General features: G+C 39.2%; 125 protein-coding genes (2 of these 125 running past the window's edge). 72 read left to right on the top strand and 53 right to left on the bottom strand.

All coding sequences use genetic code 11. The annotated features are described in order from the left end of the window. Positions 1–553, bottom strand: partial view of a glutathione transferase gene (gene yfcF, locus RMB03_RS18020; RefSeq protein ID WP_311077142.1) — the 5' portion only. 74 nt of this gene lie to the left of the window's left edge; the window shows 553 of its 627 coding nt (coding positions 1–553); it begins with the start codon at positions 551–553; its stop codon lies off the left edge, out of view. Between the two features lie 118 nt (positions 554–671). Further along, entirely contained in the window at positions 672–1,577 is a 906-nt protein-coding gene (locus RMB03_RS18015; RefSeq protein WP_311077141.1) for a LysR substrate-binding domain-containing protein, read from the bottom strand. A gap of 110 nt (positions 1,578–1,687) precedes the next feature. Here RMB03_RS18015 and RMB03_RS18010 point away from each other — a divergent pair, with 110 nt between their 5' ends. Then, positions 1,688–2,119: a CidA/LrgA family protein gene (locus RMB03_RS18010; RefSeq protein WP_311077140.1), complete on the top strand. Its 432-nt coding sequence runs from the start codon at positions 1,688–1,690 to the stop codon at positions 2,117–2,119. 11 nt (positions 2,120–2,130) lie between these two features. Next, positions 2,131–2,820, top strand: a complete 690-nt coding sequence (locus RMB03_RS18005) for an LrgB family protein (protein WP_130172798.1) — start codon at positions 2,131–2,133, stop codon at positions 2,818–2,820. Positions 2,821–2,827: 7 nt separating this feature from the next. On the opposite strand, the gene RMB03_RS18000 is transcribed toward RMB03_RS18005, so the two are convergent. Next, positions 2,828–4,321 carry a PLP-dependent aminotransferase family protein gene (locus RMB03_RS18000; RefSeq protein WP_311077139.1) on the bottom strand — a complete coding sequence of 498 codons (1,494 nt, stop codon included), beginning with the start codon at positions 4,319–4,321 and terminating at the stop codon, positions 2,828–2,830. A 115-nt stretch (positions 4,322–4,436) separates the two neighbouring features. Here RMB03_RS18000 and RMB03_RS17995 point away from each other — a divergent pair, with 115 nt between their 5' ends. The 13 genes from RMB03_RS17995 (at position 4,437) to madM (ending at position 14,971) form a co-directional block, all read left to right on the top strand. Next, the gene (locus RMB03_RS17995; RefSeq protein WP_311077138.1) at positions 4,437–5,072 is read left to right on the top strand and encodes an FMN-binding negative transcriptional regulator; all 636 of its coding nucleotides are present in this window, start codon (positions 4,437–4,439) and stop codon (positions 5,070–5,072) included. Between the two features lie 42 nt (positions 5,073–5,114). Further along, positions 5,115–5,714 carry a GNAT family protein gene (locus tag RMB03_RS17990; protein ID WP_311077137.1) on the top strand — a complete coding sequence of 200 codons (600 nt, stop codon included), beginning with the start codon at positions 5,115–5,117 and terminating at the stop codon, positions 5,712–5,714. A gap of 142 nt (positions 5,715–5,856) precedes the next feature. Beyond that, a complete protein-coding gene (locus tag RMB03_RS17985) occupies positions 5,857–6,672 on the top strand; it encodes an AraC family transcriptional regulator (RefSeq protein WP_311077136.1) in 816 nt (271 codons plus the stop codon). An 80-nt stretch (positions 6,673–6,752) separates the two neighbouring features. Beyond that, entirely contained in the window at positions 6,753–7,373 is a 621-nt protein-coding gene (locus tag RMB03_RS17980; RefSeq protein WP_311077135.1) for a LysE family translocator, read from the top strand. Positions 7,374–7,665: 292 nt separating this feature from the next. Beyond that, positions 7,666–9,345, top strand: coding sequence for a malonate decarboxylase subunit alpha (gene mdcA / locus RMB03_RS17970; protein WP_311077134.1), 1,680 nt, complete (start codon positions 7,666–7,668; stop codon positions 9,343–9,345). Continuing rightward, positions 9,345–10,229 (top strand): triphosphoribosyl-dephospho-CoA synthase, encoded by an 885-nt coding sequence (locus RMB03_RS17965; RefSeq protein ID WP_311077133.1) that lies wholly within the window; start codon positions 9,345–9,347, stop codon positions 10,227–10,229. The genes mdcA and RMB03_RS17965 overlap by 1 nt, the downstream gene beginning before the upstream one ends. A gap of 2 nt (positions 10,230–10,231) precedes the next feature. Continuing rightward, positions 10,232–10,531, top strand: coding sequence for a malonate decarboxylase subunit delta (locus RMB03_RS17960; protein ID WP_311077132.1), 300 nt, complete (start codon positions 10,232–10,234; stop codon positions 10,529–10,531). Beyond that, positions 10,524–11,375 carry a biotin-independent malonate decarboxylase subunit beta gene (locus tag RMB03_RS17955; RefSeq protein WP_311077131.1) on the top strand — a complete coding sequence of 284 codons (852 nt, stop codon included), beginning with the start codon at positions 10,524–10,526 and terminating at the stop codon, positions 11,373–11,375. The genes RMB03_RS17960 and RMB03_RS17955 overlap by 8 nt, the downstream gene beginning before the upstream one ends. Continuing rightward, positions 11,372–12,199: a biotin-independent malonate decarboxylase subunit gamma gene (gene mdcE / locus RMB03_RS17950; RefSeq protein ID WP_311077130.1), complete on the top strand. Its 828-nt coding sequence runs from the start codon at positions 11,372–11,374 to the stop codon at positions 12,197–12,199. Before RMB03_RS17955 ends, mdcE begins: the two co-directional genes overlap by 4 nt. Continuing rightward, on the top strand, positions 12,190–12,798 hold the full coding sequence (locus RMB03_RS17945; RefSeq protein WP_311077129.1) for a malonate decarboxylase holo-ACP synthase: 609 nt from the start codon (positions 12,190–12,192) through the stop codon (positions 12,796–12,798). Before mdcE ends, RMB03_RS17945 begins: the two co-directional genes overlap by 10 nt. A gap of 12 nt (positions 12,799–12,810) precedes the next feature. Continuing rightward, complete coding sequence (gene mdcH / locus RMB03_RS17940) at positions 12,811–13,749, top strand: malonate decarboxylase subunit epsilon (protein ID WP_311077128.1); 939 nt, start codon at positions 12,811–12,813, stop codon at positions 13,747–13,749. 48 nt (positions 13,750–13,797) lie between these two features. Beyond that, a complete protein-coding gene (gene madL, locus RMB03_RS17935) occupies positions 13,798–14,214 on the top strand; it encodes a malonate transporter subunit MadL (protein WP_311077127.1) in 417 nt (138 codons plus the stop codon). Further along, positions 14,207–14,971 (top strand): malonate transporter subunit MadM, encoded by a 765-nt coding sequence (gene madM, locus RMB03_RS17930; protein ID WP_281832357.1) that lies wholly within the window; start codon positions 14,207–14,209, stop codon positions 14,969–14,971. The genes madL and madM overlap by 8 nt, the downstream gene beginning before the upstream one ends. A gap of 58 nt (positions 14,972–15,029) precedes the next feature. On the opposite strand, the gene RMB03_RS17925 is transcribed toward madM, so the two are convergent. The 5 genes from RMB03_RS17925 to RMB03_RS17905 all read right to left on the bottom strand — a co-directional run bounded on the left by RMB03_RS17925 (position 15,030) and on the right by RMB03_RS17905 (position 20,161). Next, a complete protein-coding gene (locus tag RMB03_RS17925) occupies positions 15,030–15,947 on the bottom strand; it encodes a LysR family transcriptional regulator (RefSeq protein WP_003651250.1) in 918 nt (305 codons plus the stop codon). 101 nt (positions 15,948–16,048) lie between these two features. Then, positions 16,049–17,467, bottom strand: a complete 1,419-nt coding sequence (locus RMB03_RS17920) for a PLP-dependent aminotransferase family protein (protein WP_311077126.1) — start codon at positions 17,465–17,467, stop codon at positions 16,049–16,051. A 98-nt stretch (positions 17,468–17,565) separates the two neighbouring features. Then, positions 17,566–17,700 (bottom strand): hypothetical protein, encoded by a 135-nt coding sequence (locus RMB03_RS17915; RefSeq protein ID WP_003651253.1) that lies wholly within the window; start codon positions 17,698–17,700, stop codon positions 17,566–17,568. A gap of 15 nt (positions 17,701–17,715) precedes the next feature. Continuing rightward, positions 17,716–18,723, bottom strand: coding sequence for a cytochrome d ubiquinol oxidase subunit II (cydB, locus tag RMB03_RS17910; RefSeq protein WP_311077125.1), 1,008 nt, complete (start codon positions 18,721–18,723; stop codon positions 17,716–17,718). Beyond that, on the bottom strand, positions 18,716–20,161 hold the full coding sequence (locus tag RMB03_RS17905) for a cytochrome ubiquinol oxidase subunit I (protein WP_311077124.1): 1,446 nt from the start codon (positions 20,159–20,161) through the stop codon (positions 18,716–18,718). The genes cydB and RMB03_RS17905 overlap by 8 nt, the downstream gene beginning before the upstream one ends. A 654-nt stretch (positions 20,162–20,815) precedes the next feature. Between RMB03_RS17905 and RMB03_RS17900 the strand changes: the two genes are divergently transcribed. From RMB03_RS17900 to RMB03_RS17885, 4 genes are all read left to right on the top strand, one after another. Continuing rightward, positions 20,816–21,634, top strand: a complete 819-nt coding sequence (locus tag RMB03_RS17900) for a hypothetical protein (RefSeq protein ID WP_311077123.1) — start codon at positions 20,816–20,818, stop codon at positions 21,632–21,634. 117 nt (positions 21,635–21,751) lie between these two features. Continuing rightward, positions 21,752–23,047: an acyl-CoA dehydrogenase family protein gene (locus tag RMB03_RS17895; protein WP_311077122.1), complete on the top strand. Its 1,296-nt coding sequence runs from the start codon at positions 21,752–21,754 to the stop codon at positions 23,045–23,047. Between the two features lie 192 nt (positions 23,048–23,239). Then, positions 23,240–24,631: an LLM class flavin-dependent oxidoreductase gene (locus tag RMB03_RS17890; RefSeq protein WP_311077121.1), complete on the top strand. Its 1,392-nt coding sequence runs from the start codon at positions 23,240–23,242 to the stop codon at positions 24,629–24,631. A 192-nt stretch (positions 24,632–24,823) separates the two neighbouring features. Then, a complete protein-coding gene (locus tag RMB03_RS17885) occupies positions 24,824–26,290 on the top strand; it encodes an MFS transporter (RefSeq protein ID WP_311077120.1) in 1,467 nt (488 codons plus the stop codon). 61 nt (positions 26,291–26,351) lie between these two features. On the opposite strand, the gene RMB03_RS17880 is transcribed toward RMB03_RS17885, so the two are convergent. Continuing rightward, on the bottom strand, positions 26,352–27,536 hold the full coding sequence (locus tag RMB03_RS17880) for a hypothetical protein (protein ID WP_311077119.1): 1,185 nt from the start codon (positions 27,534–27,536) through the stop codon (positions 26,352–26,354). A 441-nt stretch (positions 27,537–27,977) separates the two neighbouring features. Between RMB03_RS17880 and tauA the strand changes: the two genes are divergently transcribed. The 4 genes from tauA to tauD are packed head-to-tail and all read left to right on the top strand — an operon-like array spanning position 27,978 to position 31,578. Next, entirely contained in the window at positions 27,978–29,018 is a 1,041-nt protein-coding gene (gene tauA, locus RMB03_RS17875) for a taurine ABC transporter substrate-binding protein (RefSeq protein WP_311077118.1), read from the top strand. 9 nt (positions 29,019–29,027) lie between these two features. Next, entirely contained in the window at positions 29,028–29,822 is a 795-nt protein-coding gene (locus RMB03_RS17870) for an ATP-binding cassette domain-containing protein (protein ID WP_311077117.1), read from the top strand. Then, positions 29,819–30,688, top strand: a complete 870-nt coding sequence (tauC, locus tag RMB03_RS17865; protein WP_311077116.1) for a taurine ABC transporter permease TauC — start codon at positions 29,819–29,821, stop codon at positions 30,686–30,688. Before RMB03_RS17870 ends, tauC begins: the two co-directional genes overlap by 4 nt. Before the next feature lie 8 nt (positions 30,689–30,696). Beyond that, positions 30,697–31,578, top strand: a complete 882-nt coding sequence (gene tauD / locus RMB03_RS17860; RefSeq protein WP_311077115.1) for a taurine dioxygenase — start codon at positions 30,697–30,699, stop codon at positions 31,576–31,578. Between the two features lie 70 nt (positions 31,579–31,648). Here tauD and RMB03_RS17855 read toward each other — a convergent pair whose 3' ends face one another. Together RMB03_RS17855 and RMB03_RS17850 are read right to left on the bottom strand one after the other, a co-directional pair. Further along, the gene (locus RMB03_RS17855) at positions 31,649–32,383 is read right to left on the bottom strand and encodes an aspartate/glutamate racemase family protein (protein WP_311077114.1); all 735 of its coding nucleotides are present in this window, start codon (positions 32,381–32,383) and stop codon (positions 31,649–31,651) included. Positions 32,384–32,388: 5 nt separating this feature from the next. After that, positions 32,389–33,849, bottom strand: coding sequence for an NCS1 family nucleobase:cation symporter-1 (locus tag RMB03_RS17850; protein ID WP_311077113.1), 1,461 nt, complete (start codon positions 33,847–33,849; stop codon positions 32,389–32,391). Positions 33,850–34,247: 398 nt separating this feature from the next. Here RMB03_RS17850 and RMB03_RS17845 point away from each other — a divergent pair, with 398 nt between their 5' ends. Then, positions 34,248–34,997 (top strand): GntR family transcriptional regulator, encoded by a 750-nt coding sequence (locus tag RMB03_RS17845; protein ID WP_311077112.1) that lies wholly within the window; start codon positions 34,248–34,250, stop codon positions 34,995–34,997. A gap of 39 nt (positions 34,998–35,036) precedes the next feature. Here the strand turns inward: RMB03_RS17845 and RMB03_RS17840 are convergent, their stop codons facing one another. Further along, the gene (locus tag RMB03_RS17840) at positions 35,037–35,927 is read right to left on the bottom strand and encodes a LysR family transcriptional regulator (RefSeq protein ID WP_003651276.1); all 891 of its coding nucleotides are present in this window, start codon (positions 35,925–35,927) and stop codon (positions 35,037–35,039) included. Positions 35,928–36,124: 197 nt separating this feature from the next. On the opposite strand from RMB03_RS17840, the gene RMB03_RS17835 reads away from it, so the two are divergent. From RMB03_RS17835 to RMB03_RS17825, 3 genes are all read left to right on the top strand, one after another. Next, positions 36,125–36,811 carry a hydrolase gene (locus RMB03_RS17835; RefSeq protein WP_311077111.1) on the top strand — a complete coding sequence of 229 codons (687 nt, stop codon included), beginning with the start codon at positions 36,125–36,127 and terminating at the stop codon, positions 36,809–36,811. 109 nt (positions 36,812–36,920) lie between these two features. After that, positions 36,921–38,795 (top strand): amidohydrolase, encoded by a 1,875-nt coding sequence (locus tag RMB03_RS17830; protein ID WP_311077110.1) that lies wholly within the window; start codon positions 36,921–36,923, stop codon positions 38,793–38,795. A gap of 57 nt (positions 38,796–38,852) precedes the next feature. Continuing rightward, a complete protein-coding gene (locus RMB03_RS17825; RefSeq protein ID WP_000784879.1) occupies positions 38,853–39,014 on the top strand; it encodes a DUF1427 family protein in 162 nt (53 codons plus the stop codon). A 70-nt stretch (positions 39,015–39,084) separates the two neighbouring features. Here the strand turns inward: RMB03_RS17825 and arsC are convergent, their stop codons facing one another. After that, entirely contained in the window at positions 39,085–39,513 is a 429-nt protein-coding gene (gene arsC / locus RMB03_RS17820) for an arsenate reductase (glutaredoxin) (RefSeq protein ID WP_311077109.1), read from the bottom strand. A gap of 84 nt (positions 39,514–39,597) precedes the next feature. Here arsC and RMB03_RS17815 point away from each other — a divergent pair, with 84 nt between their 5' ends. From RMB03_RS17815 to arsH, 4 genes are read left to right on the top strand one after another with little or no spacing between them, the layout of a single operon-like run. Continuing rightward, on the top strand, positions 39,598–39,927 hold the full coding sequence (locus RMB03_RS17815) for a metalloregulator ArsR/SmtB family transcription factor (protein ID WP_311077108.1): 330 nt from the start codon (positions 39,598–39,600) through the stop codon (positions 39,925–39,927). A gap of 4 nt (positions 39,928–39,931) precedes the next feature. Further along, a complete protein-coding gene (locus tag RMB03_RS17810) occupies positions 39,932–40,405 on the top strand; it encodes an arsenate reductase ArsC (RefSeq protein WP_003651285.1) in 474 nt (157 codons plus the stop codon). Between the two features lie 10 nt (positions 40,406–40,415). After that, positions 40,416–41,462: an ACR3 family arsenite efflux transporter gene (gene arsB / locus RMB03_RS17805; RefSeq protein ID WP_270902311.1), complete on the top strand. Its 1,047-nt coding sequence runs from the start codon at positions 40,416–40,418 to the stop codon at positions 41,460–41,462. Then, on the top strand, positions 41,449–42,162 hold the full coding sequence (gene arsH, locus RMB03_RS17800) for an arsenical resistance protein ArsH (RefSeq protein WP_005041299.1): 714 nt from the start codon (positions 41,449–41,451) through the stop codon (positions 42,160–42,162). The genes arsB and arsH overlap by 14 nt, the downstream gene beginning before the upstream one ends. 63 nt (positions 42,163–42,225) lie before the next feature. On the opposite strand, the gene RMB03_RS17795 is transcribed toward arsH, so the two are convergent. Further along, the gene (locus RMB03_RS17795) at positions 42,226–43,125 is read right to left on the bottom strand and encodes a LysR family transcriptional regulator (RefSeq protein ID WP_080026825.1); all 900 of its coding nucleotides are present in this window, start codon (positions 43,123–43,125) and stop codon (positions 42,226–42,228) included. A gap of 101 nt (positions 43,126–43,226) precedes the next feature. Between RMB03_RS17795 and RMB03_RS17790 the strand changes: the two genes are divergently transcribed. The 3 genes from RMB03_RS17790 (at position 43,227) to ahpF (ending at position 46,053) form a co-directional block, all read left to right on the top strand. Continuing rightward, a complete protein-coding gene (locus tag RMB03_RS17790; RefSeq protein ID WP_311077107.1) occupies positions 43,227–43,787 on the top strand; it encodes a chromate transporter in 561 nt (186 codons plus the stop codon). Continuing rightward, positions 43,787–44,308, top strand: a complete 522-nt coding sequence (locus RMB03_RS17785; RefSeq protein ID WP_003651290.1) for a chromate transporter — start codon at positions 43,787–43,789, stop codon at positions 44,306–44,308. The genes RMB03_RS17790 and RMB03_RS17785 overlap by 1 nt, the downstream gene beginning before the upstream one ends. A 179-nt stretch (positions 44,309–44,487) precedes the next feature. Further along, complete coding sequence (gene ahpF, locus RMB03_RS17780) at positions 44,488–46,053, top strand: alkyl hydroperoxide reductase subunit F (RefSeq protein WP_311077106.1); 1,566 nt, start codon at positions 44,488–44,490, stop codon at positions 46,051–46,053. Between the two features lie 54 nt (positions 46,054–46,107). Here ahpF and RMB03_RS17775 read toward each other — a convergent pair whose 3' ends face one another. From RMB03_RS17775 to RMB03_RS17740, 8 genes are all read right to left on the bottom strand, one after another. Continuing rightward, positions 46,108–48,111: an alpha/beta fold hydrolase gene (locus RMB03_RS17775; protein ID WP_311077105.1), complete on the bottom strand. Its 2,004-nt coding sequence runs from the start codon at positions 48,109–48,111 to the stop codon at positions 46,108–46,110. A 115-nt stretch (positions 48,112–48,226) separates the two neighbouring features. Further along, positions 48,227–49,168 carry an ABUW_2363 family tetratricopeptide repeat lipoprotein gene (locus tag RMB03_RS17770; protein ID WP_005041285.1) on the bottom strand — a complete coding sequence of 314 codons (942 nt, stop codon included), beginning with the start codon at positions 49,166–49,168 and terminating at the stop codon, positions 48,227–48,229. Between the two features lie 105 nt (positions 49,169–49,273). Then, positions 49,274–50,089, bottom strand: coding sequence for a serine O-acetyltransferase (cysE, locus tag RMB03_RS17765; protein WP_017390494.1), 816 nt, complete (start codon positions 50,087–50,089; stop codon positions 49,274–49,276). Then, positions 50,082–50,921 carry an RNA methyltransferase gene (locus RMB03_RS17760; protein ID WP_231763576.1) on the bottom strand — a complete coding sequence of 280 codons (840 nt, stop codon included), beginning with the start codon at positions 50,919–50,921 and terminating at the stop codon, positions 50,082–50,084. Before RMB03_RS17760 ends, cysE begins: the two co-directional genes overlap by 8 nt. Positions 50,922–50,935: 14 nt before the next feature. Further along, entirely contained in the window at positions 50,936–54,499 is a 3,564-nt protein-coding gene (dnaE, locus tag RMB03_RS17755) for a DNA polymerase III subunit alpha (RefSeq protein ID WP_005041278.1), read from the bottom strand. Positions 54,500–54,698: 199 nt separating this feature from the next. Then, entirely contained in the window at positions 54,699–55,766 is a 1,068-nt protein-coding gene (locus tag RMB03_RS17750; protein ID WP_311077103.1) for a type II asparaginase, read from the bottom strand. 688 nt (positions 55,767–56,454) lie between these two features. Beyond that, complete coding sequence (locus RMB03_RS17745; protein ID WP_311077102.1) at positions 56,455–57,762, bottom strand: dicarboxylate/amino acid:cation symporter; 1,308 nt, start codon at positions 57,760–57,762, stop codon at positions 56,455–56,457. Between the two features lie 475 nt (positions 57,763–58,237). After that, positions 58,238–59,668: a pyridoxal phosphate-dependent aminotransferase gene (locus RMB03_RS17740; RefSeq protein ID WP_017390498.1), complete on the bottom strand. Its 1,431-nt coding sequence runs from the start codon at positions 59,666–59,668 to the stop codon at positions 58,238–58,240. Positions 59,669–59,907: 239 nt separating this feature from the next. On the opposite strand from RMB03_RS17740, the gene msrB reads away from it, so the two are divergent. The 4 genes from msrB (at position 59,908) to RMB03_RS17720 (ending at position 62,351) form a co-directional block, all read left to right on the top strand. Next, the gene (msrB, locus tag RMB03_RS17735; protein WP_005041267.1) at positions 59,908–60,327 is read left to right on the top strand and encodes a peptide-methionine (R)-S-oxide reductase MsrB; all 420 of its coding nucleotides are present in this window, start codon (positions 59,908–59,910) and stop codon (positions 60,325–60,327) included. Continuing rightward, positions 60,324–60,809: a glutathione peroxidase gene (locus RMB03_RS17730; RefSeq protein ID WP_003651303.1), complete on the top strand. Its 486-nt coding sequence runs from the start codon at positions 60,324–60,326 to the stop codon at positions 60,807–60,809. The genes msrB and RMB03_RS17730 overlap by 4 nt, the downstream gene beginning before the upstream one ends. Further along, on the top strand, positions 60,809–61,654 hold the full coding sequence (locus RMB03_RS17725) for an AraC family transcriptional regulator (RefSeq protein WP_311077100.1): 846 nt from the start codon (positions 60,809–60,811) through the stop codon (positions 61,652–61,654). Before RMB03_RS17730 ends, RMB03_RS17725 begins: the two co-directional genes overlap by 1 nt. A 64-nt stretch (positions 61,655–61,718) precedes the next feature. Then, complete coding sequence (locus RMB03_RS17720) at positions 61,719–62,351, top strand: LysE family translocator (protein WP_311077099.1); 633 nt, start codon at positions 61,719–61,721, stop codon at positions 62,349–62,351. A gap of 50 nt (positions 62,352–62,401) precedes the next feature. On the opposite strand, the gene dapC is transcribed toward RMB03_RS17720, so the two are convergent. The 6 genes from dapC to RMB03_RS17690 all read right to left on the bottom strand — a co-directional run bounded on the left by dapC (position 62,402) and on the right by RMB03_RS17690 (position 69,196). Next, positions 62,402–63,571: a succinyldiaminopimelate transaminase gene (dapC, locus tag RMB03_RS17715; protein ID WP_311077171.1), complete on the bottom strand. Its 1,170-nt coding sequence runs from the start codon at positions 63,569–63,571 to the stop codon at positions 62,402–62,404. Between the two features lie 25 nt (positions 63,572–63,596). Continuing rightward, positions 63,597–66,260 carry a [protein-PII] uridylyltransferase gene (gene glnD / locus RMB03_RS17710; RefSeq protein ID WP_003651309.1) on the bottom strand — a complete coding sequence of 888 codons (2,664 nt, stop codon included), beginning with the start codon at positions 66,258–66,260 and terminating at the stop codon, positions 63,597–63,599. Between the two features lie 27 nt (positions 66,261–66,287). Beyond that, a complete protein-coding gene (gene purT / locus RMB03_RS17705) occupies positions 66,288–67,505 on the bottom strand; it encodes a formate-dependent phosphoribosylglycinamide formyltransferase (RefSeq protein WP_080632523.1) in 1,218 nt (405 codons plus the stop codon). A 103-nt stretch (positions 67,506–67,608) separates the two neighbouring features. Continuing rightward, a complete protein-coding gene (locus RMB03_RS17700; RefSeq protein WP_056479469.1) occupies positions 67,609–67,998 on the bottom strand; it encodes a tautomerase family protein in 390 nt (129 codons plus the stop codon). A gap of 132 nt (positions 67,999–68,130) precedes the next feature. Further along, positions 68,131–68,472 carry an L-valine transporter subunit YgaH gene (gene ygaH / locus RMB03_RS17695; protein ID WP_003651314.1) on the bottom strand — a complete coding sequence of 114 codons (342 nt, stop codon included), beginning with the start codon at positions 68,470–68,472 and terminating at the stop codon, positions 68,131–68,133. Between the two features lies 1 nt (position 68,473). Further along, positions 68,474–69,196 (bottom strand): AzlC family ABC transporter permease, encoded by a 723-nt coding sequence (locus RMB03_RS17690; protein WP_311077170.1) that lies wholly within the window; start codon positions 69,194–69,196, stop codon positions 68,474–68,476. Positions 69,197–69,317: 121 nt separating this feature from the next. On the opposite strand from RMB03_RS17690, the gene RMB03_RS17685 reads away from it, so the two are divergent. Then, a complete protein-coding gene (locus RMB03_RS17685) occupies positions 69,318–69,788 on the top strand; it encodes a hypothetical protein (protein ID WP_311077098.1) in 471 nt (156 codons plus the stop codon). Positions 69,789–69,860: 72 nt separating this feature from the next. On the opposite strand, the gene RMB03_RS17680 is transcribed toward RMB03_RS17685, so the two are convergent. Both RMB03_RS17680 and RMB03_RS17675 read right to left on the bottom strand, forming a co-directional pair. Next, positions 69,861–70,196: a hypothetical protein gene (locus RMB03_RS17680; RefSeq protein WP_311077097.1), complete on the bottom strand. Its 336-nt coding sequence runs from the start codon at positions 70,194–70,196 to the stop codon at positions 69,861–69,863. Between the two features lie 171 nt (positions 70,197–70,367). After that, positions 70,368–71,072 carry a Crp/Fnr family transcriptional regulator gene (locus RMB03_RS17675; RefSeq protein WP_311077096.1) on the bottom strand — a complete coding sequence of 235 codons (705 nt, stop codon included), beginning with the start codon at positions 71,070–71,072 and terminating at the stop codon, positions 70,368–70,370. 96 nt (positions 71,073–71,168) lie between these two features. Between RMB03_RS17675 and RMB03_RS17670 the strand changes: the two genes are divergently transcribed. Then, positions 71,169–71,696: an Mpo1-like protein gene (locus RMB03_RS17670; protein WP_311077095.1), complete on the top strand. Its 528-nt coding sequence runs from the start codon at positions 71,169–71,171 to the stop codon at positions 71,694–71,696. A 47-nt stretch (positions 71,697–71,743) separates the two neighbouring features. On the opposite strand, the gene ychF is transcribed toward RMB03_RS17670, so the two are convergent. The 8 genes from ychF to RMB03_RS17630 form a co-directional block, all read right to left on the bottom strand. Then, complete coding sequence (gene ychF, locus RMB03_RS17665) at positions 71,744–72,835, bottom strand: redox-regulated ATPase YchF (protein WP_017390507.1); 1,092 nt, start codon at positions 72,833–72,835, stop codon at positions 71,744–71,746. Between the two features lie 93 nt (positions 72,836–72,928). After that, on the bottom strand, positions 72,929–73,588 hold the full coding sequence (locus tag RMB03_RS17660) for a methionine ABC transporter permease (RefSeq protein ID WP_080026837.1): 660 nt from the start codon (positions 73,586–73,588) through the stop codon (positions 72,929–72,931). Then, a complete protein-coding gene (locus RMB03_RS17655; protein ID WP_311077094.1) occupies positions 73,569–74,645 on the bottom strand; it encodes an ATP-binding cassette domain-containing protein in 1,077 nt (358 codons plus the stop codon). The genes RMB03_RS17660 and RMB03_RS17655 overlap by 20 nt, the downstream gene beginning before the upstream one ends. A 5-nt stretch (positions 74,646–74,650) precedes the next feature. Beyond that, positions 74,651–75,484, bottom strand: a complete 834-nt coding sequence (locus RMB03_RS17650; RefSeq protein WP_311077093.1) for a MetQ/NlpA family ABC transporter substrate-binding protein — start codon at positions 75,482–75,484, stop codon at positions 74,651–74,653. A 13-nt stretch (positions 75,485–75,497) separates the two neighbouring features. Further along, positions 75,498–76,328 carry a MetQ/NlpA family ABC transporter substrate-binding protein gene (locus RMB03_RS17645; RefSeq protein WP_005041242.1) on the bottom strand — a complete coding sequence of 277 codons (831 nt, stop codon included), beginning with the start codon at positions 76,326–76,328 and terminating at the stop codon, positions 75,498–75,500. A 14-nt stretch (positions 76,329–76,342) separates the two neighbouring features. After that, the gene (locus tag RMB03_RS17640; protein ID WP_205469398.1) at positions 76,343–77,755 is read right to left on the bottom strand and encodes an LLM class flavin-dependent oxidoreductase; all 1,413 of its coding nucleotides are present in this window, start codon (positions 77,753–77,755) and stop codon (positions 76,343–76,345) included. Further along, on the bottom strand, positions 77,755–78,978 hold the full coding sequence (locus tag RMB03_RS17635) for an SfnB family sulfur acquisition oxidoreductase (protein WP_311077092.1): 1,224 nt from the start codon (positions 78,976–78,978) through the stop codon (positions 77,755–77,757). Before RMB03_RS17635 ends, RMB03_RS17640 begins: the two co-directional genes overlap by 1 nt. 12 nt (positions 78,979–78,990) lie before the next feature. Continuing rightward, entirely contained in the window at positions 78,991–80,226 is a 1,236-nt protein-coding gene (locus RMB03_RS17630) for an SfnB family sulfur acquisition oxidoreductase (RefSeq protein WP_311077091.1), read from the bottom strand. A gap of 344 nt (positions 80,227–80,570) precedes the next feature. Here RMB03_RS17630 and RMB03_RS17625 point away from each other — a divergent pair, with 344 nt between their 5' ends. The 5 genes from RMB03_RS17625 (at position 80,571) to RMB03_RS17605 (ending at position 85,139) form a co-directional block, all read left to right on the top strand. Beyond that, positions 80,571–81,335, top strand: coding sequence for a glutathione S-transferase family protein (locus RMB03_RS17625; RefSeq protein ID WP_005041237.1), 765 nt, complete (start codon positions 80,571–80,573; stop codon positions 81,333–81,335). Between the two features lie 537 nt (positions 81,336–81,872). Next, on the top strand, positions 81,873–82,766 hold the full coding sequence (locus tag RMB03_RS17620; RefSeq protein ID WP_005041235.1) for an amino acid ABC transporter substrate-binding protein: 894 nt from the start codon (positions 81,873–81,875) through the stop codon (positions 82,764–82,766). 93 nt (positions 82,767–82,859) lie between these two features. Then, positions 82,860–83,702, top strand: a complete 843-nt coding sequence (locus tag RMB03_RS17615; protein WP_004642555.1) for an amino acid ABC transporter permease — start codon at positions 82,860–82,862, stop codon at positions 83,700–83,702. A gap of 2 nt (positions 83,703–83,704) precedes the next feature. Further along, positions 83,705–84,382 carry an amino acid ABC transporter permease gene (locus RMB03_RS17610; RefSeq protein WP_080026845.1) on the top strand — a complete coding sequence of 226 codons (678 nt, stop codon included), beginning with the start codon at positions 83,705–83,707 and terminating at the stop codon, positions 84,380–84,382. Positions 84,383–84,395: 13 nt separating this feature from the next. Continuing rightward, positions 84,396–85,139 carry an amino acid ABC transporter ATP-binding protein gene (locus tag RMB03_RS17605; protein WP_003651348.1) on the top strand — a complete coding sequence of 248 codons (744 nt, stop codon included), beginning with the start codon at positions 84,396–84,398 and terminating at the stop codon, positions 85,137–85,139. 55 nt (positions 85,140–85,194) lie between these two features. Here the strand turns inward: RMB03_RS17605 and RMB03_RS17600 are convergent, their stop codons facing one another. Further along, positions 85,195–86,508: a DcaP family trimeric outer membrane transporter gene (locus RMB03_RS17600; RefSeq protein ID WP_311077090.1), complete on the bottom strand. Its 1,314-nt coding sequence runs from the start codon at positions 86,506–86,508 to the stop codon at positions 85,195–85,197. Between the two features lie 345 nt (positions 86,509–86,853). On the opposite strand from RMB03_RS17600, the gene RMB03_RS17595 reads away from it, so the two are divergent. After that, complete coding sequence (locus RMB03_RS17595; RefSeq protein WP_004642558.1) at positions 86,854–87,324, top strand: Lrp/AsnC family transcriptional regulator; 471 nt, start codon at positions 86,854–86,856, stop codon at positions 87,322–87,324. Positions 87,325–87,367: 43 nt separating this feature from the next. Here the strand turns inward: RMB03_RS17595 and RMB03_RS17590 are convergent, their stop codons facing one another. The 3 genes from RMB03_RS17590 to RMB03_RS17580 all read right to left on the bottom strand — a co-directional run bounded on the left by RMB03_RS17590 (position 87,368) and on the right by RMB03_RS17580 (position 89,583). Next, on the bottom strand, positions 87,368–88,117 hold the full coding sequence (locus tag RMB03_RS17590; protein WP_045432830.1) for a YebC/PmpR family DNA-binding transcriptional regulator: 750 nt from the start codon (positions 88,115–88,117) through the stop codon (positions 87,368–87,370). A 160-nt stretch (positions 88,118–88,277) separates the two neighbouring features. After that, a complete protein-coding gene (locus RMB03_RS17585; RefSeq protein ID WP_005041223.1) occupies positions 88,278–88,823 on the bottom strand; it encodes a 1-acyl-sn-glycerol-3-phosphate acyltransferase in 546 nt (181 codons plus the stop codon). Positions 88,824–89,010: 187 nt separating this feature from the next. Continuing rightward, positions 89,011–89,583, bottom strand: coding sequence for a TetR/AcrR family transcriptional regulator (locus tag RMB03_RS17580; protein ID WP_056479505.1), 573 nt, complete (start codon positions 89,581–89,583; stop codon positions 89,011–89,013). 280 nt (positions 89,584–89,863) lie between these two features. Between RMB03_RS17580 and RMB03_RS17575 the strand changes: the two genes are divergently transcribed. Next, positions 89,864–90,727: an iron-containing redox enzyme family protein gene (locus RMB03_RS17575; protein WP_311077089.1), complete on the top strand. Its 864-nt coding sequence runs from the start codon at positions 89,864–89,866 to the stop codon at positions 90,725–90,727. 394 nt (positions 90,728–91,121) lie between these two features. Further along, positions 91,122–92,402 carry an integrase family protein gene (locus RMB03_RS17570; RefSeq protein ID WP_311077088.1) on the top strand — a complete coding sequence of 427 codons (1,281 nt, stop codon included), beginning with the start codon at positions 91,122–91,124 and terminating at the stop codon, positions 92,400–92,402. Here RMB03_RS17570 and RMB03_RS17565 read toward each other — a convergent pair. From RMB03_RS17565 to RMB03_RS17540, 6 genes are all read right to left on the bottom strand, one after another. Then, entirely contained in the window at positions 92,399–92,617 is a 219-nt protein-coding gene (locus RMB03_RS17565; RefSeq protein WP_311077087.1) for a hypothetical protein, read from the bottom strand. The two genes, RMB03_RS17570 and RMB03_RS17565, sit on opposite strands and share 4 nt — an antisense overlap. A gap of 75 nt (positions 92,618–92,692) precedes the next feature. Next, positions 92,693–93,232 (bottom strand): hypothetical protein, encoded by a 540-nt coding sequence (locus tag RMB03_RS17560; RefSeq protein WP_311077086.1) that lies wholly within the window; start codon positions 93,230–93,232, stop codon positions 92,693–92,695. 142 nt (positions 93,233–93,374) lie between these two features. After that, on the bottom strand, positions 93,375–94,838 hold the full coding sequence (locus tag RMB03_RS17555) for a hypothetical protein (protein WP_311077085.1): 1,464 nt from the start codon (positions 94,836–94,838) through the stop codon (positions 93,375–93,377). Positions 94,839–94,857: 19 nt separating this feature from the next. After that, positions 94,858–95,556 carry an ERF family protein gene (locus tag RMB03_RS17550; protein WP_311077084.1) on the bottom strand — a complete coding sequence of 233 codons (699 nt, stop codon included), beginning with the start codon at positions 95,554–95,556 and terminating at the stop codon, positions 94,858–94,860. Positions 95,557–95,568: 12 nt separating this feature from the next. Further along, entirely contained in the window at positions 95,569–95,934 is a 366-nt protein-coding gene (locus tag RMB03_RS17545) for a hypothetical protein (protein ID WP_311077083.1), read from the bottom strand. Further along, a complete protein-coding gene (locus tag RMB03_RS17540; protein WP_311077082.1) occupies positions 95,891–96,376 on the bottom strand; it encodes a hypothetical protein in 486 nt (161 codons plus the stop codon). Before RMB03_RS17540 ends, RMB03_RS17545 begins: the two co-directional genes overlap by 44 nt. A 212-nt stretch (positions 96,377–96,588) precedes the next feature. Here RMB03_RS17540 and RMB03_RS17535 point away from each other — a divergent pair, with 212 nt between their 5' ends. Next, on the top strand, positions 96,589–96,789 hold the full coding sequence (locus RMB03_RS17535) for a hypothetical protein (RefSeq protein WP_311077081.1): 201 nt from the start codon (positions 96,589–96,591) through the stop codon (positions 96,787–96,789). On the opposite strand, the gene RMB03_RS17530 is transcribed toward RMB03_RS17535, so the two are convergent. The 4 genes from RMB03_RS17530 to RMB03_RS17515 are packed head-to-tail and all read right to left on the bottom strand — an operon-like array spanning position 96,786 to position 98,647. Further along, a complete protein-coding gene (locus RMB03_RS17530; RefSeq protein WP_311077080.1) occupies positions 96,786–97,298 on the bottom strand; it encodes a hypothetical protein in 513 nt (170 codons plus the stop codon). The two genes, RMB03_RS17535 and RMB03_RS17530, sit on opposite strands and share 4 nt — an antisense overlap. 47 nt (positions 97,299–97,345) lie before the next feature. Beyond that, a complete protein-coding gene (locus tag RMB03_RS17525) occupies positions 97,346–97,639 on the bottom strand; it encodes a hypothetical protein (RefSeq protein ID WP_311077079.1) in 294 nt (97 codons plus the stop codon). Between the two features lie 6 nt (positions 97,640–97,645). Continuing rightward, positions 97,646–97,852: a hypothetical protein gene (locus tag RMB03_RS17520; protein WP_311077078.1), complete on the bottom strand. Its 207-nt coding sequence runs from the start codon at positions 97,850–97,852 to the stop codon at positions 97,646–97,648. Positions 97,853–97,882: 30 nt separating this feature from the next. Continuing rightward, on the bottom strand, positions 97,883–98,647 hold the full coding sequence (locus RMB03_RS17515; RefSeq protein WP_311077077.1) for a helix-turn-helix domain-containing protein: 765 nt from the start codon (positions 98,645–98,647) through the stop codon (positions 97,883–97,885). Positions 98,648–98,747: 100 nt separating this feature from the next. Between RMB03_RS17515 and RMB03_RS17510 the strand changes: the two genes are divergently transcribed. The 9 genes from RMB03_RS17510 (at position 98,748) to RMB03_RS17470 (ending at position 103,182) form a co-directional block, all read left to right on the top strand. Next, entirely contained in the window at positions 98,748–98,930 is a 183-nt protein-coding gene (locus RMB03_RS17510; protein ID WP_311077076.1) for a Cro/CI family transcriptional regulator, read from the top strand. Positions 98,931–98,940: 10 nt separating this feature from the next. Beyond that, complete coding sequence (locus RMB03_RS17505; protein WP_311077075.1) at positions 98,941–99,204, top strand: hypothetical protein; 264 nt, start codon at positions 98,941–98,943, stop codon at positions 99,202–99,204. Positions 99,205–99,372: 168 nt separating this feature from the next. Next, entirely contained in the window at positions 99,373–99,687 is a 315-nt protein-coding gene (locus RMB03_RS17500; protein ID WP_311077074.1) for a hypothetical protein, read from the top strand. A gap of 1 nt (position 99,688) precedes the next feature. Continuing rightward, positions 99,689–99,982 carry a hypothetical protein gene (locus tag RMB03_RS17495; RefSeq protein WP_311077073.1) on the top strand — a complete coding sequence of 98 codons (294 nt, stop codon included), beginning with the start codon at positions 99,689–99,691 and terminating at the stop codon, positions 99,980–99,982. A gap of 42 nt (positions 99,983–100,024) precedes the next feature. Continuing rightward, entirely contained in the window at positions 100,025–101,137 is a 1,113-nt protein-coding gene (locus RMB03_RS17490; RefSeq protein ID WP_311077072.1) for a hypothetical protein, read from the top strand. Continuing rightward, entirely contained in the window at positions 101,130–101,330 is a 201-nt protein-coding gene (locus RMB03_RS17485; protein WP_311077071.1) for a hypothetical protein, read from the top strand. Before RMB03_RS17490 ends, RMB03_RS17485 begins: the two co-directional genes overlap by 8 nt. Beyond that, positions 101,327–101,722 (top strand): DUF559 domain-containing protein, encoded by a 396-nt coding sequence (locus RMB03_RS17480; RefSeq protein ID WP_311077070.1) that lies wholly within the window; start codon positions 101,327–101,329, stop codon positions 101,720–101,722. The genes RMB03_RS17485 and RMB03_RS17480 overlap by 4 nt, the downstream gene beginning before the upstream one ends. A 2-nt stretch (positions 101,723–101,724) precedes the next feature. Then, positions 101,725–102,204, top strand: coding sequence for a hypothetical protein (locus RMB03_RS17475; protein ID WP_311077069.1), 480 nt, complete (start codon positions 101,725–101,727; stop codon positions 102,202–102,204). Positions 102,205–102,954: 750 nt separating this feature from the next. Next, entirely contained in the window at positions 102,955–103,182 is a 228-nt protein-coding gene (locus tag RMB03_RS17470) for a hypothetical protein (RefSeq protein WP_311077068.1), read from the top strand. Here the strand turns inward: RMB03_RS17470 and RMB03_RS17465 are convergent. Then, positions 103,166–103,372, bottom strand: a complete 207-nt coding sequence (locus RMB03_RS17465; protein WP_311077067.1) for a hypothetical protein — start codon at positions 103,370–103,372, stop codon at positions 103,166–103,168. The two genes, RMB03_RS17470 and RMB03_RS17465, sit on opposite strands and share 17 nt — an antisense overlap. A 90-nt stretch (positions 103,373–103,462) precedes the next feature. On the opposite strand from RMB03_RS17465, the gene RMB03_RS17460 reads away from it, so the two are divergent. The 14 genes from RMB03_RS17460 to RMB03_RS17395 all read left to right on the top strand — a co-directional run. Then, a complete protein-coding gene (locus RMB03_RS17460) occupies positions 103,463–104,107 on the top strand; it encodes a putative metallopeptidase (RefSeq protein WP_311077066.1) in 645 nt (214 codons plus the stop codon). A 46-nt stretch (positions 104,108–104,153) separates the two neighbouring features. Then, positions 104,154–104,618, top strand: coding sequence for a DUF2280 domain-containing protein (locus RMB03_RS17455; RefSeq protein ID WP_311077065.1), 465 nt, complete (start codon positions 104,154–104,156; stop codon positions 104,616–104,618). After that, positions 104,587–105,870, top strand: coding sequence for a phage terminase large subunit (locus RMB03_RS17450; protein ID WP_311077064.1), 1,284 nt, complete (start codon positions 104,587–104,589; stop codon positions 105,868–105,870). The genes RMB03_RS17455 and RMB03_RS17450 overlap by 32 nt, the downstream gene beginning before the upstream one ends. After that, a complete protein-coding gene (locus RMB03_RS17445) occupies positions 105,863–107,386 on the top strand; it encodes a DUF1073 domain-containing protein (protein WP_311077063.1) in 1,524 nt (507 codons plus the stop codon). The genes RMB03_RS17450 and RMB03_RS17445 overlap by 8 nt, the downstream gene beginning before the upstream one ends. Next, positions 107,349–108,158 carry a phage minor head protein gene (locus tag RMB03_RS17440; protein ID WP_311077062.1) on the top strand — a complete coding sequence of 270 codons (810 nt, stop codon included), beginning with the start codon at positions 107,349–107,351 and terminating at the stop codon, positions 108,156–108,158. The genes RMB03_RS17445 and RMB03_RS17440 overlap by 38 nt, the downstream gene beginning before the upstream one ends. Then, the gene (locus tag RMB03_RS17435) at positions 108,148–109,332 is read left to right on the top strand and encodes a DUF2213 domain-containing protein (protein WP_311077061.1); all 1,185 of its coding nucleotides are present in this window, start codon (positions 108,148–108,150) and stop codon (positions 109,330–109,332) included. Before RMB03_RS17440 ends, RMB03_RS17435 begins: the two co-directional genes overlap by 11 nt. Positions 109,333–109,348: 16 nt before the next feature. Continuing rightward, positions 109,349–109,822, top strand: a complete 474-nt coding sequence (locus RMB03_RS17430) for a hypothetical protein (protein WP_311077060.1) — start codon at positions 109,349–109,351, stop codon at positions 109,820–109,822. A gap of 139 nt (positions 109,823–109,961) precedes the next feature. Further along, the gene (locus RMB03_RS17425; RefSeq protein WP_311077059.1) at positions 109,962–110,846 is read left to right on the top strand and encodes a major capsid family protein; all 885 of its coding nucleotides are present in this window, start codon (positions 109,962–109,964) and stop codon (positions 110,844–110,846) included. 64 nt (positions 110,847–110,910) lie between these two features. After that, positions 110,911–111,309, top strand: a complete 399-nt coding sequence (locus RMB03_RS17420; protein WP_311077058.1) for a hypothetical protein — start codon at positions 110,911–110,913, stop codon at positions 111,307–111,309. A gap of 12 nt (positions 111,310–111,321) precedes the next feature. Further along, a complete protein-coding gene (locus tag RMB03_RS17415; protein WP_311077057.1) occupies positions 111,322–111,729 on the top strand; it encodes a DUF4054 domain-containing protein in 408 nt (135 codons plus the stop codon). Next, entirely contained in the window at positions 111,726–112,283 is a 558-nt protein-coding gene (locus RMB03_RS17410; RefSeq protein ID WP_311077056.1) for a hypothetical protein, read from the top strand. Before RMB03_RS17415 ends, RMB03_RS17410 begins: the two co-directional genes overlap by 4 nt. After that, positions 112,280–112,657: a hypothetical protein gene (locus RMB03_RS17405; protein WP_311077055.1), complete on the top strand. Its 378-nt coding sequence runs from the start codon at positions 112,280–112,282 to the stop codon at positions 112,655–112,657. Before RMB03_RS17410 ends, RMB03_RS17405 begins: the two co-directional genes overlap by 4 nt. Continuing rightward, entirely contained in the window at positions 112,645–113,130 is a 486-nt protein-coding gene (locus RMB03_RS17400) for an LIC_12616 family protein (RefSeq protein ID WP_311077054.1), read from the top strand. Before RMB03_RS17405 ends, RMB03_RS17400 begins: the two co-directional genes overlap by 13 nt. Before the next feature lies 1 nt (position 113,131). Beyond that, positions 113,132–113,294 carry the 5' end (the start) of a DUF3383 domain-containing protein gene (locus RMB03_RS17395; RefSeq protein WP_311077053.1) on the top strand. 1,307 nt of this gene lie beyond the right edge of the window, so the window shows 163 of its 1,470 coding nt (coding positions 1–163); its start codon is at positions 113,132–113,134; its stop codon lies beyond the right edge, outside the window.

Raw genomic sequence — 113,294 nt, 5'->3', positions numbered from 1 at the left:
GCTCTGGTACAGCATCACCATTTTGGATGAGACGTTGTAACATCAGTGCGAGTTCAGCATCCACAATGCTCCATGAACCAAAAAGAAATTTGGCATCGGACGCAAGAAGTTTTTCTGCAACAAAGAAAAGTTTCTCGGCTGCTTTTAGACTTTCTTCTGAAAGTGGAGTGGAGTTGGGTTGAATAAAAATGACATCAGTTGGACGTTCAGTTCTTAAAGCCACCAAGTCTGATCTGAGCCATGCTTGTAGTTGTCTTGCTCTTGCCCGAGCCTGAATATCTGTTGGATAAATTGGTGTGTTTGGATAGAGCTCTTCTAGATATTCCAAAATGGCAGAAGATTCTGATAAGGCAAAATCATTGTGTTCAAGTACAGGAACTTTTGCTGTTAATGACTTTTCGAGATAAGATTTTTCAAACTGGCCTTGTTGTGCCAGATTAATCGTATCTATTTCAAATGGAATTTCTTTTTCATGTAGCCCGACAAAAACTGTAAAAGCGTAAGGGCTTAAAAATTGTGAATCTGTGTACAGTTTAAAATGTTCATTATTCATTGTTATTGTCCATGTCATAAAACGGATGGCATCTAGTCTAAGTGAGCTGTTCCAAGATTGGGTAGCTTTTTTGTGGAAAAGCTTTATCGATTTCTGAATTAAGCAATTTCATTGTTCATTAGGGTTTAATGTGCTGAAAATGCTGACGAACAATGCTCAGCCACGCTTGTACCGCTGGTGAGACAGGAACATTCTTTTTCCAAGCCATGACTAAGTGCCATTGAATATTTGGTTTTTCAAGCGGTACTGCTGCAAATAAAGTAGGGTCCAGCATGTCGGTATAATATTGTGGCAGCAGAGCAATTCCCATACGTTGTAAAACCATATCTGCCAAGAGGTGCCATTGACTGGTACGACAAGCGATAGAGGGATAAAACCCACGTTGTTTACAGGCATCGAGAATAATACTATTTAAAGAGAAGTTTTCTGGAAACATTAAAAATGACTGATGTTGTAGCTCTTCTAGATTTATTTTTTTGCGTGTTGCCCAAGTCGCATCGCGACGTAAAAGAACCATTAAAGGGTAATTGCATAATTCAATGCTATTAAAAATTTGTTCATCAAAGGGCTGTAATAAAACGCCAACGTCTAGTTCGTTGTTGAGCAATGCTTGTTCAATGCCGCGTGAGCCCACTTCCATAAAAGCCAATTCAATATCTGGCCACTGTTGGTGATAATCAAACAGGGCAGTCGTTAGGAGCTGTGAACCTAAAGGTGGTACCCCAAGTTTTAAAGTACCTGTTTTTAATTGTTGATAGTTTTCAATTTCAAGAAAGATGTTTTGTTCTGCCTGAAGAAGTTCAATCGCATGTTGATAAATACGCTCTCCAATTTCCGTTAACTCGATTTGTCTTTTTCGACCGTGATCGGGTTTAACCAAAAGCTGTACCTGAAGCTGCTCTTCAAGTTGTTGTAATATTTTACTAATAGTGGGTTGAGTCAGATACAACTCTTCAGCAGTATGGGTAAAACTTTTAGTTTTTACCAAGGTAACGAAACACTGTAATGATTTTAAAGAGAGCATAACGAAGAGTATATTATTCCATTTTGGAATAATATTAACATGAATAATTCATATTTAGCGGTTTTAATCAAGATAGCATAATGGTGTAGTTAACCATTTAATTTCGTAAAATGAGTACTGAATCTGCTTCTGGAACACCCTCACGACCTTCACTTTTATCTTTAGTTAAACAAATTCTAATTTTGGCTGGATTTTGGTGGGTGGGATATCTTTTACATCAAAAACTTGGCGTACCTGTTTCGGCAGGCATTTTAGGTATGTTTTTATTGCTTTTATGCCTGTTCTTTAAAATTATCAAAATGGATCAGGTAGCAATGGGGGCAACCGTTGTTTTAGGTGAGCTATTACTGTTTTTTGTGCCTGTGGTGGTTGCCGTAGTTCAGTATAAAACCTTGTTCATGACTGAAGGTTGGCAAATTGTCTTGAGCATTGCAGTTGGGACTATTTCAGTCATGCTAAGTACGTGTTTGACCATTCATTATTACAATCGTTTGAAGGCTTATTTACAGGCTCGAAAACGTCTTCAACATAGGCATATCTAAGAGAAAATGACATGAATATTTGGTCAATTCTTTGCCTCATCTGGACTTTGGTAGCTTATGTCGTGGCAAAGAAAATCTATCAAAAGCATCCAAAACTTTGGTTGTCACCCGCGATTAGTGTGCCTGTACTCACCATCATTTTGATGACGATTTTTGGCATTTCATATCAAACTTATTCAGAAGATACGCAGTGGATTGTTAATTTATTAGGTCCAGCTACGGTCGCGTTTGCTGTACCGATTTATCGTTATCGGGAAACAATCCGTAAAAACTTAGGTGTTTTATCTATCGCGATTATTGTGGGTATGAGTGTGGGCGTGATGTCTGCCTATGAAATGGCACAGTGGTTCCATTTTAGTCCCGAAGTCACCAATAGTTTGATGGCACGTTCGATTTCAACACCATTTGCCATGATTTTAGCTGAAGATATTCACGGCTCAGCGGCTTTGGTTTCACTATTTACCGTTATTACCGGTTTGGTCGGTATGATTTGTGGCGATGCAATTTTAGCGATTACTAAAATCCGTTCCAATGTGGCAAATGGAGCCGCCTTTGGGAACGCAGCCCACGGTTTTGGTACAGTCCGAGCTCAGCAGCGCAATAGTGAAGAGGGCGTAATTGCAAGTTTAACTATGGTCATTGCAGGTATTTTAATGGTGCTGATTGGCCCGTTTGCTATTCATCTATGGTTGCTGTTGTAGATTTTGTCTAAGTAGGCTTGTCATGTTGTTGAATGATTTTTGATATTTTTTTTATGGCTTGTCTCATCAGTTCGGGTTCAAAGTCACCCAAGCCAACAATTAAACCTGAACGTTGCTGTTCTTTTGAAAATGTCGGTGAAATTGCCTTAATCGCAATGCCTGCATTGACTGCCGTGCTTGCAACTTCAACGTCATTAATGTGTTGAGCAAGCCATAACACCATATGCATGCCTTGATCGCCCGGTTGTAACCAAGCCAGCTCTTGAGGTATGTATTTTTCAATTAAACCAATAATGTGCTCTCGAACTTCTGAGTAAACATTCCGAATACGTCGAATATGCCGCTCCAAATAGCCTTCTTGAATAAAAGCAGCCAAAACATGTTGGTCGGCTGTAGGTGGGTGTCTATCAATTAACACCCTGAGTCCACAAAAAGGTGCCACCAGTTCCTTAGGTAACACTGCATAGCCAAGTCTAAGAGATGGAAATAGAACCTTGCTAAACGTTCCGAGATAAATCACCTGATCGGGTGCCATGCCTTGTAAAGATGGAAAGGGCTGACCGTTATAGCGGAGTTCACTGTCATAGTCATCTTCAATGATCCATGCATTTTGCTGCTTGGCCCAAGCCAATAATGCAGTACGTCTTGCCAAGCTCATAGGCATGCCAAGTGGATATTGATGAGAAGGGGTTACAAAAGCTGCACGGGCATTTGGAGACAGTTTAATTCCAGCTTCAACCTGAATACCTTCTTCATCAACTGGAACACGCACCATACCAATGCTTTGTACGGTATGCTCAAAAATAGCTGTGGTCCCACGATAAGCTGGATCTTCAATCCAGACCTCATCTTTGGCTTCAAATAAGATCTGGCTGCAAATATAAAGCGCTTGTTGAATGCCGGGCGTAATCACGATTTGTTCAGGCTCACAGTGTACAGAGCGTGAACGACGCACGTAGTCTGCAATAGCAATTCTTAGTGATAATACACCTTGAGGCTCGCCATATCCCGAAGGTGCACCTGCGCCTCGCGATCTAAATTTATTGCCAAACTTACGCCAAATATCACTGGGTTGAGTGCGGCCAACCGGTACAGATACAGCAAATGGAACATGGGGAAGTGGTTTAAATTCCTTGAGCACTTGGGCATAAGAAAGTGCAGATTTGGTCAAAGGTATTGAGTTTGGTTTAATCGATTCTTTTTTTAAATGTTGCTGCGCAGGTGTTTTAACCAAAGCATGAGATACATAAGTTCCAGTTCTTGCTTGAGAATCAAAAACACCTTCGGCTAAAAGCTGATCATAAGCTTCAATAATGGTTCCGCGAGCCACATCAAGGGTTTGAGCCAGTTCTCGGGAAGATGGCAAAGGGTCTCCCGGCTGCAAATCACCACTTTGCACAGCTTCGCGTAAGGCTTGGGTCAATTGAGCACTAATCTTTCCTTGGCTTTTATCAATCTTTGCAATAGACGGAAGTTCAACAACTTTTGCCATTCTTGCCATAATTCTGGTCTACTTAAAAAAATACAAAGTGGTTCTTTTTAATAAACCACATAAACCAGAAAATTTACAACACAAAATATAAATAACCCTGATATTTACAACGAGGTTCTTAGCCATGTATATCCCTGATGATTTTGCAGAAAACCGTTTGGATGTATTACATTCTCTTATTTTGGAGCATCCGTTTGGTGTGCTTTTTACTCATGGGAGCAATGGTTTAGATGCAAATCATCTTCCGTTTGAATTACAGACAAATGAAGGGAACTTAGGGGTGTTGCATGCGCATGTGTCTAGAATTAATCCTGTCTGGCAGGACGTTAAAAATGGAGATGAAGTACTCGTCGTGTTTCAGGCGGGTGATGCTTATATTTCCCCAAACTGGTATCCATCCAAACATGAACAGCACAAACAAGTGCCAACATGGAACTATAGAGTTGTACATGCTTACGGTAAAGTGACGATTCGAGATGATGAGCGTTATGTTCGAGGTGTTGTGGCTCGTTTAACCCGTACACATGAAGCATCTCAACCTGAACCATGGAAAATGTCTGATGCACCAAAAGACTATCTAGAACCCATGCTAAAAGCTATTGTCGGTATAGAAATTGAAATTACCAAGCTTCAAGGAAAATCAAAACTTGGGCAAAACAAAGATCGTCGAGATATTTTAGGTGCGGCGGATGGTTTATCGAAATCTGGTCATAAAACTATAGCGGATGCTATGTACAGTGTGGCTGAGTTAAACAAATAGTTTTGAAAATATAAAATTTTAGTATTGATTGAGGAGAAAAACATGTCTTGGACTACACCTGTTGAGTTGGTAGGCGAACACGTTATTTTAAAGCCGCTAGATCTAACTCAAGCTGAATCTCTAGCAGAAGCAGTTTGCGATGGTGAGCTCTACAATCTTTGGTATACCCGTGTTCCAAGACCTGAACAGATGACTGCTGAAATTGAAAGACGTCTTGGTTTGCAACAATCTGGAAGCATGTTGCCATTTTATATTGAAGACCGAAAAACAGGGCAAGCGGTGGGTATGACGACCTTAATGCATATTGAAGCAGCTCATCGCCGTGCAGAGATTGGTTCGACTTGGTATCGTAAATCTGCGCAGCGCACGCCTGTGAACACTGAGTGTAAAAAACTATTGTTGGCTCATGCATTTGAGTCTTTAGACTGCATTGCGATTGAGTTACGAACATCTTCTTTAAATGTGCAAAGCCAAGCCGCAATTGTACGTTTAGGTGCAAAGCTCGATGGCGTGCTCAGAAGCCATCAAATTGTCAAAGATGATATTTTACGGGACACTCATGTTTATAGCATTTTAAAACATGAATGGCCTGCGGTTCGTCAAAACTTGGAATGGTTACTATGTAAGCCAAGAGTAAAATGATTTAACAATTCATTTCTTCTAAAAGTATCCTCTCTAGCTGAGAGAGGATTGCTGAATGATATGAATTATGCAAAATTAATGCTTTGATCACAATTTCTACGGCTCTTGAAAAAGCATTAGAATAAATAACTATTATTACAGGATGAGTCCATTGTCTAGACCAGTCCATCAGGTTGATCCACTGTGTTCTCGAATGGTTGGAACGGAGGCTCTATCATTATTGACCGAGCATAGTTTTCCACGTCACTCACATGATCATCTCGGTATTGGAATCATTACCAGCGGTGCACAACGTTCATGGAGTTTAGTTGGTCATGTTGAGGCAGGACCGGGTGATGTCATTATTGTAAACCCTAGTGAAATTCATGATGGTATACCGCTTGATGGTCCTCGTGCATGGCAAATGGTTTATATTCAGCCAGAAATATTAAAACAAGAATTGGCTGCTGAAGGGCGTAGTGCCGATGCCGTATTGCAGCCTTTGGTACGTGATAGGCTTTTAGGTCAGTGCTTATTGCGATTATTTAATGAAATGTCATTGCCCGTTGCTGAAAATACAGCATTGGAGGAAATGTTTTTATTTAGCTTGATGCATGTAAGTCGTTATCACATGTTATCTGAACGCTATCAACACGCCCGTTGTTATTCTGCTCAACGTGCCAAGGAATATCTTGATGATATGTCGGAGCACGCGGTTACACTCGGTGAGTTGGCTAGTTTATGTGATCTGAGCCGTTTTCAATTATTGCGGAGCTTTTCTCGTGAGATCGGTATTACGCCACATGCCTATTTACTACAACGACGAGTATGCCATGCACGCCGTTATCTGTTAGAGGGAAATACTCTAATTGAAGCAGCCTTACGAGCAGGTTTTGCTGATCAAAGCCATATGACAAGAGCGTTTGTTCGCCAGTTAGGCATTACTCCGAGTCGTTATCAAAAAGCTATTTTATCTTAGAAAAACTTCTACAATTTTGTTCAAGACTACTATTTTGTATCTCTGTAATACTCAGCCAAAATCCATGTTTGGAGTGGCTTATGCAGATCAGTATCGAATTTTTAGTTACATCACTTATTGTGGTTATCTCGCCGGGTTCAGGCGCAATTTATACCATTGCCACAGGTTTAACCCGAGGGGGAAAAGCCAGTCTGTTTGCGGCGGTGGGTTGTACTCTTGGTATTATTCCACACATGGTGCTGGCGATTGCCGGTCTTGCTTTAGTGTTTATCACTAGTCCCTATCTATTTACTATTTTAAAATTTCTAGGAGTTTCCTATTTATTGTATATGGCTTGGTCATCACTTAAGGAGAAGGGAACATTTCATTTTGAACAAGAAAATAAAGAACATTCAGCCTTCGAAATTATAAGTTATGCTGTATTTATAAATTTATTTAACCCCAAATTACCATTGTTTTTCTTGGCCTTTTTACCCCAGTTTGTTAGAACTGATACGACAACACCTACATGGGATATGTTGCTATTGGGTGCAATCTTTATGCTCATTACGCTAGTGGTTTTTATGTTTTATGGCACTTTTGCGGCAATGATGCGTCAACATGTAGTAGGCAAACCTGTTGTATTAAAGTGGTTTAGGCGCAGTTTTGCTTTAGGTTTTATTGGATTGGGTATGAAATTATTATTTAGTTCTAAATCGTGAATGAAAAGGTAAGGTTCTAAGGGCAGTTAATTTCAAATTCTCAAAGATGATATTTTGTGGGCCACTTAAACACGAGTGGCCTGCGGTTCGTCAAAACTTGCACTGGTTGTTAAGCAAACCGCGTTAGAAATAAGTCGTAGGTTAAAAGTCCTAAAACTCTTTCATCAATAGCTATTCTTTATTTCAACCATTAACTTCAGGTTAATAACTACCGATGTAGGTTGATTGATCAAAATTCCATAAAGCGCTTTTATAGATTCAGAACAAAACTGCGATCTATATAGGTAAGCACATGGAAGGATCAGTTCAGAATAAAGAACGGTTATGGACAAAGCGGCGTCATGCTAAACAGCTAAAACTGGAGATGGCAAACCAATATACCGATGGTGTGGTCATTCCAACTCAAGACATTATTAAAGTCTTAGAAACGCTGATTACACCGGGTGACAGAGTCGTACTCGAAGGGAATAACCAAAAGCAAGCAGATTTCTTATCTCGATCTTTGGCACAAACCAATCCAGATGTTTTGCATGATTTACATATGATCATGCCAAGCGTTGGACGCTCAGAACATCTTGATCTATTTGAAAAAGGTATTGCACGTAAACTCGATTTCTCTTTTGCTGGCCCTCAAAGTTTGCGTATTAGCCAGTTAATTGAAGATGGATTATTAGAAATTGGCGCCATTCATACTTATATCGAACTATATTCACGCCTTGTAGTCGATCTTATTCCAAATGTGGTGCTTTCGGCCGGTTTTATGGCAGACCGCCAAGGCAATATTTATACAGGTCCAAGTACTGAAGATTCTCCTGCACTCATTGAACCTGCGGCTTTTAGTGACGGCATTGTGATTGTCCAGGTTAATGAATTGGTCGATGACGTAACTGATTTACCACGTGTCGATATTCCTGCCTCTTGGGTTGATTTTGTGGTTGTGGCAGACCAGCCTTTTTATATTGAACCGTTATTTACTCGCGACCCGAAACATATCAAACCTGTTCATGTGCTTATGGCCATGATGGCAATTCGCGGAATTTATGAAAAGCATAATGTGCAATCGTTAAACCATGGTATTGGTTTTAACACTGCGGCAATTGAACTGATTTTACCAACCTATGGTGAGTCTTTAGGTTTAAAAGGAAAAATTTGCCGAAACTGGACTCTTAATCCACACCCAACCTTAATTCCTGCCATTGAGACAGGTTGGGTAGAAAGCGTGCATTGCTTTGGTACCGAACTCGGCATGGAAAAATATGTTGCAGCTCGTCCTGATGTTTTCTTTACAGGACGTGATGGGGCGCTGCGTTCCAACCGCATGATGTGTCAGCTTGCAGGTCAGTACGCCGTTGATCTATTTATCGGTGCAACTTTGCAAGTTGATGGTATGGGACATTCTTCGACTGTCACCAAAGGTCGTTTGGCTGGTTTCGGTGGTGCACCAAATATGGGACATGATCCACGCGGACGTCGTCACGATACGCCAGCATGGCTGGATATGCGCTTGCAAGGTGCTAATGAAACAGACACCTATTTGGCACGTGGTAAAAAGTTAGTTGTGCAAATGGTGGAAACTTTCCAAGAGGGCGGTAAGCCGACTTTTGTAGAGCGTCTTGATGCGATTGATGTGGCTAAAACCGCAGGCCTACCTTTAGCACCGATCATGATTTATGGCGATGATGTCACCCATTTACTCACCGAAGAAGGCATTGCTTATCTATATAAAGCAAGCAGCCAAGAAGAGCGTCAAGCCATGATTGCCGCAGTGGCAGGAGTGACCAGTATTGGTTTAAGCCAAGACCCTAAAACCACAGCACGTTTAAGACGAGAAGGTTTAGTGGTGTTCCCTGAGGATTTAGGCATTCGCCGTACTGATGCAACACGTGAACTTTTAGCTGCAAAAAATATTGCCGACTTGGTGACATGGTCAGATGGTTTATATCAACCCCCTGCAAAATTCAGGAGTTGGTAATGATGGCTCAAATTCAATATCAAACACTCAGCCATAGTCAGCTTTTGGCAGACATGGCGGTCGAGGCTTTAATTGATGAAGTGAATCTGACACCAAAGCCAGCTTTGGTCGACCGTCGTGGCAGTGGCGCACATGATGATCTGACTTTGGAATTAATGGAACGCTCTGCAAAAAGTTTAGGCCCAATGTTTGATGCGATGGCGCAAGCAGCAATCCAGCACGGAACAGTGTGTCAGGCCTTGCGTGAAGACATTGGTGAAATTGGTCGCCAAGGTGAAAAAGTCATGATGTTGGCAACAGATGGGGTTAATACACACCGCGGTGCAATTTGGGCTTTGGGTTTAATGGTCACGGCAGCTGCATTGGCACGCACGAATCAACAGTACTTATCGGCTGTTGAGTTGTGTCAGCTAGCAGGTCAGATTGCTCAGTTAGAAGACCGCTTTATTCCCAAACAGGCTTTGAGTCATGGTCAGCAGGTACAGAAAAAATTAGCTGTCTTAGGTGCAAAAGAACAGGCACAACAAGGCTTCCCAACTATTGTGAATTTTGGTTTAAAGCAGCTTTATCAAAGTCGCAGTAAACCGATGAAAGAAGAGTTTGCTCGCTTAGATGCGCTACTTGCCATCATGACTAACTTGACAGATACCTGCGTGCTCTATCGCTCTGGAACTCACGGCCTAAAGCGTATGCAACAAGGGGCTCAGCAAGTGCTCGATTTCGGCGGTAGTTCAAGCCTAGAAGGCCGACGTGCTTTGCATTTGTTAGAGATTGACCTACTTCGGATGAAGGCATCCGCTGGCGGAGCCGCAGATTTGTTGGCAGCAACCTTGTTTATAAATCGTGTTGAGCAGTCATCTTCAAAAAATAAAGAGGGATTTTGATTATGGAAACACTTCATTTTGAGTTTTTGGCGACAGAGCCACCTGTAAAAAAGGCATTAGTCGGATGTGTGGGTTCAGGTGATTTAGAAATTTTGATGGAACCTGGTGAGGCGGGGAAAACCATTATTCAGGTGGTGACTTCTGTGGATGGTAGCGTTGCACGTTGGAAAAATCTTTTTGAACGGATTTTTACAGCGCAAATACCACCAGCCGTCAATATTGATATTCATGACTTTGGCGCAACCCCCGGTGTTGTTCGCTTACGTCTGGAACAGGCTTTGGAGGAGATTGCTCATGACTGATATCCAAAGTTTATTAAATAAACAAGATTTTATTGAACTCAGTGCAAGAGAACGTGCCAAAGCATTATTAGATGAAGGGACTTTTCGCGAGTTACTCGATCCATTTGCACGCGTCATGTCACCTTGGCTTGTTAAGCAAAATATTGTGCCGCAAGCAGATGATGGCGTAGTGATTGTAAAAGGATCTATTCAAGAGCGACCAGTAGTTTTGATTTCAATCGAAGGCTTATTTCAGGGTGGAAGCTTAGGCGAGGTTGGTGGTGCTAAAATTGCCGGTGCATTAGAGCTTGCGGTTGAAGACAATCTTAAAGGTATTCCAACGGCTGCAATCTTATTACTAGAAACGGGTGGCGTTCGCTTGCAAGAGGCAAATCTGGGTTTGGCTGCAATTGCTGAAATTCAGGCTGCAATTGTGAACTTACGGCAGTATCAACCAGTGATTGCTGTAGTTGCAGGCAGTGTAGGGTGCTTTGGTGGCATGTCGATTGCTGCTGGACTATGTAGCTACATTGTAATGACACAAGAAGGACGTTTAGGCTTAAATGGCCCGCAAGTGATTGAACAAGAAGCTGGTGTACAAGAATATAACGCCAAAGATCGTCCATTTATTTGGAGTATAACTGGGGGAAATCAGCGTTTTGCCAGTGGTTTAGCAGATGCCTATGTTGACGATGATCGCCAGAAAGTTCGCCAGCAAGTGATCGACTATTTAGCCCAAGGCGTGCCTAATCAGCATCGTAGTTCAAATTACTCATTCTATTTAGCGCAGCTACAACAAGTCGATACTGCTGAGCAGATTACCCCAGCACAGGTTCAAGCTTTGTATCAAGGAGAACAAGTATGAATATCGCCGTTGATACATTAAAAGCATCTACTCGTGGCGCACATTGGTTTAAAGCACTTACGCAGGGCTTTAAGACAGTTGAAGGTTTTCCAGCTTCGGTTTGGGTGGCTGATGGTCAAATCGATCAGCAAGCGGTACGTGTGATTGCCGTTGTTCAAGACAGCAATAATTTGTTCCCGCGAGCGAGGCAAGGTGAAGTTGGCCTTTTGGAAGGTTGGAGCTTGGCAAAGGCTGTAGATGATGTAATTCAAGCTGATGCGCATGCCGAGACTAAACGCGGCATTTTATGTCTAGTTGATGTACCTAGTCAGGCCTATGGTCGCCGTGAAGAATTATTAGGTATTCATCAAGCTTTAGCGGGTGCAGTAGACAGCTACGCTAGAGCTAGATTAGCAGGCCATCCTATTGTCAGTTTATTGGTTGGTAAGTCGATGTCAGGCGCTTTTTTAGCACATGGTTACCAAGCCAATCGTATTATTGCCTTAAAAGATTCTGGTGTTATGGTGCATGCGATGGGTAAAGAATCTGCTGCACGTGTGACCCAACGGTCGGTTGATGAGTTAGAACAATTGGCTGCAAGCATTCCTCCAATGGCTTATGACATCGAAAGTTATGCAACGCTTGGATTGTTATCGGAGCTGTTATCGGTTGAAAACCCTGAACAGCCGACAAACGATGATCTTTCATTAGCGAAGCAAGCAATTGCTCAAGCATTTAAAGAAATTAATGCTGAGCAGTCTAGAGGATTGGAACAAAGACTTCACGGCCAAAACCGTCAGATGTCTAAAAAGGTTCGTGAATTATTGCGTGAGCAATGGTCATGAAACTTGATCTCGAAGCCCATGATTTGCTGTGGGGCATGGCAGCCGACTGCTTGGCTGATGATGCTCCGCTTTGGGTGAAAGAAGTATTGCAACGAGGTGATCCTGTTGTAGTTCGGCGGGAAATCACTCCCGTAGATCAGGTGGCTGTGGGTATAAGAGGGCAATTCCGTCATCAACGATATGCAGCTCAAATGCCACGATCTGCTATTACCAAACAACTTAAGCCAGAAGTACTGAGTAATGTAGATACGCAGCAGTTTGAGCATTTGGCAGAACGTTTGCAGAGCATTTCTAACATCATGAAAAGTTTTTCAGGATATTGGGGCTATACAGGAAGTTTTGGGTTTGAGTTGGCAACTGGCATTGAAACAGTCACCCAGCAAAGTGACATAGATTTGTTGATTCGAGCTGAACAGCCTTTTGCCAAAAAGCAAGCAGTCGAGCTACTCGAAAATTTTCAGCAAGCGGGGCTGAATGTGGATATACAGCTACAACTGCCACAAGGTGGTTTAGCGCTAAAAGAATGGGCTAGGAATAGCGGAAAAGTTCTATTAAAACGTGCAGATGGTGCGGTTTTAGTAGAAAACCCATGGAATTAGGGAATAGATATCATGGCTTCAATTTGGGTATATCCGGGACAAGGTGTGCAACGAAGCAATATGTTGCACGACTTACCTCAAAGCGCGCTGGTCAAAGAACATCTTGAGCGTGCATCGGATGCACTCAAAGAAGATGTCTTGATGCTAGACAGTTCGGCTGCGTTGCAATCGACGCGAGCCGTACAACTTTGTTTGCTCATTTCAGGCGTGGTGAGTTCAGCATTATTAGCTGCTGAAAACTTAAAACCTGATTATGTAGCGGGTCTATCGATTGGTGCATGGTCGGCAGCAGTTGTCGCTGGGGTTTTAACCTATGAAGATGCCATTCGCTTAGTTGCCTATCGAGGGGAACTCATGCAAAACGCATATCCAATTGGCTATGGCATGACTGCGCTGATTGGTACAGACCGAGCAACTGTAGAAGCATGGGTGAAACAAATTTATGAAATAACGCCAGCGGTGTTTGTCGCAAATATTAATGCACATAACCAAATCGTTATTTCAGGAAGTTGTGAAGCCATGAACCAAGTTGCTGTTTTGGCAAAGCCACAAGGAGCGGTGGCAAAAAAATTAGATGTATCGGTGCCATCGCACTGTGAATTACTAAGTCAGCAAGCAGAGCAACTTGCAGCGTCTATGGAGGGACTCACTTTAAAGCAGCCTAAAATTCGATATTTAAGTGGTACAACGGCTCGCACTTTAGGCAAGGCTGAACAGATTAGGGATGACTTGGCTTTTAATATGAGCCGAATGGTGGATTGGGAAAGTACCGTTCAAGCTGCATGGGAGCGAGGTGTCAGGTTACAGATCGAAGCTTTGCCGGGAACGGTGCTCACTACACTTGCACGTCGAACATTTAAAGAAGGAACCGTGTTGTCTTTTCAAGGAACACGCATAGACAGCATTCAGATGGCAATGCAAAAAGAACAGGACAATAGTTTTTCTTTTTGAATCTGATTTTACAAAAGCATAAATGATCCAAGGATATGAGGGATTGTCATGATTATATATGGAGTTGGTTTACTCGCACTTTGCACCTTGGTGGGTGTGATTGTCGGTGATCTGTTGGGCATTTTATTGGGCGTAAAGTCCAACGTTGGTGGCGTGGGTATCGCCATGATTTTACTCATTTGCATACGGTTATGGATGGAAAAACGTGGTGTTATGACAGTTGAAACCGAAAAAGGCGTTTCATTCTGGGGCACTATGTATATTCCTGTTGTTGTTGCTATGGCAGCACAACAAAACGTGGTTACAGCATTATCTAGTGGACATATGGCACTCTTTGCCGCTGTGGTTTCAGTTATCGTTTGTACGCTCACGATCGCGGGTTTAAGTCATTATAACAAAGCAACCCCTTTACCGAAGGAAGAAGACACTGCATTAAACCGCATGGGAGGCAAAGTTCATGGTTGATCTATTATTAAAAGACTTAACCCATTTAGGTTTAATTACAGCTTTCGCCTTAATTGCTTTAATTATGTGGTTGTCGACCAAGTTATCTAAATATTTAACCAATGGACGAGTGCATGCTTCAGCAATTGCGATTGTGATTGGTTTAATCTTGGCTTGGTTTGGCGGAAAAATGACGGGTGGTGAAAAAGGCATAACTGATCTTGCACTCTTTACCGGTGTAGGGCTCATGGGCGGTGCAATGCTACGTGACTTTACAATTGTAGCAACGGCATTTGAGGTACAAGCCACTGAAGCGAAAAAAGCTGGGTTTATTGGCGCATTCTCTTTATTCCTTGGAACTATTCTGCCATTTATTGTTGGTTGTATGTTTGCGTGGATTTTTGGCTATCGCGATGCAGTGAGTATTACCACAATCGGTGCGGGTGCGGTGACTTATATTGTGGGACCAGTTACGGGTGCTGCGATTGGTGCAAGCTCAGAAGTAATGGCATTGTCGATTGCAACCGGTTTGGTTAAAGCAATTTGTGTGATGGTTTCAACACCGCTCACTGCTAAATTTATGGGACTCGATAATCCACGTTCTGCCATGATTTTTGGTGGATTGGCTGGAACTGTCAGTGGAGTGTCGGCAGGTTTGGCAGCAACAGATCGCCGTTTAGTACCTTATGGCGCGCTCACAGCAACGTTCCATACGGGACTTGGCTGTTTAATGGGACCAACCGTTTTATTCTTCGCCGTTAAAGCTTTGGTAGGCTGATAAGTATTTAATACTCAAATAAAAGGGCTGTTGTTATACAAAACAACGGCCCTTATTTTTATCTTTTAAAATTAGAAGCAAACATACGACACTCAGCAATCAGTGCGAGTAAGTTTGGATCTCGTTCTTTACTTTTTAAGAAAACCAAACCAATTTCTTGTTGCATATGATATTGCTGTTTTAAGGGAATAAGCTTAACTGAGCTTTCATAAACCGCAGAAATACGACCCGGTAAAAGGGCAAAGCCAACGCCTGAACTGACCATACTAATTAAGGTAAAAATATCGTTCACTTGCAAAGCAACTTTAGGAGAAAAACCTGCTTTTTTAAAAATAATATCGCTATCGTTATGGGTTGCAAAGCCTTTGGTTAAAGTGAGGAAGGTCTCTTCTTTTAATAAACTTAAATCAATGTCTTTAAACTCTGCATATTTAGAATCTTTGTTTACCGCCAGAAAAATATCATCTGAAAACATCGGCAAAATTTCAAAGTCATCATCTTGAGTGGTTTCATTGAGTGCCACAATAATCGCATCAAGTTCCGTTGCTTTAAGCTTTTTAACTAAATCCTGATTTGAGCTCAGTAACAGTTGAATATCTAGTTCACTACGTCTGAGTTTAAGACCACTAATCACATTTGGAATTGTTTTGACAGTCAAAGAATAAAGAGAACCTAAATGTAAAACTTTTGCCGCAAAGCCAGCAGCTTCTCTCGTTTTATTTACGGTTATAAAAATGTCCTGTACGATTTTTTGTGCGCGTTCTTCAAATACATAGGCACTTTTTAACGGAATTAGATTACGTCCTTCATTTTTAAAAAGTGGGCAACGCAAAGCACTTTCTAAAGAGTGCAATGCTTTGTGAACACTGACATTGCTAAGCTCCATTTCTGTCGCTGTTTTAGATAAGTTGCCACAACGCATAAATGCTAAAAAAATCTGTATCTTTTTAAGGGTGAGTTCTTCATCAATTTCCATATTAATTCCTTGAACCTGTTTCCTTTAAAAATATAGATTTAAGCTATAAAGTTACCACAAAACCATCACTATAAAATTGTGCTTAGGTCGAAGTACTTTATTTAAGAAACAGCTTCAACTCTTTGTTGAATTGTCTTAATGATTTGTTCTAATGCACTTTGAATTTTAGGTGTCGATTCAAAAGAACAGTTGATTCTTAAATAATGCTGCTGCGCGGGTAAAACACTAAACAATGGGCTTGGAGCTACCCCAATGTTTTGTTGAATTAACTCTTCATAAATTTGCATACTATCTAAACTATTCGGTAGCTTAACCCAAAGAAAATAACCACTTGGATAGTAGTAAACCTCACAAGTTGATGGCAGATGTTGCTTTAAATAATGATAAAACTGCTTTTTATAACGCTCAAGTGAAAGTCTGAGAGTACGTAAGTGCTTTTCATAGTGATGATGAGACAAAAACTCGACCAATGCATTTTGAATGAGTGCATTCACTGAAATGGTACTCATGAGTTGTAAGTGTTGAATATGGTCTGAAAACTTCCCCGCATAGACCCAACCCACCCGAAAACCTGCACCTAGAGTTTTAGAAAACGACGAGCAGTGAAGCACCAGATTTTGTTGGTCAAAATACTTCATTGAAAGTGGTTTTTGTCCGCCGTAAAACAGCTCTTCGTAGACATCATCTTCGATCAAATAAATCTGGTGCTCATGAAGCAATTTTGCAATTTTATATTTAATATCATCGCTGACTGTAAACCCAATTGGATTATGGCTATTAAGCATGAGCCAACATACTTTAATTGGATAATTGTTAATGACCTGTTCAAAAGCTTCTAGATCAAAACCATGTTGAGGATGTTCAGGAATGGTAATAACTTTTAACCCTAAACGTTCTGCTGCCTGCCAAGCTCCATAAAATATGTTTTGCTGTAATAAAATATAATCACCTGGTTGAGCAACTGCTTGTAAAGAAAGATTGAGCGCATCCAATCCTCCAGATGTAATGACAATGTCATCTGGGTCGGTTTGAATCCCTTGCATACAGTAGCGTTGAGCAATGAGTTTTCGTAAAGCTAAATTGCCGGGAGGTAGGCTCGTAGTCTGGTCGTAACTTTGTTTCTGGCGGGCAAGCTGCCCCATAATCTGAATGAGTTTTGGCGCGTATAAAAGCTGACTATCGGGAAAGGCCGAGCCAAACGGGATGACAGACTCATGTTGAATCGATTTAAGATATTTAAAAACTAAAGAGTTAATTTCAATTTTAGAATTGAGTGAAACAACAGAATATTGTTCTAAAGGTTTAAGCGTAATTTGCTCGGCAACGAAGTATCCCGATTTTTCTTTGGAATAGATCAAACCTTGAGATTCAAGCTCTTGGTAAGCATTCATTACCGTCATTAAACTAAAACCAGAGCGTTGCACCTGATCTCTTAAAGAAGGTAACTTCTCATGTGCATTTAAAGTGCCGCTCTCAATGAGTTGGCGAATGCTATGGGCAAGTTGTTCTGATTTATACATGTATTGGCTGCACGAAATGACAAAATGAAAGATGCTCTTAATCAATAATAAATGCCGTTTGTAGAATCTACAAACGGCATTTGCTTATAAAAATAAGTTTACTTTAGGTAAGGGGCTGCATAAATCAATATCACTTTAAACAAACCAGCAATAACAGCTAATGCTAAAAAACCACCTAGCCATAGCAAAATAAACCATTGGGTTTGAGACAGTTTAGAAGATAAATTTTTCATAAAACCCTCCTAACTTTAATGATAGCCTTCATCACCTACACGTACTTTGTCACGGAATACCCAGTAAGACAAAATAGTGTAAGCAATAATAATTGGAATCAGAATGAGCGCACCGACTAAAGCAAACAGTTGGCTTGAATGTGGAGCTGCGGCTTGCCAGATGGTGACTGATGGCGGAATAATATAAGGCCATAAACTAATCACAAAACCTGTAAATGCAAGGAAAACGAGGGCTAGCGTATATATAAATGGTTTAAGGTCATGTTGCTGCTTTTTACACGCTGATAAAATCAAACCAACAAACAATAAGACCAAAATAGGTACTGGGCTAAAATAGAACAGATTTGGTAAAGAGAACCAGCGATCTGCGATTTCAGGATGAGTCAACGGAGTATATAGACTCACTCCACCAAAAATAATGAGCAGTGCAATAATCAGCTTTGGCATAAGCTCATACATACGTTGCTGCAAGCCTTTTTCGGTTTTTAAAATAAGCCATCCACATCCTAAAGTGGCATACATGGCAACTACGCCAATACCAGTAAAGAAGGTAAATGGTGTCAACCAATCAAGTGATCCGCCAGAAAAAATACCATTGGTGGTTTTAATGCCTTGAATATAGGCTCCCAAGATGATGCCTTGAAGGAAGCTAGTTAACACTGAACCCCAAATAAAAGCTAAGTCCCAAAGGTATTTGGTGCGATGAGCTTTAAAGCGGAATTCGAATGCGACTCCACGGAAAATTAAGGCAATTACCATAAAAATAATAGGTAAATACAGTGCCGATAAAACCGTTGAGTAAACTAGTGGAAATGCAGCATATAGACCAGCTCCACCGAGGACCATCCATGTTTCGTTGCCATCCCAGACAGGGGCTACGGTATTCATCATCACATCACGTTCTTGGCTGTTCTTAATGAAAGGGAACATGATCCCGATTCCTAAGTCAAAGCCATCCATGACGACATAAATCATGACACCTAAACCGATAATACCGACCCATATTAAAGAAAGATCAATCATGACAGTTCTCCCCAGAATTTTGTTTACTGTCAATGTTTTCATCGACAGCACTGAGTGGGCGCATTGGTGTTTTAAAGTGTCCAACACCGCCTGCTTCCATATTTGGCGTATCGATAAATGTAGGGCCCTTATTAATCAATTTTAAGGTGTAGTAGATACCGCTGCCAAAAACGATGGTGTATACCACTACAAAAATAAAGAGGCTCAGGCCGACTTGATCTGCCGATACAGTATGAGATAAACCATCTTTAGTCCGTAGGATGCCATATACCACCCATGGTTGACGGCCGACCTCAGTGGTTACCCAACCTGCAAGCATAGCGATATAACCAGATGGCCCCATCACTAAAGCAAATTTATGGAACCATGAAGTTTCATAAAGTTTTCCACGTTTACGTAACCAAAGAGCAATTAAAGACAGCGTGACCATGAGTACGCCAAGCCCGACCATCACACGGAAGCTCCAGAAAACGATGGTTGAATTTGGTCGATCTTCAGGTGCGAAGTCTTTTAAACCTGTAACTTGGCCATCTAAACTGTGAGTTAAAATTAAACTACCTAAATATGGAACACCCACTTCAAAATGGTTTCGTTCTTCTTTCATATCTGGAATTGCAAAGAGTAACAGTGGCATAGGTTCATTGTGATTCGTTTCCCAATGACCTTCCATCGCTGCTAGTTTGGCTGGTTGATGCTCACGAGTATTTAAGCCATGATTATCACCAATTACGACTTGCAAACATGAAGTCACAAGCACCATCCATAGACCCATCGAGAACGATTTTTTTACCAATTCATCACGACGGCCTTTCACTAAGTGCCATGCAGAAGTTCCGACCACCAATAATGATGAAACTAAAAAGGCTGCTGCACCCATATGGGCAAAGCGGTAAGGGAAGGATGGGTTAAAGACAATTGCAAACCAGTCTTTTGGCACAATAATGCCATTTTCTATAGCGAAGCCTTGAGGGGTCTGCATCCAGCTATTGGATGATAAAATCCAGAACATGGAAATACAGGTACCAATCGCAACCATAAGTGTGGCAAAGAAATGGGCTCTGGGACCGACACGTCCCCAACCAAATAACATAATGCCTAAGAAACCAGCTTCTAAAAAGAAGGCACTCAAGACTTCATAGGTAAGTAAAGGACCGGTAATACTTCCTGCAATACGAGAAAACTCACTCCAGTTGGTACCGAACTGATAACTCATGACCACGCCCGAGACCACACCCATACCAAAGGCAACGGCAAAGATCTTGATCCAGTATTTAAATAGATCTTTATAAATCGGGTTTTGGGTTCTTAACCACTTCCACTCTAAAACTGCTAAAAAGCAGGCAAGACCAATGGAGGTGGCTGGAAAAATAATATGAAAGGATACTGTGAAAGCAAATTGTATTCGTGCTAATTCTAAAGCGGTTAGACCGAGGCTCATATACATTCCCCCTGTGAACTAGCTGATGATGATTGATTGTGTTAAATACTTATTTTCAGGCAATAAAGTATTTTGACGATTGAACTTACTTCTGTGATAAATGTTCTTAGCAAGTAAAATGCCAAAAGGGCGAAGCAATATAATTGCTTGATATTTCAAGGGAATAGACCGATTGATTGTTCTCAATCTGTTAACAAAGCTTATGCTTGATGTTGCATTTGTAAAAATGCATGTTGCATTGAAACATTGATGAAATATCTGACGATGAACCATAGATCGTTTCATGAAAACTACCTACCTTAAGAAGTTTTCTTAATCATGCACTCACTTATTTTGTATATGTAGATACAGAAATTTTTTATAAAACTATAACAGTCCGAAGTCATTATTATGGGTGCTATAGTTTTTTTTCAATTATCTGTAGCTATATATCCATTCATCTAAAGTCCAAAATAAAAAATGAACAAGATTTATGGCTGACCAAAATCAATCTTCAAAAATACCATGAATGGGACTTTGGGTTTACAAATGAGCACAGGATAAATTTCTTCTTGTCTATTCCCTTGTTGTTTTGTATGAGGTCTGGTTGTTACGTAGGTTATTAAAGACCTTGGTTTAAGTGTAGCTCTTCTAAAATAGCTTGGATGTTAAAAAATGTTTATTACTTCTCAACTCAATATCCTAAATAAAATTATTAAAAATCAGGCTATTCCAGCACCTATAATGGCTCAATTAGAGCAGGCCTATGTTAATCTTGAAGCAACTTTATTAAGAGCAAAAGTCTTAAGAGACTTTTCTAAATCTCAAACTGTTTATTTAATTCAATCACATATTCATCCGCAGCAAAGCAGTTTGGCTTATCTATTTTCACCTTTTGTTTTTGCTAACCTCAATAAGCCTGCTATTTATACAACACCAGCGACAAAGCCCGTTCTTGCTATTCTCAATAAATATTATCAAGCCGAAAAGAAAGTTTTGTTTAAAGTAGATGAAGTTCTTGAAAGTCTAAAAATATATCTAGATTTAGAATTAACCGAGCTGACTGAACTCGGGTTTATTTATTTAAGCTTAATCAAAGCGCTGTGCCGAAGTGATATCTCCACCATTTTTTTAATTACGAATTTAGATATAGACCTAGAGCATTTAGAAGAGCTTGCGTTGTTTTTAAAAGTCAAAATTTATTGGATTAATCCTCAACAAGATACTGATTTAAACGATCTAAATGATTTAGATATGCGTCAATTATTATTTAAAAATAAAGATGAAACCTATGTGAAATTGTGTGCCCAATTTGCCCAGCTAAATGCACAGCTTGTAGGCTTATGCGATACTTTTACCGCCTCTCAAATGACCCATTTAATTGATGATATGTTTTATTCGGAACATATTTTTGAGAAGTTATCTGTCTATTCAGAATATATGCAAACCTTATTGCAAAGTCAGCATAGTCTTCAAAAGAAAGAGATCGCTTAATGTTGGTAGGCATTTTCTGGCGTTATATGAAGAATGAATACTGTTATAAAAAAATAATCGTTTTCATGTGAAATAAATATTTTATGGTAAAAGCAAAGCAATATTGGTTTTACATAAATGACAAATCTAAATTTTGAGCATCATCTCGGTTCATTAACTCACGCTGCACTTAGTCAGGCCTCAATCATTTCTCGGGTATGGGGTGAAGGGCCTTCTGAACGTTATGATGAATTGGCAAAAAATTTCAGACCGACATTTGCACGGATTAAAGAAGGGGCTTTAATCCGTGAGCAACAGCACATTTTGCCATATGAACAACTTCAGTGGCTCAAAGATATTGGTTTTACAAGATTACGACTTCCTAAGGCACATGGTGGCTTTGAGGCAACTATTCCTGAACTATTTGCATTGTTAATTGAACTTGCAGAAGCAGACTCAAATTTACCGCAAGCGTTGCGTGTGCACTTCGGTTTCACTGAAGATGTCTTGGTAAGTAAAGATAAAGCGTTTCAACAGCGCTGGTTAAGTCGTATTGCAAATGGTGAAACGGTTGGCAGTGCATGGTCGGAGGGTGGTAAAGAGTCAATCGATCAATTCGAAACTCATTTACATCGGGATGCTGACGGAAAAATTCGCCTTAAAGGTCAAAAATACTACACCACAGGTAGTCTATATGCAGATTGGGTTGACGTTGGTGTAACAGATTTAAAGGGTGAATCTGGCTCAGTTGTTGTCCGCCGTGAAGATGAAGGTATCGAAATTGTTGATGACTGGAATGGCTTTGGTCAGCAACTCACTGCAAGTGGTACAGCATATTTCCATAATGTATTAGTCGATGAAGCTGAAATCTTACCTGATGATGATCGTTTTAAATATTCGGCTGCTTATTATCAACTTGTGCAACTAGCAATCATTACTGGTTTAGGGCGAGCTGCTACATATGAGGTTTCACAAGCTGTTGCTAAACGTACCCGAAACTACACTCATGCGAATGCTCAATTTGTAAAACAGGACCCGCAAATTTTACAAGTAGTGGGACAAATTCGTGGCGCTGCTTACAGTGCAGGGGCGATTGTTGAAAAAGTTGCACGCAGCTTACAACGTGCTTACTTAGCTGCATTTCAAAATAATGAGCAGCTTGAAGAAGAACAGAATGCACTTGCCGAACTTGAAAGTGCACAGTCTCAAACAGTTATTACTGATTTAATCTTAAACGCATCTACCATTTTATTTGATGCATTAGGTGCTTCAGCAACAGATAAAGATTTAGGCCTAGATCGATACTGGCGAAATGTACGAACCTTATCTTCACACAACCCAAGAGTGTTTAAAAATCGAATTGTGGGTGATTTTAGTGTGAATGGAACATTACCGCCTTATCAGTGGCGAATTGGTAACGTTGCTAAACAATAATTTTAAAGTTTAGATATTAAGCTGCTATTTTAGCGGCTTAATATTGTTTTTGTTTTTGTTTTTGTTTTTGTTTTTTAAAATAAACTATAAAAATCTATTAGAATAAAATCATATTTTGTTTGGGGTTTATATTATAAAGAATAGATAGAAATTGCTTTAGTATAAAAGTAATTAAAATGTTGGTTTATTTTTATGACTAAGAAGATTAGTTTTAATGCTTTTGAAATGAATTGTATTGCACATCAATCTCCGGGATTATGGCGACATCCTCAAGATCGCTCTGTTGAATATAAAGATTTAGAATATTGGACAGATTTAGCACAAATTTTGGAACGCGGTTTTTTTGACGGTATTTTTATTGCAGATGTGCTTGGGATTTATGACGTTTACCATCAAAGTGCTGAACATGCCTTAACAGGCGCAGTGCAGGTTCCGGTCAATGATCCTTTGCAGATTGTGCCAGCCATGGCGGCAGTTACAAAGCACTTGGGCTTTGGTGTGACCACATCTATTTCCTTTGAGCATCCATATCCTTTTGCTAGACGTATTAGTACCCTAGACCATTTAACCAAAGGGCGGGTTGGATGGAATATCGTGACTTCTTATTTGGAAAGTGGCTCGAAAAACTTAGGCCTAAAAACTCAGGTCAATCATGACAATCGTTATGATATTGCTGATGAATACTTAGAAGTTCTTTATAAACTTTGGGAAGGTTCTTGGGAAGAAGGTTCGGTACTTCGTGACCGTCAAAGCGGTATCTTTGCTGACTATAAAAAAGTGCATCCAATTCAACACGAGGGTAAATACTTTACTGTACCGGGCATCCATATTTGTGAGCCATCACCACAGCGGACGCCTGTACTTTATCAAGCAGGTGCTTCCTCACGCGGGCAGAAGTTTGCCAGCCAAAATGCCGAATGCGTATTCATTGCAGCACCATCTAAAATTGCTACTAAAAAAGTCGTGCAAGGCATTCGCCAAAAACTGGCTCAAGAAGGCCGCGACCCGTACTCAGTTAAAATTTATGCGCTCTTGTCTATTGTAACCGACGAAACCGATGCAAAAGCTCAGGCTAAGTTTAAAGAATATCAAAGCTATGGAAGCTATGATGGAGCTTTAACGTTGCTGTCTGGCTGGTCTGGTGTGGACTTCTCACAATACCAACCGACTGACAAAGTTGAATATATTCAAACCAATGCGATTCAATCTTTACTAGATTCTTATGTAAATGCAGATCCAGAGCGTGTATGGACGATTGAGGAAATTGCAAACTGGAATAGCTTAGGTGGTAATGGCCCAGTATTGGTGGGTTCGGCAGAAACAGTTTCCGATGCTTTACAGCAATGGGTTGAAGATACCGATATCGATGGCTTTAATCTTGCCTATATTTTGGCTCATCAAACCTTTGCAGACGTAGTTGAGTTTATTGTTCCAGAGTTGCAAAAACGTGGGGTATATCAAACCTCATATGCACAAGGAACATTAAGAGAAAAATTATTTGGTGCAGGTCCTTATTTACCTGAAAATCACCGCGGTGCTAAATATCGCAATCTAAAAGAATTAAAACTTGCTGAGGCGAGTTAATGTTGTAAATAGTACTTAAATAAAGGCTGGTTAAATACCAGCTTTTATTTTGTCTTTTATATCGATTTTACTGCTGAGTTAATAATGAAAATATAATTCTATAATTCAGATTAAAACATCAGATTAATTTGTTTTTGTATTATGTGAATAATCATTATTTTGTTTCTGTGATTAAAATACAGGAATTATTAAGTGGGCACACAAGAACTTGATCATAACCACCGTTATGAAATTAAATCTCCCGATGATGTTTCACAATTAATTTCCAAGTTTGCAGGGAAGGGCAAGTCTAATAAAGTCATTTGGTTGGCGCTGATTGGCGTGTTTATTGATGCCTATGATTTGACCACGCTCTCTTTTGGTATTGAGCAAGTCATATCAGAGTTTTCTTTAAGTCCCGTTATGACGGGTGTGGTGGCTTCAGCCATTGTCTGTGGAACCATTGTAGGTAATTTAATTGGCGGTTGGCTAACGGATAAAATTGGTCGTTATCGAGTGTTTATGGCTGACATGGTGTTGTTCGTCATTGCGGCAATTGTCGCAGGCTTTGCACCAAATGTATGGGTTTTAATTTTAGCCAGGTTTATTATGGGAATTAGTGTCGGGATCGATTTACCCGTCGCAATGTCTTACTTATCTGAATTTTCCAAATTTAACGGCAGTAGCAATAAAGCAGCCCGTTTAGCGGCATGGTGCCCAATGTGGTATGCGGCTTCTTCTGTCTGTTTTGGTTTGGTTCTGGCACTTTATTTTCTTTTACCACCTGAACATAGCAACTGGTTATGGCGAGCATCTTTAATTTTTGGAGCAGTGCCTGCGCTACTCATTATTTTCATTCGCGGTAAATATTTAACTGAATCACCAATCTGGCTTGCAAACCAAGGTGATTTAAAAGGGGCGGCTAAAGTTTTACAAGAGTCCTATGCAATTAATGCAGTGGCTACAGTTGAAAAAGTAGAAAGAACCGCTGAAAAGAAAAAGCGTGAGGGTTTTGCAGTTTTATTTAATAAAACCTATTTGCCAAGAACTATTGTGGCCATTGTGATTCATATTTCGGTGGCGTTTCAGTACACCACCATTGCCTTCTTTTTACCTTCTATTTTGACACGGTTCTTTCATACAGATGTTTTGACGACCATTACTACAACGCTCGGACTCAATTTACTGTTTGCATTTACGGGTGGGCTATTAGGTGTATTTGTCGCCAGCAGATTTAAATCTCGGCATGTGCTGCTTACAGGTTTTTTACTTCAGTTTATTGCCCTCATTGCATTGGCATTGATTGGTGAACCGGGTAATAGCTTTTTACTCTATACCGCAATTGGCATGCTAGGTTTATGGCTTTTTGCTGAAGGTTTTGGGCCAGGTGCGCAAATGATGGTTTATCCAACCATGGCTTATCCAGCTTCGATTCGTGGCGTTGGTGTCGGGTTTAACCGTGCAGTAACTGGAGTGGCTCAAGCAATTGCTTTGTTTGTGTTGCCAATTTGGATGGCGGGTTATAAAACTGATGTTTATCTGATTATTTCTGTGTTTGCCTTTATTCCTTTAATTGTGATTGGACTACTTATTAAATTTGAGCCTACTGCCCAAGATGTAGATGTGATTGATGAAAACAGTCCAGAACTTCCACTCAATAATTCACCTGTAATTGATTAGTTAAATCTAAATTTTTAGATAAAAAATAAAGGCCAACATGTGTTGGCCTTTATTTTGTGGGTTAGAAATAATAAGCAAAAATCACAAACGCTTTTTTATTCCATTTATCATTGGTTCCACCAGCTGCCAGACCTTCGCTATCGCCTAAATATGGATCATGTTTGCCAACTAGCAACTCGGCTTGTACTGTCAATTTTTGATAATTAAACGCAATGCCGGGTATAAAACGGGTTGAGTCTTTAAAGCCATCTTGTTCTTTTCGATAAGAACTATAGTTTAGGTACGGGCGAACTGAAGTAATCGGGCCAAACTGCTGAGGAAATAAATAGCTGAGTTCGGCTGAATAAATTTGACCTTTGGTTGCAGAGTTAAATGAATAATCGAAACCGCCCAGAGTCAGATGATCTTTATATTCAGTGTCGGCATTATCAATGTCTTGATAACCAGCCAAAAGCTGTAAATTCCATTGGTTATAATTGGTATTGCTAAAAATTGAATACACTTGGCGATCGCCATCTTGTCCTGAACGTTTGTTTTCAATGGTGGAATACCACGCAGAGGCACCAAGTTGGGTAGAGAAATTTTCTTGGCCTAGAACATTTTTAAAGGTATGAGCACCGCGAACAACAATGGAGTTCTTTTCTTTGGTATTGGTGCCTTGCGGTACAGAGTCATCTGCATTGACAGGGTTGATACTAAATCGGCTTGAGTCTTTGCTTTTACCTCTATAGGTACCACCATCGGTCGGGTAAAAGGCGAGTTGTGCTTCATTGATTCCATCATTGAAGTCATATTTCACCCCAAGGTTATGCACATCTTCCCAACCTGCACTATTGGCAATCCCTAAGTAATAAGTATTTCCCCAAAAGCGACCCAAGCCAAAAGGAACGGGGTTTAAGCCAGCAATAATTTTACTGTTGTCATTAATTTTATAACCCATCCATGCATCGGTCAGCCAATTGGCATCGCCTAGACGCCCGTAATATTCATAAACCCGATAATCTAAACGACCAATCCATTTCGGGGAGTTGTAGTCCAACCATAATACTGCGTCGTTAAAGGAAAATTTGCTCGTAGAAGGTTCAGAGTCAAAATCATAAACATATTTAGCCCGAACAGTACCACTCACTTTAAGTTGGCCTTCTTCAGCATTACCAAAGGTAAGGGCTGCATGACTTGAAAGGCTGAATGTAATTAAAGTCGTTGCGATGAATATTTTTTTGAAAGTTGTGGGATGTTTAAACAAAAGATTCTTTCTCCTCTTAAAAAATAAAAATTAAATTTGCCTCATGTATAAACCAGAAAAAGATTTGTCCAAATCTCAATATTTGCAGAAGATTAAAGATAAAAAGATAATAAAATCTGTACTTTATATAAAAGAATGAAAATTAATTAGATGCAAAACTCTGGTTGCGATAAGCAAAAACAAAAATGATGAAATGAGTAGGATAAAATAATTAGAGGGTGTGTGTCAGGTGTTCATCATCATGTATTTTTTGAATATCATTTTTAATTATTGATATATAAGTATTTTAATTTTACCTCTAACCTGTAAGTTTGTTTGATATTTTCTTTTTACCAAAAGATAAAAACTTATAAGGAAAAGTTATTTATAAAAACCTGATAAGCAACTCATATTTTTTTATTTTTCATTATAAGGCCAGCTGCATACCATGAGCTTATATTATTGAAAGATCATGAAATTATGAGCACAAAGACCAAACCGTTGATTATCACGGCAATTGTGGTTGTAGCAATTGTTGCATTTATCGTATGGCAAAATAAGAAAGACAATAATACAAGTGCTTCAGTTGGTGACAGCAAACCAGTCATCATTGCTTATCAAACAGGGGTTGACCCAAGCAAAGTAGCGCAAGCAAATGGGGAATATGAAAAGCATAGTCAACGTACCATTCAATGGAAAAAATTTGATGCCGGCTCAGACGTTGTAAACGCTCTGGCTTCAGGTGATGTTGTGCTTGGTAATATTGGCTCAAGCCCACTTGCAGCTGCGGCAAGCCGTGATTTACCGATTGAAGTATTTTTAATTACTTCAAAACTTGGTGCATCTGAAGCATTGGTAGTAAGTAATAAATCAGGCATTAAAACCCCTCAAGATTTAATTGGTAAAACCATCGCAGTACCTTTTGTTTCAACTACGCATTACAGCCTATTGTCTGCGCTTAAACATTGGAACATTCCAGAAGACAAAGTAAAAATTATTAACTTGCGTCCACCTGAAATTTCAGCGGCGTGGGAACGTGGTGATATTGATGCTGCCTATGTATGGGAACCCGCTTTAAGTAAAGCCAAAGCATCTGGCACGGTTTTAACCGACTCAAAACAAGTGGGTGAATGGGGTGCTCCAACCTACGACTTATGGGTGGTACGTAAAGATTTTGCAGAGAAAAATCCTGATTTCCTAAAAGCTTTTGTTAAAACCACACTTGAGCAACTCGAAAAATATAATCAAGACCCAGCTACTTACGTTAAAAATGCCGATAACGTTGAGAAAATTGCTCAGTTAACAGGTTCTGATCCAAAAGATATCCCGCTTTTATTAAGTGGAAATATTTACCTTGACCACGCTCAGCAAAAACAAACTTTAGATGGTGAATTTGCGCAAAATATTTTTGATACTGCGAAGTTCTTAAAAGGTCAGGGCAAAGTCGACCAACTTAAAGCCGATTATAAAGGCAATGTGAACTCTTCATTTTTGCAGCCTTAAGGAGTTGTCATGAGTGTATTAGAAGCCAAACATATTCATCTGACTTTTCCTAAACAGCAAAAGCCAGTTTTACAAGACATTAACCTAACGATTGAAGAAGGTTCTTTAACTGTCATTTTAGGTGAGTCGGGTTGTGGCAAAACAACTTTGCTTAATATCTTGGCTGGTTTTCAAAAGCCAAGTTCCGGTGATGTGCTTGTAAATCATGAAGTCGTAAATGGACCAGATGTAACCCGCGCTGTGGTGTTTCAGGATCATGCATTACTTCCTTGGTTGAATGTTGCAGATAATGTTGGCTTCGCTTTGCAGTTAAAAGGTTCAAAGCGTGCGGATATCGAAGCGCAAGTGAGCGCAATTTTAAAAATTGTGGGTTTAAGTCACGTTGAAAAAGCCAATATCTGGGAGCTTTCCGGTGGTATGAAACAACGTGTCGGCATTGCAAGAGCTTTGATTAGTCACGCGCCATTTATTTTATTAGATGAACCTTTTGCAGCACTCGATGCTTTTACACGTGAAAACATGCAGCAGTTAGTGCTCGATTTATGGATTCAGCAAAATAAAAGCTTCTTTTTAATTACCCATGACATTGAAGAAGCATTGTTGCTCAGCAATCAGTTAGTTCTGATGACAGCTCATCCAGGCAAAATTGTAGAAACTCTACATCTCGATTTTGCGAAGCGATATCGTCAGGGCGAGTCTATTCGCTCGATTAAATCTGACCCTCAATTTATTCAGGTTAGAGAACAGCTATTTGAAAGTTTAAGGGCACAAAAGCAAAGCGGTAAGGAGGCGTTAACCACATGAGCACTAAAGATAACGTCTATGAATATGACAAAGCAGGGCTAAAACTTAAGCCAGATGTGCAAACAGAAAATCCTTCATTTTTATCGTCATTTTTTGAGAAACATCGAACTCTGGTGGTAAGCATAATCAGTGTGGGAAGCGTTGTTGCGCTCTGGTTTCTCATTACTGCTTTGCATATCGTACCTGAACTGTTTTTACCTAGCCCACAGGCAGTATGGCAAAAATTTATATCGGTAAGCCAAGAAGGCTTTATGAAGGCAACCTTGTGGCAACACTTAGCAGCCAGTATCTCTCGTGTATTTTTAGCTTTGATTGCTGCTGTGGTGATTGGTGTTCCCTTAGGTTTATGGATGGGGTTGAACAAATGGGTACGTGCAGTTTTAGATCCTTTGGTTGAGTTATTACGTCCAATCCCACCGTTAGCTTATTTGCCATTACTCGTAATTTGGTTCGGTATTGGCGAAACCACAAAAGTACTTTTGATTTTCTTCTCGATTTTGGCGCCTGTCATTATTAGTAGTGCGCATGGTGTGTTGAGCCATCAGCTTAATCGTGAACGAGCTGCCTTGTCGCTAGGAGCAAGTCAGTCACAAGTATTTTGGCATGTCATTTTACCAACAGCTTTACCTCATATTATTACTGGTATCCGTATTGGTCTTGGGGTAGGTTGGTCAACATTGGTTGCAGCGGAGTTGGTTGCAGCGGACCGTGGTATTGGGTTTATGGTGCAGTCGGCAGCACAGTTTTTAATTACCGATACGGTGATTTTGGGCATTATTGTGATTGCGATTGTCGCAGTTAGTTTTGAGCTGTTTTTACGTTGGTTACAAAAACAGTTTTCTCCTTGGTATGGTCAGCAGTTGTAGTAAAGAAGATGAATACAGTAGTAGCAAACTTAAATATTGAAGTGATCAAGCCTACCATTGGCGCAATTATTCACGATATTGATTTGAATGCGTTAAATGAAAAGACGACGCAACAAATCCATCAGGCTTTGCTTGATCATCAGGTCATTTTTTTTCGAAAGCAACAATTAGCGCCTCAAGCACAAGCAGACTTGGCACGTAGTTTTGGCACCTTACATGTGCACCCAATTTATCCTTCAATTGAAGATGTGCCTGAAGTCATGGTGCTCGACAGTTGGAAACAAGATTTGCGTGACAATGAACTTTGGCACACAGACGTGACTTTTAGCAAAAATCCACCATTAGGGTGCGTGTTGCAAGCTATTAAAATTCCACCTGTAGGTGGCGATACGTTATGGTCAAGTAATACAGCAGCTTTTAAAGGCCTTCCGCTTGAATTACAGCAAAAATTACGTGGTTTAACGGCGACACATGATATTCGTAAGTCTTTTCCACTTGAGCGTTTTGCCCATAACGATGAAGAACGTGAAAAGCTTTTGCAAACATTTAAACGTAACCCACCAGTGGTTCACCCAGTGGTGCGTACCCATCCTGTTACAGGTGAGCCTTTGTTGTTTGTAAGTGAAGGCTTTACCACTCGAATTAATGAGTTATCCGAGCAAGAAAGTGAACGGTTGCTTAATTTCTTGTTTGAACATGCGACCCAAGAGCAGTTTCATTTGCGTTGGAAATGGCAAGATGGTGATGTAGCGATTTGGGATAATCGCTGCACGCAACATAAAGCATTATTTGATTATGGCGATGCACATCGAATTATGCACCGTGCAACCATTAATGGTGATGTGCCATTTTATAAAAAAGAACAACAGCCAGAGTTAGCCGAGGTTTAATTCTTTTAATTTCTCTTTGTTTCAATTCCAATGCAGTGTTTTGAGTTGGAATTGAAACAGTAACTCATCTCTAGTGTGTTCCAAAAACTGACAATATGCCTGAGTATTTTTTCACCGGAGGTGAGGCCCAATCACCAACTTTGCTGGTTTTTAAATTTAACTGAACCAACATTTCTGCTTGCTTAACTGCTGCTGTGACGCCGTCAATAACCATTACACCTAACTCATTTTGTAGCTTTAGACATAAATCACTCATACCTGCACAGCCCAACACAATCGCATCGCTTTTATCTTCAGCGAGCGCTTTTGCGCATTCATCTCGTATGGTTCGATAAGCATCTGAGTCAGGAAGCTCCAACTCTTCAACTGCGATGTGACAAGCTCGAACATTTTTACAAAAGGGCTGAGCCCCATAGCGATGAGCCAGATGCCAACTCATATTCACTGTCCGCTGTAATGTTGTGATTACACTAAACCCAGTACTTACATAACTTGCGGTACGCATAGCTGCTTCAGCAATCCCAATCACAGGTGCTGACGTAATTTCACGGGCAGCATAAAGCGCAGGGTCACCAAAACAGGCAATAACATAGGCATCTACATTTAGCTGTTCACCTTGTCGGATTTCCTCCAGCACACCTACTGCACTTAATGCTTCATCATAATAACTTTCAATCGTTGCAGGGCCCATTTGAGGACTCACTGCAATAATTTGACTACCAGCCCCCGCGACTATCTTTGCTGATGCAGCAATTTTGTCTGTCATGCTTTGAGTAGTATTGGGGTTAATAATTTTAATTTTCATTGTACTTATACCTTGGTCATTACAGATTTAGCATGAGTAAGCGGTTGGTTAAGAAATCGGTAAATCACAAAACCAAGCCCCATGCCAATAAACCAAGTGAAATTAGCAAGCGCAGATAATTGCGGTAAAAGTACGCACAAAACAGGAATTAATGAAGCTGGAATTAAGGCATAAAAAGCAGAACGGTTATAACCATTTTTGTACCAATACAAACCCTTAGGGTCTAAGGTATATAAGTCATCTACTACGATTTTTTGTTTTTTGACGAGGTAAAAATCAGCTAGCAATACACCAAAAAGTGGGCCGATAAATGCACCTAAAATATCAATGGTATAGTGAATCACTTGAGGGTTATTAAACAGATTCCATGGGGTGATGAAAATTGAACCTACTGCTGCAATCATTCCACCCATACGCCAGCTAATTTTGCTCGGTGAAACATTCGAAAAATCAAAGGCAGGCGAAACAAAGTTAGCGACAATATTAATCCCGATGGTCGCAATCATTAAGGTCAAGCTGCCTAAAATGACTACAAAGGTGTTATCCAATTTGCCAACCATTTCGACAGGGTCGGTAATGAGTTTGCCGTAAACAGGTAGCGTTGCTGCAATACAAACCACGGTAAGTAAAGAAAAGCCTAGAAAGTTAATGGGTAAACCAAGAAAGTTGCCCATTTTTATGGCACTAAAACTTTTGCCGTAACGAGCGAAGTCGCCAAAGTTCAGCATAGGTCCTGAAAAATATGAAACAACAAGAGCAATAGCACCGATCATGATAGGTACAACCGCGAAACCGTCGTACTGAACACCGCTCAAGTTTAAATCAATATTTTGCCATCCAGCTTTCCAGATGAGCCATACTGCCATGGCAAACATCACAACGTAGACCGCGGGGCCAGCCCAGTCGATGAACTTACGAATGCTGTCCATGCCAGACCAAAAAACAATAGCTTGTAGTAGCCAAAGCAGCATGAAGCCGATCCATCCTAAAAAGGACAGTCCAAGAAATCCATAATTTGAAACATCTGCATAGACTGACCATTCCGGAAAGAACTTTAAAATGACCAATAAGAATGCACTTGAGGCCAAATAGGTTTGAATGCCATACCACGCGACTGCAATCAGACCACGAATAACGGCAGGAATATTTGCACCCAGCACACCGAAAGTTGCACGACAAATAACAGGATAGGGAGTACCTGTTTGTTGGCTAGACTTGGCAATCAGATTTGTAAAAAACTGAACAATTGCAATACCAATGAGTAAAGATAAAAGTACCTGCCAACTATTCAGCCCAAGTGCAAAAAGGCTTCCGGCCATAACATAACCACCGACACTATGAACGTCAGACATCCAGAAGGCAAAAATATTATAAGCACCCCATGTTTGCTTTTTTAAAGGGGCTAAGTCTTGATTTGTCAGTTTTGCATCATAAGAAGGTTTAATTATTGCTTCGCTATTATTCATCTTGAACGCTCACTTCCCTAAGATGGTGGGTACTTTCAGCAGCTTTGGACTTCTGTCTAAAAGAATGAAATTGGGATTGTGCGCAATTTTATATTTAAATTGTGCACAATCTTAATTGAGCAAGAGTTATGCCAAATTCTGAAATCAAAGCTTGTGAGTTTTTCCGTTCAACTAATAGTTTGGGTATTTAGGGATAAATTAATGAAAGTTGGTTTGCTTAATCTGTTATAAAAAAATGAGTAAATTTAAAGGAATGGAACAATCTTATAATGTTAAATCTTGAATAGATCTTCCAGCATAGATATTGTTCTTATGAGAGAAATATTTCCAAATAGTTAAGTTGGACATACACTGTTCAAATTAAATAATGTTTTAAAGAAGAGAGGGCGTTAATAAAAATGGAGAAATCAATGCCATCGAATGCACCAAAAAAAGCCGTAGAAATGAGCAATGATGAAATTGATGACCATATATATAACGCTATTGTAGATGCTATTTTAAATAGGCAACTTACACCTGGAGCACGCTTGGTTGAAGCGCCATTATGTGAAGCATTTGGTGTGACACGGGGAGTCTTAAGACGCGTTTTTGTTAAACTCGCCCATGATAGAGTCATCGAAATACAGCCCAATCGTGGGGCACTCATAGCAGAACATAGCCTTGATGAAACAAAAGAGGTCTTTGAAGCACGCAGCATGCTTGAAATCGCCACGGTAAAAAAACTTGCACAAAAGTCTCATCACTTAGATTTTAGTGAGCTTAGAGCTTTAGTCGATCAAGAATCTCATGAACGTTTAGCTGGAAATTGGGCCGAGTGGATTAAGCTATCAGGTAAATTTCATCTAAAGCTTGTTGAAGCTAATCAAAATACGATTATGACCAGCTATTTGCAGACACTTATTGCGAGAACATCATTGTTAATTGGTTTGTATGAAATTCCAAAACATAATAATTGTTCGGCAGATGAACATCGTGCAATTTTAGATGCTATTGAGCAAGGCGATGAAAAACGAGCCACACAACTGATGGAAGAGCATTTAGAACACTACGCGACGACATTTATTGAAGAAAACAGCGTAGTAACAGCAGAGCAAAATTTATTAAATTTATTTAAAAATAAGAAGATTGAAGCTACTCAAACCAACTAAAAAAAGTGGGCCAATTCTTATGGAAAAGGCCCAGACCACTTATTTTATAGGAGCGATTTGATGCGTTAAAAAATCAATAAATAGTTTTACTTTCTTCGATAAAATTTTACGGTTTGGCCATGTCACATATAAATGAAGTGGCTGACTGGTGTAGTCCTCCAAACATTTCTGTAATTTACCTTCCTTGTAGTAAGGCTCTGCAATAAACTCTGGAAGAAAGACAATACCGTGATCTTTTAGGCACATATCTAATAATAATTCACCATTATTACAGGTCATCACAGGGAAACAATTAAAGGACACTTCTTTTTGATCTTTTTGGAAAATCAACTTCTTATGACGGCTATCTTGATAATAAATTAAAAATTTATGATCTTTGAGTTCCTCTAAAGAGGCGGGTAATCCATGCTGATTAAAATACTCAGGCGTTGCATATAAATATCGTTGATAGGTATTTAATATTTTACTATTTGCCAAATTTGGAGGAGAGCCATCTACACGAATTGTTAAATCAAATTTATTATTATTCATGTCTAATAACTGATCGGTCATGAACAAATCAATTTTGATACTAGGGTATTTTTCAATAAAGTCTGAAATTATATTTTGAAGAAAAATATTGCTAAAAGACATTGGTGTATTGAGCTTGAGTTCTCCTTCAGGGTACTGCTGATTGTAGCTAATTTCATAGGCAGCCCATTCAAACTCACTTAAAATGACTTTGCTATGTTGATAAAACTTTTCTCCACAAGAGGTGAGGTTCATCTGTCTTGTGGTTCTGGTTAATAGTGTAGTTTTTAGGTCATTTTCGAGGTAGCAAACGCGTTTGGCAACCAAGTCACGAGAGATATCGAGTGCTCTGGCTGCACTACTAAAATTACCATGTTCTACGACACTTACAAAAGTGGAAATACAGTCTAATCGATCCATGGATAAGCGAAAGTTAAAAAAATATATATCAATGATTAAACTATAAAAATTAAAAAGCAATCATTGTTTTTATTGTATTCGTACAGGATACAGATTCGTGCTGATTTGCTGTCTATGCTTTTACATTTTTATCTGTTTTGATAGTGACCAGTAAGCAATTTCAATGCACTACTCATAAGGAATAATGGAGTTTACCCATGAATAAATCACTTTTAGAACAACTATCACCAACGAATTGTCAGGTTATTTTTATTGATCACCAGCCACAAATGGCTTTTGGGGTACAGTCAATAGACCGCCAAGTATTGAAAAATAATACGGTAGGGTTAGCAAAAGCAGCTAAAACTTTCAATATTCCTGTCACTATTACCACGGTTGAAACGGAAAGCTTCTCTGGTCATACCTATCCTGAGCTTTTAGATGTACTTCCCGATGCTCCATTATTAGAACGTACTTCAATGAATTCATGGGATGACCAAAAAGTACGTGATTCGCTTGCAAAAAATAATCGTAAGAAAGTGATTGTTTCAGGTTTATGGACTGAAGTGTGTAATAACACCTTTGCTTTTGGTGCCATGCTTGAAGGTGATTATGAAATTTATATGGTTGCGGATGCTTCTGGTGGTACATCGAAAGAAGCGCACGATTATTCTATGCAGCGCATGATTCAAGCAGGTGTCGTTCCTGTAACTTGGCAACAAGTGTTACTTGAATGGCAGCGTGATTGGGCACACCGTGATACTTATGATGCAGTCATGGCAATTGTACGTGAGCATTCTGGTGCTTATGGTATGGGCGTTGACTATGCTTATACAATGGTTCATAAGGCACCTGAACGTACCACATCAAAACACGAAGTACTTGCGCCAGTTCCTGCAAAATAAAATAGTACTTATTTAGGTAAAGGCATGTCTAGTATTCAATATTGAAGTGATATTAATACGGATATGCCTTTATTTTTTAGAACGATAATTCACAAGAATGGAGTTCAGAATGACCGAAATAAACCTCATACTCAAAAACGGTAAAATCACCACACTAGATCCTAAAAATCCAGAAGTACAAGCAATTGCCATAGCAGATGGTAAAGTCGTACGCACCGGCACAAATGATGAGATCATGAAGCTGGCATCAGCGACGAGCAAAGTTGTAGATTTAAATGGTCGTCGCGTTATACCGGGTCTAAATGACAGCCATCTGCATATTATTCGTGGTGGCCTGAACTACAATATGGAACTGCGTTGGGAAGGTGTACCTTCTGTAGCGGATGCACTACGCTTACTCAAGGAACAAGCTGATAATACACCAGCTCCACAATGGGTACGTGTGGTTGGTGGTTGGACTGAATTCCAGTTTGCCGAAAAGCGTTTACCGACTTTAGAAGAAATTAATAAAGCCGCTCCTGATACTCCAGTATTTGTTTTACATTTATATGCTAGCGCTTTGTTGAACCGAGCTGCGCTTGATGTATTAGGCTTTAACAAAGACACACCAGACCCGCCCGGCGGCAAGATTGTACGAGATGAAAAGGGTGAGCCAACAGGTCTATTACTCGCAACTCCATCCGCTATGATTTTATATTCGACCTTAGGTAAAGCGCCGAAATTGCCAGTTGAAGATCAAGTCAATTCAACTCGTCATTTCATGCGTGAATTGAACCGATTAGGTATTACTTCTGCGATTGATGCTGGTGGCGGCGGGCAAAACTATCCTGAAGATTATGATGTGATTAAGCAATTGCATGATCAAAATCAAATGACGGTGCGAATTGCTTACAACTTATTTGCTCAAAAGGCTGGTCAAGAACTTGATGATTATCGTCGCTGGACAGAAATGACATTCCCAGGCGATGGTGATGAACTATTTAGAATGAATGGAGCGGGTGAGAACCTGACTTGGTCGGCGGGCGACTTCGAAGATTTCTATGAGCCACGTCCGGATTTACCAGAAAAGATGGAAGGTGAACTCGAAGCCATTGTAGAGCATTTATCTGAAAAAAAATGGCCATTTCGTATTCATGCAACCTATGATGAAAGTATTAATCGTTTGCTCAATGTATTTGAAAAAGTAAATTCAAAACAGCCATTTGCAACCCGATTTATTATTGACCATGCCGAAACCGTATCTGAACGTAATATTGAGCGTATTGGTGCATTGGGTGGCGGTATTGCCATTCAACACCGTATGGCATATCAAGGTGAGATTTTCGTAAAACGCTATGGTGCAGAAGCTGCTCAAGCAACGCCACCAGTTAAGAAAATGTTAGAGCTCGGTGTTCCTGTAGGTGCGGGAACAGATGCAACACGTGTTGCATCTTATAACCCTTGGGTTTGCTTATATTGGTTGAGCACAGGTAAAACTGTTGGTGGTTTACCTTTGTATGATGAAAAAAATCTGTTAGACCGCCAAACAGCGCTTATGCTCTGGACCAAAGGTTCGGCTTGGTTTTCAGGTGAAAAAGGTGTCAAAGGCTCACTAACAGCAGGCGAACTTGCCGATCTGATTGTATTGTCTGATGACTACTTCAAAGTTGAAGCAGATGATATTCAGTGGATTGAGTCTGTGCTCACTGTTTTAGGTGGCAAAGTGGTATATGCCGGAGCAGAGTTTAAGCAGGATGATCCTCCATTACCACCAGCATCACCAACATGGTCGCCAGTAAAACGCTTTGGTGGACAATGGCGTTTATCTGAAAACCGTAATGCACCTTCAAATCAGTCTTTACAGTCAGAAAGCGCGCTATGTGCATGTGCTAGCAGTTGCGGTATGCATGGACATAGCCACTCATGGATGCTTGATGTTCCTGTAAATGATAAAGATAAAAAATCTTTCTGGGGCGCACTGGGTTGTTCGTGTTTTGCATTTTAAATAAAACAGTATGGGAACCTGCCGCTTTAAATGGCTTGGTTCTCTAAGGTATGTACCATGAAAATGTACTTATTATCTTTGGCTGTAGGGTTGCTCGTTGGTGTCTTATATTACGTTTTAAATGTGAAGTCGCCAGCTCCACCTCTTGTTGCATTAGTCGGTTTATTAGGCATGGTGATAGGAGAACAACTCCTCCCTTTTATTAAGTCCTACTTTTAACCGTTTTCATTTAACAAAAAGCTAAATGGTATTGTGCCATTTAGCTTTTTATATTGATGAGAATCTTAAATTATTTTACTCGTTGACCTTGTTCATTAATGATCACTTCACCATCTTCTTTTGCAAAATAGCCTAAGTTTTCTGAATCTAAAATGTCAAGGACAATTTCAGAAGGGCGGCACAGACGTGTACCTTTTGAAGTCACCACAAAAGGGCGATTGATCAAAATTGGGTACTGAATCATAAAATCAATTAATTGTTCATCTGTCCAGCTGTCTTGTTCCAAATCTAAATCTTTATATGGATCAACATTTTTACGAATTGCATCATGAACAGTTAACCCAGCTTGTGAAATGAGTTGAGTAAGCTCATCTTTACTAGGAGGTGTCTGTAAATATTCAATAACAATGGGTTCGATCCCAGCGTGACGAATAAGTGCCAGCGTATTACGTGAGGTTCCGCAAGCAGGGTTATGGTAAATCTTCACTAGCTCTGTCATGACAAATTTATCGCCGAATTAAGATATTGCATTTATATATGGATATCCGTATATTTGCAATAACGAATATGAACTGTTACTGACATGATTACTCAAGTCGATTTTTTTAAATGTCTTTCGGACCCTACTCGGTTAAGCATTCTTAAATTGGTTTTAAGCAAACAAAACATATGTGTTTGTGAACTGACCGAACAACTTGATTTAAGCCAACCAAAAATTTCCCGACATTTAGCGCTATTACGTACTCATGGCATTTTACTTGACTCAAGACAAGGGCAATGGGTGTATTACAGCGTCAACCCAGATTTACCAAGTTGGGCCGTTGAAATTTTGAAAATTATAGGAAACCAAGATGAAAGTTTAGTGAATCAATCATCTTCACAGTTTTCTTCTATTTCAACTTATTGTGAGTAAGATCATGAAATTCTTATTTTTATGTACAGGAAACAGTTGTCGTAGCATTTTGTCGGAAGTTTTATTTAATAGCCGTGCACCAGAAAGTTGGAAAGCGTATAGCGCAGGTAGTAAACCCTCAGGACAGGTGCATCCATTAACCATTGAAACTCTTGAAAACTTAGGTCTTTCAACAGATGGGCTATGGAGCAAAACCATTGATGACTGCGAGCAGTATCAACCAGATGTTGTGATTACAGTCTGTGATTCTGCTGCACAAGAAGCATGCCCACTTTATTTAGGCGGTGCAATCAAAGCACACTGGGGCTTAAGTGATCCATCTCATTTGGACTTGCCAAAAGAAGAAAAATTAAAAGCTTTCCAAGAGACTGTAGATCATATTAACCGTCGTTTAGATGCATTGTTTGCATTAGATGTTGCGAACTTAAACCGTTCACATTTGATTGCTGAGATTAATAAAATCTCTCATATTGAGTAAGAGAGCCGAGATGACTAAGCAAAAGCTTTCTTTTTTAGACCGGAATCTGACGCTATGGATTTTTATTGCCATGGGCTTAGGGGTAGCCATAGGTGTTTTCTTTCCTCAAGCCTCGGTTTCTTTGAATCAACTTAGTGTAGATAACGTCAATATTCCGATTGCAATTGGTTTAATTTTAATGATGTATCCACCTTTGGCAAAGGTGGATTACGCAGCTTTACCGGAAGTATTTAAAGATAAAAAAACGTTGGCTTTGTCTTTAGTCCAAAACTGGTTAATTGCACCAATTTTGATGTTTGCTTTAGCGATTATTTTTCTGCATAACTATCCGGAATATATGACAGGTCTAATCTTGATAGGCTTGGCACGTTGCATTGCAATGGTATTGGTCTGGAACGGTTTGGCCTGTGGGGATAACCAATATGTTGCTGCTTTAGTTGCTTTTAACAGTATTTTCCAAATTTTATTCTTTAGTACTTATGCATGGCTTTTCTTAACTTTATTGCCGCCGTATTTTGGTGTGGCTGGTCAAGTCATTGATGTGAATTTCTGGACCATTACCCATGCTGTATTGGTGTATTTAGGTATTCCATTTTTAATGGGTTTTCTAACGCGACTCATTTTAGTGAAAGCAAAAGGATTAGATTGGTATCAAACTAAATTCTTGCCAAAAATTAGTCCAATTAGTTTGATTGCATTACTTTTTACCATTGTTGCGATGTTCAGCTTAAAAGGTGGTGATGTGGTGAGCTTACCTTTAGATGTGCTACGAATTGCGATTCCACTGACGATTTACTTTGTGGTGATGTTCTTCATTAGCTTCTTTATGAGTAAACGTATGGGAAATAACTACCCACGTACCACTGCTATTTCATTTACCGCTGCGGGTAACAACTTTGAGCTCGCTTTAGCCGTTGCGATTGCAACATTTGGTTTAGCGTCACCTGTAGCATTTACTACAGTCATAGGACCATTGGTTGAAGTTCCAGTTTTAATTTCACTCGTTTCAGTTTCTCTTTGGCTAAAGAAAAAGTATTTCTCACATGAACAGTCTTAACAATGATTTATCCAATGTGGCATTAAATCTTTTAGATAAGCCTACTTTGGAACAAGTGCAAGCACAGCAACTTGAACATCCACCACGCATTTTACTGCTATATGGGTCTAATCGTGAGCGTTCTTATAGCCGTTTTGCTGTGTTGACGGCTGGACGAATTCTTGAATATTTAGGCGCCGAGGTTAAAATCTTTCATCCTAAAGGTTTACCTTTACCAGAGGATGCAGAAACAGATCATCCTAAAGTGCAAGAGTTGCATGAGCTTTTGGCTTGGGCAGAAGGTATGGTGTGGTGTTCACCAGAACGTCATGGTGCAATGAGTTCGATTTTAAAAGCTCAGATTGATTGGATTCCCTTAGCTGGGGGAGCAATTCGTGCAACACAAGGTAAAACCTTAGCCGTTATGCAAGTTAGTGGAGGTTCTCAATCTTTCAATGCTGTGAATCAAATGCGCATTTTAGGGCGCTGGATGCGTATGATTACCATCCCAAATCAGTCTTCGGTTGCTAAAGCTTTTTTAGAGTTTGAAGAAGATGGAAGTATGAAACCATCCTCTTACTATGACCGAATTGTCGATGTAATGGAGGAACTCTATAAGTTCACTTTATTAACACGTGGACAAAAACAATATCTGACAGATCGTTATTCGGAACGTAAAGAATCGGCAGAAGAGTTATCAAAACGAGTCAATCAAAAATAGTAGATTGATGACAATAAAAAGTGCTCATATTAGAGCACTTTTTTATTGATATTTAATGCGAATTTAGATGGTAGGCAATAATTTCTGTAAAAGATCAATAAAATTTGCCACTTTGGCTGAATTTTCATTTTCTCTTGTAATCAAGTAAAGAGGAGCATTAAGTTTTATTGAACTATCAAATTCGCGATAAACAATTTCATGGTCCCAGAAGTTATGCATTGAGGCCGGTACAATAGTTATACCAATTCCAGCAGCGACTAAATTTAATGTTGCGGTAGGTCGAGGCGCCTCCTGAATAATACGTGGGCTAAAACCCGCTTGGTAGCAGCTATATAAAATGTTGTCATATAAACCTTGTCCTGAAGAACGACGATATAAAACAAAATTTTCATCTGATAAGTCACTTGAACTAATTTTTTCTTTTTGCGTAAGTGGATGTCCTATAGGCAATGCCACCATCATTGGCTCATCTAATATATGAAGATGTTTTAACCCAATATCACGACTAATAGGGGCTCTTAAAAAAGCGATATCAAGTTTTTCGGAGATTAACCGATCTAATTGCTTTTGGCTGCCTGCTTCTTCAAGTTTGGTTTGTACCCCTGGATATATTTCCCGATAGGAGCGCAATACTAATGAAATCAGTGGATGCAAGCCTGCAGAACTTGTAAAACCAATATTGAGTTGTCCTGTTTTACCTTGGCTGACATCTTGAACTAATTTAGGAATATGTTTGGCATGCTCTAATAAAATTTGTGCTTCTTTAAATAATGCTAAACCTGCTTCAGTCGGTTCAATCCCACGTGGTTGCCGAACAAGTAATTGTGTCCCGAGTTCTTCTTCCAGTTTTTTGAGTAAACGCGTTAAAGGCGGCTGTTGAATAAATAATCGGTTTGCCGCGTGGGTAATGTTTCTTTCTTCAACAACCACAACAAAGGCATGAAGCTTGTGCAAATCTAGCATAGGAATACCTTTAGGGTATGGTTAAAGAAAATAAAAGCATTTGTAGATATGTCATAAAAGTATCATTCTATCTTGGTCAGATAAAGTGAAAAGTAACGAAAATGAACCATGTTGAGATTGCCGTGCAGAAGGAGAGTGTACCGAGCTGCACAGAACTATTTTTAGGTTTTTTAACATTAGGTTTAATTGGATTTGGCGGCGTGTTGCCTTTAGCACGAAAAGTCGTTGTAGAGCAGAGAGAGTGGCTAAGTCCTGAAAAATTCACTGAGTTACTTGGTCTGTGTCAATTTTTACCGGGTGGCAATATTATTAATTTATCTGTTGCGATTGGCATGGAGTTTCGTGGCATTCGCGGTGCAGTAAGCTCACTGATTGGCTTAATCTTTGCACCGACGGTAATTGTTGTACTTTTACATTATGTCTATGAGCAGTTCCAAGACAACCTCATGGTCAAGCATCTTTTTGAAGGATTGGCAGCAGCAGCAGCTGGGCTACTGGTTGCAACAGGGTTGAAAATGCTCAAGCCTTTATTACGTAATCCATTAGCGATGTGTGTAGTTGTAGTGGCAATTGTCAGCATCGCTTTTCTGAAAATCTCCTTGCTTTTGACCATGTTGGTTTTGTTGTCATTTTATTCAGCTGTTATTTGGAGACGTGTGTAATGGGCGCAGTTCTACTTACTTTAGCCATCATTTTTACTCAGTTATCACTTATTGCTTTTGGTGGCGGCAATACAATTTTGCCTGAAATGCAACGTCAAGTGGTCGATATTCATCACTGGATGACGGCACAAGAATTTAGTGCCTTATTCGCAATAGCCCAAGCAGCTCCCGGTCCAAACATGATGATTGTACCGTTGGTAGGATGGCATGTAGCAGGGCTATCGGGTTTACTTGTGACATCAACCGCCAAATTTTTACCCTCATCTATTATTACTGTATTTGTAATGAGAGGTTGGTCAAAATTTAAAGATAAGAAATGGCGCCGTGTTTTACAGCTTGCTTTACAACCAGTCACTGTGGGAACAGTACTTGCCAGTGCGTGGATTATTTCTGAGGCGGCTGCAATAAATACTTTACTTGTCATTATGGTAGTCATTGCAACTTTATTATCTTTAATTAAAAAGGTTCATCCCTTACATGTCCTGATTGCTGGGGCTGTATTTGGCGTGGTGTTACTCTAGTTTAACCAGTTTGCCGACCTGCGCTGGATGAGTTCAGGTCGGCTTTTTTTGATTGAAGTAAATAATAATTAAATCTAAAAAACCGATCGAATCTATAAAAACATACTGTTTCACCTATTTTGTGTTTTCACGTACTATGCACCTATTGAAAGAATTTGGATGTATTGGAGTAAAAACAGATGTTAGATCAAAACATTAAAACTCAATTAAAAGCTTACCTAGAACGTTTAGAAAGTCCAATCGAATTAGTTGCTGCTTTAGATGAATCAGATAAAGCTGCTCAAATTAAAGAACTGGTTAGCGAAATTGCTGAACTTTCTGACAAGGTCACTGCCCGTTTTGATGGCAACAATACACGTCGTCCAAGCTTTGGTGTGGCTAAAGCAGGTGAACAGCCTCGTGTGTTCTTTGCTGGTTTACCGATGGGCCATGAGTTTACATCTTTGATCTTGGCACTGTTACAGGTGTCTGGCTATGCTCCTAAAGTTTCTGATGAAGTGCTCAACCAGATTAAAGGCTTAAACCTCAAAGCTGACTTTGATGTGTTTGTATCGCTAAGCTGTCATAACTGTCCGGACGTGGTACAGGCGCTTAACCTGATTGCGATTTATAACCCGAACACAACTGCAACCATGATTGATGGTTCATTCTTCCAAGACGAAGTAGAACAACGCAAAATCATGGCGGTTCCAATGGTGTTCCAAAATAATGAGCACATTGGTCAAGGTCGTATGACACTTGAAGAGATTGTGGCAAAACTCGACACCAACTCAGCTGAAAAAGATGCAGTGGCGTTGAATGCCAAAGATGCGTTTGATGTGTTAGTGATTGGTGGTGGACCTGCAGGTGCAACAGCTGCAATCTATGCGGCACGTAAAGGCATTAACACAGGTATCGTGGCTGAACGCTTTGGTGGTCAGGTGATGGACACCATGGACATTGAAAACTTCACATCTGTGCAAAAAACTCAAGGTCCTAAGTTTGCTGCCGAGATGGAAGCGCATGTACGTGAATACGATGTTGATATCATGAACCTGCAACGTGTCAGCAAAATCGTTGGTGCAGATCAAACAGCAAATGGTCTGGTTGAGGTTGAACTTGAAAACGGTGCAAAGCTTGAATCGAAAACAGTGATCCTTTCAACAGGTGCGCGTTGGAGAGAAATGAATGTACCGGGTGAGCAAGAATACCGTACTCGTGGTGTCGCGTACTGCCCACACTGTGATGGTCCATTGTTCAAAGGCAAACGTGTTGCTGTGATTGGTGGTGGTAACTCGGGTGTAGAAGCTGCAATTGACCTTGCAGGGATTGTTGAGCATGTGACTTTAGTTGAGTTCGACACCAAACTTCGTGCTGACCAAGTCTTGCAAAACAAATTGCATAGCTTGCCAAACACAACTGTGATTATGAATGCCTTAAGTACTGAAGTGTTAGGTGACGGTTCACAAGTGACAGGTCTTAAATATAAAGACCGTGCCACTGATGAAGAGCATGTAGTTGAGCTTGCAGGAATCTTTGTACAGATTGGTTTATTGCCAAACACTGACTTCTTGAAAGACAGTGAGCTTGAGTTAACCAATCGTGGCGAGATCATTGTGAATGACCGCAACGAAACCAATGTTAAAGGTGTATTTGCTGCGGGTGACTGTACTACGGTTCCGTACAAACAAATCATTATTGCTACAGGTGAAGGCGCGAAAGCATCGCTCTCTGCGTTTGATTACATCATCCGTTCTGGGCAATAAGATTTAGATCCAGAAACAAAAGAGCCAAAGGTTATCCTTTGGCTCTTTTTATTTTTATGGTTTATATAAACCATGTTCGACTAAATGTTCTCGTAAAATACGACGCAGTTCTAAAACGGCTTGCGGCGTTAACTGAATTGAATGTCCACCTGGAAGAACTTTCTCAGATTTGGCACCTTCTAAGTGAGCACTCTTATAAGGGACAATACCATCTGTAATCACATTTGGATCATCGCTCTTGGTAATGTTTCCCATAATTGAGTGAAAAACCAAGCCTTTATGAGGATTAATATTTTCTGTAAGCTCCATAAATTTGGACTGATGACTCAAATCACTTGGTCCATTTTGAATCAAACCACTATCAATATTACTCAAGAAATCTTTAACATCTAAATTTTCAGTGGTGAGTGAAGTTGCTACAGCCGACAAAAATGCACCAGGTAGACGAATAACTTTACGCGCTGCTAATGTAAACCAGCGATCTGCATAATCTGTACCTCGATGAGGGGAAGCCAAGAAAATTGCACGATCAAAATTAGTGATTGAATGCATTTGCAATCGTTCAGTAACCATTGGATGTTTCTTAAAGCGATTTTGCTGACGTGTCGTCATTAGCTCTAAAGCAGGCTTGGTAATATCTCCATCACTTACCAGTAAACGGCTAATAATACCTCCCATACTATGTCCAACAAGTACAGCATCATGTGCGGCAGGATCATTAGGGTTTAAAGAACCAAAAGCTTGCTTAAGAAGGGCATAGGTTTGGAAACGGCTTTCCAGAATCGGCATATTAGTCGAATAGAAAACTTGCCAAACTTGATAATTATCTCTTAAAACCGTGTCACCCATAACATCATTAGTCAAAGCAATCCATGCCTCAGGACTACTTGCTAGGCCATGTACTAACACAATAATTTTCTTATTTGGGTTGTATGGTTCAAGCATATATAGGTGTGGCATGGTTAAATGCTGATCACGATCAATCAGACTTAAATAAGCCGCGACACCTAAATTATTCTCGGCTAACCATAGGCCGTAAGGTGCTGAAAAATTAGCTGCTAGAGGATATTGTTTGCCTGCTACACTAATATTATCGGTCCGGTATGGATCGTAAACCCGAATCACGAATTCAGGATTATTAATAATTTCTTCAACAGTGGTCGCTTTTGGTTCAGCTACAATCGTTGCAGCCAAATAGCGTGCATGATGAATATTTGGATTAACGCCATTTTTATAATTGTATTTAAGTGGGTCTAAAATATATTCATTAATATCCTCTTTTCCTGAACTCGGAAAAACCGCTACAAATTCAGATCCAAAACCATCACGACGGTTAATTGTTCTTAAGCCCGAAAAATTTAAATTATAACTAGAAATTAACTTCTCTAATTTTTGCCCAGCAAGCTGCTGGTGAAATTCGAAATCAATCGAATAGACACTTTTACCAATATGTATTTGAGGTTCTACTACATTTTTTTTAGGGTAGCGTAAATCATAAACACTCACCATTTTTGCGATGGCTTGATTATAAAAGTCTCGAATTTGAACTTGTCTATTATCAAAAATACGGTCATTAGGCTGACGTTTTGTTGAGAATAGGTAGGCATAGCTATAACGAATACTTTTATCCAGTAAATTCAACTGCTGGTCTAAGCAATCATCATATTTACTTTGAATATTCGTTTGTTCTTCTTCGGACTTATGTTTAGTAAATCTACTAATTTTACAATTAGATGAATCTGACAAGGCCATTGCTTTTGCCAGGTACATTTCACTTGCAGCAGATAAGAACTGTTCATCTAAAATTTGAGGTAAATTTTTGAGTTGATTTACACAGGTATCAGGTGTGTCAGTACAAACTTTAGCTTCCTGACCAGACATTGATAAAACGTTCAGACTGGCTTCGCTGAGTTTATCTTGTGTAAGAATGCTATTACGTTCATTTGCAATAGTTACATTCAAAGCTTGCTGTTTAACATTGACGACCTGGCATCCACTCAGAATTGAACCGAGGAGTATGACCGTCAATACTGTTTTGCTTCTTTTTATTGAAAACATTATGGTCAAAATATAGTGGCTCAATGGTAGGTAGATCATACAAATTTTAAAATATTTTTCAAATGATCAAATAAAAAAAAGGGCTGTCAAAACAGCCCTTTTTATAAAATTAAGATTATTTTTTTGGTGTTGTACTAGGAGTAGTTGCAGACATTGCAGGGTTCGTTAAAACTTGCCATACGTTCCAACGGCCTTGTTTTTCAATTTCTTGAATTAAACGATCAGCAATTTCCGCTTCATCTGGATATTTAACTTTATAGTTCTTAAGTGTTTGGATCGCATTTTTCTTCTGCTCCATTGCAATATAGTTATTTGCAGCAGCTAGATATGCTTCTTGAACATTACCTTTAATTGCTTTATCTAAATATGGAATGGCTTCACGTTGACCACCACCTTCAGATAAGCCAAAACCGAACCAAAAGTTTGCTTCCGCATCATCTGGATTAATTTTTAAAAGTCTTTGAGCATATTCTAAAGATTTAGTGGTATGAACAGTACCTAAATCAAGGTTGCGTGCAAGAACACTTGCTTTAAACGCGCGAAGTAAAATATCAAATGATGCATTTTCATTTGCAGCAAGTGTATCAAGCTGCTGTGTTACTTCTTTTAGTTTACTTTCAAAGCCCTTACGTTCTTGGCGGTCAGTAAAGCGAGGTGGGTAGTGACGTGCTTTGCCTTCTACTAACTGTAAGAAGTCATCAATGCTTGTAACATCAATTTCATTCTCACCTGCCAAAACTGCATATTTCATTGAACGCTGTGTGTTATTTACAGTCGGAACAATCAGTTTATTGGTGTCGAGAGTAAGCTGTTTGGTTGGATCATCTTGACGGTTAACCACCATTTTCGTTACCGGCTGTGCAGCAGCTTCTTTTAACGCAACTTCAAATGCTGGCGGTTGATCATAGTTAAAAGGATTTAGTGCATAAAAAGGAGGAGTAAGCTCTGGTTCCTTGAAAACAAAAGGCTCAATTTTTTGTTCTTTTACGGGTGCCATTGTACAAGCTGTTAAACTTGAGGTCGCAAGGATGATATATGCCAAAGGCTTAAAATTCATAGGATCTTCCGTTCATTTTAGTAAAGTCAGATTTGGTACTGGTAAGTCTAGGAAAAGCTAAACCGACATGCAAGGGTAAGCGTGTTACATTATGAATCAAGAATATTACGTTTTTGATATCTTGTTTTGTGCGCCACATTCACGACGAACTTCTTCAAGTATTTTTAGCTCTTCATCACTAAAAGGCTGTTCATCTTGGCTTTCTTTTTTGAAGCTAGGGTCTAGCTCTGATAAACGCTGGCATAAATTATTCATACGCGTTTCATTGTGCTGAATACGATCAAGCAAAACGCGCATACCTTCTAAAATAGGATCTGACTGATCAGCAGTTGTCGCATATGGGGCAAAACCAATACTTTGTGCATAATCACGGCGACGTTCTTCATCTTTATCTTGGTTCTTGTCGGTATCTTTATAGATATAGCGAGCAGGATTTCCAACAGCAGTCACACCCGCAGGAACAGCTTTAGTCACTACAGCATTTGAACCGACTTTAGCACCTTTACCTACCGTAAATGGACCCAAAATTTTCGCGCCAGCACCAACTACCACACCATCTTCTAAAGTGGGGTGACGTTTGCCTGTTTTCCATGTTGTACCGCCTAAGGTAACACCATGATAAAGCGTAACATCGTCGCCAATTTCAGCAGTTTCACCAATCACAACACCCATGCCATGATCAATAAAAAAACGCTTACCGATTTTAGCACCCGGATGAATTTCGATTCCTGTGGCAAAACGGCTAAATGACGAAAGTAGGCGAGCTGCACCTTTACAATCTTTTTGCCATAATTCATGTGCAACACGATGCATCATAATTGCATGAATGCCAGGATAAGTCGTAAGAACTTCGAGTGTATTGCGGGCAGCAGGATCACGCGCAAATACAGCCTTTATATCTTCTTTAAGCTGTTTAAGCATTGGGTTGATCCTCCTTGTCAGATAATGCTTTTTTCCATTTACCACTGGTTAGAGCTTGTACACGACTAAAAATACCGCGAAGTAAATGATATTCCATACGATCTAATTGTATACGACCAAACAAACGACGCAAGCGCAAAGGCAATAAACGTGGATTCTCTGGATCTAAAAATTCAATTTCAGTCAGCATTTTTTCCAGATGAGGATAAAACTCTTCCATTTGTTGCTGAGTAACCAAAGGTTCATCCCATTGCATGCTTTGACCTTGCACTAATGGCATTTCATCTACATTCTGGTCGACTTGGTCTTGTTCCAGAGCAGACATTCGAAGCTCATAACATACGACTTGAATCGCTTGAGCTACATTCAACACGCCATAGTCTGGATTTACAGGAATCGTTAAATGGTAATTTGCTAGTGCTAATTCTTCGTTAGTTAAACCACGGTCTTCGCGACCAAAGACAATCGCAATTTGTTGTCCTTGAGCTGTTGCTTTAATGGCTTCTTTAGCTGCAGGTCGCACATCCAGTAAAGGCCAAGGAATGGTGCGACTACGTGCACTTGTTCCAAAAACCAAATGGCAATCTTTAATTGCATCTTCTAGGGTATCTACAATCTCAAGGTGCTCAAATAAATCTTGGGCACCAGCAGCAAGTGCTTGTATATCTGGATGAGGATATGTTTTGGGTGCTACGAGAACTAATTTAATGAGTCCCATTGTTTTCATGGCACGTAAAGCACTGCCAATATTAGCAGGCAAAGTTGTATTTACCATGACAATACGCACTTGTGCTAATTGTTTTGACACGGTGGTGTGGTCAAACGAACTCATAAGATTTCCAGAAATTACGAATATTGAGAAACTTCGCTTTGGTATAAATCCAATGCATCGTCCATAGACATACCCGCAGGAGGAGAGGCAACAGCATGTGGACGAACAGGGTCTGCCGCTTTAGCCGCTTTCGACTTTACTTGATATTCAATATAAATATTATCTTTACCAAAATAATCTCTGAGCTTAGCAAGTAATTCATCTAGAGGAGCGACTTTCCATTGCGGACCAAACAGAAGCTCGGCTTGAGCATAGGGTTGATCAATTTGTAACTGTAGAGCGATATGTTGATGCATATCTACATTGCAAAATGGCAAGATCATGTTTTGCAGATCTTTTGCCAAAGTTGGTTGCATGAACTCTTCTGTTAATTTGATTTGAATACTGTTAGCACGTTTTTGTCTTATTTCATTTAAGGTGAAAGCTTTGGTTAAACGTCCCATTGGGCGATCAAAGCCTTCTCGTTCATAGATTTCGCCTTCGAAAACTACAACACGTTCTACTTGAACGATATCTTTAAAACGTTGGAAGCGCTCATGGTTACAGCTGACTTCAATACGTGCCGTACCATCATCAAGTACAATAACAACTCGGTTCGGGAAGTTTGCGACATCAATGACCAAACCTGCATAAACCGTAGTAACGCCACGACGCGTAGCTGTAATTTCATTTAGTTTTACAGGAATAAATGCTTTGAGTTCTTGTCGGTAAACGTCAATTGGATGGCCTGTTAGATATAAACCAAGCGTATCTTTTTCGCCTTTTAAACGAACTTCATCGCTCCACGGTTTTACAGGTTTAGCTGGCTTACGCTGAACTTCTTCAACTTCACCAAATAAATCCATAATACCGCTTTCACGGTTACTTCGAGCTTGTTCAGCAGCTTGAACAGCTTCAGGCAATTGAGCCATTAAGCTTGCACGTTCAATACCTAAGCAATCGAGTGCACCCGCACGAATTAAAGCTTCAAGAGTACGCTTATTGATTTTCTTTAAATCAATACGATGGCAAAAATCGAATAGATCTGTATAAGGGCCATATTGTCGACGAGAGTCAATAACTGACTGCATTGCTTGTTCGCCGACGCCTTTAATTGCACCTAAACCGTAAACAATCGTTTTATCATTACTCGCATGGAAGTGATAGGTCGACATGTTGACCGATGGTGGTAAGACATCAAGATTATTATTTCGACAGTCATCAATCAAGAATACAACACTGTCTGTGTTTTGCATTTCCGATGTCATTACCGCTGCCATAAACTCAGCAGGGTAATGAGCTTTCAACCATGCTGTATGGTAGGCAACGAGTGCATAAGCAGCGGCGTGAGATTTGTTAAAACCATAGCCTGCAAACTTTTCCATATAGTCAAAGATATGGTTGGCTGTGCTTTCATCAATACCTTTTTCAGCAGCACCTTCTAGGAAAATTTGGCGTTGCTTAACCATTTCCTCAGGTTTCTTTTTACCCATTGCACGGCGTAATAAGTCTGCGCCGCCTAACGTGTAACCTGCACAGATCTGTGCAGCCTGCATCACCTGTTCCTGATAAACCATAATCCCGTATGTTGGCTCTAATACACCTTCAAGAAGGGGGTGAAGATATTCAAAATCTCCACCATGCATACGGTGAATAAAGTCAGGAATAAGGTCCATTGGACCTGGACGATACAATGATACGAACGCAATAATTTCTTCGAATTTACTTGGACGTGCTTCTTTAAGCATCCGTTTCATGCCGACGGATTCAAACTGAAATACCGCTGTTGTATTTGCATCGGCAAAGACAGAATATGCTTTAGCGTCGTCTAGAGGAACATGCAAGATATTGAGCTGATCATTACTGTCGCGGTTTTTATTAATATTTTGGATCGCGTCTTCAATAACGGTTAAGTTACGTAAGCCCAAGAAGTCGAATTTGACCAGACCTGCTGCTTCTACATCGTCTTTATCATATTGAGCAACACGGTTTGTTCCATCTGCATCACAAAGTACAGCCGAGAAATCGGTAATTTTACCTGGTGCAATGACTACACCTCCGGCATGTTTACCAGTATTTCGGGTTACACCTTCTAATTTTAATGCCATTTCCCAGATTTCGCTTGCATCGTCGTTATCTGGGTTAGATGGGTTGGTCACAATATCTTTAAGCTGAGGTTCCATATCAATAGCAGTGGCTAAGTCCACACCGAGCGGTTTGGTAGGCACCATTTTTGAAATACGGTCAGCTAAACCGTAAGATTTACCCAATACACGCGCAACATCACGGATTGCACCTTTTGCTGCCATGGTTCCGAAAGTTGCAATTTGTGAAACGGCTTCGCGACCATAAGTACGCGATACATAATCAATGACGCGGTCACGTCCAGCAATACAGAAATCGACGTCAAAGTCAGGCATCGATACACGTTCTGGGTTCAAGAAACGTTCAAAGAGTAGATCGTAACGAAGTGGATCAAGGTCTGTAATTTTTAAGCTATATGCGACTAAAGAACCCGCACCTGAACCACGGCCTGGCCCTACAGGAACACCATTATTTTTTGCCCATTGAATGAAGTCCATGACGATGAGGAAGTATCCTGGGAAACCCATCTTGAGGATAATACCGACTTCATAATCAATTCGTTCATCGTAAGGCTTACGAATCTCTGGCCAATCCTCACCACGTTTTTCAACAGGGTAAAGATAATTTAAGCGTTCTTCCAAACCTACTTTAGATAAATGTTCAAAATAAGTGTCGATGGTAAAACCATCTGGAATTGGATAGTCAGGTAAAAAGTAAGTACCGAGTTGTAGTTTAACGTTGCAGCGTTTGGCAATATGATAGGTGTTCTCGATAGCACTAGGAATATCGGAAAACAACTCGATCATTTCATCTGAGGTTTTAAAGTGCTGCTCTGGGCTATACGTCCGTGGACGGCGATTATCTGCTAATACATAACCATCAGCGATACAAACACGTGCTTCGTGTGCCTCGAAATCTTCTTTTTCTACAAAGTGCACATCATTATGTGCAACTACACCAACATTATATTGAGCAGCAAGCTTAGCTGCTTCTTGAATAAAGTCTTCTTCACCAGGACGGTCAGTACGTGTTAAAGCAAGATAAACACGATTACCAAACTTTTCGAGCCATGCTTCTAAAAGGGGAGCAGCTTTTTGAGGGTTAGATGAGCAAAGCATCTGACCAACATCACTATGCTGGCCAAGTAAAACGATAATGTCTTGATGCTGTTCAAGTACCCATTCTTTTTGTACACATGGAATACTGAGCTGTTGTCCTTCAATAAAACCGCGTGAAACGATTTCGGTCAGACTTTTCCACCCAATATCACTCATTGCAAGTAAGGTGACACGATGTTGAGCATCATCAAGGCGAATTGTGCTACCTAAAAGCGGCTTAATTCCTTTTTTCAAACAAGAATTATAAAACTTTACCGCCGCATGGAGGTTAGAGAGGTCAGTTAATGCCAATGCAGGCATTTGGTCTTTAACCGCAGCATTGACCAAGTCAGGTATGCGAACTATCGACTCTGTAATCGAAAATTCTGTATAAATACCTAGATGAACAAACTGCATAAACCAATCCTTAATGCGACCGCAGCATAGTTTAACACGCAAAGTTAAAAGGAAATGGTTAATATTTTGGCAAACTGTTAAGGATTTTATTATTTAAGAAGAATGAGTTGAACATCTATTGTACAGATTTAATATAAAAGACATTATTTTTATAAAATATGACCAGCTCAAACTTCTAGGTTTGAGCTGGTTGAAAAACTTAGTACTGCCAGAACATGCGTTGAATTTCTTTAGCATCGGTAGTCTTGGTAAGAGCTAATGCTGCAAGAAGACGTGCTTTCTGAGGATTTAAATCATGTGCTGCTACCCAGCCATATTTAGAGTCAGGTTGTTCGGCATCACGCACTACAAAACCTTGTTGAACACGTGATGAGCGGATAATTTGAATACCATTCTTGTCGTGAAGATTTTGTAAAGTTGGTACGATATAGTTCGCAACTGAACCGTTACCAGTACCTGCATGGATAATCGCTTTAGCGCCAGCTTTTGCATATGCTTCATAAGCATCTGGAAGCATAGAGTCTGAGCCATAAACGATCTGTACCATTGGAAGTGCATCACCTTTAATATTTTCAATATTAAATTCTGAAGCATTTGTAAAACGTTTTACAGACTGTCTGAACCAGTATGGCTTGCCTTCAACTAATGTACCTAAAGCACCCCATTGGCTAACAAAAGCATTTGTGTGAATGTTAATGCCTTTAGTTACATCACGCGCAGCAAAAATAGAGTCGTTCATAAGAACCATAACGCCTTTATTTTTTGCATCATCAGAAGATGCTAAAGCAACTGCACTATAAAGGTTAAGTGGGCCATCTGCTGAAAGAGCAGTTGAAGGGCGCATTGAACCAACAATAACAATCGGCTTATCAGTGTGAACAACCAGATTTAAGAAAAATGCTGTTTCTTCTAAAGTATCTGTACCGTGAGTAATCACAACACCATTAACAGATGGTTTTTTCACCAGCTCATTTACTTGACGAGCAATTTGTAATAATTCCTTGTCAGTAATACTTTCAGAAGCGACCTGTAATGCCTGAATACCAGTTACATTCGCCAAATCTTTGATTTGTGGAACTGCATTAATTAAGGCATCAACTGGAACTTTCGCAGCAGTGTAAGTTGCACTGTTTGCTGAACTTGCACCAGCACCTGCGATAGTACCGCCAGTGGCAACAACAACTACATTGTTTTTTGCGTAAAGTGGGAGAGAGCAGGCCAATAAGCCCATCGCTAAACCTAAAGATTTAACAGTTTTAGTCAACATCGAAAATATCCTTATGAAGTGACGAAAGTAAAAAAAGTTTGTCGAATATGTCTGCTTTTCCTAAGCAAAATACATACCATGTAAAACATATTCGTAACTTGCTGAATAAGAAGCATCCCTGAATAGCATTTTGTTTCACCAACAATTACTTAGTCATTGCTTTTATTCAGCGTTAATAAATATCATGAATAAAATAAAAAATCTATTAAGTTTTTCTAATTTATCTCGATTTGTTTACTTTTTAATATAAAGAAAACAAATGATTTTTCTATCTTTATAAAATTAAAAAATAATGGGTATGATGGGGTTTTTATTTACCATTTGGTATTTATATAGTGTTGATTGTAAAAGTTATTATTTGTAAAATAAATTATATATTTTTTTTGGTAGAGAAGCTAAATAATAATTACAATAGTTTAATATAATTAAGTTGTAATAAAATGAATTAAAATTTAATCACTTGATGTTTGTTTCTAAGAATATAAATTCTATTTGGGTGATTTTTATTCTCTTTTTAAGGTTTACTTTAAGAAAATTTAATAGGAGTTAAAACGCATTTTTTGGTTCATTATTTAATATGAAAATACAGATAAATTTTTATTGTTTAATTTTAGAATAAAAAGAAGAGCAATTTTATAAGGTCATATAAAATTGCTCTTAAGTTGGGAGAGTGGGAGAAAAGAGAAACTTAAGCGGTCGTTTGTTCTTGAGTTGATTTAATTAATACAGGCTCTGGTAGTTCTTCAGTGTCAGTTACTTTATCACCTTCAAGTTTAGCAACTACGGCAGTAGCAATACTGTTACCTACTACGTTTGTTGCAGTACGACCCATATCAAGGAACTGATCGATACCAAGCAATAAGAGAATGCCTGCTTCAGGTAAATGGAACATGGTAAGTGTTGCTGAAATAACGACGATAGAAGCTCGTGATACACCCGCAATACCTTTACTTGTCACCATAAGCGTTAACAGAATTAAGATTTGTTGAGTGAAGCTAAGGTCAATGTTGTAGGCTTGAGCAATAAACAGTACTGCAAACGTGGTGTACATCATTGAACCATCTAGGTTGAATGAATAGCCCAAAGGTAATACAAAGCTAGTCACTTTTTTAGGTACACCAAATTTATTTAGTGCATCCATTACTTTAGGGTAGGCAGATTCACTTGAAGCTGTAGCAAAAGCAAGTGTTACAGGTTCGCGAATTAATTTGCCTAAGCGGAAAATATCTTTTTTAAGTACGATTGCACCAACAGAGAACAAAATAATCCAAAGCAACAGAAGACCGAAATAGAACTCTGCGATTAGAATACCGTAGTCAACAATCAAGCCTAAACCTTGTACCGTAATTGCTGAAGCGATTGCAGCAAATACTGCAAAAGGTGCAAACATCATGACGTAATCGGTAATACGGAACATGATCTTGCTAAGTTCTTCAGTCAAACGGATAATGACAGAGTCTTTTTCTTTACCTTGATTTACAAAAGCAAGAGCTGAACCAAAGAAGATTGAGAAAACGAGTACTTGTAGGATGTCATTGTTGGCCATTGCTTCTGCAATGCTGCGTGGGAAAACATGGCTTAAGAATGATTGTAGTGTAAAGCCAGTGGTCGCTGGGAGAGAAGCGCCACTAAGTTGTTGAGCTGTTGGTAATGCTAAATCTAAAGCTGCACCAGGTTGGAAGAAGTTAGCTAATCCCATACCGATGGCAAGCGATACAAACGAAGCAGTAATAAACCAAGTCATTGACTTAAGTGTAATACTTCCAATTGATGTAGATTTCCCCATTGATACAATGCCTGCAACAATTGTGGCAAATACCAGTGGAGCAATAATCATTTTGATTAAGCGTAAAAAGATGTCTGAAATAATGCTGAAATAAGAAGCGATTTGCTTCAATTGTTCACCTTCATTAAAGAAGTGGTGACAAATCCAACCTGTCAGTATGCCAAGTAAAATAGCAACAACAATATACTTGAGCAATTTCTTTTGCTTCATATGAACCTCTATCCATTTGATTCAATCATCCTTTGATGGGATTTGAATGATTGAAAGCTTTCCTTGTTAGTTCAGTTCGGTCGTTTTAACGATTTTATCTTCCTAGATATCTGTATCTGTTTAAACCGAATCGAATATGGTGATGTTGTTATGGAAGGGGATTGTTGCTCGATTTTGAAGCAGTGTGAAATGCAAAAATATATTGATCCATGAATTTTTTGCATAATGAATATTGAGAGAAATGCGAAATTACACACAAATTTAAACGTATGGTAAAAAATATATAAATGAATTATTAAAGTGAATTTAAAGATTAAAAGAATTAAATTTCCAATGAAAAACATTTAACTTCAAAGTGTTGTTTTAAAATAGCTAGAAAGGTGAAAGTATTTGCGATAATTATTTTTTTAAATAATAAAATAGAATTATCAAAAAAGGCATCCAATTTAAGATGCCTTTTTTGATATGCATTTTTTTAACGACGGTTGGCTAAGAAACGACCTAAGCGAGTAATTGCTTCTCGTAATTCATTTTCAGCAGGTAAGAAAACCACGCGGAAATGATCTGGAGTTGGCCAATTAAAGCCCGTACCTTGCACCAATAACACTTTTTCTGCACGCAACAAATCAAGCATTAATTTTTCGTCATCTTCAATTGGATAGATGTTCGGATCGAGGCGAGGGAAGCAGTACATTGCTCCCTCTGGTTTCACGCAGCTTACCCCGGGAATCTCATTTAGCATTTCCCAGGCAATATTACGCTGTTCGTATAAACGGCCACCTGGACGAATCAAGTCATTGATTGATTGATATCCTCCAAGGGCGGTTTGAATCGCATATTGAGCTTGAACGTTTGCACATAGGCGCATAGATGCCAACATATCTAAACCTTCGATATAGTCAGCAGCACGGCTTTTGTCACCAGTAATTGCCATCCATCCTGAACGGAAACCTGCAATACGATAAGCTTTTGACAAGCCATTAAAAGATACGCATAGCTGGTCACCAGCTAATGACGCCACCGAAACATGTTCAATGCCGTCATAAATAATTTTGTCGTAAATTTCATCAGCAAATAAAATTAAGTCATGTTTCTTTGCAAGTGCGACAATTTGTTCAAGTACATGACGTGGATATACTGAACCAGTCGGGTTGTTCGGGTTAATAATGACAATGCCGCGTGTGTTCGGCGTAATTTTACTTTCAATATCAGTAATATCTGGATACCAGCTATTTTCTTCATCACATTTATAATGGATTGCTGTACCACCTGAAAGATTAACCGCTGCTGTCCAGAGAGGGTAATCTGGCATCGGAATTAGCATTTCATCGCCATCATCTAATAGGCCTTGCATCGCCATGACAATAAGTTCAGATACGCCATTACCAATATACACGTCATTCACGTGCATATTTAGGATGCCTTTTTGTTGGTAATACTGGCAGATAGCTTTACGTGCTGGAAAGATACCTTTTGAATCAACATAACCAATTGCATTTGGTAGGTTTAAAGCAACGTCATTAATAATTTCTTGTGGGGCTTCAAAACCAAATGGAGCAGGGTTGCCGATATTTAGCTTAATGATTTTATGTCCTTGCTCTTCCATTTCATTGGCGGCTCGTAATACTGGTCCGCGAATGTCATAACAAACATGCTCAAGCTTCGATGATTTCTTTATTTCTCGAGAAGTTGGCATGGATTGGAGGGTAGCAGTATTTTTAGACATAGCTGGATTCACTTTTGCATATCGGTATAAATAACTTTTAAATGTTTTAACTGTTACCAAATTTAGATCGTGTTGATCTTTTAGTAATTCAACAATTTTTTCATGGGTAAAGCCCGATTGCTGATACTGTTTGATAACTGGTAATAGTTGCTGGAAAAGCACACTTTTTTTCTGAGACATGTTTTGTCCTATACAACCGTGCCAAACAAGAATAGCACCATCTTTGCTTCCTTGGAAGAAAATAAAACATAAATTTGCTTACTTTTGATTTTGAATTTTGCTTACTTTTTGCTTTCTATTGCTTAGATGATTAAATTCCAACAAATTTTACGTTCAGAGACTAGTGTTTTTGTGATGAATGGCGTAAATATAAAAACTCAATCATCAGAAATGTTTACATCAGAATAAAGGTGCATGTCATGGGAAAAGTCAATAAAACAGACCGGGAATGGCAAAGAGAGTTATCACCAGAAGAGTATCGGATTACACGACAAAAGGGCACTGAACCTGCATTTACGGGGCAATACTGGAATACTAAGCAACATGGTACCTATGTCTGCCGTTGCTGCGGCGCAGAATTGTTCTCATCAGATACTAAATATGACAGTGGTTGTGGTTGGCCTAGCTTCTTTAAACCGATTGAGGCAACCGCAATTGAAGAACATGACGATTTATCGCATGGTATGGTCAGAACAGAAATTGTTTGTCATGATTGCGAAGCCCATTTAGGGCATGTTTTTGAAGATGGACCACAGCCGACTGGTTTGCGCTATTGTGTAAACTCGGCATCATTACAACTGAAATCACAAGAAAAAAATGATGAGGAAACCTATCCATGAGTAATATTTATCAGTTTGAAGCTGAACTGTTAGAGGGTGAAGTTAAGCAATTAGCTGATTACAAAGGTAAAGTTTTACTAATTGTAAATACTGCGAGTAAATGTGGTTTTACACCACAATTTGCTGGCCTTGAAAAACTTTATGAGAAATATAAAGATCAAGGTTTGGAAGTTTTAGGTTTTCCCTGCAACCAGTTTGGGGGGCAAGATCCTGGTAACAATAAAGAGATCGGTACTTTTTGTCAGCGCAACTATGGGGTGAAATTCCCGATGTTTGCAAAAGTTGATGTAAAAGGACCGGAAGCTCATGTGATTTTTAGATATTTAACACGTGAAGCTAAAGGTATTTTAGGCAGTAGCACGATTAAATGGAACTTTACCAAATTTTTGGTGGGAAGAGATGGCGCTGTGTTAAATCGCTATGCTCCTACGACTAAACCAGAAGCTTTAGAAGCTGATATTGAAAAAGCATTAGCAAGTTAATGAATTCAATGAACGCTATTCCCCAAGCTTTTGAGTTTTGGCAAGATGGGCGAATGCCTTATGTTGAAACCAGAAGGTCTTGTCTTAGCCGAACATGTTATAAGTCTCATAGTCATCCAACATTTTCAATTGGAGCTATAGACGAAGGGAATAGCGTTTTTCAAAGCTCATTTGGTACAGCACAAAAGATTTCTGCCGGCACATTAGTCATTGTGCCTGCCCACATTGAACATTCTTGTAACCCGGTTCCTGATCAGGCTTGGAGTTACCAGATGCTGCATCTGGATATATCTTGGCTTAATCAATGGTACGCCGAGTTTCAAAAAGAGGGCTTTGATTTAAATTTGCCCCAGCATAGACCTCTCATTATTAAAGATGAAAATTTATATCAGGCTTTTTCTGATATGAATGAAACTTTATTTGATTCTCAAAAATTAATTCTCGAAAAAGAACAGTCGCTTATATATTGCCTTACACAGTTGTTATTACCTCATTTTATATTAGAAGAAATACAGAAAACTCAATATTTGTATGAAAGCTTTTTGGACTTGATTCATATTATTAAATCATCCGAACGATTTATTTCTTTAGAAGAGCTTGCCCAACAGGTAGGCCTTAGTCGATATGCAATCATTCGCCTATTTAAAACCAATGTGGGCTTAACACCCCATGCATTTCAAATTAATTTAAAGGTTAATCAGGCCAGAGCACAATTAAAACAAGGCATTCCACTTGCAGAGCTAGCTGTAAATTTAGGCTTCAGTGATCAGAGCCATTTTCATAAAGCTTTCAAAGCCCATACAGGAATCACTCCTCGTCAGTTCCAACTCGTTGCCGCGCAATAATTTACAAGAAATTATTTTTCTCTATTTTTAAGCTATTCCATACTGTTTTACAGATGAAACCGTTATGGAAGTTTTTTTAGTTATCGCCTTTACTCACTTTTTAGCTTTGTTATCTCCTGGACCTGACTTCTTTCTGATTCTCACCAGTCTTTTACAAAAAGGTTCGCGCTATACATATGGTGTCATTGTGGGAATTACTTTTGGTAATGCCTTGATTTTGATGGCGTGTATGTTTGGATTTATGTTGCTTGGAAATTTGAGTACGAACATTCTTTTAGTACTTAAATGGCTTGGGGCTGGGTATTTGGTTTATTTGAGTTACCATTGTTTTAGTGCTGCTCGGTCTGGCACCTTAACTTTTGCTATTGAAAAAAATGGTTTGATAGATCAAGAACAAAAATACCAGAATAAAATTAAAAGTTTAATGTTAGGAATACAATCTAGTCTTCTTAATCCGAAAAATATTATGTTTTATAGCAGCTTAATGTTGCTCATTCAGCATGACTTTAGTCTGTTTCAAAAATTGCTGATGAGTACGTGGATGACTGGGGTTGTGCTTGGTTGGAACTTATTATTGGTTCGCTTATTGCTTCAAAATCGGGTTCTAGAACAGATTAAACGTTCTGCTAAGGGCTTATATTATTGCTCTAGTCTGGCTTTTATATTTTTTGCAGTACTGCTGGTTATTTATAGTTAATGTAGTGTACAGCCTTTAGTAATATTAAAGGCTGTACAATTTACTTATGCTTAGAGAATTACTTTTAAACGCTTAACTACTTCTTCGCATTGCGCTAAATCGGCAACTAAAGCCATACGCACATGATTTCCCCCAGGGTTACCTTGATCTGTGTCACGAGATAAATAACGGCCAGGTAAAACCTTAATATGTGCTTTTTCCATTAACATCTTGGCAAAAGTTTCATCGTTATCAACTTTTAACCAATAATAAAAACCAGCATCTGGCTTTTGCAGAGGTAATAAGTGACCTAGTTCGGTTTGGAATAAATCAAATTTTGCACGATATTGTTTACGGTTTTCTTCAACATGGCTTTCATCATTCCATGCTGCAATTGATGCAAGCTGATGTTGAACAGGCATTGCTGCACCATGATAAGTACGGTACTGCAAATATGGTTTTAATAATTCTGCATCACCCGCTACAAAACCTGAGCGTAAACCCGGCAAGTTTGAGCGTTTAGAAAGTGAATGGAATACGACACAGTTTTTATAGTCATCACGACCAAGTTCTGCGCAAACTTCTAGTAAACCTGTAGGTGCTTGATCGAACCAAAGCTCTGAATAGCATTCGTCAGAAGCAATAACAAAATTATATTGATCAGACAAGGCAATTAACTTTTTGAATTGCTCTTTAGAAAGCACAGTACCTGTTGGGTTACCTGGAGTACATACAAAAAGAAGGGCTGTTTTTTCCCATACTTCTGCTGGTACAGCATCAAAATCACCTAAATAGCCATTTTCTTCGGTGCAATTGATGAAATAAGGTTTTGCACCAGCCAGTAGGGCTGCACCTTCATAAATTTGATAAAACGGATTCGGCATTACTACATACGGCGCGTCTTCACGGTTAATGAGCGCCTGAACAAATGAGAAAATCCCTTCACGAGTGCCTGATACAGGTAAAATATGATTTTCTGCATTAATGCTATTCAGTTTGAAGCGCTTGGTTAACCACTCTGCAATACTTTGGCGAAGCTCTGGCAAACCCTTACTATTCGGATAAGTTGATAGATGATTAAAGTTATCAATAATTGCTTGTTTAACAAACTCTGGTGCTGGGTGCTTAGGTTCACCAATTGATAGTGGAATCAATGGAAGATGAGCAGGAGTGATATCCTTAAAAAGCTGGTTTAACTTTTCAAATGGATACGGGTGCAATAACGACAAGCTAGAGTTCATTAAACAGTTACCAATTAGTTGAGTTTCAGTGCTGACAAATTTGATTAGATGCTTCATCTAATGCAGCTTTAAGCTTTTCCGAGAAGAGTTTGACCTCTTCGTTATTTAACGGTTTTCCATCTTTTTTCGTGACAAAGAAAATATCTTCTGCACGTTCACCTAAAGTTGCAATTCTAGCTGAATGGATGTCTAAACCTTGCATCATAAATAAGCCACCTACGCGTGCAAGTAGGCCAGGGTGATCAAGTGTTGAAATTTCGACCATGTTTTGCTGTAACGCTTCATTCAATGTAACGTCAACTGTATTTTCAATATCAAAATGACGTAGTTGACGTGGAATTCGGCGTTGCATGAGTCCTGGATATTGATCTGGCTGACTAAGCGCTTTTACTAATGCAGTTTTAACGGTTTCTTCGCGTTCAGGGTCGGTCAGCAATGTCCCGAAACGATCAAGCACAACATAGGTGTCTAAGCTAAATGCCGTACTTGCCGTGATAATCTTTGCATCTTGAACGTCTAAATTCATTTTGTCCAAAACTGCAACAGTGGTGGCAAAAAGGTTGGGTTGGTCACGTGTATATATAAAGATTTGCACTGCATCTTGGGCAGCTTTACGGTGAGCACGCAACAGTACTAATGGCTCTGGATTATCACCGTGTTTCAAAATTGCTTGAGTGTGCCATGCAATTTCATCTGCCGATTCTTTAATGAAGTATTCATCACCAAGTTCTTGCCATACTTTTTCGACGTCTGCCAACGAGAAGTTATTTACCAATAATTCACTCGCTGCAAATTTGGTGTCTTCAATCAGCATTTGATAGTCAACAGGACGACTTAAACCTGTACGAATTACATCACGGGCATGCGTATAAAGTTGACGCATAAGTGAGGCACGCCATGTGTTCCACAGTTTTGGATTCGTCGCATTAATATCGGCAACCGTTAAGGTATATAGATAATCAAGATGTTCCATATCGCCAAGTTTTTCAGCAAAATCTTTAACAACATCTGGATCGGAAATATCCTTTTTCTGAGCAGTTAGTGACATGAGCAAATGGTTGTGGATGAGCCATGCAATTAATTTGCATTCACGCTCTGTAAAGCCGTGCGCACGTCCAAACTCGATTGCATCTTCTGCACCGAGTTCACTATGGTCTCCACCGCGGCCTTTAGCAATGTCATGAAATAATGCAGCAATAAATACAATATCTTGACGTGCGAGACGTTGGAAAACAGAGCTTACAACAGGAAATTCTTTAGCAAACTCGGGTTCTTTAAAACGGTTTAAGTTGCGCAGCAATAATAATGTGTGAGCATCGACTGTGTAGATATGGAATAAGTCATATTGCATAAGCCCCATAATTTGGCCAAATGCTGGAATATAGTTTCCTAAAACACCATAGCGCTTCATCGCAACCAAAGTATCGTATAGACGATAGGGTGAGCGAATAATCGACATAAACAGTGCTTGATGCTCGGGATTATCTCGATAATTTTGATTAATGCGTTTTGCAGCAAGAATAAGTAAGCGTAAAGTACGAGCGCGGATGCCTTCAATATCCGGTCGATTAGCCAAAATATAGAATAATTCTAAAATAGCACTTGGGTGTTCTGCGAATATTTTGTGGTGTTGTACGGCAAGCTTGTTATCAACGATTTTAAAATGATTATTAACTTCTTCAATTTTACGTTCGTAATTTGGTAAGCGTGGAGTAATGACCGATTCGCTAAAATAGGCCAACAACATTTCATTGAGGGTAGAAACCTGTTGTGCGGTACGGTAGTAGCGTTTCATGAACTGCTCAACACCGTAATTTACAGGCTGACCTTCTTGACGGACATAACCAAATTGAGCCGCAATTTCTCTTTGATGATCGAACAAAAGACGGTTTTCATCACGTTTCGCTAAGCGGTGTAAGTGGTGGCGAATTTCCCAAAGAAAACTTTCAGCTTCTTCTAAAACTGTTAATTCAAACTCTGAAATAAAACCTAGATGTACTAAGTCATAAATGCGGTTCACACGGAAATGACGCTTGGCAATCCAGCCAATCTGGTTAATGTCACGAATGCCACCCGGTGCATTTTTAATATCGGGTTCTAAATTGCTTTCAGTATTGTTGTGTTGGTGGTAACGCTTAGCTTGTTCAGCCATTTTTGCATCAAAAAATGTTTTGTCTGTCCACGTTTGCGAAACAATACGACGCGGCCATTTTGCAAGTTGACTATTACCAGTAATTAAACGAGCTTCAATTAAAGTAGTTGCAACGGTTAGATCTGTTGCAGCTTGTTCAACACAGCTTTGGATGGTACGAACGCTAATGCCGGGCTTGAAATTGCCAACATCCCACAAAGAGGAAATGAATGTAGAAATACGCTTTTCGTTTTCTTCGTTAATTTCATGTTCTGACAAAATCATGATATCAACGTCAGAATAGGGCAACATTTCACGGCGCCCATAACCACCTACGGCAAAAAGACCTAATCCTGTCTGGTCGAGTTCGGCATGTTTCCATAAAAAGATCAGTGCTTCATCAACGAGGTCTGAGCGCGCTTTAATGACTTCTCGAATAGATTGCCCATTTTCATATGAATCCTGCAATTGCTTTTCTACATCCGTTCGCCATTGATTAATGGCTTTAATATCATGATGGCTTGTAACGTAGTTCAGCAATGGCGATGTATTGATCATGAAAATGGGTCTACCAATAAGTAAATATTAAGAGTTGGTTTTTACGCTTACCTGATCAGCGGTTTCTTTCGCTAAAGTACGAGCAAGATCAGTATTTTCTGCACGAGCAGTTGCCACACCCATACGACGTCGTTTGAAACCTTCTGGTTTACCAAACAGGCGTAGGTCAGTATTTGGATTGGCTAACGCCGTATTTAAGCCACTGTAGCTTAAGTTGTTGGCATCCACTCCTGCATAAATAACTGCACTCGCAGCAACACTATGACGAGCTGTGTTCACTGGTAATCCTAAAATTGCACGAGCATGCAGTTCAAATTCGCTTTGAAATTGCGATGCTAGAGTCACTAGACCTGTATCATGTGGGCGAGGTGATACTTCACTGAACCAGACTTTATCGCCTTTAATAAACAGTTCTACACCGAAAATACCACAGCCACCCAGTGCTGTTGTCACTTTATTTGCAATACGTTTTGCTTCTTCAAGTGCAGCAGGTGTCATTGGTTGAGGCTGCCAGCTTTCTACATAATCACCTGCATCCTGACGGTGACCAATTGGGTCGCAGTAGTGAGTTTCGATTTCACCAGTTTCAGGGTTTTTAGCGCGAACGGTAAGTAATGTAATTTCAAAATCAAAATCAATTTGAGATTCAATGATGACCGTACCTTGGTTAACACGACCACCTTGCATCGCATATTCCCAAGCAGCATCGACTTCATCGAAGCTTTTTACACGAGATTGACCTTTACCTGAAGAAGACATCACTGGTTTTACAAAATTTGGATAACCAATATCATCAGAAGCGGCGCGGAAGCTTTCTAGTGAGTCTGCAAAGCGGTAAGCAGAGGTAGGTAAACCAAGTTCTTCAGCAGCAAGACGACGAATACCTTCACGGTTCATTGTCAGGTTTACAGCTTTAGCTGAAGGAATGACAGTTGCAGTTTGGCTCGCTTCAATTTCAACAAGAACTTCTGTAGCGATGGCTTCAATTTCTGGAACAATTAAATTCGGTTTAATTTTTTCGATGAGTTGTTTTAATTGAGTAGGATCAGCCATATTTAGCACATAAGAAAAATGCGCAACTTGCATGGCTGGCGCATGATCATAACGGTCGGCTGCATGTACTTCTACACCAAGGCGTTGTAGTGAAATTACAACTTCTTTGCCAAGCTCTCCTGAACCTAACAGTAAAACTTTAAATGCAGAAGATTGAAGTGGGGTACCGAGTGTCACGCTCATGCGAATCATCCTGACAAAATTATTTTTTTAAGCATAGCAGAACTTATGATGGAGTTAAGCCTTATAACGCATAAAAAATGAATTTTGTCGGACAATTAAGAATGTACTTTATTTAGACATTAACTTGATAGTTTAAAAGTAGCTCATCTGCATTTTTACCGCGAATACCCCAATTTTCTTTAGGTGTTTCAAAAATCGTAATTTCGATATCTTGAGGCGCTATTTTGCATTGTTCTTCAATATTGCGAAATAATGTTTGGATGAGTCTCTTTTTCGTTTCTGTACTACGACCTATAAACATTGAAAGCTCAATGATGATGTAGTGTTGGCTACGGTCAGAAGGATAAATAAAGTTTCCCGGTTTAAGGCTAATAAAACGTTGAAATCTTTTCTCAACCGGATATTTCAATTCTTCAATGAGGGCTTGATGTATGGCATGAGAAAGTAATTCTCGATATTGCATAATCGTTTGTTCATTTGCGTAAATTTTAATTTGTGACATTTTTATCTCTAATAGGTAGATGAAGTTATCTTTTTAATCAATTCAAAAAATTAGATTTTTCATACCAGAAGTTTCAATCTTAAACGCTTCTGGCTAGGTTTTAGTGTATATAAGGAAGATGAGTTTATCTATTTATAAAGGTAAATAAGTATAGATCAGGCCATAAACAATTGCGGCAGTTAAAGTTGCTGGAACAATTTTCTTAAATTTAAAATAAAGGCCTGCTAAAACCAGAAAACCGATAAGCATGGCGAAACTCTTGTCTGGATTTTCAAGAAGTGGTGGAAGGGTCGCAACCACAAGCATGGCGCTAATTGCAGATATACCAATGCTTCCCAAAGCAATTTTTAACCAGACTGAACCGCGTCTTTGCTGTGTACCTTGCAGCTTTTGTATAACAAAGAATGGTCCAAAACGTGAGGCGAAATTAGCAATACCCACAATTATGCCGACCAGAATAATCTCTAGGTTCATTTTAAACTTCGACCTCTTCTTGTTGTCTTAAAACATAATGTTTAAACAGGCCTGCCAAAATGCCTGAAAGAATACCAATAAAAATAGCCGCAGATAAGTTAATCCAATAGCAGGCTAAAGCTGAAACGACTAAAGATACAGCGACTACGAGGCTATGTTTTCGCTCAAAAGCCGCTAACAAGAAACTCAAAAATAAAGCTGGAAGTAAAAAATCTAATGCTGCTTGTAAAAACTTTGGAAGATGAGTGACCTGATCTGCAAATAATCCGCCTAGTAAAGAGCCACTTGCCCAAGCCATCCAACTAAATAAGCTAAGTCCTAACATCCAAGACTCAGACCATTGCTGACGACGTTGTGAAAGTTGGATCATGCCACTTGCAAAAACTTCATCGGTCAATCCCCATGCCCAAACCGCCGTTTTTTTAAGATTTAACTTGCTTGGAATGAGGTTATATAGGGCAGGTCCATAAAGCACATGGCGAATATCAAGTGCAATGACGGTTAATGCCGTTAACCAGATGGATGAACCGCTGGCCAAAAGTGCGACAACCAAGAACTGACTGGCTCCAGCATACATTGAGCAAGATAGGAAAAAAGCTTCCCATGGTGTAAACCCAAACTGAGATGCAGAAACACCGAAGGCAAAAGAAACGGGTAAATAGGTGAGTACGATAGCTTGACTATCTTTGGCACCTTGCCAAAAAGTTGCCGTTTGATCAGCTATCAATTGTTGTTTGGACACAATGCACCTTGGCAATAAACCAAATGATAAAAATACTTGAAAGATTGAGTATTGTAGCCGAATTTAATAGCATAGTGCCGAAATGTTTAATCGGCAGTTTGATATGTTCAACGCAAAGATTCGTTTAGTTTATATCGCCATGTTGAGTGCAGGTATTTTTACATTGCAGGGCTGTGACAATGGTAATCAGGGTGCAGAAAAAAAAGTAGAAATTAAACCAGCACCGAAACTAACCAATGATGCAACTGTTTATGCTCAAAAAGCATGGACATTAATTAATACGGTTGAGCATTTGGTTTATGAAAAGCAACTGAGTCAAATCGATGACAAAGTTCGTAAACCTTTACGTCAATTGAGTACGGACTGGCGTATTAATGTGAAAATGACTGACTCAGTGACAGAAGGGAAATACGCACTTTGTCGTAAAGCTTTAACGAGTCTAGATGTGTGGGCACGCGAAACGCTTGAAAATAATGATTCTGCTGCTAAGAAACAAGCAGATTATGAGCGGGATAAAGCGCAATGTAAGGATGCGATCGATACGCCAAATCTTGGAAATACTTCTCCAAAATAAAGCAGACAAATATAAAAAGCGAGATGATCAATCTCGCTTTTTTGCTTTTAAACGATAATGAGTGAATGTTAATTACGGTTTTGTCGCAGCTTTAGCGGTGTTTGCAGTTTTCACAGCATCCTGTTTCATTTGATGAGCCATTTGTTGCGACTTATGTTGAGCATGAGTCGCGCTGGTCATTGCATCATGTTTTTGCGTGGTTAAATCCTTTTTCACATCCTGTTTAGTTTTAGTTGCTTCTTTCTTCACTTTTTGAGCGGTAGTTTTTCCATGTACCGCTACACATTTTCCACCTTTGTGATTTTGTCCTGTACCGCCTTGTAATTGAGTTCCTTTAGGACATGCAAATGCCGAAACACTTAACATAGCCAATACGCCTGCTGTAAGAATTTTTGATAATTTTTTCATGTTAATCAGTGCCTTGTTGAGTATTATTGCTCAGCTTGAGTGTAGGGTGAAAATATCTGCTTTAACACATTTATTTTGTGGAAATAAAGTTTGAACAATGTTTTGATTTGCAGTGTTATCTAATTTTTTAATTTAATTTTAAGTTTTTATTATTTAGCCGCTTTTAAAAAATTAGGATTGTGCTTGAGCAACTACTTTCAATTTCTCAATATCTAGAATCTCAATTTTTCTAAAAGCAATTTTGATGATTTTCTGTTTTTCGAGCAGGCTCAGCTCATGGTTGATAGTCTGTCTAGATGTGGTCAGCATATTTGCCAATTGTTCTTGAGAAATATGGATGTGATGATCTTGAATAAGAATATGATTCCCATAACCTTCTAAAATGAACAGAAGACGTTGAGCAAGCCTTTGAGAAATACTGCGTGTTTGTATAGCAATCTGCTCTAAGAAGACATACCTGAGTTTTTGGCTCGTTAAACGAGCAAAATAGTACCAGTAATAGGGATTTTCTTTGAGTAGCTCATTTAAGGGCCTTGCAGGAATATGCAGAACCGTACTTTTTTTCAAAGCAATCGCATCGTGTGAGCGCGGTTCATGATCAATCAGCGATATTTCGCCAAACCACATAATTGGCTCAGCAATTGCAGAAAGTGCTTCATTACCATTTACGTCAACATAACCCAAGCTAATTGATCCTTCAAGCACAGTATAAATGCCATCAAACACATCTTGGGCACGGAACACATAACTATTTTTTTCAAAGGTTCTTTGCTTACCATGTTCTAGAATAAAGTTTTGGAATGCCTCCGGAAGCACACTAAACCATGTGTTTTCTTTTAATCGGTTAATATAAATAATGTCCAATATTTGGGCCATCCATGAAAAAAATCATTACTTTGTCAAATAGCTGACAACTTTAAGTTTTCCTTATTTGTACAGTATGACTATATGTTGATAAATAGGGAACAACTCATGTCAAATCTGGAGCAACAGCTTAGCAAATATGCGGCTTACCACTTAAATCATAAAAATATTTTGACGCATTTTATTGGTATTCCACTCATCGTGTTTTCAATTTTATGTTTAACAGCAAGAGCTGGGATAGATATTGGTAGTTTTAAACTTACTTTAGCCATGGTGTTGATTGCAGCTAGTACGATTTATTATTTTATTTTAGATAAAGTATTTGGTTTACTCATGCTGATTCTTTTAGTCGCTGTCTATCCACTTGCGAGCCAAATTGCCCAATTATCTTGGGGAGAATGGTTAGCAGCAAGCGTTGGTTTCTTTGTGGTGGGATGGATCTTTCAGTTTGTTGGGCATTATTTCGAAAAGAAAAAACCAGCTTTTGTGGATGATGTGATTGGACTCGCGATAGGACCGTTATTTGTATTGGCAGAATTTATATTTATGCTAGGTTTTAGAAAGCCATTGCATGCGCGTATTTTACAAGAGGCACGCAGTAAACGAAAGATGATGGATCTGAATCATTCCTTATAAATATAAAAAAAGCCCCAATATGTTGGGGCTTTTTTTTAAACTTTAACTTAAACATTAAAACGGAAGTGCATTACATCGCCATCTTGAACGATGTAAGTTTTACCTTCTAAACGCCATTTACCAGCTTCTTTAGCGCCGTTTTCACCGTTGTATTGTACGAAGTCATCATAAGCAACAACTTCAGCACGGATAAAGCCTTTTTCGAAGTCAGTATGAATCACACCAGCTGCTTGAGGAGCGGTTGCACCAACTTTTACTGTCCATGCACGTACTTCTTGTACACCAGCAGTGAAATAAGTTTGTAAACCTAAAAGCGCATAACCTGCACGAATAACCACATTTAAGCCTGGTTCTTCCATGCCCATTGCTTCTAGGAACTCAGCACGATCTTCATCTTCTAATAATGAAATTTCAGCTTCGATTTGGTTGCAAAGAGGGACAACAATTGCGTTTTCTTCAGCAGCAAGTTTTTTTACTGCATCTAAATGCGGATTATTTTCAAAACCGTCTTCAGCAACGTTGGCAATATACATCGTTGGTTTTAAAGTCATTAAACCAAAACCACGAACTAATTTACGTTCGTCATCAGACAAATCAGCCGCACGAGCTGGTTTACCTTCGTCTAGTAATGGTTGGATTTTTTCTAAAACTGCTTTAGTTGCAACAGCTTCTTTGTCACCGCCTTTAGCAACTTTAGTTAAGCGTAAAATTGCTTTAGCAACAGTTTCAAGGTCTGCAAGTGCAAGTTCAGTATTGATGGTTGCGATGTCATCTAACGGATCAATTTTACCATTTACGTGAATCACGTTTTCATCTTCGAAACAACGTACCACGTGAGCAATTGCATCAGTTTCACGAATGTTAGCAAGGAATTGGTTACCTAAGCCTTCACCTTTTGATGCACCAGCAACAAGACCTGCAATATCTACAAATTCCATTGTAGTTGGCAAAATACGTTGCGGTTTAACAATCGCAGCAAGTTTGTCTAAACGTGGATCTGGTACAGGAACAATACCTGTGTTTGGCTCAATGGTACAGAAAGGGAAGTTTTCCGCTGCAATTGCTGCTTTCGTTAATGCATTGAAAAGGGTAGATTTCCCTACGTTTGGCAGACCAACAATACCGCAATTAAAACCCATGAAAACCACTCACAAATGTGTAAATTAAAAATTGTCGCTGATTTTACATGAAAGCCATGACAAAGTCATGGCTAGAGCAGGGTTCTCTTGCGTTTAAACTTTACGTTTATCAAGTTGCTGGGCTAATGCATCACCAGTCGCTTGTACTAACATGACTAAAACAATCAACACTAAAATTACAGCGACCATAATTTGCATATCAAAACGTTGATAGCCATAACGATAAGCGATGTCTCCTAAGCCACCAGCACCAATAGCACCAGCAATAGCAGAGGAGTTGATCATGGTAACAATAGTCACGGTAAAGCCTGCCACAATACCTGGTAAAGCCTCCGGTAAAAGCACATGCCAAATAATTTGTTTACGGTTACAACCCATTGCTTGTGCTGCTTCAATTAAGCCTTGATCGACTTCGCGTAAGCTGACTTCTGCAATACGCGCAAAGAAAGGAATTGCTGCAATAGTTAAGGGAACAACGGCTGCCCAAACGCCATAACTCGTACCTACAATCCAGCGAGTAAGCGGAATCAGGGCAACCATTAAAATAAGAAAAGGTACAGAACGAGTAATGTTGATTACCCAGCCCAAAGCCTGATTAATCTTTTGTGATGGGTGAATGCCATGCTCAGAAGTACTTACTAGAACTACAGCAATCGGTAAGCCAATTAAAAAAGCAATAAACGCAGATGCACCCACCATCAGTAAGGTATCTACAGTTCCACTAATTAATAGATCAATGAGCTGGTCGGGCATAGCCAAGTACCTCAAATTGTGCAATTGCTGTTAATGCGTCTTGTCGGATGGATGAAATATCAATTTCTACATTAGGGATACCCACTAAAAGTGAGCCAATAATATGCCCTTGAATGGTATCGACCTGACTTTGATATAAATTGACGGGTGCTTTAAACTTAGCAAGTAGTTCTTGAATATCAGGAACCTGATGTGCTTCAGCCTCATATTTAAGTTTTATAATAATATGAGTCGAATTTTCATCCGGTAACGGACTGATCTTAAAAGGTAGAGTGATCTGTTCAAGATTCAGCAATTCTTGAGTAATTTGTTGCTCTGGTCGTGAAAATACAGACCAAACTTGTCCAGCCTCTACAATCTCACCTTGATCAATCACTACGACTTGATCGCAAATTTCTCGAATGACCTGCATTTCGTGAGTGATTAATACAATAGTTAAGCCAAGCTCCTGATTAATCTTCTTAAGTAAAGCCAAAATAGTGGCTGTACTTTCTGGATCAAGCGCTGAAGTCGCTTCATCACAAAGTAAAATTTCAGGGTGATGAACAAGTGCACGTGCAATACCGACACGTTGCTTTTGCCCACCAGAAAGTTGTGATGGATAATAGCTAGATTTATCTGCTAGCCCGACTAAAGCCAAAACTTCATTTACACGTTGGTCGATATCTGCTTTGTTGTAATTGGAAACTTTTAAGGGCAATGCCACATTTTCCCAAACTGTTTTTGCAGACATTAAATTGAAATGTTGGAAAATCATTCCAATGCGTTGACGGGTTTGGATGAGCTCGGCATGACTCAATTCAGCAATGTTTTGTTGATGAATATGAATACTGCCAGTATTCACTTGTTCCAAGCCATTTAAAGTACGGAGCAAGGAAGATTTGCCTGCACCGCTTTTCCCAATAATGCCTAAGATTTTACCTTGGGGAACATCAAGGTTAATTTCTTTTAAGGCATGCAGTTTTTGACCCTGCGATTGGTAAAATTTATTTAAACCGCGAATTTTGATATGGGGTAGAGAAAAATCAACTTGTGATCCAAAACTCACCATCGTCATTCTCCTTATTTCCAGCCTTGAAACCACATACCTTGGCCAAAGTCTTTATCCAGAATGTCTTGTGCTTGTTTTGAGTTCTGGAATGCTTTAACAAAGGTTGCTAGTTTTTGGTTTTTATCTTGGTAATCGCGACGGGTCACAAACAAAATTGCATATTTTTTATCGATTGGATCTAAAAATAATGCGCTATGTGGGTCGGTTACCTTTGCCATTTTTAAATAGTGAGGAAAGCCGAAAATTAAATCGACATCGTTGTATGCATGTGCGGTTTGAGGGCCTTCAACTTCAACAAAATTTAGCTGTTTAGGATTCGCAATGATGTCTTGGGTCGTTGAAAGTTCATTGTTGCTATCTTTAAGCTGAATTAAGCCAGCACGGTGTAATAAAATTAAAGCGCGAGCTAAATTGACTGGGTCGTTTGGAATAGCAACACGTGCTTTTAAAGGTAAATCATCAAGTGTTTTATATTTTTTTGAATATAAACCTACGTGACTTCCTGAACCCACAGCAAATGCGTGTAAGTCATATCCTGTTTCTTTAACTGCATTACGTAAAAAAACGCTTTGCTGGAAAAAGTTTGCATCAATATCGCCGTTTTGTACGGCAACATTCGGTGCTCGCCAGTCAGAAAATTCAACAAGCTTGACGTGAACACCTTGCTTTTCAACTTCATTGGCAACGCTTTGTAATAGCTCAGCATAAGGTGGGCTAATGCCAATCGTTAAAACATCATCGGTTTGCTTATTTTTAATATAGCGATAACCGATGAGACCCAGAATCACGATTAAAATCGTAATTCCGAGTAACCAAGGCTTATATTGTTTGAACTGAATAGCCATAATCTTTCCGTTATTACTTCCAGCCCGGGAACCAAAGCGTTGGTCCAATCTCAGCATCTAAGACAGCTTTAACTTTTGGCGAGTTTTGATAAATCTCAACAAATTTCTTCAATTTGTCGCCCTTGTCCTGATAGTCATCACGCACTACAAACAAGATGGCATAACGTTTATTGGTATTGTCATCAAGTAAAAGTGCACTTTCAGGGTCAGCTGTTTTTGCTAAGCGTAAGTAATGTGGGTAGCCAAAAGCTAAGTCAACATCATCAATTGCACGAGCAGTTTGTGGTCCTTCAACCTCGATGAATTGCAAGTTTTTAGGGTTTGAAACAACATCTTTGAGTGCAGATAAATGATTGTTTGAATCTTTAAGCGTAATTAATTTAGCTTGCTGTAAAAGTAGTAGGGCACGACCTTGGTTCACTGGATCATTTGGAATGACTACACGTGCATTTTGTGGCAATTCATCAAGGCTTTTATATTTCTTTGAATAAAGTCCCACATGTGATGCTGCACCCACAGCAAATGCCTTTAATTTAAAGCCAGTTTCTTTAATTGCATTGTCTAAGAACGGTTGATGCTGGAAAAAGTTCGCATCAATATCTCCATGATTTAAAGTAATGTTTGGTGTATTCCAGTCAGAAAATTCAACCAGTTTCACATTTAAACCCTGTAGCTTCGCTTCATCGGCAGCAGCTTGTAAAGTTTTTGCAAATGGTGGACTAATGCCAATTACAAGTTCATTTGAGCCACTTTGACGGTGTTTATTCCAAAAGAATAAAGCAACAAAAAGGACTACAACGACTAAGCCTACGCCTAGCCATTTTTTAGAGGCTGTTTGAGCCATGTCTATCTCCAAATTTAAGCAGTTATTTCTTCAATTTTTGTTAAGTTTTTGCTGTTGTTATAGGGACTACATCGGAACGCTTGAACAGGGTGCTGTTTCGGTAATTGATCACCCCGATTAAAGATTTTGTTCCGTAGTGAACCCGTTTTATATGCAGTTTTATAGCGACCACGTTGTTGTAGCTCAGGAATGACCAAGCGAATAAAGTCGTGGTGAGACTCAGGTGCAACAGTACGCGTCAAATTAAAGCCATCAATATCGGTTTCATCTAAAAGATGGATTAAATATTCAGCAACTTCTTCGCCACTACCGACAATGAGTGGATAACGACCACCCAAAACATGTTGAGCTTTTAAATCATTTTTAGTGATTTGCTGTTCTTTAAATTTTTCGGTAATGGAAACAATGCTGTTACTTTTCTGATAAGGAATTGCTTCATCATCAGCAAACTTACTCAAGTCAATACCTGTTGAACTCGCATAATGAGCTAAGCCTGCTTCAGGGCTTGCGTACTGACGGTATTCATTAAGTTTTTGTACAGCCAAATCATGTGTTTCGGCAACAACAACGGTTATGCCAACAAAGACTTTAATGTCATCCGCTGAACGTCCTTGTTGTTCGGCAAGAGCACGAATCTTTTTCACTTGTTCACGAATTTTTTCGGGTTTGTCACCGCCAATAAATACACATTCAGCATGACGAGTCGCAAACTGCATACCTTTCGGTGAAGCACCAGCTTGAAATAATGTTGGGGTGCGTTGCACGGAAGGAGATACCTGAAATACGCCTTCACTTTGGTAATATTTACCGTGATGGTGAATGGTATGTACCTTAGTTGGGTCTGTAAAAACACGATTTGTTTTATCTTTTTTTACAGCGTCGTTTTCCCATGAACCTTCCCAATATTTATAGCAAAGCTCTAAAAATTCTTCGGCTTGTTCATACCGTGCATCGTGGTCTTTTAAACCTTTTTGACCGATAAGACGTTCCGCACTATCTAGATAACCGGTAACAATATTCCAGCCAATACGACCTTGAGTTAAGTGGTCAAGACTCGCAAAGCGACGGGCAAATTGATACGGATGTTCATAGCTTAAATTAACAGTGACCCCAAAACTTAAGTTTTGAGTGACTGCTGCCATAGCTGAAATGAGTGTGGAAGGGTCATGGCTCGGAAGCTGAATAGACTCTTTTAAAGTCAGATCAATACCATTTTGATAGACGTCATATACACCTGTAATATCGGCAATAAACAAACCATCAAATAGGCCACTTTCTAAGGTTTTGGCTTGTTCTGTCCAATAGCTCAGTTCATTAAAACGGTGTGACTCATCACGTGGATGTGTCCATAGACCATGATTAATATGCCCAACACAGTTCATATCAAAGGCATTCAGCAAAATTTCTTTAGCTTTAAAATCTGTCATTACAATGTCCCCCGACGAGGTGGTAGAACACCGTTTAAAACATAGTTACCGATAAAGTAATATTTCCAGCGTGCAGCATCATGCAACGTATGCACACGCGCATTTCGCCAAAAACGGTCTAAGCCATCTTGTGCTTGACTACCACGGCTACCAGCAAGTTCAATCAGCTTCGACGACGCTTTTAATGCGATATCGCTACTATGAGCACGTACTTTGGCAACATCAATTGAAGCCTTAGCAATCCTTTCAGGTGTGGTTTCAATTTTTGCGGCATCAATTGATTGAGCAGCTTGTTTTAATAGAACTTCACTTGCTCGTACATCTACGGCAATGCGTCCTAATTCATAAATCGTTAAAGGATCTTGGCTTGCCATTTCTACTTGTGAATCAATCCATGGGCGGGCTTGATGCACTCTTTGCAAGCTTTCTTCAAAGGCTGCACGTGCAATGCCTACCTCAATCGATGCATGCATAATTTGGGCAAAAGGTCCCACTAAAGTTGGTTGTAAAAATGCAGTATCAAAAGGAATAACATCGTCTGCATCTACAAAAACCTGATCAAACTTAACTGTGCCGCTGCCTGTGGTTTTCTGTCCAAAGCCAGACCAGTCATCGACAAGTTTTAATCCTTGCGAACCACTTTTTACAAACGCCAGATATTCGCGGCTTGCATCATCTAAAACTAAGGTTGGAATACGATGAGCAAATAAACTTCCTGTGCAGTAAAACTTTTCACCTTGAATGAGATAACCATTTTCGTGTGGACGGATATTGGTTTGTTTGTGAGTCGAAGTTTTTGTTTTAAATTCAGCAAGTGCATTACCAAAGCGCGTGCCATTTAACACCTCGCCATATAAGCGTTGTTTTTGAGCTTCTGTTCCCGTATTGCGTAAGACTTCTAAAGCATAGAAATGGTTTTGTGGAATTTGACCAATTGAACCATCTGCACCACTTAAAAGAGCAATAACCTTAGCAACAGTATGACTTGAAACTTCGGCACCACCATATTGCTTTGGTACTGTAATTGCCCAAAGCCCAGACTGGCTCAAAGCATCAATTTCGGTATACGGTAAAATTCGCTTGGTATCGCGTTCTACTGCGGTTTTTTTAAATTGCTCAGCAAATTGTTTAGCAATTTCTAAAGCTTCAGCATCATTTTGAATAATGTGTGCTTGGTTTGATGCCGATGTGTGTTTAGTTTGAACCGATTGATATGAAGTCATGACAATTTCTCCTTAAATCCAAGCATGGCGGGCAGGGAAATGACCATTCAGGTAATAATTGCCAATGGCATGTAATTTCCAGCGAACAGGGTCGTGTAACGTATGTACACGGGCATTTCGCCAATGTTGATCTAAATTGTGCTGGCTTAAACTTGAACGGCTACCGCCAAGTTCCAGCAGTTTTTCAGAGATTTGTAGAGCGGCATCATTGGCATAGACTTTCGCTTCAGCAACCAAAATTGAAGCTTTCGCTACTTGTTCATCAGTGACATTTTCAAGTTGGTCAAGTTCATCTAAATATTCAGCAGCTTCATCAAGTAGTAAAATTGCAGCATCGAGCAAAATATTTAACTTACCAACCTCTTGCAGTGTGTAATGCTCAAAGCTGGCTTTTTCAACATTTGCATCAATAATTGGACGTGCTTTATGAATAGTTGATAAGGTATCTTCAAAAGCGGCTTCTGCAATTCCAACATCAATTGCAACTTGTAATAACTGTGAATAAGCACCGCGATAAGTTGGGACTTGTGTTAATAAGCGTTCATCAAAAATAAGTTCAGGATTAACTTCAACATCATTTAATTTAACTGTACCGCTCGCAGTTGTACGTTGACCAAAGCCATTCCAGTCATTAATGACTTCAATGCCTTGAGTATCTCGGTTAACAATCACTAAAACGACATGGCCTTCAAGATGAACAGCCTTAATTGCAAGCCAGTGAGCAAAACTTGTTCCAGTCGAATAAAATTTCTCACCGTTTAAAATATATTTACCATTTTCAATGGAGAGCGTGGTTTTTAGTGTTTTTGAGTCATGTGTATTGCGTTCTGGGCCACCGTTGGCAAGACGTTTTCCTGCTAATATTTCTGAAAAGATAAATTGTTTTTGTTGTTCTGTGCCCATGATTTCGATCAGGTTTAAAAGGCTAATCTGATTTTGTGGAATCTGACCAACATTTGCATCGCCTTTACTTAAAATACGGAAAATTTGTGCCAAGGTTTTATTGGATACAAAAGCTCCGCCATATTTTTTTTCAATTCGGATTCCGCCTAAGCCTTTTTGGCTAAAGCTTTCGATTTGCTCATGAGGTAATAAGCGTTGTTGATCACGTGTATTACGACCCTCTAAAGCATAATCCGCCACTTGATAAGCGGCATTAATGGCTTGTTGATCATTTTGAATGACTTGGACGTATGCCGTCGTTTTAGATAGAGAATTAGACATAATGACACCTTGTATTGCTGTCATTACCTTACAAAAGAAATAATTTTCCACTAAACGAGGACTTATGCTCAGCTTATGAAATAAAGTGCAAAGCATTTTTTTTGATTTTTAAAGGATAAATAAAGATATGTAAAGTTTATATTAATCAACACTTTATATTTTTAATGCAAAAAAATAATAACAAAACTCGTTTTAATATGAAAAAGAGCAATAAGTACGGTAAAAAAAGATATAAAAAAAATAGACTTAACTGTCAGCAAAAATGAGCACAATATCCATTGTTTTCACTAAAAATAGCTTCTAAAGTATCTACTTACCATCGACCATTTTTGTACAAATAGTCAAATAAAAATAAACGTGGAGATTTTATGCGGGTTTTGTATCAGTTTCCTTTGTCCCATTATTGTGAAAAAGCTCGCTGGTTGTTAGACCATAAAGAACTTGATTATGTGGCTCATAACTTGATTCCAGGGTTTCATCGTGCTTTCGCACAACTCAAAACAGGGCAAAATTTGCTGCCAATTTTGAAAGATGATCATCAATGGATTGCTGAATCAACCAAAATTGCACTTTATCTGGATGATACCTACCCAGAACACGCGCTTTTGCGCCGTGATGAGCAACTTAGGCAACAAATACTGAAAATTGATAGTTTGGCTGATGATCTTGGGATACATGTGCGCCGTTGGGCATTAGCACATAATTTAGCCCAAGGGGACCATGCTCTAGAAATTATGATGGGTGAACAAGGCTATTTACGTCAGTTTGAAAAAATATCAAAACCTTTTCTCAAAACACTCGTAAAGAAGAACTATAAGCTTGAAGAAGAGTTAGTGAGCCAATCCAAAAAGCAGATGGACGAACTCATAAATGAACTAAACCAGTATCTAATAGAAAATCAAGCACGCTATATGGTGGGTGACCGATTAAGTCTTGCCGATATTTCTGTCTGTTCGATGCTTGCACCACTATTAGAGGTGAAAGGTACGCCATGGGAGCGTGAAGAAGCAGAAGAAGTGTCTGAGGAATGGAGCAACTATCAAAAATATTTGCTTGATTTACCTCTAGGCCAATATGTTTTAAGAATATATCAAACCGAAAGAAACGCACGTGTAGATTGGCGAGGAATTTAAAATTTATAAAATGCCCTGATTTTCTCAGGGCATTTTTGTAATATTTCTAAGTTCAGTCATTAACTTAAATATTACTATCAATTTTCTAAATGATTTTTATTAAAACATTTATATATATTATTTTGCTATAGGAATTTCTTTATTTACCTCATTATTCAACTTTAGTCTAAATGCTTAATAATTTTTAATTTTTATTATTTTCACAAAATACAATTTTTCTAAAAACAGTTTTTAGCTCAAGTTAAGCCTCTTTATTGTGCATGTGTTTACATTGTAATCAATAATTGCCACATTAAAGTGTAAATAGATGAGCTTAATAATAGACAGAAGATTAAAACATAGATTAAAGTAGAAACATGTTAGCAGTTTTAAAGGTATTAACTCTGCAAAACAGACTGAATAAAATAAGTGAAGCAAATGGATGTGTCCTACTTGGAAAAGTTGGCGCGATAATTGCAATTTAATAATAAATCACTCTATTGCTCTATATGAATGATTCTATAGATAAATAGAGAGAATGATCATCAAGGAGTTCTTATGAAACGTTCTGCAACCTCTCTCATTATTTCAACATTTATGCTTTGTACGGTTGGTGCTACTTCTCAAATTCAGGCAGCAGATACATTAGCTAAAATTAAAAGCAGCGGAAAAATCATCATTGGCCACCGAGAATCTTCTGACCCAATTTCATATGTTGTTGCAGGTAAACCAGTAGGTTATGCAGTCGATATCTGTAACCAGTTTGCAAATGACATTAAAAAAGAATTGAAAATGCCTGGGCTAAAAGTTGAGTACAAGGCAGTAACTTCATCAACTCGTATTCCTGAACTTTTAGCAGGCAATATCGATATGGAATGTGGTACGACCACAAACTCTAAGCAACGCCAAGAACAAGTTGGTTTCTCAACAAACTACTATGCGACTGAAGTACGTATGGCAGTTAAAGCGAACTCTGGCATTAAAAGTTTGGCAGATTTAAATGGCAAGGCTGTTGTAACAACTCAAGGTACAACATCTGATAAATACATCAAGATGAATGAAAAAGGCCAAGCGCTTAATATCCAAAACATCTATGGTAAAGATCACTCTGACTCTTTTGCTATGATGGCATCAGGCCGTGCTGCTGCATTTGTCATGGACGATAATATTTTAGCTGGCTTAGTTGCCAAGTCTTCTACACCTAAAGCTTTCGCAATTGTTGGTCCAGTACTTTCATCAGAGCCTTATGGCATTATGCTTGCTAAAGGTGATACAAAGTTTAAAGCGATTGCTGACCGTACTGTAAATAATCTATGGAAAACTGGTCAAATGGACGCTTTATATAAGAAGTGGTTCTTATCGCCAATTCCACCAAAAAATACAAATTTGAACATGCCACAAAGTTCATCTTATAAAAAATTAAAAGCTCACCCAACAGATGCAGGGATCTAACAAGATCTTTTTGTCCTAAATTTACTTAAGCAAGTGAAACCTCACTTGCTTAAGCGGTCTATTTTCCTAAAGATATTCATTTAAGGGGCAAACATGTCAGTCGGCTCGCTAAACTGGACTATATTCTGTGCGGAGTCTAATGAATATGGTGTCGATAAAGCCGCATGGGCAGAATCAGTCTGTAGAGTAATTGGTAGCTCAAGCTACAATGCTCATGCTGAAGCGCCCACATGGTTACAAATGTTAGGTTCAGGCGTCTTTACTATGGTTTGGACAGCTGTTATAGCCTTTCTTATCGCATTTTTATTAGGTTCTCTCCTAGGGGTAATTCGTACATTACCCAACAAACCTCTCGCATTTATTGGCAATTGTTACGTTGAAATTTTCCGTAATATTCCACTTATTGTGCAGCTATTCTTCTGGGCATTTGTTTTTCCTGAATTTTTACCGGATAGCATAAGTGCAGGCAGTGGAGATGTTGTTGCTGGTGGATGGTGGAAAAATCTTTTAAATCAGCAACCTGCGGTTATTGGTGTTTTTGCATTAGGTCTCTACACAGCTGCGCGTGTATCTGAGCACATACGTGCTGGTATTAATACTGTTTCAACAGGACAAAAATTTGCTGCTTCCGCAGTAGGTTTTACCACTGCACAAAGCTATCGTTATGTCATTTTACCTGTTGCATATCGTACTGTGTGGCCCACGATTACTTCTGAAGCAATGAACGTTTTCAAAAACTCAGCTGTTTTATATGCATTAAGTGTTTTGAACTTCTTTGCTTATACAAAAACCATGCGGGAAGAAACTTCTCAGGACATCATCATTCTTATTCTCTCTACACCTGTTTATTTGATTATCACTTATAGCATTAAGTTTGTGATGGCATGGATTGAGAAACGAATGGCTGTACCTGGCTTAGGTTCAGGAGGGAAGTAATTATGGATTTTTCTTTATTACAAAATCCTGACGTGATCGCGGCACTCAAAGAAGGTTTCATTTTTACCCTTACCGTGACTGTATTGGCGATGATGGGCGGTATCTTGATCGGAACCCCATTGGCAATGATGCGTTTATCAAGCAGTGCCATTGCAAGTAATTTCGCAAAATTTTATGTCGATCTGTTTCGTGGTATTCCATTGATTCAGGTGATCTTTATTTTCTACTTTTTGTTGCCAAAAATATTTGAGTTTCAATCTGATACATATTGGGGACCGTTGTTTTCGAGTGTTGTGACTTTTGCTATTTTTGAGGCTGCATTTTTCTCGGAAATTGTACGTTCCGGAATTCAGTCTATTTCAAGAGGTCAGGTAAATGCAGGTTACGCGCTAGGTTTTACCTATGGTCAATCAATGCGCTACGTGGTTTTACCTCAAGCCTTTCGTAACATGCTCCCAGTATTGTTAACTCAAACAATTATTTTATTTCAGGATATCTCATTAGTGTATGTGATTAGTGCGCCAGACTTTTTAGGTCGTGCAGATACCTTGGCTAATACTTATGGTCCTGAAACGAAAGCAACATTCTATTTAATCGTCGCTGTAGTGTACTTCTGTAGTTCGTTTGTGCTGTCGCAATTAGTCAAACGCTTACAGCAAAAAATTGCCATCATTCGCTAATTGGAGATTTTAAATGCCAATGATAGACATCCAACATATCTCTAAATGGTATGGTGATTTTCAGGTTTTAACAGATTGCACGACGAGTATTGAAAAAGGTGATGTCGTTGTTGTTTGCGGACCATCTGGTTCAGGAAAATCAACACTCATTAAAACAGTAAATGCGTTAGAACCATTTCAACAAGGTGACATTATTGTTGATGGAGTTTCTTTGAAAGATTCAAAAACGGATCTTGCTAAATTCCGTTCACGAGTGGGAATGGTCTTTCAACACTTTGAACTTTTTCCACACATGACTGTCTTGGAAAATTTAACAATTGCTCAAGTCAAAGTGTTAAAGCGTTCAGTTGCCGATGCTCGTGCAAAAGGCCTGAAATATTTAGAACGTGTAGGTTTACTTGCGCATAAAGATAAGTTTCCGGGCCAATTGTCTGGTGGACAGCAGCAACGTGTAGCGATTGCACGCGGCTTGTCCATGGACCCAATTTGTATGTTGTTTGATGAACCAACTTCTGCACTTGACCCTGAAATGGTCGGTGAAGTACTTGAAGTGATGGTACAACTTGCACATGAAGGTATGACCATGATGTGTGTTACACATGAAATGGGTTTTGCTAAAAGAGTATCTAACCGTTTAATTTTTATGGATGAAGGTAAGATTTTAGAAGACTGCCCAACGCATGAATTTTTTGATAATTTAGATGCTCGCCACGAGCGTGCTAAACTTTTCTTAGAAAAAATTCAAGCCATGCACTAATACTGGTAATAAAAAAAGAGCCTTCAAAAGGCTCTTTTTTTATTACATCTGATTTTTAAAAATTATACTTTGCTAACAAATTGATACGCGAGTAATCACCCTTATCACCTGCAAAAGTTTCTCGCTGACCGTAAGTATATTCTGCACCTAAATCAATATTTTTAACTGGATTCCAGATTAAATTGACCAAAGCATTATAAATTTCTTTGTTATAGCTAGTACTGGTTAAATTGCTATTTGCATAGGTGCTATCATCTTTATATTGAACACCGCCTATTGCAAAAGTAGAGCGGAGGATAGGGCTCCATTTTCGTTGATAGCCAATAACGGCACTATCAAATTCACCTAAATTAATATCTTGTGTTGTTGTGTCATAGGCATAAGCAGAATTGCTATAAGATAAATAGCGGCCATCTCCTTTAACATGATAGTAGTTAGCAACTAAGCTATCCTGAGGAGTTAAATCATATTTACCACCAACCCCAATACCCCAACCAAATTTTTCTTCAGAAGAGCTATCTTTGGGCGCCACTCGATTTTCATGTGCAAGACCATGTAATTGTAATAGGCCTTTATTATCTGCAGTTTTAAAATCATATCGTGCTGTTAAAGCAGGAAAGCGGCTTCCCCCAGCAGCATTACTCACTTTTTCGACATCACCGCCTTCTAAGGCAACTAATATTTTCTGTTGTGCATTAATTGGCTGAGTGTAACGAACCTGTACCGTACGTGTAGTGCCTGTACCAACAGCTCCAGTGAAATCTAGTGTTTCTGGTGAGGTATCAGTATTTACAAAAGGTGAAGTCGTTTGACCTGCTAACCATTTACCTAAAGACATGTAGGCATGGCGAACACGGAAGGTTCCATTGCCATTATCACCATTTCCACCCATGAAATCGGCTTCAATTTTACCCGTTAAATCTCCGTATTGAGTAGGCCGAGTAATATCTAGACCAATTCGTGAGGTCGCAGCAGATACATTTAACGAATCTTGTCTTGGATCATCTTTATTTAAAGGGTAGTTGGCTGCATTTGAAATGCTTCCATTTGAACCTTTAAAGTCGTAGGTAGCATCTACTCGGACATTACCATAAAGCTTAACTTGGGTTTGCCCATCAGCCATTGCCATCCAACCCGGTTTTGATACAGGAGAGGTAGAAGCAGCAGGTGTTGCGGGAGGTGCTGGTGGAGTACTGACTGACAAAGCTGTTTTTTGTTGATCAGATAGTTTCTGGACGAGTTGTTTTAAATCATTTACTTCATTACGCAACGCATTAACTTCAGCATCTGTAGCTGCATGCACAGGCATTGTCACGCTAATTACACCTAAAGAACTCATTGCTAGCACTAGTGTTTTGATCTTATTCACAGGAATTCCCCGACATGGATAAAAATTTTCCTGTAAATACATAACAATAATAATGCCAACTTTAAGAAATTAGAAAAATAGTCAAATTTCTATTCTTATCATTGCTTTATGTCAAAATAGAAGTGTAAATAGGACCTTTCATTAAAAAAAATAAATGAGAGCATGAAATTGACTCTCTAAAATGAGTCATATGCTCCACTATTTGCACGGTTAAAATGCATAACTGCAATAAAATATGTAAAAGAAATAAATGTTTTAGCTATTTTTAAACCTTCGTATTTTTCAATGCGTGGGAGTTGTATAGGGTATACTGTCCTCATTGTAAAATTCTGGCTGGAGATAGGAATGGAGTTAGATCGTTTTGATAAACAAATTCTAGAAATTTTGTCTCATGAAGACTTAAATTTGAATGAACTTTCAGAACGGATCAATCTGTCAGTCAGTTCTGTGCATCGCCGGATTAAGCACCTAATTGAAGCCAACGTTATGGGTCAGCTCAAAAGGGAAATTAATTTTAGTAAACTTGGCTTTACCTTGCACATCTTATTGCAAGTTTCATTGAGTAAGCATGACACTGAAACATTTGACAAGTTTCTTTCCGAAATAGAAGCAATTCCAGAAGTGACCAATGCATTTCTAGTGACAGGGCAAAGTGCTGATTTTATTTTGGAACTTGTAGCACGCAACATGGATGACTACAGCGAAATTTTATTAAGACGTATTGGAAAAATTGACAATGTGGTTGCTTTGCATTCCAGCTTTGTTATTAAAAAATATAATGTTTTTAACTGCTATAACTTATTAAATAAACTATAAAAAAACGCACCATTGGGTGCGTTTTTTTTTTCAAATGTTTGATTTAGGCATCAAGTTGAGCCAAAACCTCATCTGTGAACTCAACGTTGGTATAAACGTTTTGTACATCATCGAGATCTTCAAACATATCAATCATTTTAAGAATTTGTTTTGCTTGGTCAACATCAGTAATTTCAGCTTTGGTTGATGGACTCATGACCACTTCTGCATTGTCAGATTTTAAACCAGCAGCAGTCAGAGCATCTTGAACTTCACCAAAAGTTTCTGGTGAAGTGATTACCAAAATTTCATCTTCTGAAACTTCAATATCTTCAGCGCCAGCTTCTAAAGCAACTTCCATGATTTTGTCTTCTAAAGACACATCTTCAAAAGTAATTTCACCACGTTTAGTAAATAGATAAGCTACAGAACCTGCTGTACCTAAGTTACCATTTGTTTTACTAAAACAGTGACGTACATCTGGTACTGTACGGTTTAAGTTATCTGTCATTGTCTCAACAAGAACAGCAACACCGCCAACACCATAACCTTCGTAAGTTACTTCTTTTAAATCATCATTATCTTCACCACCGGCACCACGTTGGATTGCACGGTTGATGGTGTCACGTGTCATATTAACTGAAAGAGCTTTTTCAACTACTGCACGCAGACGAGGGTTGCTAGCAGCATCTCCACCGCCAAGTCTGGCAGCAGTCACAATTTCACGAATATATTTAGTAAAAACTTTACCGCGACTTGCATCTTGTTTCGCTTTACGATGCTTAATATTGGCCCATTTAGAATGACCCGCCATGGACGTGAACTCCAAAAAAGAAAATGCAAAAGTGCTGGAATATTAGCATAGGCTTGGTTTTGTTGAAAACTGTTGCCCTGCGTTTTGTTAGCCGATTGAATAAGAATAATAAGCTTAAGGCCTAATGAGTGAGATTAGGCCGAATCAAGTCCAATTTGATTTAGCTAATTTTAATGTCTATGTCAAATTGTGCATATAGCTCTTTAATCGTTTCCAAATCTTTTTGTAAGTCTGTTGGATAAATTTTGCCTAGAATTCCACCTTGTTTGCTTCGGGCGTTGGCATACATAAGTACAATAGGAACATTGGCTGCTTTGGCAATATGCCAGAAACCTGTACGGATAGGTTTACGTTCAGAGCCATCTTTGGCACGAGTAGCTTCAGGAGCAATCACCAAGTTAAAAGTTTCATGAGTTTGAAATTGTTCAACCATTTGAGAAACAATATCTTTACTCGCTTTGCGGTCAACGGGAATGCCACCAAGTTTTTCTAGAATTGGCTTAAGGGGACCCTTAAAAAGTTCTTTCTTTATTAAAGTATGAATCTTAATGTCTAAAATTTGGAAGAGAGCAATAGATAGCACTGCATCTAGATTAGAGGTATGTTCAAAGCCAATAATAACTTGTTTTTTCTCAAGAATTTCTGGATCTACATTATAGGTCCAGCCAGCAGCTTTAAAGATAGAGTTACCTAGAAATTTTTTCATAGATCAGTGCAAGGTGATAAATTTTCAGGATTCTAATATGAGTTTGTAAAAAAGCCTAGAAAAATTATGAAAGCTAAAGTAGCGCATTCAAAATTAAGATTATCTAAGCTATAAAAGATTTAAAATGTTTATTTATTTTTCTTTTAAACTTAATATTAAAAATAATAAACTTAGATAATTTTAAAACTTAAGATACCTGCTGAGGTATCTCTTCATTAATCAAATATTTAATATATTGCCAAATTTTTTCAGAGTTAATAAGCGTTTTATCTGTTGTTCCATCAATAATCATCCCATCAATAATAGAAATAATAATGTGAGTAAGTGGAGTAGGGTTTTCTATCCCTAATCGAGTGAGTTGTTCTTGTAATAAATGAGTCAACCACTTCGTATATTCATAAAATGGTTCACGAATTGAAGTATATTGTTTAGACACTTCAATAAATGCTTTTTTAAATAAACATCCATTAAATGTTTCACTATTGATCCATTCAATATACCAATTAAAAATAATATGAATTTTCTCAAGTGGGTTAGCATCTTGATGTAAACTTAGTTGTTCATTAATTGAGTTTTGAATATTTAAATTTCGATGTTGCAAACACTCCATAATTAAATTTTCTTTTGAAGGAAAATATTTATAAAATGTCATCTTTGCAACGTTAGATTCAGCAATAATACGGTCAACACCAGTAGCATTGTAACCAATCTGATTAAATAAATTTAAAGCAGTATTTATAATATCTTCTTTTTTTGACATTACTATTCCATATAGTTAGCACTAATTATAACTTAATCTAAAAAATTAAAATTTTAATATGAATTATCATAATAAAAAAAGGGATTAGATACAAGTTTATATTGTGATAATGATTATCATTAACTAAGTTTTTTTTTAAATTTTCTATTTGATTTCGTATGATTTTAATTCTAATATTGATTGATAAGGGAACATATTTAAATATTAATTTAAGTCATTGTTTTTATAATAAAAGATGTAAAAAATCGATCAGGCTTCAATAAGTTTAATGAGAGTGGATATGCCTAAGAAATTTGAGAATTTTAATAATCCTAGAAAGAAAGCACTCGCAGGGATGAAGCAAAGCATTTCAGCCGAACTATGGGGAAAAAATTCAGACTTTTTAACCTGTTTAAGAGCAAAAATTGCTAACCATGCCGTGTCAAATCATCCAGCAATTGATATTTTAAATGACGGAAAAATTAATAAAGAAAATTTAAAAAAAATTCACTTAGAATATCGTCACGCAATTGTGCAAACTTTTACTGATGCACTGCTTATGGCCCAATTTCAAACTAAACAATTAGAGCCAAGATTGCATGCTGGCGCAAAAATGTTTCCACGTTTTCTTTTAAGCCTAAATATTTTTGATGAGTTTGGATTTCGACCCGGTTTAGATAAAGATGGTTATTATCAGGGAAACCCAGAATATGCTCACTATCCTTTATTTGAAGATGTATTAAATGATTTCGGTATTACGGAAGAAGATCGTCTGACTTATCAACCAAGTGACATTGCAGATCAAGTTAGAGTATTTTTAGAAAATGCTTACCATGACTATAAAGCTGTTTCAGCCTTATTAGCAGTCGCGGAAGAAGAGGTTATCCTTTACAGTCCACCTTTACGTAAAGCAACTAAAGCCGTCGGTTTGGAGGTGGAGGGTGGTGGTTATTATCATGTACATGGTATTTCTGAGGATGAGAGTGCCGAAGCCGCGGATGATGATCATGAAGAAGACTTATGGTATGTCTTGATGCAAGCTTGTACAGAAGAAGATTATAACTATATTGAAAAGATATGCTTAGAGTATTGTGATTTATGGGAAAAGTTCTGGGATACTCAATTAGAGCATTCGGAACCTATGCGGAAACAAATCTTAGCCTAATAGATGAAGCAGAAATATTCAGTGCACAAAGAAAATTTATTTTAAAAAAGCTGAAGTTTGGGAATAAAAATAAATTTTAAAATTTGATAATTAAATTTTAAGTATTGTTTATAACGGTGAACCAAATTCTATTTGAATACATATTAAAAAACCCCATAAACTTTTTAGTTTATGGGGTTTGGTATTTGGTGGGCCCACACAGACTTGAACTGTGGACCAACGGATTATGAGTCCTGAATTAAAAGTATTTATTACTGTTGATGATTGTCTATTAAATTTATTTATTTTTAGTTAAAACATGAGGTTAATATAAAAGTGTGTTGATTGGTGTTGACTATGATTGAATTAATTTGCTTACATACTGCTTACACCAAGCCCATGTAACTACTTTCTAATGAAAACTAAGTTCACAACCTTAAAAGTTTTAAAACTGGATCCTCCGCCAGAGGGTAAAAACCAAATTTTCTATTGGGATAGTGACACACCTAGCTTGTCAGTTAGAGTAACACAAAATGAAAACAGGTCTTTTATTTTTCAAAGCCGAGTTTCAGGCAAATCAATTCGCATAACTATTGGTGGTGTTTCTGTCTGGTCTCTTGATGATGCAAGAAAAGAAGCTAGGCGTTTACAACAGCTTTGCGATCAGGGTATCGATCCGCGACGTAGTAAAGCAGAAGAGAATGATAAAAATAATGAATATTCTGGTTTTCAAGAGCAAAAGAAGATTAAGTTTGAATCTGCTTATATGGAATATGTAGAAGAAAATAAAACAGCATGGAGTAATCGTTATATTGATGATCACTTTACTTTAATACATCGGGGTGGGGAAAAGAAAAAAAGAGGACAGGGTTTAACTGTGCCTGGTGTTTTAGCTTCTTTATTAGATAAGCCTTTATATGAGATTAATTCAGAGTTTATTATTTATTGGCAAATTGAAGAGGCTAAAACTAGACCAACCCGTGCAGCACTAGCATTTAGGACATTAAGAGCATTCTTAAATTGGTGTATGGAACATGAAGTATATTCACAAGTAGTTAATGCGGAAGCACATAAATCAAAACGTGTTCGTAAAGTAGTTCCTACCGTTAAGGCCAAAAAACAAGCTATACAAAGAAATCAATTAGCGGCTTGGTTTAAAGCAGTAAATGATTTACCAAATATAATGCACCGAACATTCTTACAAATAACGATTTTAACTGGTCCACGTTCTGAATCTATGCGTGCTCTCGAATATCCTTTAATAGACTTTAAATGGAAAACTATTAAAGTCTGGGATAAATTTGAGCAAGATTACCGCATTATTCCGATGACTAGATATGTAGAAAAATTATTATCAAAATTACCTAAACATCCAGAATCAAACTTTGTTTTTTGGTCAACACAATCTAATTGCGGATATGTTACCGATGTGCGTAAAAAATACTATGAACATTTAGAAGAGAAGGGTTTACCACGTTTTACAATTCATGATTTAAGACGTTCGTTCAGCAACTTAACTGAGTGGCTAGATGTACCAGCGGGAGTAGTTGCTCAAATCATGGGGCATAAACCCAGCGCAACCCAAGAGAAGCATTATAAAGATCGTCCAGTTGATTTACTAAGAATACATCACCAACGTATTGAAGATTGGATTTTAACTGAAGCGGAAATAATAGACGAAGAAAAAGGGGCCTAAGCCCCTACAAGATTTCGGATATCGGTTAATCGCCATCGAGCTCCATTTTTTGTCATTACTGGTGTTAAATCTCCACATCCTCGACTTGCCCAAACTCTCAAAGTATTAGGCTTATAACCTAGTACTTTAGCAGCATCATTCGTACTTACTAAACTTGCACCAGAATCAATGAGCTGCTGTAACTTCTCTTCTTTGCGTAATTTTAATGCTCCCATCTATATCACCTCACCAAAATACTGCAATTAAAAAAGCTAAAACCCATAAAATATTTGTTCCGTAGAGCGCTTCTTTCATGGAAAGACTCCCGTATTTTTTTCAACGATTATATTCTGAGGCTTAAGTCTGTTTTGATATCGCTCAAGACGGTTTACCATATTGCTGAGTAATACTTTTACGTTTATATCAAACTGATTAATGTTTGTAGTTTCAGAATAAAGTGAGAGACTTAATCTCATCACATCATAAGCAAATATGCTAAATGCTTGAGGGTCCTTCTTTCTGAGTTCAGCAGCTTTAGGACAAATGGTATTCATAAAAATGGATGTGGGGATATCTATAGGCGACTCTTCTAAAGGTTTCGATTCGATAATTTCTTGTTCATTATCTGGAGAAGTTTGTTTAGAAATTAATAAATAAACATCACCATTCTTCTCGACTTCTAATTCGGCCAAGATCTGCTTGATAGTTTTCGCACTTAGCTTGCATACGGTAGCCAACTGAGAAACAGTTAAGCCGTAAGTATCATTTGCCAGTGCCTCATATACCTTCGCTTTGTATTTTTTGAAATTACTCATTTCATTGGCCTTTTTAAGTTCAGCTGCTGTACTCATTTTCACTTTCTCCATGTGGCTTCTTTGAACTTTACATTTACTAAGCAAGCATCGATTTCAGAAGGGTTAACATTATCGAACTGGTGGTTCATGTGAGCGCCTATTACTAGAAGAATGCGCGTCTTTGTTGAGTAGCGATATTTCATTGGCTTATCTCCAATGGTGCACCTGGCAATTGAGCTTCGCGGTTTTTATAGGCTGTCATCGCGTCATACTTTAGAGTTCCATTTTCAAGTAAACGGATCTCAGCGAATAAGGTGCGTAGAACATCAATATTCTGTGCAGCATGTATACGCTCAATTAAAGGTCTGTTTTGAAGTTGTCTAAGACGGTGATGTGATGCCTCTAGTAAAGGCTTGCGCTGAGCTTCTGACCATTTGCGCGTGCGGTCAAAGATCGCATTAACTTCTCCAGCATTCCCAGCCATATCCATTTCAACAATTAAACTGTCTATAAGAGCTTTGGTGTATGTGAATTCAGGATAGGCAGGTTCAGGATCTATTAAATCAAGCTGTGAAAGTTCTTCTTTTCGTTGCTCATAATGAAGTTTTAACTCTCGTAAATCCTCAGTTGAAAGATTATTTTGGCTTGCCAGGATTGTGTCATTAGCTTTAGCTAATTCTTCAGTGGTATTAGCACGATCTATTAGACCCTTAAGTATTTCTTTTGGGGCAGATGTTTTTTTATCGCTGAAAGTTGTCTCTTGAATAACTTTAATTAAATTGTCGCGTTCTAGATCTTCTAGATGGTCATTTGCGCCAATCTTGTTTTTAACGGCTTTCAGTTCTTCAGCTGAGGTGCAAGATTCGATGTCACTAATAAATGAATCATGTAAAACAGAAAATACTTGCTCACTAGCTGTATCAGCTGCATCCATTTCAATAAAATCCAGCTCAGTTAATCGAGCTTGTTTAGCAATTTCAATTTCATCCAATTGCTCTTGCGTAAAACCTTCTTTTTCAAGACCTGAACAAACGTTTTCTACTTCTTGCTCTGTATTTGCAATTTTCAAAGCATCTAGTAAAACTTGGTGTTGAACATAGTTTGAATCTTCAGATGTTGTGGTTTCATCAGTCGAAGAGGGTTCCAAAACTTCTGTATGAGTTGGATCCTCAGCTTTGACTTCCTCAACTTGTTTTGGAGTAGCAGTCTTTGAAGATTTTTTCTTTGCTGCTTTTTGTTTTTCTGCACCACCGATAGGAACTACATGAACATCGCTTGTATCTACATCACGGCCAACGGCTGCACAAAATGCCTTTAACTGGAGTCGAGCATTCTCTATATCAGCTTGAGCAAATCCATTTGTAATTGCTGTTTTATGAGCAGAAGTTTCATTGTATTTGTACCAATAAATGCTGCCAGTTGGCTCTATAAGATAAATATCTTGATCCAGTTTGACATCATCAAGGGTTAGTGGTTGAGTAAATGTAATCCCAGCCAATTCAACTTTTGGCAATTGGATACAGTACTCATAGCCTGGCAAAGGAAATACTGTAGCCGGGAACTGATCCAAAGTTTTAAACTCACCATCGATGTGGCGGCAAAGAATAACTTTGCCGGACATCAAAGCATTAAAGGCTTCTTGATTTGAAATTAAGTTAGTCATATTAAATTCCTGCCTCTAATTAGTGATGAAGTGGTTGAGTTTGGTTTTGTTGCTGAGTATTGGAATTAAAATTCCATCCCATTTGATCTGCACGAGCTCGACATGCATTAGAGATCCCAGCGGCATATTGTGAATTTGCAAAAGTAGCAATGGCTTTATCCAGGGTTGATGGATATTTGGCATTTTTGATACTGGCAAGCGCATTGTTATAACGCTGAGCTAATGATTGAGTGCTATTGTTTGCTTGTCGGCTTTGATTAGATTGCTGACCTTGATTATTGTTATTACGATTGCTTTGATTTTTGGATGCTTGGTCCATTTGTTGATGATATTCATTAGTGTCATAGTCCTTAGTGTCATCAATAAGGAACAATCCATTTAAAGCGTATTTACGAGCGTAAGAGCTTGATGCGCCAAATGTTTGAGCAACGTCCATACCTTTCTTATTAACGTCAACACCAGCATGAGCCGTTACAGTAATCTCTTTACCTTCTGCATCTGTAAATACAGCTTTTGCAGTAATTACGACAACTGAGCCAACTTGTTGAACTTCATCTGTAAGGACGAGTGTTGCGCCTAATTCATTTAAATGTGGTTTAACTGCTTCAAGAATGTCTTCACAGTTACGGTATTTATATTTTCCAAAATCATTAGTTTTGTTTTTTGGAGCTTTCAATTCTTGCTGAATTTTATGTAATGCATTGTTTTGATTAGTCATGATGCCACCCAATTAATAACGAGAGTTTTTATAAGCGATACGTTGCTCTGCGCTGTATCGTTGGGGTTGAGTACGGTTCTTTTGTTCAATAGCGCGGTGATAATTAACACCACCTTTAAATTCAGGCTTGAACCATTTTTGTGATAATTCATCCGTAGTAATAGGGCGCGGCTCGCTATCTTGTGAATCTTTTACAAGCACGTTGTACCAGTTAAAAGGCTGAGCTCTTTTCCCACCAGCAAACTCTTTGTCAAAGTCTGGCGTAAAATCTAAAGTCAGCTTGGCCAAATAAATTTTCGGCCCAAGACGCACATGGTAGAAACCTTCCTGGTCTTTAAGAAGAAACTGACGAAATGGTGTGGTGAAGGTCTTTTTCATTACTTAGTTCCTCCACCAGGTGATTTCTTTCAATAAAGCCAACGAGAAGGGCGTTTATATTTCGATGATCGATGTAATCTGTAAAATCTTTATAAGGTTTGCCGTTTGCGTCTTTAACGTTAATTTCACCTAGCTCAGTAATATCTACGGCGATAAAGTCAGAACCAGGAACACCATAGTCATCTTTGTGAGCTGAATATTTAAAATCAAAATCCAAGGTAAAGCCGTCCAGATTAACTGAAGCAATACCAGAATCTTTACTAGTGATTTGAAGTGTTTTAACGCCGTATACGCTAGGCGTAGTGTTGGGAACAAATACTTTATTTGTATTGGTGCTTGATTCAGCAGTTTGAAAACCGCAGTTATTTAGAGTTACCGTAGCAATAGCAGCTGATACGCCAATAGCTAAGTAATACTTGTATGGGTTTGCTTTTACGTTCATAATTGATCTCGCTGTAAGGAAAAAGCACATCGGAAGGTCAAAGGGTCGGTGTGCTTTTTTGTTGTCTGTGAGAGAATGGTAAGCTAACTTACTTTTTTTGGTCAAGGATTATGGTAACTAAAATTACTTTTATTTTTGATGGAACTTACTTTTATGTTTTAATAGACAAAAGAAAACCCACCGTGGTGGTGGGCTAGATGAGGATGTTAACAATGGACCAAAAGACTTTAGATTTTCTTGAAGACTTGCATGAGATTACAAACAAACATGGAGTCTATATATCAACACTGTTGGATGGTTCTGGTAATATCAAGAGCACATTACATCTAATTCCTATAGAAAGTGGCATTCAATCTGCTGGATATTATGTGCTAAATAGTGAAAGTAACGAGATTGTATTTGATTGGTGTTAAACAAGCCTAACACTTAGACCAGAGTTTGGTCCTGCTGGTAAACCGAGTGCTGTATCTAACCCGTTAGATCTTAGATCGTCAAGTAGTTTACTTGGATCAATAAATTCACCAATCTTTTGCTGGGATGCAGTTCTTGCATTGGATACATTTTTTGCCCGATAAACTTGAAGTGATTTATTGGTTTCAATTGCAACTAAACAAAGAGCCCTTACATAAAAGCGATTAAATTGATCTTCTGATAAAGTTTCATGAGCATTAAAGGGGACCTTCTTAAGTCCTGTTTTGGTTTGCTCCATTGAATTAAATCTACCATCTTGACGTAACTCGTTACCTAGTGACACTTCATCACCATCAGTAACATGTTTGATCAAAATATTGGGGTAGTCATTAATGCCTTTTTGACTAAATCTTTTGCTGATGTATAGGTTTTTATTGGAAATATCAAGTTGGATTTCTAGCAGCATTTTTTCACGAACATCTTGATTTAAATCTTCGAAATTAAAACTCATTTTTCTCTCCACCTGATTATTTTGAAGGGCCGTGTCAGGTCACGGTATTAAATTTCTTGTTGCCCTGAAAACTCAATTCTTGATAAATAATCAATAGGAAGAGCCTTCTTCTCACCTGTGATGGTTTCAAAATGAATCCAAATGGCAGCGGCTTCATTTTCAAAATTAATGCTGATTAGTTTCACTAGATTGTAGGGCTCTGCTGTACCAGACATTCTGATATTAAAGCGACAATTTTCTTCACGAACAAAGGAGATGAGCATCTGGTGTATAGCCATCTGCTCTGTACTTGTTAAGCTTCTATATTCGTGAAGTTCTGGCTGTCTATATTTTTTGCTCATAAGGTTTTACTCTTTTGTATTATCAATCCGTTGTCTAAGCTTACCTTCCTGCACCATTTGCTCATTAGTGAGTACAGGAATAAAGAAGCTATCACCAATTCCTTTTGAAAGAATCTTTACCTCATCGACAGTAAGCACTAATGCTTCATGATTTGCAGCAGCATCATTAATTCTAGTAATAATTTGATTGATTGGCAGTTTTGAATTGTCCATCTTACTTATTCTCCTAAGGGTAAAATATTTTTAATGAGCTTGGGGATGTTCTTGTCTATGCTGGCTCGGAGGAACGATGTCAGTGATAGCGGTAATGCTTTCAACTTCATCCATATTAAATGTGAGACGCTCACCGCCATTCACTGCTATAAGACTCAATACATCATTTTGTATACCAATGAATTCTTTAATTGTGCATCGCCCATCTTTAAGACATACCTGAACAAATTCCATTGGTACAAGTTCTGCATCAGGATCACATACTACATACCAACCATTACGAATGGCTGGGAACATTGAGTCTCCAGTACCCTTTATGCCATAAGCCCTTGCTCCAGCAGTATGAGTAGGAACATAACCATCACCACCATTACCCTCGTAACCCATGTCTGTGAAGTACCCATCTAGGCCCATTTTTGAATAGGCCTTTACGGGAACATATCTTTTTTGAGGTGGGAATGGCTGAACAGGCATTTCAATAAACTTAACAGCATCCTCACTATCAGGAATATTGTACTTTTTCTTAAATGCCTCGATATCCAACTTTTTAAATTGGGGAACATTGTTTTCAAATTGACTAGCAGCAACCTCTGGATCTTTGCCAGTCAGTAGCCACTCTGGTGTTGTATCTAAAGCTTTAGCAAGGGCAAGGAGGCTTTCATGCTTAGGAATGTTTTCATCCTTCTCCCAATAAATTACAGATGTTTTAGACACACCTACCACATCAGCTAGTTGTTGTTGCGTTAATTTTTTTACTTTACGCAATTGCTTTAGTCGAGTACCAAGAGTTTCCATCACAAAACACCATTGAGATATGTAAGTAATCTTACCAATTGACAAGGTAAGTTTAATGTTATTTAATTAGGTAAGTTAAATTACTTTTAGGGTAACTTAGGTGACTAAATCTGAAGCGCTAACCCTACTTAGCTGTACTGTTACGCAGTTGGCTTTGAAATTGGGGATTTCTCATAACGCAATTAGCCAGTGGGAAGAGGAAAAGATTCCCTTAGCCCGTGAGTATCAAATCCGTGATTTAGCGCAGGGCAGAGAGCCTCTAAAAAACAAAGTTGTTGAATAAGGACGTACAAATGAGTCTTGAAAAAGAAGATCTTCGCTTGAAGATGCTCCCCGACATGATGGAGCGTTTGCGATTGATCGCGGATGTTCGTGGTAACGAGTATGCACATCAAGCTGTAGTCCTCTTAGAGAAAGCCATTATGGGTGAATATCATGAAGTTAGCTTAATGCTTGAAAGGGCTGAAAAAAATAGGAAGAAACGGGAGCGTTTGGGACTACTTGGGAAGGTTGAGGAAAGCCCTGAATCTCAAATTTTAGAAATAAAAAAAGCCTGATTGACTCTATCAGACTTTTTAGTCCACCAGCGCTTGAAGGAACCAATGAACATGCGAACTAATTTATCAGAACAAACGAATGAGCTCAACACCAAATTTCATCCATTAAAAAAGCCTGGAGATTGGAGTGCCCAGGCTTTCAGTTCATCGATAAAGGGAATCAAGAACATGAATAATTTATCAAATCAATCGACTGAACACAACCCACCAGAGTTTTTACCTGGTGATATGGTGGTGTTTACACATCAAAAATATGAAGACGTCTTACTTGAGGTAGTTGGTTTCTCTAGTGATCCAGAACTACTGAAAGTAAAACGTCTTAAAACAGCTCTATGTGGGTATGTCTTCATTGAGAATTTACGTCATGCCACGGTTGCTGAAATCAAGGCAAAACGCCGTTTAGCTGCACTAGTTATCTTGTTTGTGTCTGATATAGAGATGCACTACCAACGTGCCTTAGAGTCGCAAAAAGAGGTGTCTTGATATGATTATTTCTGAACAAAAACGACAGCAAAACATTCAGTCTTGGCATGAACCTGCTTTAAGAACCCTTACTGGTTTACTTGATAAGCGAAAGAAAAATTTAGAACGCCAAAACCGTGATGTGAATAACGCAGCAGTAACACGCGATGAGTTTATGCAAGCTCTTGTAGACCAACACGGCGCACATGGTATTTATCTTTACCATGCTGGCGTAATTATCTCGAGTCTTTACCGAGCTAAGCGCATTCGATACTTAGGTACTTTCATTCAAATTATTGAAGAAGGTGAGTTCTAGTGAGTAACTCATTAAGCATTAAAGTCATGAGGTACTTACATCATGAGTAAATACACCCCTAATTCCTTTCAAGTAACAAATGCATTTGTTGATGATGCAATGAATAAAATCTCAGATCCTGCGGTTAAGATTTATCTCATCATTAACCGTAAAACGCGTGGGTGGAATAAAGAGGATGATGCGCTATCTATATCTCAGTTAGAGAAGCTATCGGGTAAAAGTCGGCCTACGGTAGTTAAGTGCACAACTGAGCTTGTTAAGGTGGGATTGGTAAAACTTCATAAGCAATCAGTTCATGGAAATGTTTTTTCATTAACTGACAATTACAACGTTGGAGCCTTAATAAATTTCCCAAGCAAAAGTTCTGTATTGGTTCAAAGCTTAACGCTGTTTAAAGGTCAGCTAGTTAAAACGTTTAACTACCAGAAGCATCGCCCTAAAAAATCAAATCGAGGTAGAAAAAGTAAAAAACCACGCTTAAATTTTCCTCAACATTCAAACTTGCTAGTAAAAGCGTTTAACTACCTAGATAAACCTTACCAGTTAAACGGTTTAACCCCTGCTAGTAAAAGCGTTTTACCTTTACTGGTTAAAGCGTTTAACACACAAAACACACTATCAAAACACACTAATCAAAATAAAAAAAATACGTGGTTTGTTGTTGAAAATTTGAAATTAGAAATTTTTTCTATCAATCCGTCAATTGATACCAACGAGATTTTTAAAGCTGCATGGTTTGAGAGAGAGTTTAAAGCGTTCGAGGGTTTTAACCAGGATCGCAATCACTCCGATGATTTCATGGTTAAGTTTTTTGCAGAGTGGATGCTTAAAGCTCGCGCCAAATACGCAAAGATGAAAACACCAGCACCACGCTCTTTTGAAAATAAAAACTCAAGTGGCCAACAATCCCATTCTGAAAACACATTGTCGGAGGTAATAACTTTTGCCTCTGACAAACAGCTTTTTACTTTTGCACGCCGTCTTGTAAATCATCCTGATTTCAAAGATTCATTTTGTCATACCGGGGAATCTTGGATGGATGCTGGAAAGCGTATGGCCCAAAAGCTGGTAGATCCCGAGCAACAAAAACCATTTATTCCATATTTGATTGAGATGGGTTTTAAAACTCCATCAAAAGGAGCAAGCCATGCCTAAAGAAATATTAAAAAACCGTCCGGAAGGTGCGACACATTGGCAAGCTGGCGTGTATTACCGATTAAGTAAATACGGCGTTTGGGCAAAATGGGATGGAAGTTGGATCACTAGCTTTAAATGGCCGGGTGGAGTCATGACGCCATTATCAAGCGGGAATCTGGAAAAAGCGCTCAAGGGTGATGAATCTAAATGACTTCAATGAGCCTAGCTGATTACCGTGAATTATTTCCAATTCAGAAAAATAAAAAGCGCCGTTCAGCAACGCAAGGAACCAGACAGGCAAGTGAAGGTGAGACGGTTTTAGCAACACACTTAAGAGCATGCAGAATCGATTTTGAGCAGGAATATAAATTCCACCCAAAACGCAAATGGAGAGCAGATTTTTTAATTACCGGTACAAAGATTTTGATTGAGGTTGAAGGTGGGATTTGGAGCGGTGGACGCCATACGAGGGGTAAAGGTTATTTAGGGGACATGGAAAAATACAATGAAGCAGCAATGATGGGTTTTATAGTTTTACGGTTTAGTACAGAGCAAGTGAAGTCGGGCGTGGCGATTAAGCAGATTGAGCAATTGGTGGGATGAAAATGAATATGGCAGTACAACAACACATTTTACAAGCGGTCGATTGGTCTAAATTTGATTTAGAGGGTTGGTTACGTCAGTTTTACGCTTGGTCTGATGGTCGCACACAAACTATTTTGTCTATGATCAAGGTTCCAGTAGATAAAAAGATGACCCAGGAACAAAGGGAGGCTTTAATTGCTGAATACATGCTTTTACAGGATTATAAAAAGCCAAAGCCCTTAAAAGTTAAATGCCTTATCGATGATAATGAAGCTCGTGCAGTACAACGCCTTATCTTGGATATGCAAGGACGTAGTGAAGTTATGGATGAGTGGATGAATGCGATAATTACAAGATACTTCTTAAATAAAAGTTGGCTTGAGATGGTAAATCAAAAACGTACACAACATGATGCTCGTGAAGATGTTAGTTGTGGTTTGGCTGCATTACATTGTAAATACCCATTTATTAGATTCGATTTGAAGAATAGAGAGAAATAATTAGATTGACCCTGCGCAGGTAATATGGCATATTTGTATTACAGTGTTCGAAGTGTAATTAAAGCACTGGTATTAAAGCTCATCAAATGATGGGCTTTTTTGTTGCTCTGAATAACTTTAAGTAAAATAAGTTGCGTGTTTTGCGATTATGTGTATAATTTGTGACGAAGTTTGCATTTATTGAATGGTTTTTAGGTATTTCTCGCTTATGATGTGAATGGCCACTTATTCTATTCACATGAGTTTATGCCCGCAGCCATCCGTAGATGCGGGCTTTTTTAATTGCTTTATCAACTGTAGTACTATAAATACTACGATAACAAGAACCCTCAATGATCAGCGCAAATGTCATAAGGGGAAGCCTGCTCAATGAGTGGGCTTTTTTTATTCTGGATATAAAAATAAAAGAACTCGGCACTTTGGGGATGCCGAGTTCCAGTTGAGCCTGAACTTAGTAAGATGAATGGAGAAAATGATGCTGATGGTCCCGTATCAGATCGATCAACTACAAGTCCAAGAATAAATTATCAAGATATAATTTATAGCACAAGGTGACAACTTATATAAAAGATGTGTAATACGTCACAAGATTTTGCACATATTAACTTACATTTTGTAAATTAGCCGAGCGTATTCCGGCACTTGAAGCCCTGCTAAATATCGATTATTGGCAGGGTTTTTTCTTTTATATCGTTTTATCGTAAATAAATATGAGTATCCCATTATTGTGAATGGGCAACGGAGTTGATTATGAGTAAATTAATGAGCGCAAAAGAACGTGCTGGTGCGTTAGAAGGGTACGCTGGTGAAGATTTAGAGGCGAGTATTGATGCAGTTGATACACTTCATGATTTTGTTCATGTACAGCGCATTAAAAAGGTTGTTGTACAAATTCAGGAAGACAAGCTTCCTGAGTTTGAGAAGCATTTAGTTAAATTTTTTAAAAAGCATGGTTATAAAGCTACGATAGATTCTTGATCTTTTGTATTACTTTGGGATTTATTTTCATAGCTTTCTTCTGGGCTTTAAAAGCAACCTCAATTTCTTTTAATGCTTGAAGATAGGTTGAAATTAAGAATGATGCGTCAATTTCAGAGTCCTTACTTTCATTCGCGATTTTAATTTTAGTTAACTCTAAGGCTAGAATTTCTTTAGTTTCAGTTTTCATATTTTCTCCAATATTTATAGATAATTAAGATAAATGTTGGCACAAAGTCTTAATTTTATAATATCAGGGAAAGTGTATTTGGGTTTGAATATGAATGAGCTTGGTTTTCATGTTCCAGTTCGGCCAATGCCTCCAGAATGGATTTTTGAGTTAGATACTCCCAACTTTGCACCAGCACCAGAAATGTGGGATTGGATTCGACAGGTATTTTTAGATCCTAAATCTCAAATGTTTAACTCGGATCATCTGCATTTACGGTCATTTCGTTATCCAAATATTGCCGTGATGTGGGCTAGATCAGGCTTTAGTAAACAAGGACGTCAGGTCATTGGTACAACAGAGAAAGTCATGATCAATGCTGGCGGCTGGAAGCAGGAAAGACAAGAAGAACAATACATTCAATGGTTCAGATGTGTTCCTGAATACCTCATTACTTTTGATGCTTCATATTCTCGTATTGCTAATGATGTGGACTTTTGCGCTTTGGTTGAACATGAGCTTTATCACATTGCACATAAGAAAGACCAATACGGAACACCTGCATATAACAGAGAGACTGGCGCGCCAAAGTTAGCAATTCAAGGCCACGATGTAGAGGAATTTACAGGTGTTGTTCGCCGTTATGGGGCAAATAAAAGTGTGCAAAGAATGGTTGAGGCAGCGAATACAAGACCAGAGCTGTCACGTGCTGATGTTCATTACGCTTGTGGCACTTGTTACTTGAGGGTGGTTTAAATTTTTTTGCCATTCTTCTTAGACGTACTTAGACGGATTGGTGGAAATGGCACGTATTAATAAGAAGGTGAAGCTTTTCATCATTAGGATGCTTGCTGAGTTTGAAACGCCCACTGAGACTGCTAAAGCGGTAAAAGACATATTCAATTTAGATCTGACCAAACAGCAATGTGAAGCATACGATCCTACGAAGAAGATTGGAAAAGACTTAAGCCAGGAACTCCGAAATTTATTCTTTGATTATCGCCGTAAAGCCAATCAAGAGCTTGAGGCTATACCCATCGCAAATAAACGTTATCGGTTGCAGTTGCTGCAAGAATTGGTTGAAGAATACCCAAAGAACCCTATTTTGATCCCGAAATGGGCGGAGCAGGCGGCAAAAGAAATGGGTGGCTTATATACCAACAAGCAAGAAGTTGATCATACCAGTAAGGGTGAATCAATCAATAAACCTACAACGATTGAACTGGTAGGACCTCATGTCAAAGGTACAGATAGAACTACCACCTAAATTGATTCCATTATTTAGTGAGCCAAAATTACGTTATCGATCTTCATGGGGCGGACGTGGTTCGGCGAAGACCAGAACGTTTGCCAAGATGACTGCGATTAAAGGCTATATGTTTGCTGAAGCGGGAATGAGTGGAATGCTGCTTGGTGCACGTGAATATATGAATACGCTAGCTGATTCGTCTATGGAGGAAATCAAGCAGGCGATTCGTTCAGAGCCATTTCTGAATGCTTATTACGATATTGGCGAAAACTATATTCGTACCCGGAACCGCCGTGTGAATTATGGCTTCTGTGGTCTTCGGCATAATCTGGACAGCATCAAGTCAAAAGCCCGTATTTTACTTTGCTGGGTGGATGAAGCTGAAACTGTGAGTGAAGTTGCTTGGCGTAAATTGCTGCCTACCGTCCGTGAGGCTAATTCAGAAGTTTGGGTGACATGGAACCCTGAACGCCGTGATAGTCCAACCAGCCAGCGTTTCAGACATGAAGAAATCAGGGATGAGCTGACAGGCGAGTTAATTGGTCTCGGCGTCGAGATGAATTACTCAGATAACCCATGGTTTCCTGAAGAGCTGGAGCTGGAACGGCGCCGCGATCAGCAGAATCTAGCCCCTGAGGATTATGACTGGATCTGGGAGGGGGCCTATTTAGAAAATGCAGATGCACAAATCTTCCGGGGGAAATTCCAGAAAAAAGAATTCATGCCAGACCCTAAAACATGGGACGGTCCTTATCAAGGGCTGGACTTTGGTTTTGCCAATGATCCGACAGCATGCACACGGTCATGGATTTTTGAAGATTGTTTGTATATCGAATATGAAGGCGGCAAGGTTGGTCTTGAGCTAGATGATACGGTTGAGTATTTACAGGCAAAAATTCCTGAAGTTGAAAAGTATTCAATCGCCGCTGATAACGCCCGTCCTGAATCAATTAGTCATCTTAAAAAGAAAGGCTTACGGCGTATAACTGCCTGTGAAAAGGGCAAAGGATCTGTCGAGGATGGCATTGCATTTATTCGATCATTTAAACGGGTATATATCCATCCACGTTGTAAGGAAACTTATCAAGAGTTCAAGCTTTACTCGTATAAGAAAGACCGCCTCACAGACGAAGTGTTGCCAATCATTATTGATGCACATAACCACTATGTTGACTCACTCCGTTATGGACTGGAGAAGATTATGAAGCGCCGTGCGAGCATGAAAATCAGCTCTAAACTTGTTAATAGGGTAAGACGTAAATATGGCTAAAAAGAAACATGGCAAAGCGAATGTCCATAAAAAGCGAACGAGCGTTAAGTTAAAACAACGAGAATTGGAAGCGTTAGAAATCAGAAACCGAATCAATCAGCGGATTTTTGATGTGGTAAATACCTTGCAGCAGCAACGTGCTCAACAGGCAGACCAAGAATACAAGCTACCTGAAATTATGCCAGGTGTTGTACCTGAGGGGGGAGAATCCGCAATAGCACAAGATAGTGCTTGTTCTGGCATTACAGCCATGGTGAACCGCAACCCTCAATTTTATGGCGGCTTTGTTGGTTATGCTGCCTTGGCGCAAATGACACAATCCAGTGATTATCGTGCTGTACCTGAAACAACTGCTAATGAAATGACCCGTGAATGGGGCAAGGTGAAAGTGTTAGGAGAGGGGGCAAACGAGCTAAAAAGCCGTGTTAAAGCCATTGAGAAGTGTTTTAAAACTCTTGGTGTGCGTTCCCTGGTGCGAAAGCTAATTGAAACGGAAATGATTAACGGCCGAGCACAGCTTTTTATCAATATCAAAGGACATGAGGATGATGTAGATCTGCCTTTGTTGCTTGATAGTAAAAGCATTGTAAAGGGTAGTTTGGTCGGTTTTAAAGTGATCGAGCCAATGTGGACGACACCAGCGGAGTATAACTCAGTAGATCCAACGGCCCCCGACTTTTATAACCCGACCTCATGGTATGTGATGGGTAAAAAGATCAGTGCAGACCGCTTGATTACTTTAATTATGCGACCTGTTCCTGACCTGTTAAAGCCTGCTTATAACTTTGGCGGTATTCCAATCATTCAGCTCATGCAGCCTTACGTTGAGCGCTGGCAGCGTACCGTTGATGCGGTGAGTGATTTGATCCACGCTTTTTCGATGACTGGACTCAAAACAGATCTATCAGATGTGTTATCTGGGGATGAGGATGGCAGCAGCACGTTCCTACGCATGCAATTGTTTAATGAGTTCAAGAACAATCAAAATACTTGGCTATTGAATAAAGACAGTGAGGAGTTTTTCCAACTTAATACGCCATTGACTACGCTTGATACGCTGATGCAGAAAGCTCAAGAGCAAATGGCTGGACCGAGCAAAACCCCGATGGTGAAATTGTTAGGGATAACGCCTAGCGGTTTGAATGCCAATAGTGATGGTGAGATCCGTGTTTATTACGATTACATCATGTCATTGCTTGAGTCATTTATCCATGAGTGTATCGAGCAAATTTTACGAATCGTTCAATTACATTTGTTTGGTGAGATCCATGAGGAAATTGGATTCGAGTTTAACTCTTTACATCAAATGACTGATGAGCAACGTGCAAACACTAACAAAGCTAAAGCTGAAACGGCCGCAACGCTTGTAGAGGCTAAAATCATTAGTGAACATGAAGCTCGGACAAGTATTGCTCAGGATGAGTCTAGCGAATATTCAGGCATTGATGCGGATGCACAGCCAACATGGGACGAGTTAGATGATGAAGTTGAAAACGAAGCCCGTAACGCTGCCTGAGATTAAATCCAATGTAGGGAACGAGCGCCAGTTTTATAAAGCCATCATGAAGCTGATTAGGGATATGCAGGACGATATTAATCAAACGTTGATTAAAGAGTATCGGGCATCAGCACAGCGGGAAAAATTAGCAATGGATGGCGTAGCTGATTGGGTTGCTCATGTTGTTGAGTATTTGACAGATCAATGGAGCATAAAGCTTGATGATTTAGCCACAAAAATGGCAACACAGTTTATTGATAGCACCGTCAATTCTTATGACAAGTCGCTATTGAAACATTTGCGTGACGCTGGGTTCACAGTCCGTTTCCAAATGACCCCTTACATGTCGGATGTTTTAAAAGCTTCAGTTGCTGAAAACGTTGGGCTCATTAAGTCCATTGCATCGGGACACCTAGATAAAGTTCAAATGTATGTGTGGCAGTCTGTCAGTAATGGTTATGACTTGGCTGGCCTAACCAAGAACTTAAAGCATGAATATGGCATTACACAGCGTCGTGCTGCCCGTATTGCATCGGATCAAGCAAACAAGGCTCATGCGGAATATGAGAGTGCTAGACGGCAAGAGCTTGGCATTAAGAAGGCTATTTGGCTGCATTCTCATGCTGGAAAAAAACCAAGACCCTCACACGTTGCTGCACATGGAAAAACCTTTGATGTGGTTAAGGGCATGTATCTGGACGGTCAGTGGGTTAAACCTGGGCAATTGATTCATTGCCGCTGTGGGAGTAAAGCAATTATTGATGAAGGGGTTTTATTAAATGTGGCCTAAATTAATCGCGATGGATTCATCATCCGTAAGGCGATATGACGGCAATGGGCATCTCATCATTGAGCGAACGGTGATTACCAAGTGTGGGGTGAATGAGTACCTTGGTAAAGAGATACCTGGCTACGAGCAGTTAGGTTTAGACCCTAAAAAAATCTATCGCTTATTACGAGATCCGGAAGAGCTGTCAAAGGCTCTTTTTACGTTTAGAGGGGTTCAATTTTTATTACGTCATATCCCTGTCAGTGCTGAAAAGCCTCAGAAAGACTCTACAGCTGGTGCAATCGGCACAGAGATCGAAATGGAGGATGGCATTGTTTACAGCTCAATGCGCGTATGGGATGCCAAAGCGATCCGTTACATCGAAACAGAAACGCTTAATGAGATTTCTGCTGGTTATGCATATACCCCCGATATGACACCAGGTGAATGGAATGGCCAGCCATATGATGGCGTTATGCGAGATATTCACGGCAATCATGTTGCTTTAGTTAAACACGGTCGTATCGGTACAGATGCGGTTATTGCAGATCATCTACCAGATGAATTAAGAGAGAGACAAATGGGTAATAAAACCAAATTGAAAAAAGGTGCAGTTGGGCGAATTGCAAAAGTCATTCAAGGTTTTGCAATGGACTCAGAAAATCCAGAACTTGGGCAAGATCAAGTGGAGGACGTTGTAGAGGCGGTTACTCAGGAAATTGAAGAGGAGCCTGAAAAAGTAACCTTAGGTGCCGATGAAGTTAAAGCGGGCTTGGCAGCATTAGACGAGGATATTGTTAAAGAGATCCTCACTGAATTGGGCTTAGCTCCGACAGCGGCAGATGGTGGTGATGACTTACCAGGTACTGCTATGGATAGCGCTGAAGTCCTGAATAAGGCGAAAGCTGAAGCACGTCAAGAAGTTGTGGCTTTATTCGCAGCTCGTGAAGAAGTGAAGCCATTGGTCGGTGTTATTGCCATGGATAGCGCTTTAGATACTGCAGAGGCGATTTACAAGCATGCGCTAGACACAAAGGGTGTTGATACAGCTAACGTCCCACCAACAGCGTATAAGGCCATGGTCGGGCTATTAAAGAGCAGTACACAGAACCAGCAGGCGACACGCGCACCACGCTTGGCATTGGACAGTGATGCATCGGTACAAACCGCAAAACAAGTGAGCCGTTTTGGTTAATAAAGAGGATATAAAGATGGGTTTTCAAAAATCAGTCAATGGTGATTTGCCAATTGGTGTAGCTGGAGATTTTGCCTCAACGAATCCTTATGCCTCAGTTATTGCAGGTGAAGGTGGTTTGATCGTTGGTGATGAACCGGTGACGGTTGGTAATTTCGCTTGGGCAGATGATGAGGGTGTTGTTAGCCCGAAAAAAGTTGATGGTGGTGTATTGGGCTTTGTTGGCCGCAGTTATACCGCAACAATTCTTGAGCATCGTGTGGAGGCTTCTATGGAGATTCCTGCGGGTACAGGGATTACCTTATTGGCAAAAGGTGACTTTTTTGCATTCTTTGAAGATGGGGCTGAAATTGGTCAAAAAGTTCTCGCCAGTGAAGATGATGGGCATGTAAAAGCTGCTGAAGATGTTGAGGGAGGCTATATCGATACAGGTTATACCGTTGCTTCAAAAGCTGAAGCAGGCCGTGTTGCTAAAATTACAAAACAATAAGGAGATAAATTAAATGCCAATTGATTTTAATATGCTTGCAGAGCGTGCTGGTATTCACTTTATGACCGGTCGTGAAATGGTAGAGCTTACCGATGCAGCCCGTGCCGACATTGCTAGCATAGCAATGGATAGCGCGTTAATGACTACTGCAAATAGTGGTGTTTTATCAATGTTCACCACTCACCTAGATCCTCGTGTCATCGATACCATTGTTAAACCAATGAAAATGGCTGAAGCATTTAAGGAAGTGAAAAAAGGTGACTGGACTTCACAAGAGGTCCGTTTTATGGCTGTTGAGAGTACGGGGGAGACGTCGACTTATGGAGACCATAGCAATAATGGCATGTCCGGTGCTAATGCTTCATTTCCATTGCGTGAAACCTACCATTATCAAACCATCATTAACGTGGGCGAGCAAGAGGCTGCAATTGCGGGAACCGCTGGTCTAGATTTAGCATCACGCAAACAAATAGCCGCATCTTTGGCGCTCAATAAATTCCAAAACAAATCATACATTTTTGGAGTTAAGGGCAAGAAGCTCTACGGGACTTTGAATGATCCGGATCTAGAGCCGGCAATCACCTCTCAAAAATGGGAGGAGATTGAAGATGCCGATGTACTGTATGGCACGATTCAAAAATTGTTTAAGCAATTGGTTAAACAATCGGGCGGTATTATTGACCGTGAAACAGCAATGACGATGCTGTTATCATCTGAAGCAGAGTCTTATTTTACAATCACCAATGGTTTTGGGGTAAACGTTACTGATTTACTTAAAAAGAACTTTCCAAACTTAACTATTGTGACGGTTCCTGAATATGAAACGACAGCAGCCGGGCAAATGGTGCAGCTCTATGTTGATGAGCATGAAGGACAACCCGTGGTTGAATTAGGCTTTACTGAGAAAATGCGAGCGCATGCATTAATTCCTCAACTCTCCAGCTATAAGCAAAAACGTTCTCAGGGGACATGCGGTGCAGTGATTTATTTCCCGTTCCTTGTGGCAACGATGATCGTTTCTTAACAGCATTTTTGATTTTTAAGATACTGCCTAAAAGGGCAGTTTTTCATTTTAAGGAGCCAAGAAAATGGCAGAAGCAAAAGCACCAGTCAAAACAAGTCGTGGACGTGCAGCGGTAAAAACAGCAGCAGCCCAAACCCCAACAGGGACCATGGTTACAATTGGTTGTAAATTACCGACGGGTTTTGTGATGCAAGTTGAAAAAACTTGTATCTCAATCAATGGAGCTAATACCTCTAAGCTCATTGGTGGGCACGGTATTACTGAAGATGTTCCTTTGACATTTTGGGAAGCTTGGGTCGCTGAGCATAAAAACCATGACTTTTACTTAAATGGCCTTGTCTTTGCTAATAGTAAATTGAAGTCCACCGAATCTGAAGCAAAAGAAAAGGTGGATAACGCGTCTGGTACTGAACCACTCGATCAGAATGACAAAGGCACGGTGCATACCCGTACTGCAGATTAATAAGGGGGGCTTATGAGCGGTGTTGTTGAATTTGATCTTGCTAAATTTCGGCGACTGTACCCCAAAATCATGCTTGAGGATGAGCAGCTTGAGCAAAATTTTTTAAAGGCTGAAATGCTTTTAAATAATACCCCGAAGAGCTGCGTTACCAAGATCAAAGAACGTGAAATGCTATTGCTCTTATTGGTTGCACATATCTCAATGCTGCAGCAACGAGTAGAGGACGGGAACACTGCAACAGGACGTATTGCAAGTGCTTCAGAGGGAAGTGTTTCAGTATCATTCGATTATGGCACGTTAGCCAATAACGAGAAATGGTTCGTTCAAACGCCTTTCGGTGCTGAGTATTGGCAATTAACCGCTAAATATCGCTCTGTGCGTTACACAATGACACGATTCCCGATGAGGGTTAGACGATGAAAAAGGCCGGAAGTTTAAAAGCGTATTTAGCCAAGATTGCACAAGGACGCGCGGGGGTACGAGTGGGGGTGCTGGAGAATGCCACATATCCGGATGGTACATCCGTTGCTCATGTTGCGACTATACATGAGTATGGTGCAGAAATCCAAGTGCCTGAGCATACGACCACGATTTATCGCACAATCAAGGACAATGGAGAATTTAACCGTAACGGCCGTTTTGTGAGAAAAGAGAAATCTAATTTTGCAACAACACATATTGTCCCTGCCCACACCATAAGCATTCCCGCCCGCGCACCAATCCGTAGAACTATTGCCGAACACAGTGGTGAGTGGATTAAATCAATTGGGGATATGGTGACGAAAACGAGAGATATTCACCGTTCACTTGCTTTGTTAGGTGAGCAAATTAAGGGGGATATGACTGAGACGATTCTGACTTATACAGATCCACCGAATGCACCTTCTACAGTGAAGCGAAAGGGGTTTAATGCACCGTTACGTGATACTAGCCGTTTATCACGCTCAATCAGTTACGAGGTATTAGATCAGTGAATTTAAGAGGCCTGGCCAATGGCGTAACAAGTACTGTAAACCGAAACACTCCGGCAACTTTAAAAGTGAATATCGGGTATGAAACTAGCCCTTCCGGGAAACAGGTCCCAAAATTTGAGAATGAACCGGTTACCATCCAGCTTCAGAGTATCGAGACAAAAGATTTAGAACGTTTAAATCTTGTTTCGCAACAAGCTCAATATTCATTTGCTTATCTCAATGGTCGCGTATCGGCAATTCGACGGAGTAAGGGAGCTGGTTCGGAGCAACTCATTTTTAAGCCGTATGGAGAAGATGAAGAGGTGATATGGAATGTCACCAAGGTCATCGAATCTTATCCAAACTGGGTCAAGGTGCTGATATGCCGTCAATAACACATGAAGATCTATACACCGAAGTCCGAGCCTATTTGCTCGGACTTTTTGATTGTGAGGTGGTACAGGGGCGACAGAACGGCAGCCCATTACCGAACAATGGCATTTTGATGACGATTCTTTTTTCTCAAAACATTGGCACAAGCATTGATGATCATGACGAGGCCTTAAACCAAACAACGGTTTTACAGGCTCAAAACGTCATGCTTCAGCTGGATTTCTTTGGGGAAATGGCTCAAGCCCGGTCAACAAGAGTTTCAATGCTTTGGCGCAATGAATATACAACAGAGCGTCTCAAATTATGCCAGCCACTTTATTGCAATGACCCGAAAAGTCTTGACTTCATCAATGAACAAGACCGCTTTGAGGACCGTTGGATGATTGAGCTTTATTTGCAATACAACCCTCAAACTTCGTTTGAACAAACCTTCCTTGATCGGCCGATTTTAACTATAAACAAATTAGGAGATTAACGTGCTGCCTTCTATTCCGATGAAACGTATAGTCAGCATTAACCCGTCAGCGTTAGGCGTGGGTGGTTCAGCGCTTGGACTAAACACGGTATTACTGAGCGTAGATAGCATTTTTTCGATTAAATCCTATGCCAGTCCTGACGATGTGGCCTCAGTTTTTGGCT

The sequence above is a fragment of the Acinetobacter sp. V91_7 genome (genome assembly GCF_031799075.1).
Taxonomy (GTDB): domain Bacteria; phylum Pseudomonadota; class Gammaproteobacteria; order Pseudomonadales; family Moraxellaceae; genus Acinetobacter; species Acinetobacter calcoaceticus.
This window is presented reverse-complemented; position numbering and strand designations above follow the sequence as displayed.

Excerpts from the sequence above, each read along its gene's own strand:
- RMB03_RS18015 (WP_311077141.1), bottom strand. The coding sequence starts at position 1,577 with ATGCTCTCTTTAAAATCATTACAGTGTTTCGTTACCTTGGTAAAAACT.
- RMB03_RS18010 (WP_311077140.1), top strand. The coding sequence starts at position 1,688 with ATGAGTACTGAATCTGCTTCTGGAACACCCTCACGACCTTCACTTTTA.
- RMB03_RS18005 (WP_130172798.1), top strand. The coding sequence starts at position 2,131 with ATGAATATTTGGTCAATTCTTTGCCTCATCTGGACTTTGGTAGCTTAT.
- RMB03_RS18000 (WP_311077139.1), bottom strand. The coding sequence starts at position 4,321 with ATGGCAAGAATGGCAAAAGTTGTTGAACTTCCGTCTATTGCAAAGATT.
- RMB03_RS17995 (WP_311077138.1), top strand. The coding sequence starts at position 4,437 with ATGTATATCCCTGATGATTTTGCAGAAAACCGTTTGGATGTATTACAT.
- RMB03_RS17990 (WP_311077137.1), top strand. The coding sequence starts at position 5,115 with ATGTCTTGGACTACACCTGTTGAGTTGGTAGGCGAACACGTTATTTTA.
- RMB03_RS17985 (WP_311077136.1), top strand. The coding sequence starts at position 5,857 with ATGAGTCCATTGTCTAGACCAGTCCATCAGGTTGATCCACTGTGTTCT.
- RMB03_RS17980 (WP_311077135.1), top strand. The coding sequence starts at position 6,753 with ATGCAGATCAGTATCGAATTTTTAGTTACATCACTTATTGTGGTTATC.
- mdcA (WP_311077134.1), top strand. The coding sequence starts at position 7,666 with ATGGAAGGATCAGTTCAGAATAAAGAACGGTTATGGACAAAGCGGCGT.
- RMB03_RS17965 (WP_311077133.1), top strand. The coding sequence starts at position 9,345 with ATGATGGCTCAAATTCAATATCAAACACTCAGCCATAGTCAGCTTTTG.
- RMB03_RS17960 (WP_311077132.1), top strand. The coding sequence starts at position 10,232 with ATGGAAACACTTCATTTTGAGTTTTTGGCGACAGAGCCACCTGTAAAA.
- RMB03_RS17955 (WP_311077131.1), top strand. The coding sequence starts at position 10,524 with ATGACTGATATCCAAAGTTTATTAAATAAACAAGATTTTATTGAACTC.
- mdcE (WP_311077130.1), top strand. The coding sequence starts at position 11,372 with ATGAATATCGCCGTTGATACATTAAAAGCATCTACTCGTGGCGCACAT.
- RMB03_RS17945 (WP_311077129.1), top strand. The coding sequence starts at position 12,190 with ATGGTCATGAAACTTGATCTCGAAGCCCATGATTTGCTGTGGGGCATG.
- mdcH (WP_311077128.1), top strand. The coding sequence starts at position 12,811 with ATGGCTTCAATTTGGGTATATCCGGGACAAGGTGTGCAACGAAGCAAT.
- madL (WP_311077127.1), top strand. The coding sequence starts at position 13,798 with ATGATTATATATGGAGTTGGTTTACTCGCACTTTGCACCTTGGTGGGT.
- madM (WP_281832357.1), top strand. The coding sequence starts at position 14,207 with ATGGTTGATCTATTATTAAAAGACTTAACCCATTTAGGTTTAATTACA.
- RMB03_RS17925 (WP_003651250.1), bottom strand. The coding sequence starts at position 15,947 with ATGGAAATTGATGAAGAACTCACCCTTAAAAAGATACAGATTTTTTTA.
- RMB03_RS17920 (WP_311077126.1), bottom strand. The coding sequence starts at position 17,467 with ATGTATAAATCAGAACAACTTGCCCATAGCATTCGCCAACTCATTGAG.
- RMB03_RS17915 (WP_003651253.1), bottom strand. The coding sequence starts at position 17,700 with ATGAAAAATTTATCTTCTAAACTGTCTCAAACCCAATGGTTTATTTTG.
- cydB (WP_311077125.1), bottom strand. The coding sequence starts at position 18,723 with ATGATTGATCTTTCTTTAATATGGGTCGGTATTATCGGTTTAGGTGTC.
- RMB03_RS17905 (WP_311077124.1), bottom strand. The coding sequence starts at position 20,161 with ATGAGCCTCGGTCTAACCGCTTTAGAATTAGCACGAATACAATTTGCT.
- RMB03_RS17900 (WP_311077123.1), top strand. The coding sequence starts at position 20,816 with ATGTTTATTACTTCTCAACTCAATATCCTAAATAAAATTATTAAAAAT.
- RMB03_RS17895 (WP_311077122.1), top strand. The coding sequence starts at position 21,752 with ATGACAAATCTAAATTTTGAGCATCATCTCGGTTCATTAACTCACGCT.
- RMB03_RS17890 (WP_311077121.1), top strand. The coding sequence starts at position 23,240 with ATGACTAAGAAGATTAGTTTTAATGCTTTTGAAATGAATTGTATTGCA.
- RMB03_RS17870 (WP_311077117.1), top strand. The coding sequence starts at position 29,028 with ATGAGTGTATTAGAAGCCAAACATATTCATCTGACTTTTCCTAAACAG.
- tauC (WP_311077116.1), top strand. The coding sequence starts at position 29,819 with ATGAGCACTAAAGATAACGTCTATGAATATGACAAAGCAGGGCTAAAA.
- tauD (WP_311077115.1), top strand. The coding sequence starts at position 30,697 with ATGAATACAGTAGTAGCAAACTTAAATATTGAAGTGATCAAGCCTACC.
- RMB03_RS17855 (WP_311077114.1), bottom strand. The coding sequence starts at position 32,383 with ATGAAAATTAAAATTATTAACCCCAATACTACTCAAAGCATGACAGAC.
- RMB03_RS17850 (WP_311077113.1), bottom strand. The coding sequence starts at position 33,849 with ATGAATAATAGCGAAGCAATAATTAAACCTTCTTATGATGCAAAACTG.
- RMB03_RS17845 (WP_311077112.1), top strand. The coding sequence starts at position 34,248 with ATGGAGAAATCAATGCCATCGAATGCACCAAAAAAAGCCGTAGAAATG.
- RMB03_RS17840 (WP_003651276.1), bottom strand. The coding sequence starts at position 35,927 with ATGGATCGATTAGACTGTATTTCCACTTTTGTAAGTGTCGTAGAACAT.
- RMB03_RS17835 (WP_311077111.1), top strand. The coding sequence starts at position 36,125 with ATGAATAAATCACTTTTAGAACAACTATCACCAACGAATTGTCAGGTT.
- RMB03_RS17830 (WP_311077110.1), top strand. The coding sequence starts at position 36,921 with ATGACCGAAATAAACCTCATACTCAAAAACGGTAAAATCACCACACTA.
- RMB03_RS17825 (WP_000784879.1), top strand. The coding sequence starts at position 38,853 with ATGAAAATGTACTTATTATCTTTGGCTGTAGGGTTGCTCGTTGGTGTC.
- arsC (WP_311077109.1), bottom strand. The coding sequence starts at position 39,513 with ATGACAGAGCTAGTGAAGATTTACCATAACCCTGCTTGCGGAACCTCA.
- RMB03_RS17815 (WP_311077108.1), top strand. The coding sequence starts at position 39,598 with ATGATTACTCAAGTCGATTTTTTTAAATGTCTTTCGGACCCTACTCGG.
- RMB03_RS17810 (WP_003651285.1), top strand. The coding sequence starts at position 39,932 with ATGAAATTCTTATTTTTATGTACAGGAAACAGTTGTCGTAGCATTTTG.
- arsB (WP_270902311.1), top strand. The coding sequence starts at position 40,416 with ATGACTAAGCAAAAGCTTTCTTTTTTAGACCGGAATCTGACGCTATGG.
- arsH (WP_005041299.1), top strand. The coding sequence starts at position 41,449 with ATGAACAGTCTTAACAATGATTTATCCAATGTGGCATTAAATCTTTTA.
- RMB03_RS17795 (WP_080026825.1), bottom strand. The coding sequence starts at position 43,125 with ATGCTAGATTTGCACAAGCTTCATGCCTTTGTTGTGGTTGTTGAAGAA.
- RMB03_RS17790 (WP_311077107.1), top strand. The coding sequence starts at position 43,227 with ATGAACCATGTTGAGATTGCCGTGCAGAAGGAGAGTGTACCGAGCTGC.
- RMB03_RS17785 (WP_003651290.1), top strand. The coding sequence starts at position 43,787 with ATGGGCGCAGTTCTACTTACTTTAGCCATCATTTTTACTCAGTTATCA.
- ahpF (WP_311077106.1), top strand. The coding sequence starts at position 44,488 with ATGTTAGATCAAAACATTAAAACTCAATTAAAAGCTTACCTAGAACGT.
- RMB03_RS17775 (WP_311077105.1), bottom strand. The coding sequence starts at position 48,111 with ATGTTTTCAATAAAAAGAAGCAAAACAGTATTGACGGTCATACTCCTC.
- RMB03_RS17770 (WP_005041285.1), bottom strand. The coding sequence starts at position 49,168 with ATGAATTTTAAGCCTTTGGCATATATCATCCTTGCGACCTCAAGTTTA.
- cysE (WP_017390494.1), bottom strand. The coding sequence starts at position 50,089 with ATGCTTAAACAGCTTAAAGAAGATATAAAGGCTGTATTTGCGCGTGAT.
- RMB03_RS17760 (WP_231763576.1), bottom strand. The coding sequence starts at position 50,921 with ATGAGTTCGTTTGACCACACCACCGTGTCAAAACAATTAGCACAAGTG.
- dnaE (WP_005041278.1), bottom strand. The coding sequence starts at position 54,499 with ATGCAGTTTGTTCATCTAGGTATTTATACAGAATTTTCGATTACAGAG.
- RMB03_RS17750 (WP_311077103.1), bottom strand. The coding sequence starts at position 55,766 with ATGTTGACTAAAACTGTTAAATCTTTAGGTTTAGCGATGGGCTTATTG.
- RMB03_RS17745 (WP_311077102.1), bottom strand. The coding sequence starts at position 57,762 with ATGAAGCAAAAGAAATTGCTCAAGTATATTGTTGTTGCTATTTTACTT.
- RMB03_RS17740 (WP_017390498.1), bottom strand. The coding sequence starts at position 59,668 with ATGTCTCAGAAAAAAAGTGTGCTTTTCCAGCAACTATTACCAGTTATC.
- msrB (WP_005041267.1), top strand. The coding sequence starts at position 59,908 with ATGGGAAAAGTCAATAAAACAGACCGGGAATGGCAAAGAGAGTTATCA.
- RMB03_RS17730 (WP_003651303.1), top strand. The coding sequence starts at position 60,324 with ATGAGTAATATTTATCAGTTTGAAGCTGAACTGTTAGAGGGTGAAGTT.
- RMB03_RS17725 (WP_311077100.1), top strand. The coding sequence starts at position 60,809 with ATGAATTCAATGAACGCTATTCCCCAAGCTTTTGAGTTTTGGCAAGAT.
- RMB03_RS17720 (WP_311077099.1), top strand. The coding sequence starts at position 61,719 with ATGGAAGTTTTTTTAGTTATCGCCTTTACTCACTTTTTAGCTTTGTTA.
- dapC (WP_311077171.1), bottom strand. The coding sequence starts at position 63,571 with ATGAACTCTAGCTTGTCGTTATTGCACCCGTATCCATTTGAAAAGTTA.
- glnD (WP_003651309.1), bottom strand. The coding sequence starts at position 66,260 with ATGATCAATACATCGCCATTGCTGAACTACGTTACAAGCCATCATGAT.
- purT (WP_080632523.1), bottom strand. The coding sequence starts at position 67,505 with ATGATTCGCATGAGCGTGACACTCGGTACCCCACTTCAATCTTCTGCA.
- RMB03_RS17700 (WP_056479469.1), bottom strand. The coding sequence starts at position 67,998 with ATGTCACAAATTAAAATTTACGCAAATGAACAAACGATTATGCAATAT.
- ygaH (WP_003651314.1), bottom strand. The coding sequence starts at position 68,472 with ATGAACCTAGAGATTATTCTGGTCGGCATAATTGTGGGTATTGCTAAT.
- RMB03_RS17685 (WP_311077098.1), top strand. The coding sequence starts at position 69,318 with ATGTTCAACGCAAAGATTCGTTTAGTTTATATCGCCATGTTGAGTGCA.
- RMB03_RS17680 (WP_311077097.1), bottom strand. The coding sequence starts at position 70,196 with ATGAAAAAATTATCAAAAATTCTTACAGCAGGCGTATTGGCTATGTTA.
- RMB03_RS17675 (WP_311077096.1), bottom strand. The coding sequence starts at position 71,072 with ATGGCCCAAATATTGGACATTATTTATATTAACCGATTAAAAGAAAAC.
- RMB03_RS17670 (WP_311077095.1), top strand. The coding sequence starts at position 71,169 with ATGTCAAATCTGGAGCAACAGCTTAGCAAATATGCGGCTTACCACTTA.
- ychF (WP_017390507.1), bottom strand. The coding sequence starts at position 72,835 with ATGGGTTTTAATTGCGGTATTGTTGGTCTGCCAAACGTAGGGAAATCT.
- RMB03_RS17660 (WP_080026837.1), bottom strand. The coding sequence starts at position 73,588 with ATGCCCGACCAGCTCATTGATCTATTAATTAGTGGAACTGTAGATACC.
- RMB03_RS17655 (WP_311077094.1), bottom strand. The coding sequence starts at position 74,645 with ATGACGATGGTGAGTTTTGGATCACAAGTTGATTTTTCTCTACCCCAT.
- RMB03_RS17650 (WP_311077093.1), bottom strand. The coding sequence starts at position 75,484 with ATGGCTATTCAGTTCAAACAATATAAGCCTTGGTTACTCGGAATTACG.
- RMB03_RS17645 (WP_005041242.1), bottom strand. The coding sequence starts at position 76,328 with ATGGCTCAAACAGCCTCTAAAAAATGGCTAGGCGTAGGCTTAGTCGTT.
- RMB03_RS17640 (WP_205469398.1), bottom strand. The coding sequence starts at position 77,755 with ATGACAGATTTTAAAGCTAAAGAAATTTTGCTGAATGCCTTTGATATG.
- RMB03_RS17635 (WP_311077092.1), bottom strand. The coding sequence starts at position 78,978 with ATGACTTCATATCAATCGGTTCAAACTAAACACACATCGGCATCAAAC.
- RMB03_RS17630 (WP_311077091.1), bottom strand. The coding sequence starts at position 80,226 with ATGACAGCAATACAAGGTGTCATTATGTCTAATTCTCTATCTAAAACG.
- RMB03_RS17625 (WP_005041237.1), top strand. The coding sequence starts at position 80,571 with ATGCGGGTTTTGTATCAGTTTCCTTTGTCCCATTATTGTGAAAAAGCT.
- RMB03_RS17620 (WP_005041235.1), top strand. The coding sequence starts at position 81,873 with ATGAAACGTTCTGCAACCTCTCTCATTATTTCAACATTTATGCTTTGT.
- RMB03_RS17615 (WP_004642555.1), top strand. The coding sequence starts at position 82,860 with ATGTCAGTCGGCTCGCTAAACTGGACTATATTCTGTGCGGAGTCTAAT.
- RMB03_RS17610 (WP_080026845.1), top strand. The coding sequence starts at position 83,705 with ATGGATTTTTCTTTATTACAAAATCCTGACGTGATCGCGGCACTCAAA.
- RMB03_RS17605 (WP_003651348.1), top strand. The coding sequence starts at position 84,396 with ATGCCAATGATAGACATCCAACATATCTCTAAATGGTATGGTGATTTT.
- RMB03_RS17595 (WP_004642558.1), top strand. The coding sequence starts at position 86,854 with ATGGAGTTAGATCGTTTTGATAAACAAATTCTAGAAATTTTGTCTCAT.
- RMB03_RS17590 (WP_045432830.1), bottom strand. The coding sequence starts at position 88,117 with ATGGCGGGTCATTCTAAATGGGCCAATATTAAGCATCGTAAAGCGAAA.
- RMB03_RS17585 (WP_005041223.1), bottom strand. The coding sequence starts at position 88,823 with ATGAAAAAATTTCTAGGTAACTCTATCTTTAAAGCTGCTGGCTGGACC.
- RMB03_RS17580 (WP_056479505.1), bottom strand. The coding sequence starts at position 89,583 with ATGTCAAAAAAAGAAGATATTATAAATACTGCTTTAAATTTATTTAAT.
- RMB03_RS17575 (WP_311077089.1), top strand. The coding sequence starts at position 89,864 with ATGCCTAAGAAATTTGAGAATTTTAATAATCCTAGAAAGAAAGCACTC.
- RMB03_RS17570 (WP_311077088.1), top strand. The coding sequence starts at position 91,122 with ATGAAAACTAAGTTCACAACCTTAAAAGTTTTAAAACTGGATCCTCCG.
- RMB03_RS17565 (WP_311077087.1), bottom strand. The coding sequence starts at position 92,617 with ATGGGAGCATTAAAATTACGCAAAGAAGAGAAGTTACAGCAGCTCATT.
- RMB03_RS17560 (WP_311077086.1), bottom strand. The coding sequence starts at position 93,232 with ATGAGTACAGCAGCTGAACTTAAAAAGGCCAATGAAATGAGTAATTTC.
- RMB03_RS17555 (WP_311077085.1), bottom strand. The coding sequence starts at position 94,838 with ATGACTAACTTAATTTCAAATCAAGAAGCCTTTAATGCTTTGATGTCC.
- RMB03_RS17550 (WP_311077084.1), bottom strand. The coding sequence starts at position 95,556 with ATGACTAATCAAAACAATGCATTACATAAAATTCAGCAAGAATTGAAA.
- RMB03_RS17545 (WP_311077083.1), bottom strand. The coding sequence starts at position 95,934 with ATGAAAAAGACCTTCACCACACCATTTCGTCAGTTTCTTCTTAAAGAC.
- RMB03_RS17540 (WP_311077082.1), bottom strand. The coding sequence starts at position 96,376 with ATGAACGTAAAAGCAAACCCATACAAGTATTACTTAGCTATTGGCGTA.
- RMB03_RS17535 (WP_311077081.1), top strand. The coding sequence starts at position 96,589 with ATGGACCAAAAGACTTTAGATTTTCTTGAAGACTTGCATGAGATTACA.
- RMB03_RS17530 (WP_311077080.1), bottom strand. The coding sequence starts at position 97,298 with ATGAGTTTTAATTTCGAAGATTTAAATCAAGATGTTCGTGAAAAAATG.
- RMB03_RS17525 (WP_311077079.1), bottom strand. The coding sequence starts at position 97,639 with ATGAGCAAAAAATATAGACAGCCAGAACTTCACGAATATAGAAGCTTA.
- RMB03_RS17520 (WP_311077078.1), bottom strand. The coding sequence starts at position 97,852 with ATGGACAATTCAAAACTGCCAATCAATCAAATTATTACTAGAATTAAT.
- RMB03_RS17515 (WP_311077077.1), bottom strand. The coding sequence starts at position 98,647 with ATGGAAACTCTTGGTACTCGACTAAAGCAATTGCGTAAAGTAAAAAAA.
- RMB03_RS17505 (WP_311077075.1), top strand. The coding sequence starts at position 98,941 with ATGAGTCTTGAAAAAGAAGATCTTCGCTTGAAGATGCTCCCCGACATG.
- RMB03_RS17500 (WP_311077074.1), top strand. The coding sequence starts at position 99,373 with ATGAATAATTTATCAAATCAATCGACTGAACACAACCCACCAGAGTTT.
- RMB03_RS17495 (WP_311077073.1), top strand. The coding sequence starts at position 99,689 with ATGATTATTTCTGAACAAAAACGACAGCAAAACATTCAGTCTTGGCAT.
- RMB03_RS17490 (WP_311077072.1), top strand. The coding sequence starts at position 100,025 with ATGAGTAAATACACCCCTAATTCCTTTCAAGTAACAAATGCATTTGTT.
- RMB03_RS17485 (WP_311077071.1), top strand. The coding sequence starts at position 101,130 with ATGCCTAAAGAAATATTAAAAAACCGTCCGGAAGGTGCGACACATTGG.
- RMB03_RS17480 (WP_311077070.1), top strand. The coding sequence starts at position 101,327 with ATGACTTCAATGAGCCTAGCTGATTACCGTGAATTATTTCCAATTCAG.
- RMB03_RS17475 (WP_311077069.1), top strand. The coding sequence starts at position 101,725 with ATGAATATGGCAGTACAACAACACATTTTACAAGCGGTCGATTGGTCT.
- RMB03_RS17470 (WP_311077068.1), top strand. The coding sequence starts at position 102,955 with ATGAGTAAATTAATGAGCGCAAAAGAACGTGCTGGTGCGTTAGAAGGG.
- RMB03_RS17465 (WP_311077067.1), bottom strand. The coding sequence starts at position 103,372 with ATGAAAACTGAAACTAAAGAAATTCTAGCCTTAGAGTTAACTAAAATT.
- RMB03_RS17460 (WP_311077066.1), top strand. The coding sequence starts at position 103,463 with ATGAATGAGCTTGGTTTTCATGTTCCAGTTCGGCCAATGCCTCCAGAA.
- RMB03_RS17455 (WP_311077065.1), top strand. The coding sequence starts at position 104,154 with ATGGCACGTATTAATAAGAAGGTGAAGCTTTTCATCATTAGGATGCTT.
- RMB03_RS17450 (WP_311077064.1), top strand. The coding sequence starts at position 104,587 with ATGTCAAAGGTACAGATAGAACTACCACCTAAATTGATTCCATTATTT.
- RMB03_RS17445 (WP_311077063.1), top strand. The coding sequence starts at position 105,863 with ATGGCTAAAAAGAAACATGGCAAAGCGAATGTCCATAAAAAGCGAACG.
- RMB03_RS17440 (WP_311077062.1), top strand. The coding sequence starts at position 107,349 with ATGATGAAGTTGAAAACGAAGCCCGTAACGCTGCCTGAGATTAAATCC.
- RMB03_RS17435 (WP_311077061.1), top strand. The coding sequence starts at position 108,148 with ATGTGGCCTAAATTAATCGCGATGGATTCATCATCCGTAAGGCGATAT.
- RMB03_RS17430 (WP_311077060.1), top strand. The coding sequence starts at position 109,349 with ATGGGTTTTCAAAAATCAGTCAATGGTGATTTGCCAATTGGTGTAGCT.
- RMB03_RS17425 (WP_311077059.1), top strand. The coding sequence starts at position 109,962 with ATGACTACTGCAAATAGTGGTGTTTTATCAATGTTCACCACTCACCTA.
- RMB03_RS17420 (WP_311077058.1), top strand. The coding sequence starts at position 110,911 with ATGGCAGAAGCAAAAGCACCAGTCAAAACAAGTCGTGGACGTGCAGCG.
- RMB03_RS17415 (WP_311077057.1), top strand. The coding sequence starts at position 111,322 with ATGAGCGGTGTTGTTGAATTTGATCTTGCTAAATTTCGGCGACTGTAC.
- RMB03_RS17410 (WP_311077056.1), top strand. The coding sequence starts at position 111,726 with ATGAAAAAGGCCGGAAGTTTAAAAGCGTATTTAGCCAAGATTGCACAA.
- RMB03_RS17400 (WP_311077054.1), top strand. The coding sequence starts at position 112,645 with ATGCCGTCAATAACACATGAAGATCTATACACCGAAGTCCGAGCCTAT.